The organism is Hydrogenophaga sp., assembly GCF_018780385.1.
GTDB lineage: Bacteria > Pseudomonadota > Gammaproteobacteria > Burkholderiales > Burkholderiaceae_C > Hydrogenophaga.
Map to the genome: position 1 here is coordinate 278902 of NZ_JADMJO010000003.1, position 115343 is coordinate 394244.

The window sequence follows — 115343 nt, forward strand, 5'->3', positions numbered from 1 at the left end:
ATATCGAAAGTCGGGTCGGTCTCGGCATAGCCCAGGCGTTGCGCTTCCTTGAGCACCACGGCAAAGTCCAGGCCCTTGTCACGCATCTCGGAGAGGATGAAGTTCGTCGTGCCGTTGATGATGCCGGCGATCCACTGGATGCTGTTGGCAGTCAGCCCTTCGCGCAGCGCCTTGATGATGGGGATGCCACCGGCGACGGCCGCTTCAAACGCCACCATCACGCCCTTGGCCGAGGCCGCAGCGAAGATCTCGGTGCCATGCACCGCCAGCAAGGCCTTGTTGGCCGTCACCACGTGTTTGCCCGCGGCAATGGCTTCCATGACCAGTGCCTTGGCAATGCCATAGCCGCCGATGAGCTCGATCACGATGTCGATGTCGGGGTTGGCGATCACTGCGCGTGCATCGTTCACCACCGTCACATCCGGGCCCACGACGGACTGCGCGCGCGCCACGTCCAGGTCGGCCACCATGGTGATTTCAATGCCGCGACCGGCACGCCGTCGGATTTCTTCCTGGTTGCGTTGCAGCACATTGAACGTGCCGCTGCCCACGGTGCCTATGCCCAGAAGGCCTACTTGGATCGGTTTCATGTCGGTCATGGTTGGGGAGCAAAAAAATCAGGTGCCGTGGCGTTTTCGCCAGCCTTCAAAGAACTTCGCGACGCGGTTGATGGCCTCGCGCAGGTCGTCTTCGTGCGGCAGGAACACGATGCGGAAGTGCTGGTTGTCGGGGTAGTTGAAGCCCGAGCCCTGCACCAGCATCACGCGCGTTTCCTGCAGCAGTTCCAGGAACATCTGCTGGTCGTCTTCGATCGGGTACATCTTCGGATCGAGCTTGGGAAACATGTAGAGCGCGGCCGACGGCTTCACGCAACTCACGCCCGGAATGGCGGTGATGAGCTCGTAGGCCAGGTCGCGCTGGCGGCGCAGCCGGCCGCCCTCGCCCACCAGATCGTTGATGCTCTGGTAGCCGCCCAGCGCCGTTTGAATGGCCCACTGGCCCGGCACGTTGGCGCACAAGCGCATGTTCGAGAGCATGTTCAGGCCCTCGATGTAGTCCTTGGCCGGCTTCCTGTCACCCGAGACAACGAGCCAGCCCGCGCGGTAGCCGCACGAACGGTAGCTCTTGGACAGCGAGTTGAAGGTCAGCGTGAGCACGTCATCCGACAGGCTGGCGATGGCCGTGTGCTTGACGCCGTCGTACAGCACCTTGTCGTAGACCTCGTCGGCAAAAATCACCAGGCCGTGTTCGCGTGCGATCTCCACGATGGACTTGAGCAATTCGTCGGAGTACAGCGCGCCAGTCGGATTGTTCGGGTTGATCACCACAATGCCTTTGGTGGCCGGTGTGATCTTGCGGCGGATGTCGTCCAGGTCGGGCATCCAGCCATTCGACTCCTCGCACATGTAGTGCACCGGCGTGCCGCCGGACAGGCTCACGGCGGCGGTCCACAGCGGGTAGTCGGGCGCGGGCAGCAGCAGCTCGTCGCCATCGTCCAGCAGCGCGTTGGTGGCCATCACGATCAGTTCGCTTGCCCCATTGCCGAGATAGATGTCGTCGAGCGTTACGCCTTTGATGCCCTGCGTCTGGGTCTCGTGCATCACCGCCTTGCGCGCGCCAAAAATGCCCTTGCTGTCCGAGTAACCCGCCGAGTTCGGCAGGTTGCGGATCATGTCCTGCTGAATCTCCTCGGGCGCATCAAAACCAAACACCGCCAGGTTGCCAATGTTCAGACGAATGATCTTGTGACCTTCGTCTTCCATCTTGCGCGCGGCATCCATGATCGGGCCCCGGATGTCGTAACACACATTGGCCAGCTTGGCGGATTTCTGGATGGTCTTCAAAGTCACTCCCTGGGTGTTCTGGGGTCGTGCGGGGCGGTGTTCCCGGTGTGTTGCACCGGGCGTTATATTCGGTCTCGTCTGCAGGGAAAACCTGCAATTTGACCACAGTTCCGCACACCGTCAGATCGGCCACCGCCCCATGAAACTGCACTCCGACAAGCTGGATATCCAGTCCGTCACCGGCTATGGCGATGGCTGGATCGCAGTGAACGGCCAGCGCCACTCCCACAGCCTCGTGCTCACACCCAAAGGCCAGTTGCAGCCCTGGCCCTGTTCGCGTTTTGAACTGCTGGAAGCCTCGCACTTCAACATGCTCATCCAGCTGGCCGCCGAGCCGCCCGAGCTCATCGTGTTCGGCAGTGGTTCGCGATTGCGTTTCGCACCCCCCGCCTTGCTGCGCGACCTGATGGCCCAACGCATCGGTGTTGAGACCATGGACACGGCCGCCGCCTGCCGCACCTACAACATCCTCGCGGGAGAGGGCCGTCGAGTGGTCGCGGCCTTGTTGCTGGAGACCTGAGCCCCCGGCAACCACCCCGGGTTGCTACCGTGACGGCAGAGCCCAATCAGGGTAAAATAGAGGATTGTTTCCTGCCACGGGTCCCATTGCTGCAACGCAGGGCTCGCCGTGAAACAGCCGGGAAGCCAACGCATCACCACCAACTTACGTCAGGGGTCCACGCAGTATGGCAGTCGTTGTCAATAAACCCATTCCCGAATTCGAATCGATGGCCACGGGCGGCATCAAGGTCAGCAACCAGACGCATCTGGGCCAGACCATCGTGCTGTACTTCTATCCCAAGGACAACACGCCCGGCTGCACGACCGAAGCCATGCAGTTCCGCGACAAGTACAAGGACTTCGTGAAGGCCGGTGCCCAGGTGTTCGGCGTCTCGCGCGACAACATGAAGTCGCACGACGACTTCAAGACCAAGCTTGAACTCCCCTTCGAGCTGATCGCCGACACCGAAGAAAAGATGTGCCACATGTTCGGCGTGGTCAAGAACAAGATCATGTACGGCAAAAAGGTCAAGGGCATCGAGCGCAGCACCTTCCTGATCGGCCCGGATGGCGTCCTGAAGCAGGAATGGCGTGGCCTGAAGGTCCCGGGTCATGTTGAAGACGTGCTCAAGGCCGTGAAGACACTCAAGAAGGCCGCCTGATCTGTACCTGATCAAGTTGGGCTGTGGGCGTGGGTTTTGCGTCACGGGACTCATGCATAATGAATTCATGACGCCGGGAAGCCTCTCAGCCCCACCCCTTCTGCACTCTTCCAGCAGCCCCGAAAGCCGCCCGGTCACCCCGGCGGCTTTTTGTTTTCCAGCCCTGCGCTGAACACACAAGCCCACATGCCACTGCCTCCCGCTCCTTCCAAACGCGCCGCCCTTCTTTCACCTGAGGCCTACAGCCTCAAAGCAGCCGACGAACCGTTCGACCTGCCAACGGACGAAGCACCTGTGCCACCAGCGCCGGCCGCCGCGCCCGCGCGACCGGTCGAGCGTGGAACAGCCACATTGGCACCGCATCCTGCTGGCAAACCGGCTGCCAAGCCTGCGGGCCGGGGTCGCAAACCCGCGGCAGTGGCTCCCGTCGCTGAGTCCCCGAAGGTCCAGCCCGTTCTGGAAAAAGCCACTCCGACCATGGCGTTGGTGCCCAGTCAAACCACCAGGAGCCCGGTCGCCGCTCAAGTCACCGCCTCATCCGGCAGCCGTCGACGTTCTGCGGGCAAGGCGAGTTCGGGACCGGCCAGGCTCTTTGTGCTGGACACCAACGTGTTGCTGCACGACCCCATGAGCCTGTTCCGCTTCGAGGAACACGACATCTTCCTGCCGATGATCGTGCTTGAAGAGCTCGATGGTCACAAGAAGGGCATGACCGAAGTGGCCCGCAACGGGCGCCAGACCAGCCGCACGCTCGACGCTTTGGTGGCGCAGCAAGGTGGCGACATGACCAAGGGCCTCAAGCTCTCGGCCACCGGTCACCACGGCGCACGCGGTCTGCTGTTCTTCCAGACCGAACCGCTGGAAAGCAACTTGCCGTCGAGCCTGCCACAGGGAAAAGCGGACAACCAGATCCTGGGCGTGGTGCATTCGCTGCGTCAACGCCATCCCGAGCGCGAAGTGATCCTGGTGTCGAAAGACATCAACATGCGCGTGAAAGCTCGCGCGCTGGGCCTGGCCGCCGAGGACTACCAAAACGACAAAACACTGGACGACGGCGAGTTGCTGTATGCGGGCGCGCTGGCGCTCCCACAGGACTTCTGGACGCGCCAGAGCAAGACCATCGAGAGCTGGCAGAGTGGCAGCCACACCTTCTACCGCGTCAGCGGCCCAGCGGTGGGCCAGTTCTACATCAACCAGTTCGTTTACTTCGAAGCGCCTGGCGAGCCCTCCCTTTACGCCCGCGTGACCGAGATCCGCGACAAGACAGCGGTTCTCAAGACGCTCAAGGACTACACCCACCTCAAAAACGCGGTCTGGGGCGTGACCAGCCGCAACCGCGAACAGAACTTCGCGCTCAACCTGCTGATGGACCCTGAAATCGACTTCGTGACGCTCGCGGGAACGGCTGGCACGGGCAAGACGCTGATGGCCTTGGCCAGCGGCCTCACGCAAGTACTCGACGACCGCCGCTACACCGAGATCATCATGACCCGCGCCACCGTGAGCGTGGGCGAGGACATCGGTTTCCTGCCGGGCACCGAAGAGGAAAAGATGGGCCCGTGGATGGGCGCACTGGACGATAACCTGGAGTTCCTGGCCAAGGGCGACGGCGGCAACGCTGGCGAATGGGGCCGCGCGGCCACCAACGAGCTGATCCGCAGCCGCATCAAGGTCAAGAGCATGAACTTCATGCGTGGTCGCACCTTCATGAACAAGTACGTGATCATCGACGAGGCGCAGAACCTGACGCCCAAGCAGATGAAGACCCTGATCACCCGCGCGGGCCCAGGCACCAAGATCATCTGCATGGGCAACCTCGCGCAGATCGACACGCCCTACCTCACCGAGGGCTCGTCAGGCCTCACGTTTGCGGTCGACCGCTTCAAGGGTTGGCCACACGGCGGACACATCACGCTGGCGCGCGGCGAGCGTTCGCGATTGGCTGACTTTGCCAGCGAAGTGCTCTGAGCCCGAGGTTCACGCCAACATGAAAAAACCCGGCCAAGGCCGGGTTTTTTCATGGGTAACTTTTCACTAGAAATCGCCACCACCAGCGAGCGATTCAAAGCGGGTGAGCATGTTGAGAAAGGCCAGCTTCACCGTGCCGGTGGGGCCGTTTCGCTGCTTGCCGATGATGATCTCGGCCACGCCCGGCTCCTTGCATGCGTCCTTGGTGTAGTACTCGTCGCGATAGATGAACATGATGATGTCCGCATCCTGCTCGATGGCGCCGGATTCGCGCAGGTCGCTCATCATGGGGCGCTTGTCGGTGCGGGTTTCGACGCTGCGGTTGAGCTGAGAGAGCGCGATCACCGGGCACTGCAGCTCCTTGGCCAGCATCTTCAGGCCCCGCGAAATTTCACCCAGCTCCGAGGCGCGGTTGTCACCGTCACCCCCACTGCCACTCATGAGCTGCAGGTAATCGACCACGATCAAACCAAGCTTGCCGCACTGGCGCGAGAGCCGCCGCGCGTTGGCGCGCAGCACGCTGGCGGTCAGGCCAGGGGTCTCGTCGATGTGCAGCGAGACGTTTCGCAGCTTTTCAATGGCTTCTGTCAGGCGCGGCCATTCGTCGTCGGTGAGCTTGCCGTTGCGCAGGTGGGTCTGGTTGATGCGCCCGATCGAGCCGACGATACGCACCGCCAGCTGGGAGGCGCCCATTTCCATCGAGAACACTGCTACCGGCAGGCCCTCGTTGAGCGCCACGTGCTCGGCGATGTTGATCGCGAACGCGGTCTTGCCCATGGACGGGCGCGCGGCGAGCACCACCAGATCGCCCGCCTGCAGACCTGAGGTCATGCGGTCGAGGTCCACGAAGCCGGTGGGCACACCAGTGATGTCGTTCGGGTTGTCGGCCATCTCCTGCACGCGGTCGAGCAACTCGACCACGAGCGTGTCCATGCCCTGGAAGCCCTCCTTCATGCGCGAGCCTTCTTCACCAATGTTGAAGATCTTCTGCTCGGCTTCGTCGAGGATCTTGTCGACCGACTTGCCCTGCGTGTTGAAAGCCGCGGTGGCGATCTCGTCGCTGGCGGCCACCAGCTTGCGCAGGATGGCGCGCTCACGCACGATCTCGGCGTAGCGGCGGATGTTGGCAGCACTGGGCACGTACTGCGCCAGCGAGTTGAGATAGGCCAGACCACCCGCCTCTTCGGCCTTGCCCAGATTCTGCAGATGCTCGAACACCGTGACCACGTCGGCCGGCTTGCTGGCGTTGACCAGCGTGGCGATCACCGAGTAGGTCAGGCGATGTTCATAGCGGTAGAAATCGGAGTCGTTGAGGAGGTCTGCCACCCGATCCCAGGCGCCGTTGTCGAGCAACAGGCCGCCGAGCACGCTGGACTCGGCCTCAATGGAGTGCGGGGGGACGCGCAACTGAGCAATCTGGCGGTCAGCGCCACCAACGCCCTCGTCCAAGCCGGCATCAAAGGAAGAGAAGGAACTGGAAAAAACGGCGGACATCGGCGTGGAAAAAGTAAAGGGCCATGGTACGCGCTGGCCTCTCGAAAGTCATGGGACAAGTCTGTGGACAAGTCCGGTAAAAGAGGTGGATGACGGACGGCCCCACAAGACATGTGGGCCACGCGCACCCAAAGAAAAAAGCCGCGGCCCGAAGGCAGCGGCTTTTGAGCGAAGCGCCTGAGCGCTCGCGCGGGACTCAGGCGGTTTCGCCGAGCACCGAAACGTTGACGTCCACCGTCACGTCGGTGTGCAGGTTCACACTCACCGTGTAGTCGCCCACGTTCTTCAGGGGACCATTGGGCATGCGGACTTGCGACTTCGCGACCTTGAAGCCTTGTTTGTTCAGCTCTTCAGACACGTCGTGGTTGGTTACGGAGCCGAACAGGCGACCGTCAACACCAGCTTTTTGCGACAGCTTGACCGTCACGGCGGCGAGCTTTTCGCCCAAGGCCTGGGCTTCGGCGTGTTTGGCAGCGGCCACTTTTTCGAGTTCGACGCGGCGTGCTTCGAATTCGGCGATAGCATTTTGCGTGGCACGGCGAGCACGGCCGGAAGGGATCAGGAAGTTGCGGGCGTAGCCGTCTTTGACCTTGACCACATCGCCGAGGGCGCCGAGATTGACAACTTTGTCGAGCAGGATGATTTGCATGTCAGGCTCTCTTTCAGACGCGGTGCTGGTCGCTGTAAGGCAACATGCCGAGGAAGCGCGCGCGCTTGATGGCGGTGTTGACCTGACGCTGGTAGAAGGCACGCGTGCCGGTCAGGCGCGCGGGAATGATCTTGCCGTTCTCGGCGATGAAGTCACGCAGGACATCGACGTCCTTGTAGTCGACTTCTTCGACGTTGGCCACGGTGAAGCGGCAGAAGCGCTTGCGCTTGAACAGCAGCGATTGGGTGTTGCGCTTGGGGCGCTTGTCTTTGTTGAAACGTTTGGGTGACGCCATGATGGGCCTTCCTATGTCTTGCTGAAATCTTGGATGTGGAACACCACGCCTTTGCCATTGCGCGCGTTGGTCAGAAAGCCGTGAAACTCACAGACCGAATCGAGTCCCTGTCGGGAGAGGATTTCGGCATGCGACCCGAAGGCGATCGCCCTGAGTTGCAGTTTCACTTGCCTGGGGGTGTCCAGTTCGACGATCTGTGACTCGTGTTCGAGCACGAGGTTGACTGCCGGTATGCCTGCCGGTGTGTACCGCAGGCTCTGCACCTGCACCACCATGGCCGACAAATGAGTCTGGTTCACCCGTTGACGTTAACGCGCACCGGGCATCAAGCCTGGGCCTGTTCCTGCGGTTGGTGCTGCTGCTGGCTGCGCTGTTCGGGCTGCTGAAGCTTTCGGGCTTCTTCACGCTCGACCGACTTCATCATTGACGATGGGCCGGTGTCGGCTTTCTTGCGCAGCACGGTCAGGTGGCGCAGCACGGCGTCGTTGAACTTGAACGCGTGTTCCAGTTCAGCCATCACGGCCTGATCGGCCTCGATGTTGACGCACAGGTAATGGGCCTTGGACAGCTTGTTGATCTGGTAAGCCATCTGACGACGACCCCAGTCTTCAACGCGGTGGATCTTGCCGCCGCCGGCGGTGATCATGCCCTTGTAGCGCTCCAGCATGGCTGGAACCTGTTCGCTTTGATCCGGATGGATCAGCAAAACGATTTCGTAATGACGCATGGACTCTCCTTGTGGATTCACCCGCCGAGGGCAGGTTTGGGTTAAAGCTACCCCCAGCGTCGGTTGGGGTGCAGCAAGGCAAGCCCACGATTCTAGCAAAAAACCCGGCCAGTCGCGAAACTGGCCGGGTTCTTGGGCTCACCCGCCACCGAGGCAGCGGGTGAGCGGGGGTGACGCAGGCTGTGCTCAGCTCATGCGCAGGCTCGGGTAACGAACATGCTCCACCAGCTGCTGCACCTTGCGGCTGGGCTCCGGGGTCACCAGGCTGAGCAGAATGATCACGACAAAGCCGACTGGTACACCGAACACACCGGCCGAGATCGGCAGGATGCCGAACCACAGTTCGACGGGCGAGGTCACGCCAAAGATGCCGCGCATCCAGGGCTGGGTGGTCACCATGTAATACACGGTGATGCCCAAGCCTGCCACCATGCCTGCCGATGCGGCAATACCGGTGGCGCGCTTCCAGAAGATGCCCAGCACCAGCGCCGGGAAGAACGCCGCCGCCGCGAACGAGAACGCCGCCGAGACCAGGAACAGGATGTCCGCCGGTTTCTGCGCCGCCACGTAGGCCGCGGCCAACGCCACGATCAGCAGCAACATCTTGGAGATGGTGACGCGGCGTGCCGTGGATGCATTGGGGTCGATCATCTTGTAGTACAGGTCGTGCGACAGCGCGTTGGCGATCGTCAGCAGCAGGCCATCCGCGGTGGACAGCGCGGCGGCCAGGCCACCGGCAGCCACCAGACCCGAGATCACGTAGGGCAAGCCACCGATTTCAGGCGTGGCCAGCACGATGATGTCGCCACCAATGGTCATCTCGTTGAGCTGCAGGATGCCATCCTTGTTCACGTCAGCGATCGACATCAACGAAGGATCCACCTTGTTCCAGGAAGCCACCCAGGCGGGCAACTGGTCGAATGGCGTGCCGACCAGCACATGGAACACCTCGTATTTCACCAGCACGGCCAGCGCCGGAGCGGTGAAGTACAGCAGGAAGATGAAGAACAACGACCAGGTCACCGATTCACGCGCCTCCCGCACGCTGGGCACCGTGTAGTAGCGCATCAGGATGTGGGGCAGCGCGGCCGTTCCGATCATCAGGCAGAAGATCAGGGCCAGGAAGTTGCGACGCGAGGTGTCGTAAGCCTCCACTGCTTTCGCATCACCGTTCGGGTCACCCGCGAACTGCTGTGAATGCGGCGGCATGCCGTTGAGCGGCTTGGCCTTGTTGTCTGCGCCCGTCTTCGCAGCGGTCCACGCAGTCTTGGCAGCTGCCGCGTCTTTGGGCAAGGCGGCGATCGCCTTTTCCGCCGCCGCGATGTCTGCCGACGGCCCATTGGCGGCGCGCAGTGCGGCCAGCTTGGCTTCTGCAGCGGCCTTGTCCGCAGTCAGTGCTGCGGCGGGGTCCTTGAGCTTCTCAGCCAATGCGGCAGAACGCTGCTTGAAGATCTCGCGAACTTCCAGCTCCTTCGGGTCGGCAGTGAGCAGCTTTTCCTTGGCCGTGACTTTCTCCAGCTGGAAGCCGTAGATGGCTTGCGGCACCGGCACGCTGGTCTGCTTCACCGACAGCCAGATCACGGGAATCAGGTAAGCCACGATCAGGATGATGTACTGCGCCACCTGAGTCCAGGTGACCGCGCGCATGCCGCCCAGGAACGAGCACACCAGAATGCCGCCCAGACCCAGGAAAATCCCGAGCTCGAAAGCCACGCCGGTCAGGCGCGAGGTGATCAGGCCCACACCATAGATCTGCGCCACCACGTAGGTGAACGAGCACAGGATGGCCGCGAAGATGCCGATGAAACGTGGCAGGTTGCCGCCGTAGCGCTCACCCAGAAAATCTGGAATGGTGAACTGGCCGAACTTGCGCAGATACGGCGCAAGAAACAGCGCCACCAGACAGTAGCCACCGGTCCAGCCCATGATGAAGGCCAGGCCGCTGTAGCCCGTGAGGTAGAGCGTGCCGGCCATGCCGATGAACGACGCGGCAGACATCCAGTCCGCGCCGGTGGCCATGCCGTTGTAGACCGCCGGGACCCGACGACCCGCCACGTAGTACTCGGCCGCGTCGGTGGTGCGGCTCATGATGCCGATGCCGGCGTACAGGCCGATGGTGGCAAGCAGGAAGATGAAGCCGATCCATTCGCGTGACAAGCCCATCTGCTCCAGGATGGCCAGGACCACCACGAAGATGAAGAAGCCGCCCGTGTACCACGTGTACACCTTGTTGAGTTGCTGTTTGAAGGCCTTGTTGCCTTGGCCCCCACCAGCTTGGGTTTCGAACATGCCTGCCATGGTGTTATTCCTCGGTCTCTTCGACACCGTGCTCGATGTCGAGTTTGTTCATGTACCAGGCGTAGTACGCAATGATCACGCAGTACACCACCAAGGCGCCCTGGGCACCCATCCAGAAGCTGAACGGCCAACCGAAGAAGTTGAAGTTCAGGTCACGTGCGAAGTAGCTCACCACGAACGTCACGACGAACCAGATTGCAAGCAATATGGCGGTGATGTTGAGGTTTTTCCGCCAGTAGCGGCGGTGCTTGTCAGTCAGTTCCATGCGATCGACCTCCATCAAGAACACCCTCTCGGGCACATCACGAACGCCACCCCAGTCCCCCAGGCAGCCTGCAACCGGTCCGCGTTTCTCGGGCACCGGCTCCCACCGGCTCCCCCTTTTGAAGGCTGCGCAGCAGCGGCGTGAAATCAGGCCTGGGCTTGCCCAAGACCGGTCTCACGCTCCAGCTGTGCAGCCACTTTGGGCTCGAACTTTCGGAGGTGGCGAATGATCTTCGCGGCCTCGTCGGGCTCTTGCCGGTCCACATGAACCCGGGCCAGCTGATACCAGCCGTAGGGACTCATGGGTTGCAGTTCGGTGTTCTTGCGCAGAGCGGTGACGGCTTCGTCGAAGCGGCGCTGACGGATGAGACTCAGGGCCAGGCCGTACCAGGCCCGGTCGAGTTGGGGATCGAGCTCGGTGGCGCGCCGGAAAGCCGCCTCGGCTTGCTCCAGGTGGCCCATCTCCTCACTGAGGTAACCCAGATTGAACCAGCCCGCCGGTTGGCCCGGCTGCGCGGCCACCAGTTGTTGCAATGCCTGTTGCGCCCCGGCCTTGTCACCGAGTTCGGCCAGCAGGTGGGCACGGGTGGCCAGGGCGTAGGGATCGGCTGCGTTGACGCCGAGCAAGTCGTCCACCCGGTCCAACGCAAACTGGCGCCGACCGAGGAGCACCAGGGCGCGGATCTGCAACTGGATGAACTTGCGGTTGAGCAAACGATTCACTGACACAGTGCCACTCCGATCTTCAGACAGTGATTGACCTTGGTCAGCGTCACCCCCACCCAGATGAAGGCCAGAATGAGAAACGCCACCAGGGGAAGGTGGCGTTCAATCACGAATTTCGGTGTCACCAGCCGGGCCACTTGCACAAAGGGTTTGCCCACCTGCTGTAGCACCTGATAAAAAAGGTTGGTGTCCTTGCGCTTGCCGGCGAGCAAGCCCAACACCCATTGGCCGACCAGTGCCAGCAAGGCAATTTCGGTGATGAGCTTGACCGCGGAAATGAAGAAAAGCATGGAGGCTTCGGTTGGTTTGGAATCATTCTGAATTCGCACCTTACCGACTTCTTACAAATGGACTGGCGACCCGCTTGAGGCAGGTCAAACCCTCTAAGGATTTACCCGAGGTTTGCAGCACATGCACGGTATAGGATGAAGAACGGATTCTTAAGTCCTACAACACAGATGACCACACCACTGACAGAAGAACCGAGCACCACCCCGGTCCCGGGTGAGGCCAGCGCCACACGGGGCGACCCCGCGCTCACCCTCATGACCACCCCGGTGAGTTCGTTGATCAAACGCGCGCCGATCACCCTGCCCCCGCACACCAGCATTCGCACGGCCGCGCAACTCATGAGCGAGCAGCGCGTGTCCTCCATCCTGATCGTGGAGCAAGGCCATCTGTTCGGGCTGATCACCGACCGCGACCTGCGCGACCGCGTGATTGCTGCGGGCCTGGACACGCAGCGGCCGATCATGGACATCGCGACACTGGCGCCTTTTTCGGTGGGCTTGAACGACCCCGCGTTCAACGCCCTGCTGCTGATGGCGCGCCACAACATTCACCATGTGCCCGTGCTCGATGGGCAGCGCATCGCCGGGATGATCACCGCGACCGACCTGACAGAGCAGCACAGCACCTCGGCCGTGTACCTGGCCGGCGACATCTACAAGCAGACGTCGATCGATGGCCTGCAACGCGCCAGCTCCAAGGTTCGCGCACTCCAGCAAAGTCTGGCCGCAGCCGACGCCACGGCCTACAACACCGGCCACATCATCACCGCCATTACCGACGCCATCACCACTCGGCTGCTGCAGCTGGGCGAAACACAACTGGGCCCGGCACCGGTGCACTACGTGTGGGTCGCCGCAGGCTCCCAGGCCCGTAACGAGCAGACCGCCAAGTCCGACCAGGACAACTGCATGGTGCTCGACGACGCATTTGACGAAGCCTTGCACGGTGACTACTTCCGGCAACTCTCGCGCTTCGTTTGCGACGGCCTGGACGCCTGCGGCTATGTGCACTGCCCGGGCGAGATGATGGCCATGACCGACGCCTGGCGGCAGCCACGCCATCGCTGGGCCGAGTACTTTCGTCGCTGGACCCGCGAACCCGAGCCAAAGGCGCTCATGCTCACCTGCGTGTTTTTCGACCTGCGGGCCATTGCCGGCCAGAGCAGCCTGCTCGACGGCCTGCGCGGCGATGTGCTGCAGAGCACCCGGGGCAACACGATCTTTCTCGCCCACATGGTGGGCAACGCACTGACCCACCAGCCACCGTTGGGCCTGTTCAAAGGTTTGTCAACGGCGCGCAACGGTGAACACAAAGGCACGATCGACCTCAAGCACACCGGCGTGGTGCCCATCGTCGATCTGGCCCGCGTTTACGCGCTGGCGGGTGGACATGCCGAGGTGAACACGCACGACCGGTTGCTCTGCGTCGCAGACGGAGGGGACATCGGCAACCAAAGCGCACGCGACTTGCGCGATGCGCTGGAGTTCCTGGCCGCGCTGCGCATCCAGCACCAGGCGCGCCAGATTGCCGCGGGCCTGCCACCCGACAACTTCCTCAATCCGGAGGAGATCTCCAACTTCGAACGTACGCAGCTCAAGGATGCGTTTGCGGTGGTTCAGACCATGCAGTCGGTGCTGGAGCAGCGCTACCAGGTAGGGCGATTCTGAACAACCTGCCGCCGCGCAGGGATCAGTACTTCAGGCGCGAGTAGTACGTCTTCAGCGCCGCTTCGCGCGCCTGGCCCAGCGTGTGAATGCCCTGCTGCGCCAGCAGCGGGATCAGCTTGAGGAAGATCTCGGCGGTCACCATGGCGTCTCCCATGGCAGTGTGTCGACCGATCACGGGCACGTCGAAGCGCTCGGCAATGGCCTCCAGCCGGTGCGAGTCCTGGTTCGGGTGGATCACCGCCGACAGCAGCAGGGTGTCGAGCACCGGCTGGTCGAACACCACACCGGTGCTCTGCTCCTTGATCTGCAGAAAACGCATGTCGAACGCGGCGTTGTGCGCCACCAGCACGGTGTCTTGCGCAAAGGCGTGAAACGCCGGCAACACCTCGCCGATTTTCGGCTGCCCCAACACCATCGCGGGCTGAATGCCGTGGATCGGAATCGAAGCCGCCGGGATGGTGCGCTGCGGGTCCACCAGCTGCTCGAAGCACTCCTGGCGCAGCAGCTTGCCGTTGACGATGCGTGCCGCGCCGATCTGGATGATCTCGTCGCCCATGGAGGGCTCCAGCCCGGTGGTCTCGGTGTCGAACACGGTATAGATCAGATCGATCAGACGGCGCTCATCGAGCGATCGGGTCTGCTCGGTTGTCTTGAAAAGGTCGAAGTCGTAGTACTCGGGCCGGCTCTTGCTGTGCACATAGGTCGTGGCGTCGATCTGGTCGTGCGGATCGGCCAACGGCAACAGAATCCGGAAGAACGCCTGGTGGCGGGCGCGCTCGCGCTCGAACCAGAAGGCACCGCCGTGTCGCTCGATCACATCGCGCACGCTCAGCCCGGTGGTCTCGGCGCCCAGCGTCATGGCGTCCACTTCCCAACTCATCACCGTCTCGTTGCTCATCGCCTGCCCCGACCAGACAAGGTCCAGTTGCGCTTTGCCCGCGCTGCCCGTGGCCAGGTCCAGGCGCAGTTGCACGAAACGCACGCCAAACTCATCGACCAACCGGCCCGAGAGATGGACCAGCGCCTGCAAGAGGGAAAAGCTCTCGACCTTGAGCCAAACCGCCGGATTGACCTCCAGTGCGCTGGCCGGCAACCCGGTCACGGTCTCGATGCGACGCAGCGCGGCCGACACCAGATCGGCCCCCAGCATGTCTTCGAGCGGCCAGCGTGTCTTCAGGTTCTGAGTGGTATCGGATTCGATCGCCGCGATGCGCCGTGCCAGCGCGCCGGTTTCTTCGCGAACCACCCGCAGAAAGCGTTCGCGCGCGGCCGGCTCCAGATCGGGGTGGTCCAGCACATCGAGCGCGGCCTGCATGTTGGCCAATGCGGATCGGGTGCCCTCGGTCAAGGTGTGCAGCACCCGGTCGCGTGCCGACTCGGCCTCGAAATCGCGCGTGATGTTGTCGAGCATCAGCACGAAACCGGTGAGTTCGGCGCGATCGGCCGGGTCTTCAGCGGCCTGGGCCTGGGCTGAACGCACCGGCGCCATCTGCACGCGCAGCAGCTGTCCCGCGGGCGTGGAGGTCACGAGCTGGGCCGAAGGCTGCGCCACCCCCGCGAGCATGCGCTGCTGGATGTTTTCCAGTGCATGAGCCACCAGCTTGCGGTCGAACACGGTGTAGATCGAGCGGCCCAGGCCGATCAACTCTGCGCCACCGGCGACGTCGGGCGCTCGTGACAGCGCGCGAAACTGCAAGCGAGCGCGCTGGTTGTAGAGCAGGATGCGACCATCCAGATTGCACACCACGACGCTTTGCGTGAGCTCGGCCATGAGCGCGGCCAGCCGGCCCTTTTCCTGCTCGATGTCGCGGCTGGCCTCCAGCACGCGCGCATCCATATCGAGGCGCAGCCGGGTGCGCTGCGCCACCAGCTGGTTGATCACCGCAGTGACCGCACGGTTCTCCGCGCTGCCCTGAGCCGGCAGGACGCGCGCCCCGTCGGTGCGCACCAGCACCATGCCCTCTTCGGCGAGCTGGGCCGCCGGTTCGATGAAGTGATCCACCAGCGCACGCACCGCGAACGCCAGCGCGCTCAGCAGGACCACGCCCATCATGACCACCAGCGTGCTGCGCGAAGCCACGATCCCTGCCAGCAGTTGGCGTTGATCTGCATCCAGCGTCGAGCCCACGATGACCCACGTCAGGCAGAGCCACAGCAGGACGGCGCCACTCAGGAGCGCCACGCCCAGCCAGAACCGGCGGCCCATGCGCCGACGGCTCATGGCGCGGGCCCCAGCAGCTCGTGCACCTTTTGCACCAGCTCTTTGGTGGAAAACGGTTTGGTCATGTACGCGTTGGCACCCAGTGCCAGGCCCTTGGCCACGTCGGTGTCGCGGCCCTTGGCGGTCAGCATCACGATGAGCATGTCGCGCAAGTTCTCGTTGGCGCGCACCTCGCTGCACACATCAAACCCGGTCTTGACCGGCATCATCACGTCGAGCAGCACGAGCGCCGGGTGCTCGCGCTTGATCGCGTCAATGGCTTCCTGTCCGTCGCGCGCCAGCACGACCTCGAAGCCTTCCCGTTTCATGAGGAACTCCAGCGAAATCAGGATGTTGGGTTCGTCGTCGGCGATCAATATCTTGTGGCTCATGAGTCGTCTCCTTGCGTTGTTGTACCTGTCCGGCGCGGCAGCGAAAACCCGAACACCGCCCCCTGCCCCGGTGTGGAATGCAGCCACATGCGCCCGCCGAAATGCGCGACGATCTGTCGGCTGATCGGCAAGCCCAGGCCCGTGCCGCCTGGCCGGTAGTGCGCATCACCCGCGATCTGGCGGAACTTCTCGAACACCATGGCCTGCTGGTCTGGTGCAATGCCCGGTCCGTTGTCCTGCACCTCCACCTCGACACCCTCCTCGTGCTCTTTCAGGCTCAGCACCACGCGGCCGGTGTCGCGCGGTGCGTACTTGGCCGCGTTGGAGAGCAGGTTGAGCACCACCTGCATCAGCCGGTCGGCGTCGGCGTGCAGAGGCTGCACCCGCACCGGCACATCAAGCACCAACCGCACGCCGCGCTCGCGCAGCGGCTCGGCCATGGTGCTGGCGGCTTGCTCCAGCAGGGCTTTCATGTCCACTTCGGTGTCGTGCCACTCGGCGTTGCCCGACTCGATCTTGGCCATGTCCAGCACCTGGTTGACCAGGCGGCTCAGCCGCTCGGTCTCGGCCACGATGATGCCCACAAACTGCTGACGCTGCACGCTGTCCATGCCGGCATCGTCGCGCATCAGCTCGGCCAATGCCCTGATCGAGGTCAAGGGCGTGCGCAGTTCGTGCGTCACCGACGACATGAAATCGTCCTTCAGCCGGTCCAGGCTCTTGAGCTGGTCGTTGGCCTGGCGCAGCTCGGCCGTGGCACGCTCCAGCGACTGCGACTTTTCCTCCAACGCATGCGAATAGGCGCGCAACTGCGACGCTTCGTCAAGGATGCGCATCACGTCGTCGAGATCCAGTGCCTCCTCTTCCACCACCGATGCCACCATCACCCGCGCCGACGCGCTGCCGATGGCGCCGGCCAGTTGCGTCTCCACAAAATGAACCAGCCGCGCATCGGCCGGTATCTGCTCGATCTGCCTCACCCCGGCGCGATCGGCGTAGTCGGCAAACAAGCGCTGCGCGGCCTCCACGCCGAGGAAACGCCCCACCAGCGGCAGCAGGGCCGACACTTTTGCCTTGCCCTGCCAGAACACCGGGCGCGTGGCGAAGGTGCGATGAAACACGTCGACGAACAGCAGGGCCTGGCTGGTCTCGCGTGCGGTGGGCGCGCGCCAGAGCGACACGCCCACATAACCCGTCACATTGGCCAGCAGACTCCAGATCAGCGAGTGGGTGAGGTTGTCCAGCCCGGCCAGGCCGAGAAAGGCCTCGGGCTTGAACAGCCACAGGCCAAAAGGCCCCTGCTCCATGAAATCGGCAGTGAGCCAACCCGACTTCACCAGGGACGGAAGCATGAGTGTGTACGCCCAGAAGGCAAAGCCCAGCAGCAGACCGGCCAGTGCGCCGTGCTGCGTGCCACCTTTCCAGTACATGCCGCCCAGCAAGGCCGGCGCGAACTGGGCCACCGCCGCGAAGCTGATGAGACCGATGCTCACCAGCGCGTAGGCATCACCAGCGAGGTGAAAGTACAGATAGCCCAGCAACAGGATGCCCAGGATCGCCAGGCGGCGGATGCGCAGCAGCACGGCAGTGAGGTCGCCGCTGGCACGCGCACCAAAGCGACGCATGCGCAACAACAGCGGCATCACCAGGTCGTTGCACACCATGGTGGACACCGCGATGGCTTCCACGATCACCATGCCGGTGGCCGCCGAAAGGCCGCCCACGAAGGCAAACAACGCCAACGCACCTTGCCCTTGTGACAGCGGCAGCGACAGCACGAAGGTCTCCGGGTCCATGCGCCCCGAGCCGAAATGCAGCAATCCCCCGAGCGCGATCGGGAGCACGAACAGGTTGATGAGCAGGAGGTACAGCGGGAACCCCCAGACCGCGCGCTTGAGGTGGTTCTCGTCCACGTTTTCCACCACCATCACCTGGAACTGGCGCGGCAGGAAGATCACCGACAACATCGCCAACAAGGTCAGGCCCAGCCACTGCGCGTAAGCAAATGGCTGGCCCTGGTCAAACTGCATCAGGCGGCGCAGCTCCTCGACGGCATGGGCCTGGTCGAACAGCGCCGCCGGGCTTGCAAAGAGGCCGAAGCACACGAACAGGCCCACCGCCATGAAGGCCACCAGCTTGACCACCGACTCGAACGCGATCGCCGCCACCATGCCTTCATGGCGCTCGGTGCTGTCCAGATGGCGCGCGCCAAACACGATGGTGAAACCGGCCAGCGCGATCGCCACATACAGCGTGCTGTCGCTCCACCAGTCCGCACTCTGCACCGCCGGCATGCCCAGCGGCGAGGTGAGCACCGCATAGCCGCTGGCGATCGCCTTGAGCTGCAGCGCGATGTAGGGAACGATGCCCACCACCGTGATCAGCGTCACCAGGCCCGCCAGCAGCGGGCTCTTGCCATAGCGGCTGGCAATGAAGTCGGCGATGGAGGTGATGCGGTAGGTCTTGGCGATGCGGATCATCTTGCGCACCACCATCCAGGCCAGCAGCATCGCCAGCATGGGCCCCAGGTAGATCGGCAGGAACCACACACCGGCGTTGGCCGCGCGCCCCACACTGCCGAAATAGGTCCAGGCGGTGCAGTACACCGCCATGGAGAGCGCATACACCCAGGGGCTGGAGATCACCGAACGGCCCTGCGCGGCCCGCAGGTCGCCCCAATAGGCCACAGCGAACAGCAGCAGCAGATAGGAAAACGAAACGCCGATGACGAGCGGGGCCGAGAGCATGTTCAGTCGTGTTGAGACACGTTGCTGTGGTGCTCCACCACCCACGCAAGCGCTGCGATCAGCACCGCCCAGATGACGAACAGCGCGAGCGGGAACAGCGGCAATCCCCACACCCGCGCATCGTGGTCCCAGAGCGCCAGCAGCGGAAAGTTGAACAACGCCGCAGCGGCGAAGAACAGGGCCACCAGGCGCTGGGCGGCGAGACCTTTGAACATGCGTGTCTCCTCAAACGCTCACCACGGACCATGGCCAGCGGTGCGCGATTCGATTGTGCGCCATGCGCTGAGCCGAATCTCACGCGTCGGGTCATGAAAAAAGCGGCAGGGTTGCCCACTGCCGCTTGTTCACCAACGCGCTGGTTTCGTCACTTCTGGGTGGACGACAACAACTGCCAGGTGTCGACCACGGAGTCCGGATTCAGCGAGATCGAGCTGATGCCCTCGTCGCGCAGCCACTGCGCGAAGTCGGGGTGGTCGCTGGGGCCCTGGCCGCAGATGCCCACGTACTTGCCCTCGGCCCGGCAGGCGCTGATGGCCATCTGCAACAGCGCCTTGACCGCCGGGTCACGCTCGTCGAAATCGTGCGCGAGCAGCTCCAGGCCCGAATCGCGATCCAGACCCAGGGTGAGCTGGGTCAGGTCGTTGGAGCCGATCGAGAAGCCGTCGAAGTACTGCAGGAAGTCCTTGGCCAGCACCGCATTGCTCGGGATCTCGCACATCATGATGACCTTGAGACCGTTCTCGCCGCGCTTCAGTCCCTTGTCGGCCATGAGCTCGGTCACTCGCTTGGCCTGGCCCAGCGTGCGCACGAACGGCACCATCACCTGCACGTTGTCCAGGCCCATGTCTTCGCGCACGCGCTTGAGCGCTTCGCATTCCATGGCAAAGGCTTCGCGGAAGTCTTCGCTGATGTAGCGCGCCGCACCGCGAAAGCCCAGCATCGGGTTCTCTTCATCGGGTTCGTAGCGCGAACCACCCACCAGCTTGCGGTACTCGTTGCTCTTGAAGTCCGACAGGCGCACGATCACCGGCTTGGGCCAGAAGGCCGCCGCGATGGTGGCCACGCCTTCGGCCACCTTGTCCACGTAGAACGCGCGCGGCGAGGCGTGGCCGCGGGCCACCGACTCCACCGCCTTCTTCAGGTCGGCGTCGATCTGCGGGTAGTCCAGGATCGCCTTGGGGTGCACGCCGATGTTGTTGTTGATGATGAATTCCAGCCGCGCCAGACCCACGCCACCGTTGGGGATCTGGCAGAAGTCGAATGCCAGTTGCGGGTTGCCCACGTTCATCATGATCTTCACGTCCAGCGGAGGCATCTCACCACGCTGCACCTCGGTGATCTCGGTCTCCAGCAGGCCGTCGTAGATGTTGCCGGTGTCGCCCTCGGCGCAGCTCACCGTGACCAGCGTGCCCTCCTTGAGCAGCTCGGTCGCATCGCCACAACCCACCACCGCCGGAATGCCCAGCTCGCGCGCGATGATGGCCGCGTGGCAGGTGCGCCCGCCGCGGTTGGTCACGATGGCGCTGGCCCGCTTCATCACCGGCTCCCAGTTCGGGTCGGTCATGTCGGTCACCAGCACATCACCGGGCTGCACCTTGTCCATCTCGCTGATGTTGTGAACCAGGCGCACCGGGCCCGTGCCCACCTTCTGGCCGATGGCGCGGCCGCTGGCCAGCACCGCGCCCTTGCCCTTGAGCTTGTAGCGCACCTCGGTCTTGCCGGCGCTCTGGCTCTTCACCGTCTCGGGGCGCGCCTGCAGGATGTAGAGCTGACCGTCCACGCCGTCCTTGCCCCACTCGATGTCCATCGCGCGGCCGTAGTGCTGTTCGATCACCATCGCGTAGCGCGCCAGCTGCTCCACGTCGGCGTCGGAGAGGCTGTAGCGGTTGCGCAGCTCCACCGGCACGTCGGTGGTCTTCACCAGCTTGCCCTGGAGCGTGCCGCTGCCCGATTTCTCGGCATCGGTGGTGAAACCCATCTGGATCAGCTTGCTGCCCAGATTGCGGCGGATCAGTGCGCGCTTGCCGGCCTTGAGCATGGGCTTGTGCACGTAGAACTCGTCCGGGTTCACGGCGCCCTGCACCACGGTCTCGCCCAGGCCGTAGCTGCTGGTGATGAAGACCACGTCCTCGAAGCCGCTCTCGGTGTCGATGGTGAACATCACGCCGGCAGCACCCAGGTCGGAGCGCACCATGCGCTGCACGCCCGCACTCAGGGCCACGTCGGCATGGGCAAAGCCCTTGTGCACGCGGTAGCTGATGGCGCGGTCGTTGTAGAGAGAGGCGAAGACCTCCTTCATCTTGTGCAACACCTCTTCGATGCCGATCACGTTGAGGAAGGTCTCCTGCTGTCCGGCAAACGAAGCGTCGGGCAGGTCTTCGGCGGTCGCCGAAGAACGCACGGCAAACGAAGCCGTGGTGTTCCCGCTGGTGAGGGTGACGAAGGCTTCGCGGATGGCCTTTTCCAGATCGGCCGGGAACGGCTGGTTTTCCACCATGGCCCGGATCTCGGCACCGGCCAATGCCAGCGCGCGCACGTCTTCGGTGTCCAGCGCGTCCAGGCGCGCGTTGATGCGCTCGGTCAGGCCGTCGTGTTTGAGGAATTCACGGAACGCGTGTGCCGTGGTGGCAAAGCCGGTGGGCACTTTCACGCCGGTGGGCAATTGGGAAATCATCTCGCCGAGGCTGGCGTTCTTGCCGCCGACCGACTCGACGTCGCTCATCCGCAATTTTTCGAAAGGCACGACCAGATCGGTCGCTCCAAACAGGTTGGACATGGGAAAACTCCTAAGGTTGAAAAACCGGGGTGTCCATGCAGGGGCTGGCGACCTGTTGTTCTGTTGTGGGTCTGGCACCGGGCAGGGAAGCAAATGAGACGGCAGGGCCACGGATAATGACCCCGACACAACACCCGGTATTGTAAGGACGCGCCCCCCATGCCCAACAGAACGGTCTTCTTCATCTCCGACGGCACCGGCATCACGGCCGAGACCTTCGGCAACGCCCTGCTGGCCCAGTTCGAAATCGAGGTGCGACGTGTGCGCCTGCCGTTTCTGGACAGCGTGGACAAGGCCCACCAGGCGGTGCGCCAGATCAACCACACCGCAGAGATCGAGGGCAAGCGCCCGATGGTCTTCACCACCGTGGTCAACATGGAGGTGCTCGCCGTGTTTCAGGGGCACTGCCACGGCATGATGCTCGACATGTTCGGCACCTTCGTGGAGCCCATGGAGCATGAGCTGGGCGTCAAGTCCAACCACCGGGTCGGGCGTTTTTCGGATGCCTCCAAGAGCAAGGCCTACAACGACCGCATCGAGGCCATCAACTTCTCGCTGGCGCACGACGACGGCCAGAGCCACAAGGACCTGCAGGGCTCCGACGTGATCCTGGTGGGCGTGAGCCGCAGCGGCAAGACGCCGACTTCGCTCTACCTGGCCATGCAATACGGCCTGAAGGCCTCCAACTACCCGCTGATCCCCGAAGACTTCGACCGCCGCAAACTGCCGCCTGCCCTGGTGGCGCACCGCAAGAAAATTTTTGGCCTCACGATTGCACCCGAGCGCCTGAGCGAGATCCGCAACGAGCGCCGTCCCAACTCGCGCTATGCGAGCCTGGACAACTGTCGCATGGAGGTGAGCGAGGCCGAAGGCATGATGCGGCGAGAAGGCATCCGGTGGTTGTCGACGACGACCAAGTCGATCGAAGAGATCGCCACCACCATCCTGCAGGAGATCCGGCCGGAGCGCCTTGAGTACTGAGGCGCCTCAGGAATTTGAATCCGGGGGGAACAGATTCAGCGACGCAGTCGTGCGATCAATCTCGCAACGGCCAGCACCAATATCAAGATGATCAGGTTCGAGACAAGCCCGGCGAGGATGGCATGGGTGAGGCTTGCCGAGCCGCCTGGCATGGTGGTGGGCAGTATCACGGCCACGAACACCACACCGGCGAGCAAAGGCAAGACGCGCCCGGTCACAGGGGCAGTCCTGAGCATGGTGACCACCAAGGCAATGATCAGGCCGATGCGAAACACATCGGTCAATTGCGAGAACACGAGATCTATCACGGGGGCGTTTCCTTTGGGCTGGAACGGGCATCAGGCCCGCCATTGTCTGCACCTTGCAAATCCGACTCGGTGAGCCGAATCAGATTTGCGGGAAGCAGATCGACCATCTGCCCCACGGGGAGATGGTCGAATCGCAAAAGTGACCGGGCCAGGTCCGGAGTGGGACCAAGGCCGGGTCATCGAGTCGGCTTTACTTGGCGGAGTCGCCAGCGAAGATGTCTTTCTTGTGGGTACCGCCCGGCACGAACAGCGTGCCGATCACCACCGTCATGACCGCGATCACGATGGCGTACCACAAGCCCGAGTAGATGTTGCCGGTCTGGGCAGAGATCGCGAAGGCGGTCGCTGGCATCAGGCCACCGAACCAGCCGTTGCCGATGTGATACGGCAGCGACAGACCCGAGTAGCGGATGCGGGTGGGGAACAGTTCGACCAGCATCGCAGCAATCGGACCGTAAACCATCGTCACCAGGATGACGAGGTAGGTCAGGATGGCGACGATCGTGAGCTTCTGCGCGGAGAAGATGTCGAAGAAGTGCTGCGCCTTGGCTATTGATGTGTTGTCGGCTGGCACCAGCGGATAACCCGCCTGCTTCAGGGCAGCGTTCAGGCTGGAGTCGAAGGTGGCTTTCGCCTTCTTCAGATCGTCGCCGGTCAGCTTGCTCGCGTCGTACGACGGGATCGCGGTTTCACCCACTTTCACCGTGGCCAAGGTGCCCACTGCGCCCTCGATGGTTTCGTAGTTCACAGAGGTCCGGGCCAGCTGCGCCTTGGCGATGTCGCAAGACGACGTGAACTTGACCGTGCCCGTGGGGTTGAACTGGAACGAGCAGTCGGTCGGCGACACGGTCACCGTGACCGGGGTCTGGTGCGCCGCGTACAACGCCGGGTTGGCGGTCTTGGTCAAGAGGGTGAACACAGGCAGGAAGGTGATCGCCCCGAGCAAGCAGCCAGCCAGAATGATCGGCTTGCGGCCGATGCGGTCAGACAGTGCGCCGAAGACCAGGAAGCCACCGGTGCCGAGAATCAGCGACCACGCCACCATGACGTTGGCGGTGAAGCTGTCGACCTTGATCACGTTCTGCATGAAGAACAGCGCGTAGAACTGGCCGGTGTACCAGACAACGGCCTGACCTGCGACCAGGCCGAACAACGCGAGAAGGGCGATCTTGCCGTTTTTCCAGTTGCCGAAGGCTTCGCTCAGCGGAGCTTTGGACGTGCGGCCTTCTTCCTTCATCTTCTTGAAGGCCGGGCTCTCATTCATCTGCAAGCGGATGTAGAGCGAGATGGCCAGCAGGAAGATCGAGCCGATGAAGGGAATGCGCCAGCCCCAGGCGTTGAACGCCTTGACCATGGTCGGGTTGCCGTCGGCCATCAGAACGGCGACGCCATCCTTCATCAGGGCCACGTCGGGATAGGCTCCGTTGACATAGCCTTGCACCGCCAGAATGACGATCAGCGACAACAGCAGACCCAGCGTGGCGGTGGTCTGGATGAAGGCGGTGAAATAGCCGCGCTGGTTGGCCGGTGCATGTTCGGCCACGTAAATCGCCGCGCCACCGTACTCGCCGCCCAGAGCCAGGCCCTGCGCCATGCGCAACAGGATCAGGATGATGGGCGCAGCCGTGCCGATGCTTTCATAGTTGGGCAGGATGCCCACCAGAAAGGTTGAAAGGCCCATGATGACGATGGTCATCAGGAAGGTGTACTTGCGGCCGATCATGTCGCCCAGCATGCCGAACACCAGCGCACCGAACGGGCGCACGATGAAACCGGCGGCAAAGGCCAGCAGCGCGAACACGTTGCGTGTGCTCTCGGGAAACGCCGTGAAGAACTGCGCCCCGATGATGGCGGCCAGCGAACCATAGAGATAGAAGTCGTACCACTCGAAAATGGTGCCCGCCGAAGAGGCCATGATGACCTTCTTCTCTTCGCGGGTCATCGGGCGGGATCGTTCCCGCACATTCGTCGTCATGTCAGCTGATGCCATGTTGCTTGCTCCATGTATGTCCGGCACGTTGGCCCGACGGTTCTCATCCGCGGGCGTTTGCGGATGAGTTTTGTTACTCCGGCGGCGAGTGTGTGGTGGCTTTCTTACTGAAAAATTGCAAGCGTCGAGTCACGGCTTGAATCTAGGGAAAGTCCCTAGTCGAACACTGCCTCGCAGACGTTTAGCTCCCAAAAAGAGAGCATTCCATCCCGCTGTGTGGGTTAGCGGACAGACGCAGTGTCAGCGTCGCGTCATCGTGAGGTCAGTGGTGGGTAAGAGTCCCGATCTACGCTGGGCCTCCGCTTCAACACACGAGGAGACCCCATGCAAGATGACATGGTCCAACGCATCCTGAGCCATCCGAAATACCAGGAGCTCAAGGCCAAACGATCCAGTTTCGGCTGGTGGCTCACACTGGCGATGATGGTCGTGTACTACGGCTTCATCCTGCTCGTGGCCTTCAACAAGGAATTCCTCTCGCAGCGCCTGGGTGACGGCGTGATGACGATCGGCATTCCCATCGGCTTCGGCGTCATCGTTTTCACCATCGTCATCACGGCGATCTATGTGCGGCGTGCCAACACCGAGTTCGACGATCTCTCCAACGCAATCGCGCAGGCGGTGGCGAAATGAAGCACCGGTCTTCCCACCTGCGCCGCGTTCTCACGCTGCTGGCCCTCTTCGGTGTGTCGGCGGTTGTGTGGGCCGCTGGTGCCGACCTCGGGCAGTCCGAGAAACAGGCCACCAACTGGACCGCGATCGGCATGTTCGGCGCGTTCGTGCTGGCTACGCTGTTCATCACCAAATGGGCGGCTGCCAAGACCAAATCGGCCTCGGACTTCTACACCGCTGGCGGCGGCATCACGGGCTTTCAGAACGGTCTGGCGATCGCGGGCGACTACATGTCGGCGGCCTCCTTCCTCGGCATTTCCGCCGCGGTGATGGCCAGCGGCTTTGACGGCCTGATCTATTCCATTGGCTTCCTCGTGGGTTGGCCCGTCATCACCTTCCTGATGGCCGAGCGGCTGCGCAACCTGGGCAAGTTCACCTTCGCCGACGTGGCCGCCTTCCGCTTCAACCAGACGCCGATCCGCATCTTCGCGGCCTCGGGCACGCTGGTGGTGGTGGCCTTTTATCTGATCGCTCAGATGGTGGGCGCGGGCCAGTTGATCAAGCTGCTGTTTGGTCTGGAGTACTGGATCGCCGTGGTGATCGTGGGCGCGCTCATGATGGTCTATGTGCTGTTCGGCGGCATGACCGCCACCACCTGGGTGCAGATCATCAAGGCCTGCCTGCTGCTGGGTGGTGCCTCGTTCATGGCGCTCTCGGTGCTGTGGCACTTCGGCTTCAGCCCCGAGGCCATGTTCGCCGGTGCGGTGAAGATCAAGACCGACCTGGCCCTGAAGGACGGCAAGACCGCGGAGGTGGCCGCCGCGTTGGGGCAGTCCATCATGGGGCCGGGCAATTTCGTCAAGGACCCGATCTCGGCCATCAGCTTCGGCATGGCGCTGATGTTCGGCACCGCAGGCCTGCCGCACATCCTCATGCGCTTCTTCACCGTGCCCAGCGCCAAGGAAGCGCGCAAGTCGGTCATGTGGGCCACCGGGTGGATCGGCTACTTCTACCTGCTGACTTTCATCATCGGTTTCGGTGCCATCACCTTCGTGTTGACCAATCCTTCGTTCCTTGATGCCGCGGGCGGCCTGATCGGCGGCAACAACATGGCGGCGGTGCATCTGGCCAACGCGGTGGGCGGCAACGTGTTCCTGGGCTTCATCTCGGCCGTGGCTTTTGCCACCATCCTCGCGGTGGTCGCCGGTCTCACGCTCTCCGGGGCCTCGGCCGTCTCGCACGACATCTACGCCACCGTCGTCAAAAAGGGCAAGGCCGATTCGGCGTCCGAGCTGCGCGTGTCCAAGATCACCACCATCTGCCTGGGCATCGTGGCGGTGTTGCTGGGCATTGCCTTCGAGAAGCAGAACATCGCCTTCATGGTGTCCTTGGCCTTCGCTATTGCAGCCTCGGCCAACTTCCCCGTGCTGTTCATGAGCGTGCTGTGGAAAGACTGCACGACCAAGGGCGCGGTGATCGGCGGCTTCCTGGGCCTGATCTCCTCCGTGGCGCTGACCGTCGTCTCGCCATCGGTGTGGGAAGTGACGCTGGGCAACCCGAAAGGCTCGGCGCTGTTCCCCTACGCCTCGCCCGCCCTCTTCTCCATGACCATCGGCTTCGTGGGCATCTGGCTCTTCTCCATCCTGGACACCAGCCAGCGCGCCAAGGTCGATCGGGCGGGCTTCCTCGCACAACAGGTGCGCTCGGAAACGGGCATCGGCGCATCGGGCGCGTCCGGGCACTGAGTCCCTCTACAAGCGGTGCGCCCATGGGTTGCACTGCCCCCACTCAAAGGCTGCCTGGTTTCCTCTGGCGGCCTTTTTTCGTACGATCGCCGCGAATCCCCGGCATCAACACCACGCAAGGCGAACCGAGTGACGCCCGACGACGAACTGAACACCACGCAATGGGCCGCAGCCATCGCCGTCATGCTTGCGTTGCTGGTGCCGCTGGCGGCAGCGCTGGCCGTGTGGTTCAAGAAGCGCTATGCGAAAGCGGTGGTGCGGCTGCAGTCCGACACGGCCGGACTTGCCGTGCCGCCACAGCACACGGTGCAGGGTTCCAAGCCGGTCCAACAAGACACGGCGGAGCTGCCCGCCCTCGTGCAGCGTGTTCTGCCAGCCAACGCCTTCTCGCGCGCAGGGGTCGAGCACGACCCCACCGACCCCGCTCGCAGGTTGCGCAGGCGCGTGTTGCTGCTGCAGTTCACTGCGGGCCTGCTGTACTGGTGGACGCTGCTTCTGGTGGTGGTCATCGCGTTCGCCTACCTGGACAGCGTGACGAACGAGCGAACCCCCAACAGCGATGCCTTGCCGGCTTTCGTGATGCACCTGCTGCTGTGGCCCCTGCTCTTCCTGCCGGTCGCCCTGGCGTGGGCCTTTCAGGCCGGTCTGCCCGAGCGACGGGTGTGGACGGCGACGGGCATTGCCATGGCCGCCTTCGCGGTGGGCATGGCGGTCAGCGGCATGGGCTGGCTGGTCGGTGGCGGATTTGCACTCGCCTGCGCCCTGCTCGCCGTGATGCTGGCGACCTTCGTCCGGCCGGCGGTGCGAGGCGCCGGGCCCCCACTGGTGGCCGCCTTCACGGTGGGCCTGCTGAGCTTCTATGCCTTGGTGTGGCTGGGCACCCTGCTCGACCCATCGCCCGAAGAAGAGCTCGTGGGCTGGATCGACTGGGGGCTGGCCCTGCTCGTTTTTTCGACCTTGCTGGGCGCTGCGGCCTTCGCGTCGTGGCGCATGTTGCTGCGTCTGGCGCGCCGCTACGCCGACAAACGCTTCAGCGAACTGCAGCTGGCGCTGGGCGCCTACTGGTCACTCATCACCGCCTTCTCGCTGGCGCTGGTGTTGCTGCTCTCGTTCGACGAGCGCACCGGCGCCAGCATGGAGTGGCTCGGCCTGGCCATGCTGATCGTGTGGGTGGTGTGGCGCTGGTTGCTGCGCCTGGCTCTGCAGATCGCGGTGCGCAAGGCCCCCGCGCCGCTGGGCCCCTTGCTGCTGCTGCGCGTGTTCAAGCCGTCGAGCCGCTCCGAAGCGTTCACCGACCGCTTCCTCGCACGCTGGCGTTTTGCGGCGCCGGTGTGGATGATCGCCGGCCCCGATCTAGCGGGCGCCTACATGGAGCCCGACGAATTTTTCGCCTTCCTGCGCCGCCGGTTGCACGAACGCTTCATCACCCATGCAGACCAGTTGCCGCAGGCCCTGGCTGCCTTGGACAACGCACGGGATCCCGACGGGCGCTTTCGCGTGAGCGAACTCTTCTGCGCCAACACCACCTGGCAGGCCACCGTGCTCGCGCTGATCGAGCGCGCCGGTGTGGTGATGCTCGATCTGCGCGAGTACACACCCGAGCGCGCCGGCACGCACTTCGAGCTGGAAGCACTGCTGCGCCGCGCGCCGCTGCACAAGGTGCTGCTGGTGGTGGGTCCGCACGAGAAGTTGCCGCAGCTGCAGGCGGGCATCGACACGATCTGGCAGTCGGTGGCAAGCCAGCGGCCGGTGGCAGCACGCCCCGCGACCCTGAACATCGTGCAGATCGGATCGGGCAGCGATGCAGAGATGTGGGGGCTGTTTCGCGCGGCAGCGGCGGCCGCAACAGCCCATGATCCCCAGCGCAAGGAGTAGCTCGAAAGCACCGCAAATGGGACATTCGCTTACAACTTGCGATTTGCTTCATAAGGACAAAGCGCCCAGAATTTGTGACAGATTGCACAGTTCGAACAATTTGAAACAGCCATCCCGGGGAGTTCAAATGGCCAGCAAGAAAGCGTCTGTCCCGACAACAAAAAAGCCCCAGGCCATGTCGCTGCACATCGGCATCAACGAAGTCAGCGCAGCCGACTACGAGGGCTGGACGGGACCACTGGCCGCCTGTGAGTTCGATGCGCACGACATGGCGGCCATCGCAAAGTCAAGTGGCATGAAAAGCACGCTGCTGATCACCAAAAAGGCCACGCGGTCCAACCTGCTGGCGGCCTTGCGCAAAGCGGCCAAAGCCTTGGTCGCGGGTGACTTCTTCTTCATGAGTTTTTCCGGCCACGGCGGACAGGTGCCCGACGTGAGCGGAGAAGAAGACGACAAGCAGGACGAGACCTGGTGCCTGTACGACGGCCAGCTCATCGACGACGAGCTCTACTTCGAGCTCAGCAAGTTCAAGGCGGGTGTGCGCCTCTTCGTGGTGTCGGACAGTTGCCATAGTGGCACGGTGGTGCGCGCCGGGCGGCCTCCACCCGGCACACCCGCGCAGCGCCCGCGCATCATGCCGCCGGCCGTGGGCATGCGCGTTTATGCGGCGCACAAGGCGTTCTACGACAAGCTGCAAACCGAGGTGGCCAAGGCCGCGGGCGCACGCGTGAGCGACCCCGACACAGCGCTGGCCAATGTGACGGTGAGCAACCGGCTCACCGCCATCGTCAAGGAATTCAAGCCCTCGGTCATCCTCATCTCGGGTTGCCAGGACAACCAGTTTTCCATGGACGGCGACCACAACGGCGCGTTCACCGAACAACTGCTGCGCGTATGGAACAACGGCGCGTTCACCGGCAGCTACGCGCGTTTTCACGCACTCGTCCGCGCGGGCCTGCCGCCCAGCCAGTCACCCAACCTCTTCACGCTGGGCCCGGCGGCCGCATTCCTGAAACAGACACCGTTCAGCGCCTGAGCGCACCGTGCGGCGCGACGGTGCCTTGTACGCCGTCGGCAACCCAAGGGAGGGCTTCATGCTCGGCATCCAGAACCACCGCCTCACCGGCCCCGACGTGAGCTTCCGGCCCACCCCCAATGTGGGCGGTGCCATGCGCCCGCAGTTCGTGGTGTTGCACTACACCGCCGGGCGCACGCTGGAGAGTTCGGTGGAGTCGCTGTGCACAAAGAAGCCGCAGGGCAATGCTTCCTCGCACATCGTGCTAGGTCGTGACGGCCGCATCGTGCAGCTTGCGCCCTTCAACGCCGTCACCTGGCACGCCGGCGTGAGCCAGTGGAACGGCATCGACGGCCTGAACCACCACGCCATCGGCATCGAGATGGACAACGCCGGCCTCTTGCACCGCGAGGGCGAACGCTGCGTCTCGTGGTTTGGCAAGGCCTACCCCGACAACGAGGTGGTGGTGGCCGAACACCGACACGGTGGTGGTGTGCGGCCGTGGCACAACTTCACCGAGGTGCAGATCGAACGAGCCCTGCAACTGTGCGAAGTGCTGGTGGCGCACTACGGCCTGAAGGATGTGCTGGGCCACGAAGACATTGCGCGCGGACGCAAGGTGGACCCGGGCCCGGCCTTTCCGCTGGCCGCGGTGCGCAGCCGCGCGCTGGGCCGTGGCGGGGACGCGGCGGTTCGACTGGTGGTCACCTCGACCACCCTGAACATCCGCAGCGGACCGAGCGCCGATTTCCCCAAGGTCGCCCCCGCGCTGAAGCGCGGCGCCGAGCTGGTGCTGCTCGAACCCCAGGACCGCTGGAGCCGCGTGGCCGTGGTGGGCGTCACCGATCTCGAAGGCTGGGTGTGCAACGACTTCGTGGCGCGCCAGGCGGCCACGCGCTCGGGAGCCGGTGTGCTGTCGCGCTCGCAGCGCGCCGTGCCGGTGGCGACCCGAGCCAGAGCCCCGGCCAGCGCTCCGGCCAAAAAGCGGGCAGCGCCAGCGAAGAAATCCAACACCACCACCCGCGCCCGGCGCTGAGTTCAGGCGCGCGCACCCGCTGCAGAAAGTGCATTCATGACCACCGCGTCCGACCCCATCACCTTCATCGTTCGCGGTCAACCGCAGCCAGCCTCGAGCGCCACGCGCGGCAGGGGGCCGGGTGCCGCGGCTTCGTTTGGCGGGCGGGGGCAGACCACGCAGCGCGTGCAGGTGGGCGCCACCCGTGGCAGCAGCGACGTGGTGCGCCTCACCGCCCGCCCGGGGCTGGATGCGGTGGTGCTGCACATCACCAACGGCCCCTCGCTCATGCTCCACCCGGAGACCGCGCGCGATCTCATGCTCGCGCAATCGGGTCTCACGCGCAGCGGTGTCGAAACACAACTCCGCAGCCGCTCCAGCGGCAGCGCCACCAGTGCCGAGATCAACGTGCCAGCTCAGCTCGGCTGGCAGGGCCTGGAGCAGGCCGGCGCTTCGCGCGGCACCTCGCGGGGTCGCCTGGGTGATGTGCTGCTCTCCGCTGTCGAGGTGGTCACCGGCTTGCTGCTGGAGCCCGCTTCGCGCATCACGGCCGCCAAGATCGCGGCGCGGGTCGACAGCCAGGTTGAAGCCGGCCTGTACCCGCTGTCGGCGGAGAGCTTTGCCACCGCGCTCAAGGGCAACGGCCATCTGCTGTCGAGCCTGCCCGCCCCCACACCGGCCGATGCACCGCTGCTCGTGCTGTTGCACGGCACCTTCTCGGAAACCCACGGCACCTTCGGCAAGCTGTGGCAACACCATCCCAACAAGGTGCGCGAGCTGTTTGCGCGGTATGGCAACCGGGTCTACGGCTTCGACCATCCCACGCTGATGGCCAGCCCGATCGACAACGCGCTGCTGCTCGCCCGCTCGCTGCCCAAAGGCGCACGCCTGCACCTGCTCACCCACTCACGCGGCGGGTTGGTGGCCGAGGTGCTGGCACGCGTGTGCGCGCGCCCCGAGCTCGACGAAAAATCGCTCGCTCCGTTCAAGGCACCAGACCACCGCAGCCAGCTGAGAGCCCTGCGCGACCTGGCCGCCGAGCTCAAGGGGCGCGACATCCGGGTCGAGCGCGTGGTGCGCGTGGCCTGCCCGGCGCGCGGCACGCTGCTGGCGTCCAAACGGCTCGATGCCTACGTGTCGGTGCTCAAGTGGTCATTTGAACTGGCTGCCATTCCGGTGGCGCCCACACTGATCGACTTCATTGGCGAAGTGGCCAGCCAGCGCACCGACCCGACCCTGATGCCCGGCCTCGAATGCATGATGCCCGAGAGCCCGTTGGTGCAGTGGCTGCACGCCAGTGAAGGCGCGGACGCGGGCCCACTCCCGGGCCAGTTGCGTGTGGTCGCCGGCGACATCCAGGGCGACTCCATCACCTCCTGGGTCAAGACCCTGCTGGCCGACGCCTTCTACTGGACCGACAACGACCTGGTGGTGCAGACGCGATCGATGTACGGCGGCACACCGCGCGCGCCCACGGGTGGCCATGCGGCAGCCACCTTCGTGCTGGAGCGCGGTGGCAAGGTCACGCACTTCAGCTACTTCAGCGAGCCTCGCTCGGCCGAAGCGATCTGCAACGCGCTGGTGCAGGACTCCCCGGCGGGCTTCCAGCCGATCGGCCCGATGTCCTGGGCGGGAAGCTCCAGCGACGGCCTGCGCGGCATGCCCCGCTCGTCCGGCGCGCCACCCGCCTCCGAGCGGCCCGCCGTGATCATGCTGCCGGGCATCCTGGGCAGCCACCTCGCGGTGGATGGCAAGCGCGTCTGGTTGAGTGCGCGCATCCTCGGCGGCCTGGGGCGCCTGGCCTACCCCGATGCGGGTGGGCGCGTGTTGCCCGATGGCGCCATCGGCACGGTGTACGACGACCTGGCCACCTTTCTGTCCGCGACCCACGAGGTCATCGAGTTCTCGTTCGACTGGCGCCGCCCCATCGAGGAAGAAGCCCTGCGCCTGGCCGACGTGATGGACCAGGCCCTGGCCGCGCGCGCCACCAGCGGCCAGCCGGTGTGCCTGCTGACACATTCCATGGGAGGCCTGGTGGCGCGCACCGTGCAGCTGGAGCGTCCCGATGTTTGGCAGCGCTGGCTGGAGCGCGCGGGCTCACGCTTGCTGATGCTGGGCACACCCAACGGCGGCTCGTTCGCGCCCATGCAGGTGCTCTCGGGCGACGACACCATGGGCAACGCGCTGTCTGCCTTCGGCATGCCGTTTCAGGACCACAAGGCGCGCCGCCTCATGGCGGCGATGCCCGGCTTCCTGCAGCTGCAAGCCGGCCTGCTCGACCCCGCGCTGGGCCTGGCGCAAAGCGAGCGCTGGCAGGCGCTGGCCGACCAGGACATGAAGACACTGGAAGACGCGAACTTCTGGCACAGCGTGGAAAGCCAGCGCGCCATCTACCGCTGGGGCGTGCCGTCGCAAGAGGTGCTGGACCGCGCCGTGGCGTTGCGCCGCCGGCTGGACCAGCAGCGCGATGCCGCTCTGCCCGGCTTTCGCGACCGGCTGCTGATGGTGGTGGGCCACGCGCGCTTCACACCGGCCAGCTTCGAGATCGATGCGCGCGAAGGCCTGGTCTACCTGGACCAGCCCGAGGGCGGGGACGGCCGGGTGACCCTGGAGAACGCCTTGCTGCCCGGGGTGCGCGCCTGGCGGGTGGACGGCACCCACGGCGACTTGCCGGACGCTTCGGCGGCCTTCGCGGCCTACCTGGAACTGCTGCAACACGGCGACACCCAGCGCCTGCCTGTGGTGGGCACTGAACCCATGACACGTGGCGGCGGCTCTGCATCTGCGCTGGTGCGCAGCCGCCCCTCACGCCAGCGCAGCACCGTCGTGCAGCCACCCACGGGGCTGGGCGAAGTGCTGGCGCCGGCCACCGAGGTGGCCATCCGCACCGAAGCACCGCAGAGTGCGCTGCGCATCAGCGTGCACAACGCCAACCTCAAGTTCATCAGCACGCCCTTGTTGGTGGGCCACTACTTTTCGTCCGCCCTCAGCGGCAGCGAGGCGGTGGTGGACCGTTTCATCGGCGGCGTCATGTCGGCGTCGCTGGCGGCAGGCCTGTACCCGGAAGCACCCGGCACGCACCAGATCTTCGTCAACAACCGGCAAGACCCGGACAGCCCGCTCGCGCTGCCCCGCCCGCCCCATGTGGTGGTGGCCGGCCTGGGCACCGAAGGCAAGCTCAAGAGCGCCATGCTGACCCACACCGTTCGCCAGGCCACGCTGGCATGGGCCCAGCGGGTGGCCGAGACCGGCGGCGCCACCCACTTCGAGCTGGCCGCCACGCTGATGGGCAGCGGTGGCAGCGGCATCACCGTGAGCACCTCGTCGCAAGCAGTGGCGCAGGGCGTTCGCGAGGCCAATGAAAAGCTCAGCGCAGGCGGCTGGCCGCTGGTGAGCCACCTGCGTCTGGTGGAGCTCTTCCTCGACCGGGCCACCGAAGCCTGGGGCGCCCTGACGCTGCTGGCCGCCGCCGCCCCCGACCATTTCACGATCGCGCCCACCATCATCTCGGGCGTGGGTGCCCTGCGCAGACCGCTGGACAACGGCTACCGCGGCACCGCGTACGACTTCATCAGCGCGGTGACCGTGATCGACGAGACGGGCGAGCCCAGCATCGTCTACACGCTGGACACGCAGCGCGCGCGCGCCGAGGTGCGGGCGCAGGCCACGCAGGCGCGGCTGGTGGGCGAACTGGTGCGGCGCGCCTCCAACGACGCCAACCGCGACCGCAACATCGGCCGCACGCTGTTTCAGTTGCTGGTGCCGGTGGAGATGGAGTCCAGCCTGGGCGGCACGACCGAGCTGCTGCTGGAGCTCGACGACGGCACGGCCGCCATTCCGTGGGAGTTGCTGGACGCACCCGACGATGGCCGCGGTGGGCCCGAGGCGCCCTGGGCCATCCGCAACAAGTTGCTGCGTCGCCTGCGCACCGTTGCCTTCCGCACCCAGGTGAGCGACGCGAGGCTGGAAGACTCTGTGCTGGTGATCGGCGAGCCCCTGTGCGACCCGCTGCTGTACCCGCCGCTGCCGGCCGCGCGCACCGAGGCCCAGGCGGTGGTGGAAGCCCTGAGCGGGCAGCTGGGGCTGGACGCGTCCCGCGTGCATTCGCTGATCGCGCCCGACGACGGCCTGGGACCCGATGCCGCGGCCGTGACCACCGCCCTGCTGCAGCGGCGATACCGCGTCGTGCACATTGCCGGCCACGGCGAGCCCGAACTGGAGCGCCCCGGCAAACCACCGCTGCTGCGCGGCGTGGTGCTCAGCGACAACACCTTTCTGGGCCCACGCGAGGTGCAGGCCATGCGGGTCGTGCCCGAGCTGGTGTTCCTCAACTGCTGTCACCTCGCCGCCGACCCCGACAAGCTGCTCAAGGGCGGCTACGACCGTGCGCAGTTTGCCGCCGGCGTGGCCAAACAATTGATCCGCATCGGTGTGCGTTGCGTGGTGGCCGCGGGCTGGGCGGTGGAAGACGACGCCGCCAACGCGTTCGCCACCGAGTTCTACCGCGCGCTGCTGTCGGGAAGACGCTTCATGGACGCGGTGCAGGCCGCCCGCGTGGCCGCCTACACCGTCAGCCCACTGGGCAACACCTGGGCCGCCTACCAGTGCTACGGCGACCCCGACTGGGTGTGGCAGCGCAACGAAACCGACACGCGGCGCACCCCTCCCCCGCTGTCCAAGCTCTACGCCGGCATCGCCTCACCGGTGGCGCTGGCCCTGGCCCTGGAAACGCTGGCGGTGCAGAGCACCACCCAGGGGGCGGCGCCCGAATCGCAACGCGAAAAGATCCGCTACCTCGAATCCCGTTTCGACAGCGAATGGGGCGGCATGGGCGCGGTGGCCGAGGCCTACGGCGTGGCCTGGGCCGCAGCGCGCGACATCGAGCGGGCACTGCACTGGTACCGCCGCGCGGTGGCGGCCAACGACGGCAGCGCGTCCGTGAAAGCCAACGAACAGCTGGCCAACCTGGGCGCGCGCCAGGCCTGGGCGCGGCTGGAGGCCGCGGGGCGCCAGGGGTCCAAGCCGGCGGCCCTGAAGGCCTTGGTGGAGCAAGGGCGCGTGGAGATCGCGCAGGCCATCGCGATCCTGGACGCGCTGGTGACGCTGTCGCCCACGGTCGAGCGTGAAAGCCTGCTGGGTTCGACCTGGAAACGCATGGCCCGGCTCGAAGGCATGGCGGGCGCGTCGGCAGCCGCTGCCAAGGCCCACGCGGTCGACCGCATGGCCGAGCACTACCGCCGGGCCGAGGCCCTGGCCTTGCAAAGCGGTCAGGCCGATCTCTTCTACCCCGCGCTGAACCTGGTGGCCGCCGAGCTGCTGACACGCGGACGCGATCGTCAGTGGCCGGGCTTCGGCGCGGAGCGCCTGCAGCGGGTGCGCCAGAGCCTGGAGCGCCAACAACGCGAAGACCCGGACTTCTGGAGCGTGGTGGGATTGCCCGAGCTCAGCGTGTACGAAGCCCTGGCCAACCACTCGCTGGTGGCGCAGTTGCCCAACATCCTGAGCAGCTTCGACGACATGCACCAGCGCGCCGGCACCGCCTGGATGTGGGCTTCGGTGGCCGACCAGTTCGGTTTCGTGCTGGAGCACCTCGATGGCGTCACCAGCGCCGACCAGCAGGCCGCGGATGAGTTGCTGGGTGTCTTGAACCGATACGCCGCCGAATGAACCGCATCTTCATCAGCTACCGGTCGTCCGACGGCAAGAAGGACGCCGACCGGCTGTGCGCCGATCTCAGCCGGCTCTACGGCGAAGACCAGGTGTTCTTCGACAAGCAGGACCTGCGGGGCGGGCATTCGTGGCGCAGCGCCATCATGGCGGCACTGGGCACGCAGCCGGTGGTGCTGCTGCTGGTCACACCCGATCTGCTGGGCATGGCGCACCCCGAAGGCGGCCGGCGCATCGACCGGGACGACGATCCCATTCGCGGTGAAGTGCTCACCGCGCAGTCCCACGGAGCGACCATCATCCCGCTGCTGACCGAGGGTGTGTTGATGCCGGCCACCGGCGACATCCCCGCGCAGCTCCGGTTCCTCAAAGAGTCACATGCGCTCAAGCTGCGCACCGAAGACTGGGCGGGCGACCTGCACAAGATCGTGGTCGACCTCGCCAGCCACGGCATCAACCCGCTGGTGCCGCACTCCGAGAAGGATGTCCCGGCCAAACGAGGTTGGATGCAACGCATGCAGCGCGGCTTCATGTGGATTGGCGGCATCTTCGTGGGGCTGGTGGTCATCGGCTTGCTGCTGCCCGAGGAAGAGGAAGCCGTGCCCGCACCGGCCCCGTTCGTATCACCGCCCGCGCCTGCGGCTGTGCCCGGCCAGAACACCCGCGATGTGTCGGGCATGTGGTGGTCGATCGACGAAGACAACCGGCGCCTGCGCGTGCAGTTCACCGTGAACAACGGCGCGATCGAACTGCAGACCGATGCCTTTCCCATTGCCTGGTACCCGCGATGGCAGGCCTACGCCCAAAGCGTGCGGCCCATGGGCCTCGTGGTCAACGACGTGCGCTACGTCGGCCACGGCGTGCTCACCAACGTGATGGGGGTGCCGCGCATCGAGATTCCCGTCCAGGCCGTCACCGGCGACGGCCGTGGACCGCTGGACACCGGCAGCGTGGTGCTCAGCGCCAGCGCCGACGGGCGTGAACTCACCGGCCAGCTCTGGAGCAACGGCGAACAGGCCGACACCCCGCTGCGGCTGGTGCGAAATCCCTGAAACCGCAAGGAGGCCACCATGACCAAACTCGTCCATGTCTGTACCCAGCGCTTGCTGCCCGCCGAACTCATGCAGTTCCAGCCCACGGTGCGCAGCCGCGGCCGCACGCGCGCCATCATGCCGCTGGGCAAACTCTGGATGAACGGCAGCACACTGCGGGTGCGCTTCATCGGCGGCACGGCGGCGCAGCAAGACAAGGTGCGCGAGCAGGCCCAGTGGTGGACGGCGCACGCCAACCTGACCTTCGAGTTCAACAACGCCTTTGATGCGGAAATCCGCATCAGCTTCGACCCGGCCAAAGGCGCGTGGTCTTACGTGGGCACCGACAACCGCAGCATCCCGCTGGACCAACCCACCATGAACCTGGGCTTCATGGACGGCGGCACGGTGGCGCACGAGTTCGGCCACGCCATCGGGCTCATGCACGAACACCAGAACCCGGCCGGTGGCATCGAGTGGAACGAAGCCGCCGTGATCAGCGACCTTTCGGGCCCGCCCAACAACTGGAGCGAATCCACCATCCGCCACAACGTGCTGAACAAGTACCGCGCCGACCAGATCAACGGCACTACCTTCGACCCCGACTCGGTGATGCTGTACTTCTTTCCGAGTAGTTGGGTACAAAGCGGCGTGGGCACACGGGCCAACCCCGTGCTCTCGGCGCTGGACAAGGCCTTCATCGGTGGCGCGAAGGCCTACCCCAAGTCCGCACCCACGCTGCTCGATGCACAGGAGCTGATGATCGGCGCCCTGCGCCGCACCTCGGCCGCCATCGGCAAGGCGGGCGAGGAAGACCTGTTTCAGTTCAACGTGAAGACCGGCGGCAGCCACATCGTGGACACGCGGGGCCCCACCGACGTGGTGATGAAGCTCTTCGGGCCGGACAGCCCCACCGCCGTGATTGCCGAGGACGACGACAGCGGTGTGGACACCAACGCGCTGATCCGCGCCAGCCTCATCCCGGGCCGCTACTACGTGCAGGTCCGCCACTACAACAAGGCCAGTGGCATGGGCAACTACACCCTGAAGGTACGGCGGAGTTAACGGAAGTCACCCCCGTCGCTTGCTCACTGCGTGTAGCCGCATCCCCCCTCCAGGGGGCAACACCTGCGGCCCGGCAAAGCCGGTTCCGCGGTATTCCTGCCTTGTTCAACTCAGGCCGCGACGGCCTCAGCGGCTTCCAACACCACCGGCTGGCGGATCAGGTAATCAAACGCGCTGAGCGCGGCCTTGGAACCGTCGCCCGCGGCAATGACGATCTGCTTGTAAGGCACCGTGGTGCAGTCACCGGCCGCGAACACGCCGGGCACGTTGGTGTGGCCTTTGGCATCAACCTCGATCTCGCCGTAGCGGCTCAGATCCACCGTGCCCTTGAGCCACTCGGTGTTGGGCACGAGGCCGATCTGCACGAACACGCCTTCGAGCTCGACATGCTTGATGTCGCCACTCACGCGGTCCTTGAACGACAGACCGTTGACCTTGCCGCCGGCACCCGTGATTTCAGTGGTCTGCGCGTTCACGTTGATGCTCACGTTGGGCAGGCTCTTGAGCTTGCTCACCAGCACCGCGTCGGCCTTGAGCGCGTCGGCGAATTCAACCAGCGTCACGTGTTTCACGATGCCTGCCAGGTCGATCGCGGCTTCCACGCCGGAGTTGCCACCACCGATCACCGCCACGCGCTTGCCCTTGAAGAGCGGACCGTCGCAATGCGGGCAATAGGCCACACCCTTGTTCTTGTACTCGGCTTCGCCCGGCACGTTGACGTTGCGCCAGCGCGCACCGGTCGAGAGGATCACGCTGCGCGCCTGCAGCACCGCACCGTTGGCCATCTGCACCTGCACCAGACCACCGGTTTCGGTGGCCGGAACGATCTTGTCGGCACGCTGCAGGTTCATGATGTCCACGTCGTAGTGGCGCACTTGCGCTTCGAGCGCGGCGGCAAACTTCGGGCCGTCGGTCTCCAGCACGCTGATGTAGTTCTCGATCGCCATGGTGTCGTTGGTCTGACCACCGAAACGCTCGGCGGCCACGCCCACACGAATGCCCTTGCGGGCGGCGTACACGGCAGCGGCCGCACCGGCCGGTCCACCACCCACGATCAACACGTCGTAGGGGTCCTTGGCACTGAGTTTGGCGGCTTCGCGCTCGTCGGATTTCACGTCGAGCTTGGCCACGATCTCTTCGAGCAGCATGCGGCCCGAGCCGAACAGTTCGCCGTTGAGGAAGACCATGGGCACGGCCAGGATCTGGCGCTCTTCAACTTCGGCCTGGTACAGGCCGCCGTCGATCACCACCGCCTTCACCGCGGGGTTGAGGATGGACATCAGCGACAGCGCCTGAACCACGTCGGGGCAGTTGTGGCACGAAAGGCTCATGTACATCTCGAAGCGGAAGTCACCTTCGAGGCCTTTGATCTGATCGATCACGCCAGCCTCAACCTTGGGCGGATGGCCACCGGTCCACAGCAGGGCGAGCACCAACGAGGTGAACTCGTGGCCCAGCGGAATCGCGGCAAAGCGAACACCGGTCGTCTCGCCTTCGCGGGCAATGACGAACGACGGTTTGCGCGCATCGCTGCCGCTCTCGTCGAAGCTCACCAGGTCCGACAGCTCGGCAATCTCCTGCAGCAACTCACGCATCTCAACGGCGCCAGCGCTGCTGTCGAGCGAAGCGATCAGGCGGATGGGGCGCTGCAGCTTGCCGAGGTAAGCCTGCAACTGGGTCTTGAGGTTGGTGTCGAGCATGGGATTCTCCTGAATGGGGTTGAGGCATCAATGCCGCCGGTGGATGGGCCAGAAGGCCCATCGGGCTGCGGTACTAAGCAGTGCGGGAGGATCGCGTGCATCCACCCAGAATGCCGCGGGTCCGGCTCCGCCGGCCCGCAGGCATTGCCCCCTGGAAGGGGGTGACGCGCCGCAGGCGCGGCGCGGGGGTGATCAGATCTTCCCGACCAGGTCCAGCGAAGGCGTGATGGTCTTCGAGCCTTCATTCCACTTGGCTGGGCAGACCTGGCCTGGGTTGTTGGCCACGAACTGGGCGGCCTTGAGCTTGCGCAGGGTTTCCTTCACATCGCGAGCGATCGCGTTGTCGTGGATTTCGGCGGTCTTGATCACGCCTTCGGGGTTGATGATGAAGGTGCCGCGCAGCGCCAGGCCTTCTTCTTCGATGTGCACGCCGAACGCACGGGTCAGCGTGTGGGTCGGGTCACCGATCAGCGGGAACTTGGCCTTGCCCACGGCAGGCGAGGTCTCGTGCCACACCTTGTGCGCGAAGTGGGTGTCGGTCGTCACGATGTAGACCTCGGCGCCGGCCTTCTGGAACTCGGCGTAGTTGTCGGCAGCGTCTTCCACTTCGGTCGGGCAGTTGAAGGTGAAAGCGGCGGGCATGAAGATCAGGACCGACCACTCGCCGCGCAGGCTGGCATCGGACACGGGCACGAACTTGCCGTTGTGAAAGGCTTGGGCCTGGAAAGGCTGGACGGTGGTGTTGATCAGGGACATGGTGATTTCCTTCTGGATGGAGTTGCGGGAATGGTGAACGGGGGTACTGCATGAGCAGCGCTGAATTGAACTATAGCCCATGTCTATCAATAATCTTTATTGATAGTCTCTATCCGATCGATAGCTGAAATGTTGCAACGCAGCACCACTGGGTGCTCAGCGCGTTACATATTAATGCGAATCGTTCTCGTTAGATATACAATTCGCGCCTCCAGCCAGCCAGGACGCAGCCGCGTGCAGCCAGCCGAAAATCCTCAGCTCGTTGCCACCATGTCCCACCGGAAATCTCGCCAGCGCCCCACCCCCATCCGTTCCGCGTCGTCGACGCCCTCAACCGCGTCCACGGCCCTGCTGCCCCTGGGCGCCATGCTCCTGGCCGGCTCGATGAGCGCCATGGCGCAAACCACGCCATCCAACACGCTGCCCACGGTGACCGTGCGCGAGCAGGCTGAGGTGCCGGAAGGCAAGGACGCACTGCGTGCGACGGAAACCGGCATCGGCAAAGGCCGCCAGCAATTGCGCGACATTCCGCAGTCGGTGACCGTGGTGACAGAGAAACTCATCGACGACCGCAACCTCGACACCGTCAAGGAAGCACTCAAGAACACGGCCGGCATCAGCTTCCTGGCTGCCGAAGGCGGTGAGGAAGACATCCGCCTGCGCGGCTTTTCGCTGCAGGCCACGGGCGATCTCTTCATCGACGGCATGCGCGATCCGGCCTTCTACGAACGAGACACCTTCAATCTCGATCGCATGGAGGTGCTGCGCGGCTCGGCGTCCATGTTGTTCGGTCGCGGCTCCACCGGCGGCGCGGTCAACCAGGTCAGCAAGGTGCCACGCCTGATCACCGAACACCAGGTCGACTTGACCCTGGGCAGCCATGCCTACCGCCGCGTGCAGGGCGATTTCAACATCCAGACCGGTGAGAGCTCTGCGCTGCGCCTCAATGCCATGGTGACAAAGGCCAACAACAACGGCTCGGGCGCCAGCCTTGACAAAAACGGCGTGGCCGCAGCCTACCGCTGGGGCATCGGCGAGCGCAACGAGTTCCAGGCCAGCATTTACAACCTGGACAACAACAACGGCATCAACTACGGCATCCCGTTCATCGCACCCCGAGCCGGCGCACCCGCCTCCGAGCTGTTGCCGCTAGACCCAAAAAACTACTACGGTCTGGCCAGCGACTACAACGACGGCAGCGCCACCATCGCCGGTTTCAGCCACATCCACCGCTTCGACCGCGAAAGCGAAATCAAGACCCAGGTCCGCGTGGGCCAGTTCAAGCGCGACCAGCGGTCGGGCGCGATCCGCTTTGCCGCAGCTGGTTTCCAGCCCGGCGGCGTGGCAGCGAACCTGACCAACTTCGGCCCCAGCACCGTCCTGCAGCGCAACCTGCACTTGAAGATCCAGGACATGGACATGGTCCAGGTGCAGAGCGACTACAACGGCAAGTTCGAGGCACTCGGATTCAAGCACGAGATCCTGGCCGGCGTGGACGCGTCGCGTGAAGAGAAAACGGTTTACGCGGCACTCAATGCCGCGCAAGGCGGCGTGGTGCCAACCAAACCGCGCACCACCATCGGAACGCCCAGCGACGGAGCCTCCGTGAACGAGGCTTCACGGGTGCTGCGCGTCAACAACCAGTACGTATCGACCGGATGGGGTACCTACGTGCAAGACATGGTGCAATTGACCCCCACTTGGAAACTCGTCGGTGGTTTGCGCTACGACAACCTCACGGGCGACTACGACGCCTTTGCAATTCCGAACGCTGCTCCGGGCCCGGTCACGACCACCAGCTACCGCATGAAGGTGTCCGAAGTGAGCCAGCGCCTGGGCGCGCTGTGGCAACCCAACGCCCTGCAATCGTTCCACGCCTCGGCCGGCACTTCGTTCAACACCTCGGGCGACGCCTATTCGCTGGGCGATAGCAACGTGAACACGCCACCCGAGAAGAGCATCAACCTCGAAATTGGCGCCAAGCTGGATTCGGCTGACAAGCGCTTCACCACGCGCTTGGCGGTGTTCCGCTCCACCAAACTCAACGAGCGCAACACCGACCCCGACTTGCCAGTGGTCACGCTCTCGGGCAAGCGCCATGTGGCCGGCTTTGAGGCCGATATTTCCGGGCGTCTCTCGCCGATCTGGGAAGTCTACGGTTCCTACATGTGGATCCCCGTCGCCCATGTGGACAAGGCCGCGCCTTGCCCACCGTCGGGCGCTTGCACGCAGAACACCCCGGGTGAACGCGTGGGTGACCGTCCCTCCCTCACACCCGAGCATAGCGGCACGGTCTGGAGCACTTGGCAGCTCACGCCGAAGTTCCGATTCGGCGCCGGTCTGAACTTCCGCGGCAAGCAAAAGCCCACCCGCTCCGAGTTCCACGTGCCCAGCTACGTGACCGCCGATCTCATGGCCGAGTACCGCTTCGACTTCGAGAACCTGATCCTCAAGGCCAACCTGACCAACGTGGCCAACAAGCTGTACGCAGACCAGCTCTACCCCGGACACTACATTCCAGGTGCAGGCCGCACGCTGCAGGTGACCGCCAGCCTGAAGTTCTGATACGACTGTTCTCCAAGGCTTGTGCCGCCCCATGTGCGTGGGGCGGCTTTTTGCCTTTTCCCCACGACACAAAATCCCATGCTGCTGACCTTGCCCGACATCCTGAGCCCCGACGACCTGCGCCAGGCCCGCCAGGTGCTCGCGGACGCACCCTGGGCCGACGGGCGCGAAAGTGCCGGAAGCCAGGCCCGGGAGGCGAAGAACAACCAACAATTGCCACACGACTGCGAGGCGGCGCAAGCCATCCGCAACCTGGTGTTGCGCGGGCTGGACCGCAATCCGCGCTTTTTCTCGGCAGCGCTGCCGCTCAAGGTCTTCATGCCGCGCATCAACCGCTACGGCGGCCCCGCCAACGCCTATGGCAACCACATCGACAACGCGGTGCGCGTGCTTCCCGACGGCCAGCGCGTGCGCACCGACATCTCTTGCACCGTCTTCCTGAACGATCCCGCCGACTACGACGGTGGCGAGCTGGTGGTGGCCGACACCTACGGCGAGCACCGCATCAAGCTGCCAGCCGGACACGCCGTGATCTACCCCGGCACCAGCCTGCACCAGGTGAAGCCCGTCACGCGCGGCGAGCGCCTGGCCTGCTTTTTCTGGGTTCAGAGCATGGTGCGCAGCGACGAACAGCGCCGCCTGTTGTTCGACCTTGACATGAACCTGCTCGCGCTGCGCCAGCGCCATGGCGAAACGCCAGAAACCACCGCGCTCACCGGCACGTACCACAACCTGTTGCGGCAGTGGGCAGACACATGAAGTCCAAGCCTGGATCCACCGCCCCGCACACCCTGCCCGACGGGGCGGTAAGCCTGGCCGACCACGAGCACCACGCACGCCTGATGCTCGACGACGCGGTCTGGGCCTACTTCAATGGGGGCGCCGCCGACGAGATCACCTTGCGCGCCAACACCCAGGCCTGGCAAACCATTGAGCTTCTGCCGCGCGTGATGCGCTCACTCGCCGGCGGCCACACCCGCGTGAACCTGCTGGGCCGCGAATGGGCCCACCCTATTCTGGTCGCGCCCATGGCTTACCAGCGACTGGCCCATCCGCACGCCGAGCAAGCCACCGCGCTCGCCGCTGCCGCGCTCGGTGCTGGCCTGGTGCTCAGCACCCAGGCCAGCACCCTGCTTGAAGACGTGGCCCGCACCGTCCTGCCCGAAGCAGACCGCGGCCCGCTGTGGTTCCAGCTCTACCTGCTGCCCGACCGCGGTTTCATGCAAGCCCTGGTGCAGCGCGCCGAGGCGGCTGGCTTTGAAGCCCTGGTGCTCACGGTCGACGCCCCGGTGCAGGGCGCGCGCGACCGCGAGCGCCGCGCTGGCTTTCGCCGACCCGCAGACATCAGGGCGGTCAACCTGGCCGGGCGCGTGGCGCCCACACCGCTCTCCCTGCGGGCCGGACAGAGCAAGCTGTTCGATGACCTCATGACCCACGCCCCCACCTGGGACGACGTGGCCTGGCTGCGCTCCATCACCCGATTGCCCGTGCTGCTCAAGGGCGTGGTGCACCCGGACGACGCACGGCAGGCGCTGACCTGCGGCGCGGCCGGACTGATCGTCTCCAACCACGGCGGGCGCACGCTCGACACCATGCCCGCCACCGCCACGCTGCTGCCGCGCGTGCTGCAGGCGGTGGCGGGTGACGCACCGGTGCTGGTCGACGGCGGCATCCGACGCGGCACCGACGTGCTCAAGGCCATGGCACTGGGCGCATCGGCCGTGCTGGTCGGCCGCCCGGTGCTGCACGGCCTCGCCAACGCGGGCGCCACCGGCGTGGCACATGTGCTGCGCCTGCTGCGCGACGAACTCGAAATCGCCATGGCCCTGACCGGCTGCCGCACACTGGCCGACGCGCCAGGGGCGCTGTTGACCCGCGCCTGATGAGGTTGGAGCGCTCCTTTTTTTGCGCATTTATGCAAATACGAAGCATTCTCGTTTAGAATCACTCCTCGCGATGACCCACCCCTCCCTCCCTCCGAAAGGACACCACATGACCACCGGACTTGTCGCCTTCGGCACCAGCCTGATCTTGATGTTGTGCGCGGTGTGGTGGATCTTTCGCGCCTGATGCATCCACTGCCCACGCCGCTAAACTGATGAGCTCATCCAGCGCCACACTGGCGCCGCCCTTCTCTCCCATGCCTGACGCCATGCCCACCCGTCTGCACCGCCGTCTGGCCATCGTGCTGGCGGTGGTCGCATTCCACATGGCCGCGCTCTGGGCGCTTCAAAGCGGTCTGCTCAGGCGCGCGGTGGAACTGGTGATCCCGGTGCAGGTGATGGCCGAACTCATCGAGATGCCGCAACCCCAGATCGAACCCCCACCGCCGGCCCCGCCGGTGACCGCGCCCACACCGCCCCGACCCAAGCCGCGTCCCGTGCCTCAGCCACTGCCGCAACCGGTGGCCAGCCCTACACCCGAGCCCTCCACGCTGGCACCCGTGGTGCCCCCCAGCCCGCCCGCGCCACCCGCCCCCGCCGAGCCGGTGGTGGCCGCCGCGCCGCCGTCACCACCTGCGCCACCGGCACCGCCCCGCATCGAACTGCCTTCGAGCAGCGCCGACTACCTCAACAACCCACGCCCGCCCTACCCGCCGCTGTCCAAGCGCCTGGGTGAACAGGGCAAGGTCGTTGTGCGCGTCTTCATCGACGTGGACGGCACCGCCTCACGGGCCGAGGTGCGCAACTCCAGCGGCTTCGAACGCCTGGACCAGACCGCCGTGCAGACCGTGCTGCGCTGGCGCTACGTGCCCGGCAAACGCGCCGGCGTGCCCGAGGCCATGTGGTTCAACGTGCCGATCAATTTCGTTTTGGAATAAACCCCGTCCGCAGGAGTCAGAAAAATCATGGAACCGCAACTCGCAACATCGGGCATCGCCCACGTCTGGACCCAGGGCGACTGGGTCACCCGCTCGGTGGCCATCGTGCTGCTGCTCATGTCGCTCGCCACCTGGATCATCATCCTGTGGAAGGCCCTGGACCAACGCGCCCAGCGCGCACAGGCCAAGGGCGTCGAAGGCTTCTGGCACAGCGCCGACTTCGCCGAAGGCCTGGACAAGCTCGGTTCGCCCGAAGGCAATCCCTTTCGCGCGGTGGCTCTCGAAGGCCGCGAATCGACCCGCCACATCCTGCACAAGGACGGCCACAACGGCTCACCACCCCAACGCCAGCTGCACGACAGCCTGGACGTGAGCGACTGGGTGGAGCGCTCGCTGCGCAAGAGCGTGGACGACTTCACCGCGCGCGCCCAGAGTGGCCTCTCGGTGCTGGCATCAGTGGCTTCCACCGCCCCCTTCGTGGGCCTGTTCGGCACCGTCTGGGGCATCTACCACGCGTTGCTGGGCATCGGTGCGGCAGGCCAGGTCAGCATCGACCAGGTGGCCGGCCCGATCGGTGAGGCGCTGATCATGACTGCGCTGGGCCTGCTGGTGGCCATTCCTGCGGTGCTGGGCTACAACGCCCTGGTGCGCGGCAACAAGGGCATCAGCCACCAGCTCAACCGCTTCGCGCACGACCTGCACGCCTACTTCGTCACCGGCGCCCGCGTCACCGCCGGTGGTGATGGCAAGGTGCTGCCGATGAAGAAAGCCTGAAGAGGAATCACACCATGGCCATCGGAACCCAACAGGACAGCGACGACATGATGAGCGAGATCAACATGATCCCGTTCATCGACGTGATGCTGGTGCTTCTCATCATCTTCATCATCACGGTGCCGGTGATCAAGCACGCAGTCAACATCGAACTGCCGCAGGCCAGCATGGAGAAGGTGCTGGACAAGCCGGAGAACATCCGCCTGTCGGTGGACGCCGATGGCGCGTACTTCTGGAACGACCAGCGCGTGGACGATGCCGACTTTGCGAGCCGCCTGCAGGCCGTGGCCACCCAGGAGCCTCAACCTGAGCTGCACATCCGTGGCGACAAGGCGGTGCGCTACGAGCGTGTGGCTCTGGCCATGGCCACCGCGCAGCGCACCGGCGTGCGCAAGATCGGTTTCATCACCGAACCCGCGCCATGAACACCGAACCTCGCCCGGACCCCAGCCGGGAACCCTCCCCGGCAGTTCGCGAAACCGAACCCAGGGAAGACGCCTCGCCGTCCCTGACCAGCGACTCGCTGCTGCGCGGCCAGAAGGCCGTGACGATCAGCCACAACGGATCGATCTACCGCCTGCAGGCCACTCGCCAGGGCAAGCTGATCCTGACCAAATAGTTACTTGAATCGTGGGGCGACCTCGGAGAATTCATCATCCCCGAGTGTCGTTTTTGACCAGCCAAGGGGCGTTGCGCCCGGTTAGCCAGGTCTTTTTTTGCGGCCCCGTTCAGTGCTTACAGGCCGATGGCAGCAATGCCGGCCCGCGCAATCTGCGCGTCTTCGGTCGACTTCACACCGCTCACACCCACCGCGCCCAGGCATTGGCCGTCTTTCATGATCGGCACACCGCCTTCGAGCATGCCCGAGATGAATGGCGCGCTCAGGAACGACACGCGGCCCTGGTTGATCACGTCTTCATAAACCTTGCTCTCACGCCGGCCCATGGCTGCCGTGTGGGCCTTGGCCGGGGCAATGTGCGACGAGATTGCGGGTGCGCCGTCCAGTCGCTGCAGACCCAGCAGGTGGCCGCCGTCGTCCACGATGGCGATCGTGACCGCCCAGTTGTTGTTCAGTGCTTCGGCTTCGGCAGCGGCTGCAATGAGTTTGACGTCGGCGCTTTCCAGCATGGGTTTGTTTTTCATGAACTTAAGTCCTGTTGGGGTGTCTGATGAAGGTTGCAGGCAGGGATTGTGAATCCCCGCGCGCGCAAGAGGAACGATACCGCGACCATTGAGAGCCATGAGGTCACAAGTGACCTTACCAAAAGAGCGGTTTCATCCCCCGCGCGTCCCAAGCGGATCATCGCCCTACAATGCATTTCCACCGGTTGGGCATCATTCCGATGCCCAGACACCGGCCCCCCGTGTCAGATGATGAAGGAGTCACCACCATGACCGACCAAGTCCACACCAGCGGCCGCTTCGGCACCGCGGTATCGAGCGATGCGCAGCGCAACAAGGTCATGCGCAACACCTACTGGCTGCTGGCGCTGTCCATGCTGCCGACCGTGCTGGGCGCCTGGGTGGGCGTGCAGACCGGTATCACAGCCGGCCTGGGCGGCGGCTTGGGCCTGATCGTCTTTCTGGGAGGCGCATTCGGCTTCCTGTACGCGATCGAGAAGACCAAGAACTCCGCAGCCGGTGTACCAGTGTTGCTCGCCTTCACCTTCTTCATGGGCCTCATGCTCTCGCGCATGCTCGCCACGGTGCTGGGTTTCAGCAACGGCTCCAGCCTGATCATGACCGCGTTCGGCGGCACGGCCGGCGTGTTCTTCGTCATGGCCAACCTCTCGACCTTCATCAAGCGTGACATCTCGGGCATGGGCAAGTGGCTCTTCGTGGGCGCACTGGCCATCATGATCGGCGCGATCATCAACGTCTTCGTGGGCAGCCCGGCGGCCATGGCCGCGATCGCCACCATCGCCATCGTGGTGTTCAGCATGTACCTGCTGTACGACCTCAAGCGCATCGTGGACGGCGGCGAGACCAACTACATCACCGCCACCCTGGGCCTGTACCTGAGCCTGTTCAACATCTTCCAGAGCCTGCTGATGCTGTTGGGCATGTTCGGCGGCGACCGCGAGTAAGCGGACCCGGCACTCAGAAAAGGGACCTTCGGGTCCTTTTTCTTTGCCGGAGCGTGTCCGTCGCCAATCGGGTGTCAAGTTCTCGGAGCAACCGCCGAAACAACGGGGAACCCACACCGAACACCATGCGACACACAGCCCTCACCGCCTGCCTTCTTGGTACCGCCAGCCTGCTGGCGGGCTGCGACGCGCTGGGCGTCGAGAGCGCCAGCCAGGTGGCGGCGAAGAAGGAAGCCGAAGGCAAGGCCATCGGCAGCGCCTGTCGCCACGCGGTGCGCAGCATCGAGGACTGCTTCGGCGGCTACCCACGCGCCGGCAAGGCCGCCGTGTTTGCTGGCTGGAAAGAGATGGACGAGTACATGCGCGAGAACGCCATCGTCGGCATGCCGGCCGAGCCGGCGCCGGCAGAAGATACGCCCGCCGCCAGCCCGAAAGCCCCCGACGGCGGCAAAACGGCGAGCGCTTCGCGCACCTCCTGATCCGCCGACGCGCCGACTATTCAGGTACGGCGTCCTGGCCGGGGATCCGCGTCGGGTCCAGCTCGAACACCGCCATGCTCTCCACGTGGGCCGTGTGCGCAAACATGTTGATCACCCCCGCCGCCACGCAGCGGTAGCCCGCCTGGTGCACCAGCAGGCCCGCGTCGCGCGCCAGCGTGGCCGGGTTGCAGCTCACGTAGACGATGCGCTGCGGCGGCCTCCAGCCCGCGCGCTGCGCCGGGTTCTGGTGCAGGTCGGCGAGTGCCTTGGCCAGCGCAAACGCACCCTCTCGCGGTGGGTCCACCAGCCATTTTTGCGCCGTCCCGTCAGACACCAGCAAGCCCGGCGTCATCTCGAACAGGTTGCGTGCCGCAAACGTGGTGGGCGCCAGCGCTGTGCTGCGCCCCGCCTGGTTCAGCGCCAGGTTGTCGCGCGAGCGTGCCACCAGCGCCTCGCTGCCCTCAATGCCCAGCACCTCACCGGCGGTGGTCGCGATCGGCAGGGTGAAATTGCCCAGGCCGCAGAACCAGTCGATCACGCGTTCGTGCTTGCGCGCGTCGAGCAGGCGCAGGGCACGTGTGACCAGCACCCGGTTGATGGCCGGGTTGACCTGGGTGAAGTCGGTCGGCTTGAACGGCATGGTGATGCCGAATTCGGGCAAGTCGTAGCTGAGCAAGGGGCCGTCCACATCGAGCAGCTTGACCGTGTCCGGACCCTTGGACTGCAACCACCACTGCACACCATGCTGCTGGGCAAACGCACGCAGCCGGCTGATGTCGTCCTCGCTCAGCGGCTCCAGGTGGCGCAGCACCATGGCGGTCACGTCGTCGCCGCAGGCCAGCTCGATCTGCGGACAGGTCTCGCGCGCGTCCATGCCGAAGATGAGTTCGCGGAGCGGCATGAGCATCTCGCTCACATGGGCGGGAAGCACCGGGCAGACCTTCATGTCGGCCACATAGCGGCTCTTGCGCTCGTGGAAACCGATCAGCACCTCGCCCTTCTTGTGCACATGGCGCACCGACAGGCGCGCGCGGTAGCGGTAGCCCCAGGCCGGCCCTTCGATCGGGCGCAGCATCATCTCGGAGCGCACCTTGCCCAGATGCCAGAGGTTGTCTTCCAGCACGCGCTGCTTGATCGCCACCTGGGCGGACTCGTGGAGGTGCTGCATCTTGCAGCCGCCACAGGCACCAGCGTGCAGGCCGAAGTGCGGGCAGCCCGGGCGCACGCGCTGCGAAGACTCGTGGTGCACCGCGGTCACGACGCCGGCTTCCCAGTTGTTCTTCTTGCGATGCACGTTCACGCTGACCTGCTCGAAGGGCAAGGCGCCTTCGATGAAGACGACCTTGCCATCGGGCCGGCGGGCGATCCCCTGGGCATCGATGTCGAGGGATTCCACCGCAAGCCAGCCGTCGGGCAACGGGCTCTCGGGTGCGTCGTGGGCCGCGGCGTTGGCGGTGGTGAGGAGGCTGTTTTCGTGGAGGGTTGCGGCGGTTGTCATACACCGATTGTCTCAGGCCACGTTTCGCCGCCGGGCCGTCCCAAGGCGAAACAGCCCCCTCGGGGGGCAGCGACCCGCGCAGCGGCGAAGCGTGGGGGCTCTATACCCAGGCTTTGAGATATTCGTCCCAATGCGATTCGGCAGGCGCCAGATTGCCCAGCGTCTCCTTGACCATCGCGATTTCCTGTTCGTACTCAGCTTCGGTCAAACCACCACGCATCTTCTGAAATCGGCAGTACACGAGGTAGGTGTTCATCACGTCGGTCTCGCAGTAGCGACGGATGTCCTCGGTCTGCCCGGCGAGGTACTGCGCATACACCTGCGAGCCGTCCATGCCCAACTTGCCGGGAAAGCCGCAGAGCTTGGCCATGGCGTCCAGCGGCGCGTTGTTCTTCGGCGAGTACATGGCCAGCAGGTCCATCAGATCCAGGTGGCGCATGTGGTAGCGGCTGATGTAGTTGTTCCACTTGAACTCGCGGTCGTCCTCGCCGAGGTCCCAGTACTTGCTGGCTTCCACGCCATGGCGCAGGCCGCGGTAGTGCAGCACCGGCAAATCAAAACCACCGCCGTTCCAGCTCACGAGCTGCGGTGTGTGTTTCTCCACCGCATGGAAAAAGGTCTGAACCACCTTGCCTTCGCTCTGCCCGTCACGGTCCACAAACGAATGGATGCGCAGCCCTTCGGCGTTGCGAAACACGCAGCTGATGACCAGCACGCGCTGCAGGTGCAGCGGCATGAAGTCGCTCTGGCCTTTGGCCTTGCGCTCTTCCAGCCAGCCGGCGTAGACCTGCTGGTCGGTCTGGTCGGCTGGCGCGGCGCGCAAGGCACGCAGGCCATCGATGTCGGGGATCGACTCGATGTCGAAGACAAGAACGGGCCAGGCCATGGTGGCCCCGGCTCAGCGTTTTGGCAGGTAGCCGATCGGATCGACCGGTTTGCCCAGGCGGCGCACCTCGAAGTGCAGCTTCACGCGATCGGTGTCGCTGCTGCCCATCTCGGCGATCTTCTGTCCCTGGCGCACGGCCTGGTCTTCGCGCACCAGCAAGGCCTGGTTGTGCGCATAGGCCGTGAGGTAGGTGTTGTTGTGCTTGAGGATGATCAGGTTGCCGTAGCCACGCAGGCCAGCACCGGCGTACACCACACGACCATCTGCCGCAGCCACCACCGGGTCACCGATCTTGCCGGCGATCGACACACCCTTGTTCGTCGTTTCGTCGAACGAAGACACCACCGAGCCTTGGGCGGGCCACATGAAATTGAGCTCGTCTGCGCCAGCCGAAGCGGGTGCAGGGGCTGGCGCCGGAGCCGGAATGGGAGCCGCCGCAGGTGCTGTGTCGGTGAGCGGGCGCGACACGACGCCGGCCGGGCTCACTGGCGTGCTGGCCACGACAGGCGCGGAATGCGGCACTGGCGCGGGCGGCTGCACGCGCAGCACCTGACCCACTTCAATCGTGTTGGGATTGGTCAGGCTGTTCCAGGCCTGAATGTCGCGCCAGTTCTGGCCGTTGTCCAAAGCGATGCGAAAGAGCGTGTCGCCCGATTTCACGGTGTAGTAACCAGGCTTGCCGGCGTTCTCGGCGCCGGGCAGGACCACGATCTCTGCGGGCCGTGGCATGCCGCGGTCTTCCACTGGAGCAGGACCCGACACACGCCGGGTGGAACAACCCGCGGTGACCAGCAAGGCCGCCAGCACGGTCATGACCGCGACACCCCGCCAGGTCGAACGTCGCGATTCGAGGGGCAGGCCCGGTGCCTGGGGAAAACGCATGTACATAAAACTCCCAACCATTTGCCGGGACACGCCAGCGGGCGGCCCCGATTGAAAAAACGCTCCCGCTGCACAGCGCAGCGGGACACTCATGCGATGCCCGATTTTAGTGGCACAAAAAACACCGCTTCCAGCTCTGTGCGGACCACGCCGGTGGCGGTTTTGTCCACCACCACCAGGTTCTGTTTGCCCGCAGCGGTCACGGCCGGCGCCACCAGCCGGCCACCCACGGCCAGCTGTTCGATCCAGGCTTGGGGGATGTCGTTGCCACCAGCGGCGGCAATGATGGCGGCATAAGGAGCACCTTTGGCGTACCCCAGCATGCCGTCACCGAACAGCAGGTGCAAATTGGAGACGCGAAAGGCTCGAAGGTTCTCGCGCGCTTTCTCGTGCAGGCCGCGCAAGCGCTCGATGCTGTAGACCTCGCGCGCCACATGGCTGAGCACGGCGGCCTGGTAGCCGCAGCCGGTTCCGATCTCCAGCACACGGCCGAGTTTGGCCGTGTGGCCGGCGCACAGCAGCTCGATCATGCGGGCCACCACGCCCGGCTTGGAGATGGTTTGGCCGAGGCCGATCGGCAAGCTGGTGTCTTCGTACGCCTGGTTCACCAGCGCCGTGTCGACAAACCGGTGGCGCTCCACCGCCTGCAAGGCCGCGAGCACGCCTGCGTGGCTCACACCTTGTGCCTGGATCTTGCGCACCATGGATGCGCGCACGGCCGATGAGTCCATGCCCACGCCGCTGGACACCACAGGCCGCGTCGTGGCGAGGGCCTTGATCGCCGGACGTGGCACCGGTTTGGCCGGGGTCAGCGCGGGCTGGGATGCGCGCGCCACCGGTTTGCGAACGGTTGGCGGGTGGGGAACCACCGGCAGCTTGGCCGGAAAGCCTGGACGGGCCTTGCCGCCGTCTTTCAAGAATCCACTCCGCCCGTGGGTGGCACCACCACGGGTGCCGACAGGCTGGCAGCGGTCGGTGCCCAGTAGGCCAGCCGCTCGTGGTCGGTGAGGTCCACCTTCAGCGGGGTGATGGTGGCGTAGCCCTGCAACGAAGCGTGGAAGTCGGTGCCATCGGCGTCGTCCTTGGCCTTGCCGGCGCTGCCGATCCAGTACATGGTGTCGCCGCGCGGGTTGGTCTGAGAGATCACCTGCTCGGCCGCATGGCGCCGGCCCAGCCGCGCGACCTTGAAGCCCTTGATGTCGGCCAGCGGCCGGTTGGGAATGTTCACGTTGAGCAACCAGGGTTCGACGGGTGGCCCGATCTCCAGCGAGGGCAGCAACTGCGACACGAGGCGCGCCGCCATCCGGCCCGCGTCTTCCAGGTGTCCCCAGCCCTTTTCGGTTTGCGAAAACGCGATGGCCGGAATACCAAAGAGGTAACCTTCCATGGCGGCGCCCACGGTACCTGAGTAAATCGTGTCGTCGCCCATGTTCGCGCCGTTGTTGATGCCCGAGACCACCAGATCGGGTCGGTAGCCCAGCAAGCCGGTGAGCGCGATGTGCACGCAGTCGGCGGGCGTGCCGTTGACGTAGCGAAAGCCGTTGTGCGCGGTGTGCACGTACAGGGGGGAATGCAGGGTCAGCGCGTTGGATTTGGCGCTGTTGTTGTGCTCGGGCGCCACCACCTCCACATCGGCCAGACCCTTGAGGGCCTCATACAGCGCCACGAGGCCGGGCGCCTGGTAACCATCGTCGTTGGAGATGAGAATTTTCATTGCCACGATTTTAGGTGGGTTCACCCCGGTCACGCTTGAGACAGACAGCGGGCTTACCCGCTTCAATCCGGGTCACCTGCCTGCCTATCATGGACCGATCATCGACCCAACCACCGAGGAGAAGGCATGCACGCCTGGCTTTGTGAAAACCCCGTGGGCGTCGACGCCCTGACCTGGAAAGAATTGCCCACGCCCGAGCCCAAGGCGGGCGAGGTGCTGATCGAAATTCAGGCCGCGAGCCTGAACTTCCCCGACCTGCTCATCGTGCAGAACAAGTACCAGATGAAGCCCGCCCTGCCCTTTGTGCCGGGGTCCGAATACGCCGGCGTGGTGAGCGCCGTGGGAGAAGGCGTGAAGCACCTCCAGGTGGGCCAGGGCGTGGCGTGCCTGAGCGGCACAGGCGGCTTCGGCACGCACACCGTGGCGCCCGCTGCGTTGTGCATGCCGCTGCCTGCCGGTTTCCCGGCGGTGGACGCAGCTGCCTTCATCATGATCTACGCCACCTCGTGGCACGCGCTCATGGACCGCGCTGCGCTGAAGGCCGGCGAAACCGTGCTGGTGCTGGGCGCCGCAGGTGGCGTGGGCACGGCGGCGATCCAGATCGCCAAGGCAGCCGGCGCGCGCGTGATCGCCGCCGCTTCCACCGACGAGAAATGCGAGCTGTGCAAACAGCTCGGCGCCGACGCCACCATCAACTACAGCGTGCACACGCCCAAGGAGGGCTTGCGCGATGCCATCAAGCAGCTCACCGACGGCAAGGGCCCCGACGTGATCTACGACCCGGTCGGCGGTGACTTCGCCGAGCCTGCTTTCCGATCCATCGCATGGCGCGGCCGCTACCTCGTGGTGGGCTTTGCCAGCGGCCCCATCCCTGCCCTGCCCCTGAACCTCACCCTGCTCAAGGGCGCGAGCATCGTCGGCGTTTTCTGGGGTGACTTCGCGCGCCGCGAACCCAAGGCCAACGCCGAGATGATGCAGGCCCTGGCCGTCATGTACGCCAAGGGCCAGGTCAAGCCGGTGATCGACCAGACCCTGCCCATGAGCGAACTGCACAAGGCCTACGCGATCATGGGATCGCGCTCCGTCAAGGGTAAGCTCGTGATGGTCAACTGAAACCCACCGGAGCCATGTGAAAGCAACGCCACCCCCCAGCGCCAGCGGCCGCCCCGCCCACCCGAAGTACCTGGGCCGATACGAACTCCGCCAGGTGCTGGGCAAGGGGGTGCATGCCACGGTGTGGCTGGCCCACGACCCGCGGCTGGACCGTCTGGTTGCCATCAAGGTGATGCAGGCGGTGCGGCCGGGTGCCGGTGCCGCCATGGAGCCCTGGCTGCGCGAGGCGCGCCACGTGGCCCGACTCTCGCACCCGCACATCGCCACGCTGTTCGAAGCCGACGTGATCGACGGCCAACCCGCGCTCGTGTTCGAGTACGTGGCGGGCCAGACGCTGGCCGGGTACCTGCATGACACCGGCGCGCTGCCTGCGGCCGACGCCGTGGCCCTGATGCTGCCGGTGCTTGATGCCCTGCAGTTGGCGCACGCCGCGGGGGTGGTGCACCGCGACCTCAAACCTTCCAACATCCTGTTGGACCGCAGCCTGCGCCCCAAGGTCACCGACTTCGGCATCGCCGCGCGCATGGGTGCGGCCGACGCGAACGCCGACACGGTTCAAGGCACGCCGGGCTACATGTCGCCCGAGGCCGCCACCGGGCAACCCGCCACCGCCACCAGCGACGTGTTCAGCGCCGCGCTGGTGCTCGCCGAGATGGTGTTCGGCAAACCGCTGGTCGATGGCCACGACACCTTCCGTGCGATCTACCGGGTGACCCACGAAGACCTCGTGCTGCCCCAGGACAGCGTGCACGAAGTGGACGACGCGCTGCGCACCCTGCTCATGCGGGGCCTGGCACGCAATGCACGCCAGCGCATCGACAGCGCACAGGTGTTCGCCCAGTCACTGCGCGAATGGCAGAGTCAGCAGCATGACAGCGCCAGCGCCCCGGAGCCCCAGGGCAGCCACGCCACGCTGGGTTTCCTGCTGCGGCGCATGCGCCACAAGAGCGATTTCCCCGCCATGTCGGAGTCCATCGGGCGTGTGCAGAGCATGGCCTCGTCAGAAAACGAAAGCCTGAATTCGCTGACCAGCGAAATCCTCAAGGACGTGGCCTTGACCAACAAGCTGCTGCGCCTGGTCAACACGGCACAGTTCGCGCACGCGGGCGGTGGCAGCATCAACACTGTGTCGCGCGCGGTGAGCCTGATTGGCTTCGTGGGCATCCGCAACATCGCCATGAGCCTGGTGTTGCTCGAACACATGCAGAACAAGGCGCACGCCAGCCTGCTCAAGGCCGAGTTCCTGCGCGCGTTGCTGGCCGGCTCGCTGGCCAGCGATCTGTGTGCAGCGTCCCGCGAGGGCGAAGAGGTGTTCATCGGCTCGCTGTTCCAGAACCTGGGTCGCCTGCTCACCGAGTTCTACTTTCCTGAGGAGGCGCAGCAGATGCGCAAGGGCGTCGCCGCCGGCAAGACCGAAGACGTGGCGGCCTTGGGTGTGCTGGGCATGACGTGCGAAGACCTGGGCCTGGGCGTGGCACGCGTGTGGGACCTGCCCGCCAGCATCCAGCGCCTCATGCGCAAGCCTGCGGGCACCCCCCCGGTGCGCACACCCGTGGACACCGAGGAGCGGTTGCGCTGGTTGTGCCTGGCGTCCAACGAAATGGCCGACGCCTTCCTGCACAAGGAGGGCGAAGCGCTGGCGCGGGAACTCGCGCGCCTGTCCACCCGCTACGCCAGCGGCCTGGGGCTGGAGAGCCGGCACATTCAGACCATGGCGCTGGCCGCGCGCGAAAAGCTCGCGCAGACCGCCGAGGCCATGGGTGTGCAGGTGACCACCGATTCGCCGGCGGCCAGGCTGCTGCGCCCTGCGCCGATCAAGGTGCTGCCTGCCGATTCCCTGCAGCCCCTGGAACTGACGGCCGAGCCTGCGCCCACCGCAGCCGAGACCGTCGAGACAGCGACCCAGCCGCGCGCGGTGTCGGCCGAGCTACTGGCCACAGGCATCCAGGACATCACCAACGCCATGGTCGAAGACTTCGAGCTCAACGACGTGCTGCGCATGGTGCTGGAGACGATGTACCGCGCGCTGGGTTTTCGCCGCGTGCTGTTCTGCCTGCGCGACGCGGCCACGCACAGCCTCACCGGCCGATTTGGCCTGGGCGACGACGCGGCCTCGGTGGCCAAGCTGTTCCGCGTGCCGCTCAAGGACGCGCAGGATCTGTTCGGCATGGTGTGCAACAAGGGCCTGGACACGCTGATCCGCGATGCCAGCGTGCCCAACGTGGCGCAGAAGCTGCCCGTCTGGTACCGCAGCCAGATCAACGCGCCGGCCTTCCTGCTGCTGCCCTTGCAGCTCAAGGGCGCGCCTTTCGGCCTCATCTACGCCGACAAAGCGAGCGCTTCCGACATCGCGCTCGACGAGAAGGAACTCGCCCTGCTCAAGACGCTGCGCAACCAGGCGGTGATGGCGTTTCGCCAGTCACGACCCTAGCGCGGACCACCAAACGAAAAAGGCCTCGGAACCGAAGTTCCGAGGCCTTTTGGGCTTTGCTCAGCGCGAGGCTGAAGCAGCGCAGGGCTTAGTAGCCGCCGCGTCCGCCGCCGCCACCACCGTAGCCGCCACCGCCGGAGCGATCGCCACCACCGCCGTAGCCGCCACCGCCGGAGCGGTCACCGCCACCGCCGTAGCCGCCGGTACGGGGAGGACGTGCCTCCATCGGACGGGCTTCGTTCACGGTGATGCTGCGGCCGCCAAGCGACTGACCGTTCATGCCGGAGATAGCGGCTTGCGCTTCGGCATCGCTGCCCATCTCGACAAAACCGAAGCCTTTGGAGCGACCGGTGTCGCGTTCCATCATGACCTTGGCGCTGGAGACAGAGCCGAATTCGCTGAAAGACTGTTGCAGGTCTTCGTCGCGGACGGTGTACGGCAGGTTGCCGACGTAAAGTTTATTGCCCATGGGGACTCCTCAAAAAACACATGAAACAAAAGCGATGGGGTCCCGAAAGCACAACAAATCCAAAAAGTACCGCCGTAGCGCGCGAAACTGACCGATCACCCTAGCTTGCGCAACTGATTGACAGTCGCACGCGTGGATTATGCGCCTTCTGTGGACGAATCCCCACCACGGGACAAACCCCCATGCGTCGCCGACCTCAAAAAGGGCCCAATGCGCACGGGTCCGGGTCGTTCCGCGCCCTCGCAAGGAGACGGGACATGGCCAAGCTGATTCTGGAATACGCCTTTGAACACGAACGCCTGCGGCGGGACGACCCCTTTCTGACGCAGCCCGTGGGCCACGGCGAGGTGGACACATTCACCTGGGGTCAGACCATGGACCAGGCACGGCGCATGGCCGGCCACCTGAAGGCTCGGGGCTTCGAGCCCGGCGCGCGCATCGCGATGCTGGCCAAGAACAGCGCCCACTTCTTCATGGTGGATCTGGCCGTGTGGATGGCCGGGGGCACCACGGTGGCGATCTTTCCCACCGAATCGGCCCACAACATCCGTTACGTGCTCGAACACTGCGAAGCCCGACTGCTGTTCGTGGGCAAACTGGACGACTGGGCCAGGCAGGCGTCCGGCGTGCCGTCATCGCTGCCCTGCATCGCCCTGCCGCTGGCGCCCGACACCGGCTTCGAGCGGTGGGACGACATCGTGGCGCGCACCGCGCCGATGGCAGGTGAACCCATGCGTGCCGCCGACGACCTGGCCCTGCTGCTCTACACCTCGGGCTCCACCGGCCAACCCAAGGGTGTGATGCAGACCTTTGGCAGCGTGAGTGCGGCCACGGAGTGCATCGTCGACGAGATGCGCCACCGTTTCACGGGTGACACAGCGTTGCGCGTGCTGTCCTATCTGCCGCTCGCTCACTGCTTCGAGCGGGCCTGGGTGGAGTGCCAGGCCTTCGTGCGCGGCGACATGACGGTGTATTTCACCGACACCCCCGCGACCTTCATGGAAGACCTGCAACGCGCGCGGCCCACGCTGTTCATCTCGGTGCCGCGCCTGTGGACCAAGTTCCAGCAGGGCGTCCTGGCGAAGATGCCGGCAGCGCAGCTCGACGCTCTTCTGGACGACCCGGCCACCGCGGCCGCGGTCGGCGCGAAGGTGCTGACCAGCCTGGGGCTGGACCAGGTGAAGAACGCCGGCAGCGGCTCGGCCCCGCTGCCGGCCGAGTTGCTGGTCTGGTACCGGCGCCTGGGGCTCAACCTGTTCGAGGGCTACGGCATGACCGAGGACTTCGCCTATTCGCATGGCGGGGATGGTGACGCTTCGCTGCCCGGCCACGTGGGCAGGCCCTACCCCGGCGTGCAGGCGCGCCTGGCTGACGACGGCGAAATCCTCGTCAAGTCGCCCGGGCGCATGGCGGGCTACTACAAGCAACCCGAGCTCAATGCCGAAGCCTTCACCGACGACGGCTTCTTCCGCACCGGCGATCTGGGCGTGCTCAATGCCGACGGCGTGTTGCGCATCACCGGGCGCAAGAAGGAACTCTTCAAGACCGCCAAGGGCAAGTACATCGCCCCCGTGCCGATCGAGAACCTGCTCAACGCGCACGCCATGGTGGAGCTGGCCCTGGTTTCGGGTGTGGGGCAGGCCACCCCGTACGCGGTGCTGGTGCTCGACGAAGCCCTGCGCCCGCGCCTGGCCGACGCGGCGGTGCGCGAACGCGTGCAGGCTGCGCTCACCGAACTGCTGAACCAGGTGAACGCGCAATTGGCCAGCCACGAACAACTGCAGTTCCTGGCCGTGGCGCGCGAGCCGTGGAGCATCGAAAACGGCTGCCTCACGCCCACCATGAAGATCAAGCGCAGCCGCATCGAAGCAGCCATGGCGCCGCACCTGCCGCAGTGGTACGAGCAGCCGCAAGCGGTGCTCTGGGCCTGAGCGGCGGCCGCCAGCCGGCGGGCCCTCTGCCCTCAGGCCAGCGTGTAGGCCGTCTTGACCGTGGTGAAGAACTCGGCAGCAAAACGCCCCTGTTCGCGCGGCCCGTAACTGCTGCCCTTTCTGCCGCCAAAGGGCACGTGGTAATCCACGCCCGCCGTGGGCAGGTTCACCATGACCATGCCCGCTTGCGCGTGGCGCTTGAAGTGCGTGGCGTGCTTGAGGCTGGTGGTGGCGATGCCGGCGGACAGGCCGAACGGCGTGTCGTTGGCCACCGCCAGGGCTTCGTCGTAGTCCCTCACGCGGATCACGCTGGCCACCGGGCCGAACACCTCCTCGCGGTTGATGCGCATGGCAGGCGCGCTGTCGGTGATGAGTGCGGGCGCCATGTAGAAGCCCTCGGTTTCGCGCTGCAGCCGCTGGCCACCACACAGCAGCGTGGCCCCTTCGTCCCGGGCGATCTGCACATGGCTCAGGTCCTGCCCCAACTGCGCCTGGCTCACCACCGGGCCTATCTCGGTGCCCGTGGCGCGCGCGTCGCCCACGCGCAGCGCCGCAACGCGCGCCTGCAGCGCGGCGATAAAAGCCGGGTAGATGCCCTGGGTGACGATGAGGCGGCTCGACGCCGTGCAACGCTGCCCGGTGGAAAAGAAGGCACTCTGGGTGCACAGCTCCACGGCGGCCCTGAGGTCGGCGTCGTCCAGCACCACCTGCGGGTTCTTGCCACCCATCTCGAGCTGCACCTTCTTGTGCTGCGCCATGCAGGCCTGGCCGATGCGCTGGCCCACACCCTGCGAGCCGGTGAAGCTGATGGCGTCCACCCCGAGGTGGTTCACCAGTGCCTCGCCCACCGTGCGGCCCTGCCCCATGACGAGGTTGAACACACCGGCGGGCAGGCCCGCACGGCTGATGATTTCGGCCAGCGCCCAGGCGCTGCCCGGTACCAGGTCGGCCGGCTTGATGACCACGCAGTTGCCATACGCCAACGCGGGCGCGATCTTCCAGGCGGGGATGGCAACGGGGAAGTTCCAGGGCGTGATCAGGCCGATCACGCCCAGCGGTTCGCGCGTGATCTCCACGCCGATATTGGGGCGCACCGATGGCAGCAGTTCGCCCGCCAGACGCAGGCATTCGCCGGCGAAGAATTTGAAGATGTGGCCGGCGCGCGTGGCCTCGCCGATGGCCTCGGGCAGGGTCTTGCCCTCCTCACGCGCCAGCAGGTTGCCCAGCTCTTCTCGGCGCGCCAGGATCTCGCTCGCTATGCGGTCGAGCGCGTCGCTGCGGGCCTGGACGCCCGAGTTGGACCACGCGGGAAAGGCCGCGCGGGCGGCAGTCACCGCAGCGTCCACCTGGGCCACGTCGCCCAGCGCGTACTCGCCCACCACGTCGGCGAGGTCGGAGGGATTGATGTTCGCCGCCGAGCCCGAGCCCGCGAGCCATTCGCCCGCGATGAAGTTGCCGTGAACCATGTCAGTGGCCCCAGCGCAGCACGAGGGGATCGAGGCGTTTCGCGGCGTCGAGCAGGCCGGCGCGCACCTCGGGCTGCATGGGTGGGAAGGGGTGGCGCGAGGCCTCGCAGGCAATCACACCACCGGCCTTCATGAGCGCCTTGGCGCTCAGGATGCCGCCCTGGCGGTTTTCGCAATTGATCAGCGGCAGCCACTTCGCGTAGGCCGCCACCGCGGCCTCGCGGTCACCGGCGAGGTACGGGTCGATGATGGTGCGGATGCCATCGGGGAAGGCTCCGCCCGTCATGGCGCCGGTTGCGCCGGCGTCCAGGTCGGCCAGCAGGGTGATGGCCTCTTCGCCATCCCACGGGCCTTCGATCGCGTCGCCGCCCAGGCGGATCAACTCGCGCAGCTTGCTGGCCGCGCCCGCGGTCTCGATCTTGAAATAGGCCAGGTGCTCGATCTCTTTCGCCATGCGCGCGAGAAAGGGCGCAGAGAGCACGGTCCCGCTGGCCGGCGCGTCCTGCACCATGATGGGAATGTCGATCGCGTCGGACAGCCGCGCGTAGAACTCGAAGATCTGCGCCTCGGGCACGCGGAAGGTGGCGCCGTGGTACGGCGGCATCACCATCACCATGGCCGCGCCCTGCTCCTGCGCGCGTCGGCTGCGCTCGGCGCACACAGCGGTGCCGTAGTGGGTGGTGGTCACGATCACGGGCACACGACCGGCCACGTGCTCCAGCGCCACGCGGGTGAGCGTTTCGCGCTCGGCGTCCGACAGCGAGAACTGCTCGGAGAAGTTGGCCAGGATGCACAGGCCATTCGAGCCGGCGTCGATCATGAAATCGAGGCAGCGCTTCTGGCTCTCCAGATCGAGCGAGCCGTCTGCATGGAAGGTGGTGGGCACCACCGGGTACACGCCCTTGTAGCGTCGGTTCATCGCGCGCTCAGCCGACGATGTTGAACTGATCGAGGAACTCGGTCTTGAGCGTGAGGCCCAGGCCGGGCACGTCGTCGCGCAGGTCCAGGAAACCGTTCTCGGCCACCGGCTCGCCATCGAAGATGTAATAGAAGAGTTCGTTGCCGACCTCGACGTCGAACATCGGGAAGTACTCGCTCATGGGCGAGGCCAGCGTGCTCATGGTCAGGTGGTAGTTGTGCATCTGGCCAGCGTGCGGGATCACCGGCACGCTGTAGGCCTCGCACAGCGCGTTGATCTTGTGCGCCGCCGTGATGCCACCCACGCGGTTGGTGTCGTACTGCACCACGCTCACGGCTTTCTTGTCGAGCAGCTGCTTGAAGCCGTAGAGGCTGAACTCGTGCTCGCCACCCGAGATCGGGATGTCGGTGAGCTGGTTGAGTTCGGCGTAGCCGTCGATGTCGTCGGCAATCACCGGTTCTTCGAGCCAGCGCGGCTCGTACTTCACCAGCTTGGGCAGGATGCGCTTGGCGTACTCCAGGTTCCAGCCCATGTAGCACTCGAGCATGAGGTCGTTCTCATAGCCGATCACCTCGCGCACCGCTTCCACCGACTTGAGGTTCTCCACCACGCCCTGCTGGCCGTGGCCCGGGCCGTAGCCGAAGCGCATCTTGAAGGCCTTGAAGCCCTGGTCCTTGTAGGTCTGCGCTTCTTCCTGCATGGCCTTGAGGTCGGTGCGGTAGAGCTTGCTGTAGTAGCAGGGGATCTTTTCCTTGGTGCGCCCGCCCAGCAGCTTGAACACCGGCTTGTTGACGCTCTTGCCCAGGATGTCCCAGATCGCCAGATCAATGGCCGAGATGGCCGCCATGGTCACGCCCTTTCGGCCCCAGGCGTGGGTGCCGCGGTACATGCGCTGGAACAGGTATTCGTAGTCCCAGGGGTCCTGGCCCAGCACCAGTGGCGTGAGGTACTCGTCGATGATGGCCTTGGCGATCTTGGGCGCCAGCGCCACGTTGCCCAGGCCGACGATGCCGGTGTCGGTCTCGATCTCCACCACCGTCCACGAATGGAAGCGGAAGGTGCTCATGGACTCGGTCTTCGAGTACAGCAGGTCCATGGCGTTGGAGCAGAAATTGCCCTGGGGCGGCACGGTTTTGCCTGTCCATTCGAACACGCGGGCGCGGACGGATTTGATCTTCATGGGAATGTGGGGTTAAGGGTGAAAGGATTCAGGCCAGGCGCGCGGCGCCCATGCGGGCAGCAATGCGCAGAGCGTTGTAGGTGGCGTTCACATCGGCGCGGCCGAGGCCGGCGATGTCGTAGGCGGTGCCGTGGGCCGGCGTGGTGATGGGCACCGGCAGGCCGCCCTGCACGGTCACGCCCTTGGAGAAGCCCATGAGCTTGATCGCGATCTGGCCCTGGTCGTGGTACATGGTCACGATGGCCTGGTACTCGCCGTCGCGCGCCTTCAAGAAGATGGTGTCGGCCGGGAACGGGCCGCCCACCGCGATGCCCTCCGCCGCGAGCTCGCGCACCGCTGGCTCGATCACATCAATCTCCTCGCGCCCACAGGTGCCGCCGTCGCCACCGTGCGGGTTGAAGGCGGCCACCGCCACCTTGGGCTGGGCGAAGCCCGCCGCCTGCAGCGAGCGGTAGATCAGGCGCGCGGCGTCCTTGATGCGGTCCTTGCTGAGAAAGCTGGCCGCGTCCTTGAGCGGGATGTGCGAGGACACGCGCGAGGTCCACAGCTCACCCAGCGTGTTGAACTCGCAGAAGTAACCCTGCACGCCGAGGTACTCGGCAAAGTGGTGGAGCTCGTCCTCGTGCTTGAGGCCGCCCTGCTTCATCGCGAACTTGTTGAGCGGTGCGAAGCAGATCGCGTCCACCTCGCTTTGCTGCGCCGCGTCCATGCAGCCATTGAGCACCTGCAGCACCGAGGCACCGCCTGGCGCCTGGGCCAGGCCGCGCTGCACCTGCTCGGGCGCCACCGTGTCCATGGCCAGCCAGGCGGGGGTGTGCACATCGGCGCGCCCGCGCACCTCGGCAAAGCTGCGCACCGGCGTGGTGGCCACCTGCACACCGGCCACCTGCTGGCCGGCGGCCCACAGCCAGGGGTCGCCCACCAGCACCAGGTTGGCGTGCTGGGTGGCGTCGGTCTGGCCGAGCAGGCGGGCGATCAGCTCGGGGCCGATGCCGGCGGGGTCCCCCAGCGTCAGGGCAACAACGGGAAGGTCGATCGGGTTCACAGGGTCTCCTCGGGGCTCGGGGTGTCAGCGGTTCGTGCTCACTCGAGCTTGATGTTCTTGCGGCGGATCAGGTCGCTGTAGCGCTTGTTCTCGGCGTTGTGAAAGGCCTGGAAGGCCTCGGGCGTCATGGGGGTCAGCTCGGCGCCGATGGCCGAGAGGCGGGCCTGCGTCTCAGGCATGGCGATCACCTTGTTGACCTCGGCATTGACGCGTGCGATGACCTCCTTTGGGGTGGATGAAGGCATGTAGATGCCGTACCAGGCGCTCATCTCCACGCCCTTCACGCCGGCTTCGGCCATGGTGGGCACGTCGGGCAGTTGTGGGTTGCGCTTGGCCGAGGCCACCGCCAACGGACGGATCTTGCCGTTGCGCACATGGCCGATCACCGAGGGCATGGTGTCGAAGCTGATCTGCACAGCACCGCCCATCAGATCGACCAACGCGGGCGCGCTGCCGCGGTAGGGAATGTGGGTGATGAAGAGACCCGTCACGTCCTTGAACATTTCCGCCGCGATGTGCTGGGTGCTGCCCGAGCCGCTGGTGGCGTAGTTGAGCTGCCCGGGACGGCTCTTGGCCAACTTGACCAGCTCGTCCACGCTGGTCACGGGCAGGGCCATGTTGGCCACCAGCACGTTGGGCACCGAGCCCACAAAGGCCACCGGCACCAGGTCCTTGTCGTTGTTGTAGCTGAGCTTGAGCAGGTGCGGCGCGATGGCGTGCGCGGTCGACACGCCCATGATCATGGTGTGTCCGTCTGTGGACCTGGCCGTCAGGTCGGCGGCCAGGGTGTTGGAAGCGCCAGCGCGGTTCTCCACCACCACGTTCTGCTTGAGCAGCGGGCCCAGCCGGTCGCCGATGGCGCGCGCCATGGCGTCCGTGCCCCCGCCGGGGGAGGAGCCGACCAGAATCTTCACGTTCTGGCGCGGCCAGTCCTGTGCGGTCGCGCCGCCGGTGGTCAAGGCCAGCGCCAGCGCGGCCAGTGCCCATTTCATTGTCTTCATGCTTGTCTCCGTCGGGAAAAGTGGTGTGAGGCGAACGGATGGTAGGTTGCCGATTGATCCCCGTATATTGAAAGTTTGGAAAGCATCGATAACCCAGAGTTATCATTTGAAGATGGCAACCTCCCCCACCCCACAGCTGCTGAACCGCATGCGCATGCGCCAGGTGGCGTTGCTGCTGGCCATCGGCAAAAGCGGCACGCTGCGCGCGGCGGCAGCAGAACTCGGCATGACCCAGCCAGCCGCCACCAAGATGCTGCACGAACTGGAAAACGCGCTCGGGCACGCGCTGTTCGTGCGCGCGGGCCGGGGCCTGAAGCTCACCGAATCGGGCCGCTGCACGCTGGGCTACTTTGAGGGGCTGCAGGGCAGCCTGGATGCCTTGACGCGCGAGCTCGACGGTATCGAGCAGGGCGGCAGCGGCAAACTCTTCATCGGCAGCATCATGGCCGCCTCACCGGAGCTGCTGTCGGAGTCCTTGCTGCGGCTGCGCGAGACCTATCCGCAACTGGCCATCGAGATCATGGTGGACACCAGCGATCGCTTGACCGACGCCCTGCGCCGCGGCGACCTTGACCTGGTGATCGGGCGTGTGCCCGAAGGCGCGCTGGACGACATGGAGTTCAAGCCGGTGGCCGACGAGGCGCTGAGCGTGGTGACTGGCCCCACCCACCCGTTGGCCCACAAGCCGCGCGTGGCCTTCGCCGATCTGCTGGACCACCCGTGGATCCTGCAGCCGCGCGGCAGTCCCATGCGCGAAGTGCTGGAGCAGGAATTTCGCCGCAACAAGGCGCGCCTGCCGCGCGGCTTGATCGAAACCTCATCCATCCTCACCACCATGAACCTGCTGGTGCGCTCGGACATGATCGCGGTGATTCCGGCCGAGGTGGCGGCGCGCTACGAATCGCACGGCATGCTGGCCTGCATCCGCTACGCCGTGCGGCAGCAGCTGGGCGTGTTTGGCTGCCTCACCGCGCGGGGGCGCCCGCCCAGCCCGCCGCTGGCATACCTGCTGTCCCTGCTGCTGCCCCCTCAGGCAGGCAGCGTCAGATGAAGCACTCGACGTCGAGCAGAGCCGCCGCGGCCTCCTTGGTCAACGGCTTGACCAGGTAGTTGCGGATGAGGTCGATCGACTGGGCCGTGGCCTTGTCCACCGACCATGCCGACGAGGTCAGCATGTGGACCTGCAGGGCCGCACGCGGTTGCAGTCGATCGGTGAGCGCGCGCGCCACGTCAAAGCCGTTCATGCCGGGCATGTTGATGTCGAGCAAGACCAGGGTGGACACGCTGATCTGGTCTTGCACCAGGAATTCGAGTGCGCGTTCTCCACTTTCGAAAATCTGGATCTCGCCGTCGAAGCCGGCCTTGCGCAGCGCGATCTCGTGAAAGAAATTGTCGTTTTCGCTGTCGTCGATGAGAACGACCCGCTGGATGGGGGCGGTGACGCTCATGCGGCGGGCCCGGTTGGTTGAAGCTCGATCGCGCCGTTGTGGCCGGGCAGGATCACGCAGTAGCAGTTGGTGCCGTCGGACTTCAGCTCGATCTGCAGCTCTCCCTGGTGCAGGTCGATGATGTGGGAGGCAATGGACAAGCCCAGGCCCAGCTCGCGCACGTCGTTCATCGCGCGCTTTCGGCTGCCGCGTACCGACATCGGGCGGCCGGCGGTGTCGGCAGCAGCTACCGTGGAGGGGGTGGGCAGAGGACCGCGCCGCCGCACCGTGATGTCCACGCGGTGCGTGAACAGCTCTTCCTGCGATCGAATGACCACCAGCGAGTCGCCCGGGACCGAGCCCTGGCGTTGCGCGGAACTCAGCAGATTTTCCAGAATGCTCCGGATGGCCAGGCACAGGAGCGGCGCATCGCCGCGGACGGCGCCCGTCACGAACAGGTCGACCTCCACATCCCCGGCTTCCAGATCGGCCTGGATCTCGGTGATGGCTCTGGCATAGATGCTGTGGGCCGTGTGCGGCTTCATCCGCATGTCACTGATGTCCACTTCGCTGTAGAGGCGCAGGTCTTCCAGCACCCGCGAGAGCTTGGCGCTGGCCTCCTGCGCGATGCGCACGCAGCGGGTCTCCACCGGATCGGCGCGCAGTGCCGCACCCTCGGCCAGCAGAAGGGTGGCATTGGTGATGGCGTTGACCGGCTCTTTCAGGTCGTGCGAAACGCTGTAGACGTACTTGCGGTTGGCCAGGCGTTTGGCCTGCAGCTCCTTCACAGCGTCAGCCAGCTGTTGTTCGCTTTGCTTGCGCGCGGTGATGTCGCGCGTGCGCTCAACCACACCATGCACCTCACCACCATCGCGCGCCGGCGTGTGCGTGACCTCCAGGTAGCGCATGCCCATGCCCGGAAAACCCAGTTCCAGTGCGAACTGCGATTCCTGGCCTGCCAGCGCCTGATTGAGACTGGGTTTGAACAGGGCGCGGTAGTTTGTGGAGTCGATCAGGTCTTGCACCTGCATGCCCATGATCTCCTGCGGCTCCCTGTTCCAGTAGCGCTGAAACGCCGGGTTCACGAAGAGGTAGCAGTGCTCCCGGTCAATGAAGGCGGCCATGTCACGGCCCTCGTTGAGCACATCGCGAACGATCTGCTGACCTTTCACGATCTGCTCGACCTTGTGCTCGGACTGGTCACGGCGGTTTCGCTCGTGCTCGATGAGCTCCATGGCCAGATCGGCCAGGTGCTTGAGCATGTTTCGCTGTTCGACGTCCAGCTCGCGCGGCACGCTGTCGATGACGCACACGGTACCCAAGGCTGCGCCCCCCGAGGTGACGATGGGTGCGCCGGCATAGAACACCAGCTCGCCATTTCGCACCATGGGGTAGTTGTGAAAGCGCTCATCGTGGGTGGCGTCGTTCACCACCAGCACTTCACTCGGTTCCATGATGGTGTGGGCACAGAAAGCCTCCTCGCGCGAGGTCTGCGCCAGTTCGGTACCCAACCGTGATTTGAACCACTGGCGATTGGAATCCACAAGCGAGATCAGCGCGATCGGCGTGCCACAGATACCGGCGGCCAGACTGGTGATGCTGTCAAACGCCCTCTGCGGCAAGGTGTCCAGAATCTCCAGGCGCCGCAGCGCAGCCAGACGTTCGGGTTCGTTGGCGGGGATCGGGGCGGGCATGGATTGAAGTAGTTGCACGGAGTGTCAGGACATGTCGATGATCGCGGCGGCCGTCTCCCGCGTGAGCGGTTTGACCAGGTAGCTTTTGATGCAGCTGATCGACTCGCACGTGGCCTTGTCGACCGACCAGGAAGACGAGGTGAGCATGTGCAATTGCAGCGGTAGGCCAGTTTCCAGCTGATCGTCCAGCGCGCGAGCCAACTCGAAGCCGCCCATGCCGGCCATGTTGATGTCCATGAACACAATCGTGGGCACGCTCACACGGTCCTGCAGGAGGAATTCGAGCGCATCTTCACCCTTGTCGTAAATCTTGATCTCGCCATCAAAGCCACACTTGCGAAGGGCGATGTCATGGAAGAAGTTGTCGTGTTCGCTGTCATCGACAAGGATCACGCGCTGGGTGGGGGAATGGGAGTTCATGATGAGGCTCTCGGAGCAAAGGCGGATGCCTGCTCTTGAGCCCAATGTAGGCAGCGGCGGATAAGCCGCACGTGTCATAAGACACAGGGTCCACGGGATTGGTTCAACCCGCCGTGCAATGGGTCACGAGAACGCCCCGGCATCGACCGCGGGCCGCGGCACCGGGCGGTTCTAGATGAAGCGCTCTATATAAATCAACGCGCCTTCGTCGAAATGATCGAAATTGCGGTGGATCGCATGCGCGGCGCGAATGAGTTCCGCCTCGACAAAACGCGGGCAATCGATGGCCCAGAGTTGCAACGGGATGTTCGCCGCCGCAGCGAGCATCGGGCCGCTGGGCGCCCAGAACAGCGTGCCGCTGTCGTGGCCGACCCGAAGATCCTGGTAGTTGTACTGGTAGCGCCGCGTGAACATGACCGCCACGAAGCGCAGCGCTGCCGCCATGGCCACCGCCTGGGGCTGGCCTGCCGCGACGAACTGGTGCTGGATGTACTGCATGCCCAGCTCCAGCGAGGGCAGGTCCTCGATCCCCGGGATGACCGGGTACGGCTCCAGCGCCTGCAGCTCGGTCTGCAGCTTGTTGCCCATGAGCTTGAGCGCACGGCGCGAAGCCTCCACAAACAGCAGGCGCGGCACCGGCTGGCAGGCAGCGTCCAGGTCGATCTGCACCGCCGGGCACGTGCCCTGGGGCTTGGAGTTTGCGTCGTGTGGCTCGGCGTTCATGGCGGTGCGCGCAACTCGGAGATCTCAGGCCAGCAGATTGAGCTGCGTGCCCACGCTGCCACTGGTGGCCAGCGGCAGGTTGCCGGTGAGGCTGTTCAACAGCGAAATGGCGCCCGCGCCCTGCATGTCCATGGCCTTCTTCAGCACGGCCAGTTGCACTTCCTGGGCGGCATTGGCCTGCTTGTTGGCCACATACGCGCCAACGATTTCAAGGGGAGATATGTCCACGGTGGTTCCTGGTGGATGGAGATACCTCCTGTATCGGTTGCCGCGGGGATATCTTGATATTTCCCTGTCTTGCGGACCACGGGGCGGCGGGGCATGGAGTCCGGACGGACCAACTGACGAAGTAAGTACGGTACCGAACACTGAATTGGCCCGGAGTATGGCGCAATGAAAGGGACCCATGACGAGTCACGTGACACCGGCTTTGCGCCGCTGAACAAACCGTGGCGAATCGGGGCCAACCACGGAAAAATTGCATGCACCAATTCCTGTCGAACAACCGCGACGAACTCATTGAACGGTGCAAGGCCAAGGTCGCGCGGAGGCCCAAGCGGGCCGCGACGGCAGCACAGCTGGCCAATGGCATCCCCTTGTTTCTCGACCAGCTGATGAGGACACTGGAAGCGGAAGACAGCGGCAGGACGGGCGAGAGTTTGAGAATTTCAGGTGCCGCAGGCGGTGATGCGGCCCACCTGTCGGAAATGGGCGTGAGCGCCGCTGCGCACGGCAAGAAACTCCTGGAGCTCGGCTTTTCCGTGAACCAGGTGGTACACGACTACGGCGACCTGTGCCAGGCCATCACCGACCTTGCGTTTGAGCGCGATGCCCCGTTTTCAGTGGATCAGTTCCGCACCCTGAACCGTTGCCTGGACAACGCCATCGCCGATGCGGTCACCGAGTTCGGCATCGTGCGCGACGCCAGCGTCGCCCTTCAGCAGACTGCCGAGCAGAACGAGCGCCTCGGCATGCTCGTCCATGAACTTCGAAACTACCTGCACACGGCAACGCTGGCCTTCGCTGCCCTCGAATCGGGAAAGCTGGCCATCGGTGGCTCCACCGGTGCCGTGTTGAAAAGGAGCCTGGCTGCCCTGTCGAGCCTGCTCAACGTGTCGCTGTCGGAGGTCGACGCCACCACCGACACGCCGCACACGGAAGCGTTTTCGCTCGAACTGTTTGTGGCCGACGCCAGCAACGCGGCCAGTCTGGACGCGGGTGCCAAAGGCTGCACTTTCTCGGTCGACAATGTGGACGCTGACATCGGCATCTCCGGCAACCGTGAACGGCTCCTGGCCGCACTGATCAACCTGCTCCGAAACGCATTCAAGTTCACCCACGCGCACACAGAGGTCAAGCTTCGCGCATTCGCTGACCGGGACCACGTCTTCGTCGAGGTCAGGGACCACTGCGGAGGGCTCCCACCGGGAGCCACGCGAAGCATTTTCCAGCCCTTCGTTCAGGTCGGTGACAACAAGAGTGGGATGGGTCTCGGTCTGTCCATCGCGCGGCGAAATGTCGAAGCCGACGGCGGTGTCCTGACCGTGCAGGACATGCCCGGCACGGGTTGCGCTTTCACCATCCAGCTTCCGCGCAGGGCGCTTCAGTAGCGCGGCGCAAACCCGGTCGCGCAGCGCAGTTGCGCGAGCACGTCAGGGCTCGGGTGCGGCGCGCTGGAAGCAGCGGTGCCGAGCTGGCGCTGCGCCCAGTGGCCGGCAGCCGACACGCTGTCGATGAGCGGCACCTCCACCTCCGCCTGCAACTTGGCGGCCATGCCGGCCAGGCCCGCGCCGCCCACAATGACCGAAGACACGCCCCAGCGCTGCTGTGCGTCGCGGCAAGCCTGTGCCAGCAGCGCCCGCGCGCCCGCCGGATCGGCCGCCAGCTGAGCGCCGGTGGGCGCCACAGTGTGCACACCGGCCAGCGCGTCGCCGAAGCCCAGCGTGTGCGCCAGGCGCTGCAGCATGGGCCCCCAGCGTGCGCCACCGGTGACCACGGCAAACGGGCCCAGCCGCGCGGCTTCGGTGAAGGCCGCCTCGGCCAGACCCGTCACGGGCACCGGGCTGCTCTCGCGCAGGGCCAGCAGGCCGGGGTCGCCGAAGCAGCCGATGAGCACCGCGTGGGGCGCGGTGTCGCTGGTGTGCAGGGCGTGCAGCCAGGCGTCCAGCACGGCGTGTCCGGCCACAGTGCAACCCGCTTCGTCGGAGATGTAGGGCGGGCCGAAGCGCGCCGTGACCGCGCGCACCCGCACGGCGGACCGCAGCACACCACCGAGGTGGCGCGCGAGCAGATCGGTGACCTGCGCCGAGGTATTCGGATTGATGACCAGCAGCTGAGGGGTCACTGGTGTACCTTCGGTTTCGCCTGCGGTGCGAGCTTGCTTGGGGCGGCCCGGCGCGACGTTCACACGCTCAGGGGCGCTTGCCCCGTTTCTGCAGCCGGCTGAAAAACGAGGCCAGGGCCAACGCGGCGGCCATGACCACCAGCGAGACCACGGTGGTCACCGTGCCCAGCGCGTAGATGGCGGGCGTGGTCACGGTGGTGGTGAGACCCTGCAGCTCCAGCGGCAGGGTGTTGACGTCGCCGATGGCCTGCGAGGTGCGCGCGATCTCGTCCCAGCTGAGCGTGAAGCCGAACATGGCGATGCCCACCACCGAGGGCGCTATGAGCGGCAGCACCACGTGGCGGAAACCCTGCCAGGGTGTGGCGCCGAGGTCGCGCGCGGCCTCTTCATACGCCGGGTTGAAGCGGTTGAAGATGGCGAACATGATCAGCAGGCCGAACGGCAGCGTCCAGGTGAGGTGCGCACCGAGGGCCGAGGTGTAGAGGCCCAGCGTCGTGTTGAAGGTCTCCTGCATGCCGGTCAGGCCCAGCGCCTCGAACACCCACTTGAGGCCGGTGTCGAGCAGGCGGAATTCCAGGCCGATGCCCAGCGACACGATGATGGACGGCATGATCAGGCTGGCCACGACCACGAAGAACAGCGCATTGCCGCCCCACAACTTCTTGCGAAACGCGAGACCGGCCAGCACCGACAGCACCACGGTGAACACCATCACCGCCAGGCCCAGGCCGAGCGAGCGTTGGAGTGCCGCGCCGATGTCCACCACACCCAGGCCTTCAGCGAGCTGGCGGAACCAGTGCAGCGAGAAGCCGCGTATCGGGAAGGTGAGCCCACCCTCGGGGCCCTGGAAACTGAGCACCACGATCACCAGCATGGGGCCGTAGAGAAACACCACGAAGGCCGCGAAGAACGCGGCAAGCAACCAGAAGCTGGCGGAGCGCTGGTCCCGGTTCATGACTCAGAGCTCCTTGCGCACATCAACCAGGCGCGTGAGCGCCCAGATGATCATGAGCACCAGGGCCAGCAGGATCACGGCGTTGGCCGCGGCCAGCGGGAACTGCAGGTAGGAGGTCTGCACCTGGATGATCTTGCCGACCGAGGCGATCTGCTGGCCACCCATGACACCGATGGTGACGAAGTCGCCCATGACGATGGTGATGACGAAGATCGAGCCGACGATGATGCCGGTGCGCGAGAGCGGCACGATCACGTTCCACAGTGTCTGCCACGCCGAGGCGCCGCTGTCGCCGGCGGCCTCCAGCAGGCTGCGGTCGATGCGCATCATCGAGTTGAAGATGGGCACGATCATGAACATGGTGTAGAGGTGCACGAAGGCCAGCACCACGGAAAAATCGGAGAACAGCAGCCACTCGATGGGCTGGTCCACCAAGCCCAGCTCCACCAGCGTCTGGTTGACCAGACCGTTGCGCCCGAGCAATGGCACCCACGAGATCATGCGGATGACGTTCGAGGTCCAGAACGGGATGGTGCAGAGCACGAAGAGCAGCGTCTGCACGGTGTTGGATCGCACGTGAAACGCGAGGAAATACGAGACGGTGAAGCCCACCACCAGTGTGATGAGCCAGACCAGCAGGCTGAACTTGAAGGTGGACAGATACGTCTTGACGGTGGTGCACATCTCCGCGGTGTTGCCGCAGCCTTCAAAGATCGAGATGTAGTTCTTGACCGTGAACGCGGGCAACAACTCGTACTCGTTGAAGTCCCAGAAGCTCACCATGCCGATGAGCGCCAGCGGCACCAGGAAAAACAGCACGAACACCGCCGTCAACGGCAGCGCCTGCCACCACGCGGCCAGGGCCTGACCCGGGCTGCCGGTGGTGGGTGCGTGCGCGGAGACGGCGGGCGAACTCATGGCAGCGTCAGATCACGTTCAGGCCGCAACAAATTCATTCCACTTTTGCACCATGTAGGTGTTCTCGTCCATCAGTGCGTTCCAGCAGGCAATGCCGCCCATGCGCTGCTCGTACGAACCGCCGTCGCGGATGCCGCCGGCCTTGTGCAACAGGTCGCCGCTGGGGCTCTTGATGTCCTTCTCGGCGGGCTTGCCTTCCATCCAGTAGGCCCACTCGTAGGGCTCCATCTTGGCCTTGGCGGTTTCCAGCACGGCGCTGTAGTAGCCCTGGCGGTTGAGGTAGGCGCCGGCCCAGCCGTCGAGGAACCAGTTGATGAATTCGTAGGCGCCGTCGAGCTTGCGGCCCGAGAGCGTGGTGGGCAGGCCGAAGCCGGCGGCCCAGGCGCGGTATCCCTCTTTCAGCGGCTGGAAGGTGCAGGCAATGCCCTTGGAGCGCACGGCCGTCACGGCAGGCGACCACATCGACTGGATCACCACTTCGCCCGAGGACATGAGGTTGACCGACTCGTTGAAGTCTTTCCACAGGCTGCGGAACTGGCCGGCCTTCTTGGCTTCGATCAAGGTCTTGATCGTGAGGTCGATCTCCTTCTTGGTCATGTTGCCCTTGTCGGGGTACTTGTAGATGCCCATGGCCTCGACCACCATGGCCGCGTCCATGATGCCGATGGAGGGGATGTTGAGGATGGAGGCCTTGCCCTTGAATTCGGGGTTGAGCAGCTCGGCCCAGCTGGTGACAGGACGCTTGATCAGATCAGGGCGGATGCCCAGCGTGTCGGCGTTGTAGACCGTGGGGATCAGGCTCATGAACTGCGTGGGCGAAGTGGCGAACTTCTTCGACTTCTCGCCTTCGAGGTACATCACCTTCTTCGGCGCGGTGCCCTGGTCGCCCACCTGCTTGCCGGCGACTTCACCCTTGGTGAACAGCGTGGTGATCTTGTCGGCGTTCTTGATGCGCTTGGTGTCGATGCCCTTGAGGTTGCCGGTGGGCACGATCTTCTTGAGCGAGAAGTACTCGGTGTCGATCAGGTCGAAGCTGTTGGGCGCGGTCACGGCGCGCTTGGTCACGTCGTCGGTGGTCACTGCCACGTACTGGATCTGGATGCCGGTGTCGGCCATGAACTTCTCGGCGATCGCCTTGTCCTGGTTGACCGCGGTGCCCAGGTAACGCAACACGATCTTTTCTTGCGCGTGCACCGCCGGGAACATGCCGGCGGCCAGGATACCGGCCGTGCCCTTGAGCAGCGAGCGGCGCTGGACGTGGCCGCTGTGCGAATCGGCGTCGTGTTGAGGTTGGTCTGACATGGAGAGCTCCTTGAGCAAGGTTGGGTGGAAAGCGGGAAAGGAAGAATTCAGGCAGCGAGTGCGTGCGCGGCGCCCGCGGCCCAGGCCAGTTGCACCTCGTCACCCAGCGCAAACGGCTGGGCGGCAAAGGCGGCCTCGGAGACCATCACCGAGATGTCGGCGGTGGTGCTGGCGGAGATGGCGGCACCGGCGTTTTGCAGGCCGAGCAGCACGTAGGTGCCCTGGTACTCCACATCGGTGATCACGGCGCGGCGTTTGGTGGCATCGTCTGCACCGGCCTGCGCCAGCGGCAACACGCTGATCTGGTCGGTGCGCACGCCCACCTTGCCGCTGGGCGTGTCGAGCACGTTGTGCCCGCCCATGAAGCGGGCAACGAATTCGCTGACCGGGCGGTTGTAGACGGTGTGGGGCGAGCCCACCTGCTCGATCAGCCCGTGGTTCATCACCACCATGGTGTCGGCCAGCGCCATCGCTTCTTCTTGCGAGTGCGTCACGTGGATGAAGGTCAGGCCCAGCTCTTTCTGCCAGCGGCGCAACTCGGCGCGCATCTGGATGCGCAGGAAGGGATCGAGCGCGGAGAGGGGTTCGTCGAGCAGCAGCACGCGCGGCTGGGTGATGAGGGCACGCGCCAGCGCCACGCGCTGTTGTTGCCCGCCCGAGAGTTCGGAGGGCTTGCGTGCGCTCAGGTGTCCCATGGCCACACGCTCCAGCAGTTCGGCCGCGCGGGCATGGCGCTGCGCCTTGTCCACGCCCTTCATCTTGAGACTGAAGGCCACGTTGTCGAGCGCACTGAGATGGGGAAACAGCGCGAAGCTCTGGAACATCATGGCCGTGCCGCGGCTGGCGGCCGGCAGGTCGGTGATGTTGCGGTTCTCCAGCAGGATGTCGCCACTGGTGGCGGACTCGTGCCCGGCGATCATGCGCAGCGTGGTGCTCTTGCCGCAGCCAGAAGGCCCCAGCAGGCAGCAATAGCTGCCGCGCTCGATGCGCAGGTTGATGCTGTCCACCGCAGGGGTGCCGGTGCCGTAGCGCTTGGTGAGCGCGACCAGTTCGATCGCGGGGCTGGAGGGGGTCTCGGGAACCGTCATGCCTTGCACAGTGCAAAGTCCATGCCATGCCCTGGTGCAGCCCGTCGTGCCGGGTCTGGTGCAGACAGCCTGACAAACTCCCCAAGGGAGTGCATGGCGCACCCTCTATGCACCAGGGCCGCCAGGAACAACAATGCGAGGTCGTCCACTTCCATTTCCGGAATTCTCCGGAGCTTTCCGACGAAGGTACTCGCATCTCCACCCCCACCCAGGCAATGGGCGTGGCGCTGGAGGTGGTGCCCAACGCGGGCCACCGGTTCGAGGAACCGGGTGCGCCCGGCAGCGTGGCGGATTTCGCCCCGAGCTGGTTTGAACACGACTGTGCACCGGGAGTTCAGCATGAACACGTTCCTGAGAATCGACACCGATCACCTTTCACGTTCACGCCGCTTCGCCTCGCTCTACCCCGGTGTGACGATGGCGCGCAAACCCTTTGCAACCCGCACGCAGGCCGGCATTGCACTGGCCCGCGAGCTGCAACTCCTGGACCTCACTGGACCGCTGCTGGTGCTGGCCCTGCCGCGCGGCGGGGTGCCGCTGGCCGTCGAAATCGCGCGCACCCTGATGGCGCCACTGGACCTGCTGCTGGTGCGCAAGATCGGCGCGCCCTTCGAACCCGAGGTGGCGGTGGCCGCCGTGGTCGACGGTTCACCGCCCGACGTGGTGGTCAACGAAGAAACCGCCGACCTGCCCGATGTGAACGACGCCTGGATTCAGCACGAGGTGCCGGCCGCGCTGCGCGAGATCGAACGCCGCCGTGGCGTGTACATGGCGGGCCGACCGATGCGATCGGTGGAAGGCGCCACCGTGATCGTGGTCGATGACGGCATTGCCACCGGCACCACCATGCGGGCCGCGTTGCGGGCGCTGCGCCGGCGCCACCCGGCCCACATGATCGTGGCGGTGCCGGTGGGGCCGCACGCCACCATCACGGCCCTGAGCGAAGAGGTGGACGAGGTGGTCTGCCTGATCGAACCCCGGCCGTTTCACGCCATCGGGCTGCACTACCTGGACTTCCACCAGCTCGAAGACGATGAAGTGTGTGCGGCGCTGGATGCGGCGAACGCGTCGCACCCGCCCCGCTGACATCCGTTTGCCCAAGGATCGAGTCGCTGCAACCCTTTTGACGTCACCAGGAGAGTTCCATGTCCGCAAGCCCCAACGCCCTGAACTGGTTCGAAATTCCGGTCACGGATTTTTCTCGTGCCAAGGCCTTCTACGAAGCGGTGCTCGGGCGCCCCATCGAGCAGATGGCCATGGGTCCGACCACCATGGGTTTCCTGTCTTCCGACCCGGCTGGCGTGGGTGAGATCGGCAACAACTACGGCTTTTTCGCGCATTTTCTTGACACGGAAGGTAACAAGATCGGCCTGCACTCCATGGCTTAGGGCCGGTGGCACCCGAGGTGGATGCCCCACAATGTCCGATGCACCCCACAGACCGAACTTTGCGCACACGCCTCCTCAAGCTTTCCCTGAACCTTCGCCACGGCCTCATCGGCCTGCTGCTGTTCACCGGCCTCACCGCCCCATTCGCGTGGGCTCAGGCACCGTCACCCGAAGCCTTGCACTCGCAGTTCAACGCCCTGCGCGAGAAGGGCACGGGCCAGCTGGCCGGTCGATCCATCTACCTGCGATCCACCGAGTCGGCGGAGCGCATGCAGGGCGAGGTGCACGCCCTGATCGACGAGCCTTTTGACCGGGTGCGCCAGGAGCTGACCCAGGCCGATCGCTGGTGCGACGTGCTGATCCTGCACATCAACGTGAAGTACTGCCGCGGCATGCGCAACGCCGCCGGTGACGAGCTGGTGTCGGGCGTGGGGCGCAAGTTCGACCAGCCCCTGTCGGAGGTGTATTGGGTGCGGTTCGGCTTCAAGGTGCAGGCCGATCGCAACGATCACCTGCTGGTCGAACTGCGCGCGCCCAGCGGCCCGCTGGCCACGCGCGACTACCGCATCGTGGTGGAAGCCGTGCCCCACACGGGTGGGCAGTCGCTGGTGCGCATGACGTATTCGTACGGTTTCGGCACGGCCGCGCGCTGGGCCATGAAGACGTATCTGGCCACCCTGGGGCGCGGCAAGTCGGGTTTCAGCGTGGTGGGCCGCTCGGACGATGGCCAGCCAATCCGCGTGGAGGGTGTGCGTGGCGTGGTCGAGCGCAACACCTTGCGCTACTACCTGGCCTTGCAGTCGCACCTTCAGTCACATGACGCACCGGGCACCGCCCAGCTGCAGCAGAGCCTGGAGGGCTGGTTCACCGCCACCGAGCGCTACGCCGAGCAGTTGCACGAGATCGAGCGCGTCGACTATGTGGCCATGAAGCTCAAGGAAGTGAAGCGCCAGGAGACGGTGGCGCCACCACCACCTGGTTGAAACCCAGGTGGTGCATGAGTTCGCGCAGGATGAGCAGGGTTGCAGCCGCCTCCTTGCCAGCCGGCAGGCCCCGCAGCGCAGACGGATCGCCCAGCGCGCCCGAGGCCAGGCGCTGGAACAAGCCCTCCACCACCTCGCGCGTGAGCGCCGTCTCGGAGGACCGACCTTCGGCCTGCGCCAGAGCCCGCACGAGCGGGTGGTCGGTCACCAGCGTGGAGCGTCCTGCCGTCCAGGCCCCGGCGCGCATCAGTTCGTCTTCCACATGATCGATCGCCCGCTCGAGTTCGAGCGGCGTGGGCAGATCGCCACGAAAGAAACGCTGCGCCGTGCTGGCGGTGCCCAGGTCGAGCGCGAGCGACCTCGCCTGTTCCTCATCCCCATCGAGCGCCAGCCAGGCGCCCGTGGCGGCCAGGCGCAGGAACACGCGGTCGTGGCTCACTGCACCACCTCGCCAAACACAAAAGCGTCCATCGAGAGCACGCCGTGCGTGATGCCACCGTCGATCACGCGCGCCGGCACCGAGTCGCCCGCGGCACCGGCGGCCACCAGCAGGGGCAGGAAGTGCTCGGTGGTGGGGTGGGCACGCTTCGCATGGGGAGCGAGCTCCAGCGTGCGCTGCAGGCGTGCGCCATCGCCCTGCTCCACGGCCTCGCGCACCCAGGCCACGAATTCGGTGGCGTAGGCCTCTTCATGGCCATGCCCGGCGCGGAACTCGTAGAGGTTGTGCGTGAGGCTGCCCGAGCCGACGATGAGCACCCCTTCATCGGCGAGAGGCGCCAGCGCCCGGCCGAACGCCCAGGCACCCGCGGCGTCCAGCGTGGCGGGCAGCGACACCTGGAACACCGGCACGTCCGCGTCGGGGTAGAGGTAGCGCAGCGGCACCCAGGCGCCGTGGTCCAGGCCGCGGCGCTCGTCGCCCTGCGCAGCCCAGCCGGCTTGCTGCAACGTGGCCAGCGTGCGGCGGGCCAGCTCGGGGTGGCCGTTGGCCGGGTAGCTGAGTTCGTACAGCGGCTGCGGGAAGCCGCCGAAGTCGTGGATGGTGGCCGGCTGCTGCGAGAGGCCCACACGCGCACCGTGCGACATCCAGTGCGGCGAGACGATCAGAACGGCTTTGGGACGGGGCAAGGCGCGGCCCAGCGCGCTGAGTTGCAGCCCGGCCAGGCCGGGCTCCAGCGCGAAGGTGGGCGCGCCGTGGGACACAAAAACGGTGGGCAAGCGGTTCATGCGTTTCTCCTGCGGCGCAAGGCGCCGTGTGGTGAATGAATCTCAGTCGGCGCGGCGGGCCAGCGTGGCGTCCACCGAGGCGAAGCCGGCGCCGCTGATGAGCAGCGAAACCGCAGCAGCGAGCAAGGCCAGCGCGAACTCGTAGCCGTTGTTGGCCATGAAGAGGCCCTTGTCCAGGTGCACGGTGGCGATCGCCACCACCATCGTCACAGCCAGCACGGCGGCGGCCGGGCGCACCAGCAGACCCAGCAGCAGGGCCAGGCCACCGAAGAACTCGGCGGAGCCGGCCAGCAGAGCCATGAGGTAGCCCGGGCTCAGGCCCAGCGAGTCCATGAACTGGCCCGTGCCTTCCAGGCCGTAGCCGCCGAAGGCACCAAACAGTTTCTGTGCGCCGTGGGCCACAAAAACGATACCGATGGGGATGCGCAGGGCCAGCGGAGCCCAGCCGGCGCTGGTGGTGAGCAGGCGTTGCAGGGGAGAAGCGTTGTTGATGTTGTTCATGGTGAATTCCTCAAAAAGGGTTTGGAAGTGGATCGGTGACTGGACTTTAGAAGTTCCACGCACGAAGATAAACATGCTTCAATGAGACTGACTGTTCCGATAATCGATATAAATGAACCCAGATGGACCGATTTGAAGAAATGCGGGTGTTTGCGGCGGTGGTGGACGCCGGCAGTTTCGTGGGCGCGTCCGATGCGCTGCCCATGTCCAAGGCCGCGGTGTCGCGCCATGTGGCGGACCTGGAGGCGCGCCTGGGTGTGAGGCTGCTGCACCGGACGACGCGCAAGCTCTCGCTCACGGCCGAAGGCGAGGTGTTTCATGCGCGCTGCAAGGAGGTGTTGTCCACCGTGGACGAGGCCGAGGCGGAGATCACCTCGCGCAGCGGCGAGGCCAGTGGCCTGCTCCGCATCAACGCGCCCTTCACCTTCGGCCTGCTGCACCTGGCGCCACTGTGGGTGGAGTTCATGGCGATGCACCCCAAGGTCACGCTGGACGTGACCCTGTCCGACCGCATGGTCGATCTGGTGGATGAAGGCTTCGATCTCGCGGTGCGCATCGCCCGACTGCCCGACTCCACGCTCATCAGCCGCCAGCTCACCACCACCCGCCTGGTGCTGTGCGCGTCGCCCACCTACCTGCGTCAGCACGGCACGCCCACGCATCCGTCGGAGCTCGTGCAGCACGAGGTTGCCTCTTACAGCCTGTTTTCGATGGGCGAGAACTGGGTGTTCACCGGCCCCGACGGCCCGGTGGCGGTGAAGGTGTCGCCGCGCCTGCGCAGCAACAACGGCGACACCTGTCGCATGGCCGCGCTGCGCCACCTGGGGCTCGTGCTGCAGCCCTCGTTTCTGGTCGGGCCCGACCTGCAGGCCGGCACCCTGGTGGAGGTGATGCCCACGTTTCGTTCGCTGGAGCTCGGCGTGTACGCGGTCTATCCCTCGCGCAAGTTCGTCTCGCCCAAGGTGCGCCTGCTGATCGACTTTCTGGCCGAGGCCTTCAAGATGCAGGCGTGGCCGGTGACGCCGCCGACCCCCTGAATCAGCGCACCTTGCCCAGCGCGCGCAACACCTTCTGCGGCGTGATCGGTTGCGAGAACACATGCGCGTCAAACGGCGCCATGGCGTCGTTGATGGCGTTCATCACCGCCGCGGGCGCCCCCGCCGTGCCGGCCTCGCCCGCGCCCTTGGCGCCCAGCTTGGACGTAGCGGTGGGCGTCTGGATGTGGGCCACCTCGATGTCGGGCATCTCGGCCGACATGGGCACCAGGTAGTCGGCCATGCTGGCGTTGATCATCAGGCCGCTGTCGTCGTAGAGGCACTCCTCGAGCAGCGCGCCGCCGATGCCCTGCACGATGGCGCCGCGCATCTGCTCGTCCACCAGCATGGGGTTGAGCACGCGGCCGCAGTCTTCCACCGCCCAGTGTTTGAGCAACTTCACGAAGCCGGTGTCGGTGTCCACCTCCACATAAGACGCCTGCACGCCGTTGGTGAAGATGAACGGGTAATCGCGCTGCGCGTAGTGCCGCGTGACCATGAGCTCGGGCGTGAACTCGGCGGGCAACGTGTCGGAGCGGAAGTAGGCGATGCGGCCCAGTTCGGCCAGCGGCAGCAGTTCTTCGCCGGTGGTGGCGTCCACGATGCGGTCGCGGCGCACCGCCAGCGTGACGCCCTCGCGCTTGAGGATGATGGCCGCCACCTTCACGATGTTCTCGCGCAAGGCCTGACCGGCCAGCAGCACGGCCTCGCCGCCGATGCCCGCGCCGCGCGAAGCCCACGTGCCTCCACCGTACGGCGTGGCGTCGGTGTCGCCGGTGACCACGCGCACCTTGCCGATGCCCACGCCCACCGCGTCGGCCGCGATCTGCTGGTAGATGCCTTCGGTGCCCTGGCCCTGCTCGCCCACGCCGATCAGCACGGTGATGTGGCCTTCGGGGTCCAGCCGCACGGTGGCGCCGTCTTGCGAGGCGATGCGCGCGCCGCCCACGCCGTAGAACGCGGCGCTCGGGTTGGTGAGCTCGATCACGGTGGCGAAGCCGATGCCGCGAAAGATGCCCTGTTGGCGCAGTGCGGCCTGCTCGGCGCGCAGCGCGTCGTAGTTCATCAGCTCACGCAGCTTCTTCAGGCTGGCCTGGTGCGAGAGGATCTCCAGCTTGATGCCCGAGGCGCCGGCGGTCGGGTAGGCGTCGTCCGGGATCACGTTGAGTTCGCGGATTCGCAGCGGGTCCATGCCGATCTTCTGTGCCGCCAGGTCCACCAGCGCCTCGGTCACGGCGCAGGCGATCGGGTGGCCCACGCCGCGGTACTGGCAGGTGGGCGTCTTGTTCTGGAACACCACGTCGAGCCGGGCGCGGTAGTGTTTGTGCTTGTAGGGACCACCCACCAGGTTGACCACCTGGTTGCCCTCGATCGCGCTGGTGCGCGGGAACATGGAGTACGGGCCGATGCCGGTGAGGTCTTCCATGTCGAAGGCGAGGATCTCGCCGTCGCGGTTGACCGCGATGCGCGCCTTGATGTGGTGGTGGCGCGCGTGGATGTCGCTGGTGAAGCTCTCCAGCCGGTCGGCCACGAACTTCACCGGGCGGCCCAGCAGGATGGACAGCGCCACGGTGGCGAAGTCGTCCGGATACGCGTGCACCTTGATGCCGAACGAGCCACCCACGTCCTTGCAGACCACGCGGATGGCGCTGGCCGGAAGGTCGAACTGGCGGCCGTAGAGGTCCTGCATCATGTGCGGCGCCTGGCACGAGTGGTGCACTGTGAGGCGGCGATCGGCCGGGCTCCAGTGCGCGATCTGCGCGCGCGGCTCCAGCGTCACCCCGGTGTGGCGGCCAAACTCGAATTCGATGTTGGCCACCACGTCGGCATTGGCAAAGGTCTCGTCGACCTGGCCCACATCCAGCGTGCGGGTGAAGCAGAGGTTGTCGCCCAGCTCGGGGTGGATCAGCGGCGTGGCCGGGTCCAGCGCAGTGCGCATGTCGGTGGCTGCGGGCAGCTCTTCCCAGTCCACCTGCACATAGGCGAGTGCGTCCTCGGCCTCGGCGCGGGTTTCGGCCACCACGGCCACCACAGGTTCGCCCTGCCAGCATGCACGGTCGAGCGCCAGCGCGTATTGCGGTGCCGATTTCATGCCCGCCAGATGGCCCAGCGTGGCCACCCAGGGCTTGCAGACCTTGGCCAGGTCTTGCCCGTCCGCCACCAGCAGCACGCCGGGCATGGCGCGCGCGAATTCGGCATTGACGGCGTTGACGCGCATGTGCGCCACCGGGCTGCGCCAGAACACCACATGGGCCATGCGCGGCAGCTCGATGTCGTCCAGGTACTGGCCCAGTCCCTGGGTCAGCCGCTCGATGCCACCGCGCGGCACCGAGGCGCCGATGTAGCGCTGGTCGTCGTTGACCGGGGGCAGCGGCCGGCTGTGGTCGACGCCGGGTTCGAGGTTGACGGTGTCGCGCTTCATGCGATGGCCTCCTTGCGTTGTTGCAGCACGTCGCAGATCGCGTCCACGATGGCCTGGTAGCCGGTGCAGCGGCAGTAGTTGCCCGAGATCCAGTCACGCACCTCGGCGCGGTTGGCGTTCGGCATCTGCTCCACCAGTTCCTTGGCCGCCATCAACATGCCCGAGGTGCAGAAGCCGCACTGCAGCGCGTTGCGCCGCACGAAGGCTTCCTGCAGATCGCGGATGGCGCCGGACTGGCTCACGCCTTCGATGGTCTGAACTTTGCCGCCATCGGCCTGCACCGCGAGCGTGAGGCAGCCGCGCACGATCTGGCCGTTGAGCTCGACGGTGCAGGCGCCGCACACGCCGTGTTCGCAGCCGAGGTGGCTGCCTTTGAGACCGAGGTCTTCACGCAAAAAATCCACCAGGTGGGTGCGCGGTTGCACGCTGCACTGGTGCGGCTTGCCGTTGACGGTGACTTTGATCGGATACAGGTCTGCCATGGGTGTTCCTCAGGGGCTCAGGCGGTGGCGCTGGCCGGGGTGGGCAGCATGCGATGCAGCAGCACGCCGGCGAGATGCCGCTTGGTGTCGGGGGTGTTGGTCAGGTCGGGCAGCGGGTGAATCTCGCTGCGCAGGCTGGCCACGGCTTGGGTCACGGTGGCCATATCCAGCGCACGGCCTTCCAGCAGCGCCTCGGTCTGGCGGGCGCGCACCGGCGTGGCGTCCACACCCAGCAGCACGATGCGCAAATCGTGCAGGGCCGTGCCTTCGCGCCGGGCCGTGGCGGCCAGGCCCACGATGGCGTAGTCGCCGTGTCGGCGCGCCAGTTCGCTGAAGCCGAACCAGTGCTCGGCACCCGCCAGCGGGATTTCGCAGGCGGCCAGCAGCTCGTCGGGTTGCAACGCGGTGCTGTAGAGGCCGGTGAAGAAATCGTCGGCCGCAATGCGGCGCTCGCCCTGGGGACCGCGTGCGATGACGGTGCCGCCCAGCGCGAGCAGGCAAGTCGGCCACTCGGCCGCCGGGTCGGCGTAGGCGATGGAGCCGCCCCAGGTGCCGCTGTTGCGGATGGCGCGGTGTGCGATGTGGGGCGCGGCAGCCTTGAGCAGCGGCGCGTGGCGCGCCACCAGCGGGCTGAACTCGATGTCGGTGTGCGTGGCCAGTGCGCCGATGCGCAGCACTTTGCCCTGCACGCTGATGCCGCGCAAGGATTCGATGCCGGTGATGTCGATCACCAGCGCCGGCTCGGACAGGCGCATGTTCAGGGTCGCCATCAGCGTCTGGCCACCGGCGAGCAGGCGGGCGTCGTCGCCGTGCTCCTGCAGCAGCGCAATCACCTGGTCGATGGAGACGGGTTTGACGTAGTCGAAGGCAGCGGCTTTCATGGAGCGGTCCTCAAGAAGTCAACAGGGAAGCGATCCACACGCCGAAGCCGGTGGAGAGGGAACCCAGCACGAACCACAACACGCGAACGCCTTCGCCGCTGGAGGCGGGCCGGGGTGCGTGAACGGTGCGCGGCACGAAGGTGGACTGCGCCCCAGCGGTGGCGCCTGGCGCTGGCTCTGTGGACGCTGCTTCAGCAGCCTCCACCACCGGCACACCCACCATCTGTTCGTTGAACGCAGCGAAGAACTGGTCGGCCATCTGCTTGGAGGCAGCATCGATCATGCGGCCGCCCACCTGGCCGAGCTTGCCGCCGATGGAGGCCTGCGCGGTGTAGCGCAAACGCGTGTCGCCGGCTTCGTCGGTGAGCTCCACGTTCGAGTGGCCCTTGGCCATGCCGGCCGCGCCGCCCGAGCCTTGAAAGCGCAGCACGCAGCCTTCGTTGGGGCGGATGTCTTCCATGCGCACATGGCCCACAAAGCGCGCGCGCACCGGGCCCACCTTCACCGCCACGCGGGCGGTGCGTTCGGTGGGGCTGGTGGCTTCCATGGCTTCGCAGCCCGGAATGCAGCGCGTCAGTATCTCGGGGTCGTTGAGCCCGGCCCAGACCTTCTCGCGCGGTGCGCCGATCAGGATGTCTCCAGTCAATTCCATGCCTTGAATCCTCGGGTTTTCACGGGTGTTTTTGTTTACCAGTCGGTTAACAATGGTACGAATCATTGACCAATCGGTAAATAGCGTGCGCATCCAGACAAACCCTGACAAGGCGAAGGAAGCCCGAAAAACAGACGCGGAAGCCCCGGCACGCCGGCGCATGGGCGTGGTCGAGCGCGAGCGCCAGATCCTCGATGGCGCGATCCAGTTCTTTGCGGTGCACGGCTTCGGCGGCCAGCTGCGCGACCTGGCCAAGAGCATCGGTGTGACCCACGCACTGCTCTACCACTACTTCCCCACCAAGCAGGCGCTGGTCGACCGCGTCTACCTCGAAGTGTTCGAAGGCCGCTGGCGCGCGGAGTGGGATGCGTTGCTCGACGACGCCGACATGCCGGTGGAAGACAAGCTCACCGCCTTTTATTGGGAGTACGTGACGATCACGCTGTCGCGGGAGTTCGTGCGCATCCTGGTGTTCTCGGGCCTGACCGACCACACCATCACCGACCGGTTCTTCGCCATGCTGCGGACCCGCCTGTTCCCGCGCCTGATCCGCGAAACGCGCCGCTTCCGTGGCGTGGTCAGCCGTGCAAAGCCCAGTGAGCGCGAAATGGAGTTGCTCATGGGCCTGCACGGTGGTTTCTTCTACATCACCATGCGCCGCTGGATCTACGCGCAGAACGTCTACAGCGACAGCGCCCACGAGGGTTACGACGAAGAACTGGTGCGGGACCGTGTGCGTGCCTACCTGAACGCCAGCCGTGATCTGTTTGCCGACACCACCGGGAGCACGCGCAAGCGCCCTGCCCAACGCTGACCCACCCATTTGATGAAGCCGGTGCGGGGGCACTGGCACCCTCCCACCCCACCATGACACCCACCGAGGAGACAACATGAAACTCAAGAAAATCGCCTTCGCAACCCTGGCCGCCCTGGGCGCCACGATGACCGCCGGATCCGCCATCGCGCAGCAGCGCGTCACGGTCAACATCGGCTCCAGCCACCCCACCACCAACATCTGGGCCTTCGCCATGAAGGAAGTGTTCCAGCCCGAGGTGGACCGCCTCCTGAAGGAAGGCGGTGCGAAATACGAAGTGCGCTGGCGCGAGAACTACGGCGGCACGCTCTACAAGTTCACCGACACGCGCGCCGCCGTGCGCGACGGCATCGTGGACGTGGGCATGGTCGGCACGGTGTGGGAGAACTCCGCCATGCCGCTGCAGAACGTGACCTACTTCACCCCGTTCGCCACCACCAACCACGAACAACTCATCGAGATCTTCGACAAGCTCAACGCCAGCGTGCCCGCCCTGCGCGACAGCTGGGCCGCGCAGAACATGGTGCCGCTGTCCTCGCTGATCACCGACAGCTACGACATCTACGCCACCTTCCCGGTGAAAGACCTTGCCAGTCTGAAGAACAAGCGCGTGAACGCACCCGGCACCTCGGCCAACTGGCTGCGCGAGACCGGTGCCACGCCAGTGGACGGCGCGCTGACCACCTACTACACCAACATCCAGACCGGTGTGACCGATGGCGCGCTGTCGTTCGCCAGCGGCATCGGCCCGGCCCGCGTGTACGAGGTGGCGAAGAACCTCACCCGCATCGACATCGGCGCCATGTACTTCGGCAGCGTGGCGGTGAACAAGAAGGTCTTCGACGGACTGCCCAAGGAGGTGCAGGACGCGATGCTCAAGGCCGGCAAGGCCACCTCGGTGGCCCACGGAAAACACGTCACCAAGACCGCCAATGCCGCACTCGACACCATGAAGGCCGCCGGCCTGCAGATCACCGACCTGCCCCAGGCCGAGAAGGCCAAGTGGGTCAACAGCCTGCCCAACATCGTGGCGCCGTGGCTGCAAGGCACGGGTGATGCGGGCAAGCAGGTGCTCAAGGCCTACTTCGACGAGCTGCGCGCTCGTGGCGTGAAGCCCCTGCGCGACTGGGATCTGCAGAACCGCTGATCGGCATGCCACCACCCCGTCCACCCGGCAGCGTCCAGCGGCCGGGTGGTGTGTCCTCTCCCTTTCACAGGTGACCTGTGCACAACGAACCCGATTTCGCCAGCGAAACCCCAGCGGTCGCCGGTCTCACCAACCCCCTGCAGGGCATGGCCAACTTGCTGGCCGCCGTGGGCACGGTGTGGATCTTCCTCATGATGCTGCTGATCGTGGCCGACGTTCTGGGCCGCAACTTCTTTGATGCGCCCATCACCGGCGTGGCCGAGTTCGCCGCGCGCTCGGTCGCCTCCATCGTCTTTCTGCAACTGGCCGCGGCCGTCTGCTCCGGTCGCATGACGCGCAGCGACTTCCTGCTGCAAATCATCGGCAGGCACTCACCGGCCACCGTCAAGGCGCTGGAGGTGATCAACGTCGTGGTTGGCGCGCTGCTCTTTTTCGCACTGGCCGTGATCTCCTGGCCCGAGCTCACCGAAGCCATGAAGATCAAGGAGTATTTCGGTGTGCAGGGCGTCTTCACCGTGGTCACCTGGCCGTTCCGTGCCCTCATCGTGCTGGGCTCCGTGGCCGCTGCCTTGGCCTACCTCGCCTGCATCCCCTCGCTGCTGCGCCAGCCACCTTCCACTGGAGCACACGCATGAGCGAACTCGCCCTGGGCGGGCTCCTGATCGGAGCCCTGGTATTCCTCGTGTTGATCGGCCAGCACATCGCAGTGGCCCTCACCGCCGTCGGCTTTGCAGGCATCTGGCTCATCCGCGAAGACGTCGACATGGCCATGCGCCTGTTGTACCTCTCGGCCTACAACGGCGTGGCCGACTACATCTTCGCCACCATCCCGCTGTTCGTTTTGATGGGGCTTCTGGTCTCGATTTCCAACGTCGGCAAGGACACCTTCGACGTCGCCGAGACCCTGCTGCGGCGCTTGCGCGGCGGCCTGGGCGTGGCCACCGTGGCGGCCAACACCGTGTTCGCCGCCGTCACCGGCGTATCCATCGCGTCAGCGGCCGTGTTCACGCGCGTGGCCGTGCCCGAAATGGTGAACCACGGCTACCGCGCCAGCTTCGCCGCCGGTACCGTGGCCGGCAGCTCGGTGCTGGGCATGATGATCCCGCCCAGCCTGCTGCTCATCATCTATGGCGTGCTGGCCGAGCAGTCCATCGGCACGCTGTTCATCGCCGGCATCATCCCCGGCTTCGTGATGGCGGCGGCCTTCGCCATCATGATCATGCTGATGGCCCGCTTCACGCCCGGTCTGGTGTTCGACCTCAAGCGCCAGGCCGAGATGGCGGCCGAGCGCAGCACCGCGCGCCTGCTGTCCACTACCGAGATGCTCGGCAAGTTGGTGCCCATCGCCGCACTGGTGGCGCTGGTGCTGGGCGGTCTGTACTCCGGTTTCTTCACGCCGACCGAAGCCGGTGGCGTGGGAGCCTTCGGAGCGTTCGTCATCGCCATCCTGCGGCGCAAGCTGGGCGGCGGCAACCTGTGGCGCGTGCTCACCGAAACCGGTGCGGTGTCGGTCGGCATCCTGATCCTGCTCGTGGCCGCGGGCTTCTACAGCCGCATGCTGTCGGTGGCGGGCGTGCCCATGGCGATCAGCGATCTGGTGCAGGACGCCGGTCTCGGCCCTTACGGTTTCCTGTTCCTGTACGTGGTGATCCTGTTGCTGCTGGGCATGATCCTGGACTCCAGCTCCATCCTGCTGATCATGACCCCGGTGGCGGTCCCGATCGCCGCCAGCCTCGATTTCAACCTGATCCACTTCGGCATCATCACCGTCATCGCGGTGGAGATCGGCTTGCTCACCCCGCCGTTCGGCATCTCGGTGTTCACGGTCAAGTCCACCCTCAACGACCCCAAGGTGTCGGTGGAGAGCATCTTCGCCGGGTCGCTGCCCTATGTGGGCGTGATGCTGATCGTGCTGCTGCTGATTGCCATCTTCCCGTTCATGGCGCTGGCACTGATCTGAGGCCGCAAGACACCCGCCCCACAAAGCGGTGCAGGGCTTCTGATCAGACCGTCAGACCGAATTTCCTGGCCCGGTAGGCCACGGTCGCGCGGCTGACCCCGAGGTCGCGCGCCGCGGCCGCGAGGTTGCCCCCGCTGCGCCGGATGGCCTGGCGCAGCAGCGCCAGTTCGGCCTGCTCCAGCGCACCGCTCTTCGGAACGCCCGTCGCCTCGTCCGGCAGGGGTGCTTTGCGCGATCCCAGCAGGCTCAGCGTGGCCGGACCGTCGTCGCGCCAGGCCAGCGAGAGCACGTCCTGCGCGAGCGACTCGCCACTGCTGAAAACGTGGTGCACATCGATGGCTTCGCCGTCGCTCACCAGAATGACGCCGCGCTCCACCAGGTTCTGCAGCTCGCGAATGTTGCCCGGGAACGCGTAGTTGTACATGGCCTTCACTGCGGCCTGGCTGAAGCCCGCCACCTGGCGCTGATGGCGCTTGTTGTAGTGCCCCAGAAAGTGGCTCATCAGCAGCGGGATGTCGTCGCGCCGGTCGCGCAGCGGAGGCAGGTGGATGGGGAAGACGTTGAGGCGGAAGAACAGGTCTTCGCGAAACCGCCCTTCGCGCACCGCCTGGCGCAGGTCCACGTTGGTGGCCGCGATCACGCGCACATCGACACCGATGGCGCGTGTGCCGCCCACGCGCTCGATCTCGCCCTCTTGCAAGGCGCGCAGCAGCTTGCCCTGGGCCACGTAACTCAGGGTGCCGATCTCATCCAGGAACAGCGTGCCGCCATGGGCGCGCTCGAAGCGCCCCGGGCGGGAGGCGCCGGCGCCGGTGTAGGCGCCCCGCTCCACACCGAAGAGTTCACTTTCCATGAGGGTCTCGGGGATGGCCGCGCAGTTGATGGCCACGAAGGGCTTGTCCTTGCGCGGGCTGATGCGGTGCAAGGTGCTGGCGAACATCTCCTTGCCCACGCCGGACTCGCCGGTGAAGAGCACGGTGGCGGTGGTCGGCGCCACGCGGTGGAGCATGTGGCAGGCCGCGTTGAACGATGAAGAGGTGCCCACCATGCTCTGCTCGGTTCCGGGGTTGGCAGCCGCATACGCCTCCAGATCGGCCACCGGCACCGGGCCGGCTTCCACAGCGGAAGCGCCCACAAAGGCCTGCGCGTTCAGGTAGCGCAAGTCCTGCTGCACGTCGTCCCAGTGTTCGGCCGATTTGCCGATGACACGGCAATGGGCGTCACCAGAAGAGCGGCAGTTCAGCTCGCGAAAAACGATCAGCCGCCCGAACAGCGTGCTCACATAACCGGTGGCGTAGCCGACCTGCATCCAGCAGGCAGGCGAGCCGCCCACGCCATAGGCGGCAATGTGCTCGTCGTCCTCGCTGGAGTTGTGCCAGAGGAATTCGCCTTCGTAGACACCGGTGACCGCGTCGTAGGCCGCGTGCACCAGTTCCACCTGGACCACACCCTCCAGCGCATGCAGGCGCGTGCCCGCCATGGCGGCAGCCGGTGGATCGGCGTCGGGCCACTGCCGGCGCACCAGCTGTGCGTCGCGCGCACCGCTGACATAACCCGCGCGCGTGAGCAGACCCCGCGCCTTGTCCAGGCCGATGCTGTCGATGAGTTCGCGGCGCAACGAGCCCAGCGATTCCGAATGCAACAACACCATGCGCTGGTCCTGCAGCCAGATGCGGCCGTCCCCCGGTGAGAAGAACAGGCATTCGCTCAGGTCGGCCACCGTGGGATGCGCCTGCTGGCTGATGCCGCTGGTGTCGAACCCCGCCATCACCAGATGCCCGGGCTCGGTCCGGTGTTCGTCTTTGCTGCTGTTCGCGATGCGGGCGAGATCGGCCAGGGAGATGCGTTGTTTGGACATGGCGAACATCAATAAATGGATGTTTTGATGAAATGTGAACATCACATTTGTTTATTGATGGTAACTTTTTTATGCCGCCAACAGGGCATTCGGACCCGCACGAACGCCCTAGGGAAAGTCCGGATCGGCTCCTCTGAAAAAACGCGGAAATGCCCGCCTCCTGATCGCGATGCCGGCCCGCGTTGGTACGCCCGTTGCGAAACCTGTTGCAGCCGCCGTTTGGCGCGCATGAACGATCAACAGGAGCAAAACAATGGGTGTTTCCGAAAATCCGGTCTGGCTGGACAGCCGCCTCACGTCAGGCAAGGCCTTCGACGGCGCGTGGTCCACCGCGCTCGCCAGCGTGCGCGATGTGAAGGAACCGGCCACCGGCCAGGTGCTTTCGCAGGTGGGCATCGCCAGCGCGGCCGACATGCGCGCCGCCATCGGTCGGGCGCAAGCGGCCCAGTCCGCCTGGGCCGCCATGGATCCACGCGGACGCTCGGCCGTGTTCCACCGCGCCGCCGCGCTCTTCCAGCAGCACATCGGCGAGCTCGCCATGGCCGTCGCCCGCGAAACCGGCGGCATCGTGCCCAAGGGCCAGCACGAGGTGAACGAGTCCATCACGCTGTGCCACCTGGCCGCTGCCCTGCCCATGCAGGCCCAGGGCCATGTGCTGCCCGCCGCGGCCGGCCGGCTGTCGTTCGCGCGGCGCGTGCCGCACGGCGTGGTGGGCGTGATTTCGCCGTTCAACTTCCCGCTGATCCTGAGCCTGCGCGCGGTGGCCCCGGCGCTGGCACTGGGCAATGCGGTGGTGCTCAAACCCGACACACGCACCCCGGTGAGCGGCGGCTTCATCATCGCCCGCGTGTTCGAAGAAGCCGGTCTGCCGGCGGGTGTGTTGCAGGTGCTGCCGGGCGACGCAGAAGCCGGCGAGGCCCTGGTGGTCGACCCGCGCGTGCCCATGATCGCCTTCACCGGTTCGCCCGCCGTGGGCCGGCGCATCGGCGCGCTGGCCGGTGAACACCTGAAGAAGGTGTCGCTGGAACTGGGCGGCGCCAACAACCTGATCGTGCTGGAAGACGCCGACCTGGACGCCGCGGCCAGCGCGGCCGCGTTCGGTGCCTGGTTCCACCAGGGCCAGATCTGCATGGCCTCCAACCGCATCCTGGTGCACGAGTCCATCGCCGAAGGTTTCAAGGCGCGCATGGTCGGCAAGGCCACGCACCTGCCGGTGGGCGACGGGGCCAGTGGCCAGGTCGCCCTGGGTCCGATGATCGACGCCAAGCAGTTGAAGCACTTCGATGACGTCATCCAGGACAGCATCAAGCAGGGCGCCGTGCTCGAAGCCGGCGGCACCTTTGAGGGCCTTTTCTACAAGCCCACCGTGCTCTCGGGCGTGAAGCCCGGCATCCGCTCGTTCGACGAAGAGCCCTTCGGCCCGGTGGTCAACCTGGTCACGTTCCGCACCGACGACGAGGCCGTGCAACTGGCCAACACCAGCCAGGGCGGCCTGGCCGCCGCGGTGATCAGCCCTTCGATCGGCCGCGCCCTGGCCATCGGCCAGCGCCTGCGCGCCGGCATGGTCCACATCAACGACCAGACCGTCTGCGACGAATGCACCAACCCCTTCGGCGGCCCCGGCATCGGTGGCAACGGCGGCAGCGTGGGCGGCCCGGCCGACATCGACGAGTACACGCAATGGCAGTGGATCACCGTGAAGGACGCACCACCAGCGTTCCCGTTCTGACCTCGACCCAAAACAACAGGAGACAACGCACATGACGCTCGCCAACAAGACCATCGTCGTCACGGGCTGTGGCTCGGGTATCGGCTCGGACTTCGCCAAACTCGCCCGCCTGCAGGGCGCGCGCGTGATCGGCGTGGACCGCAACGACCCCATGCTCACGCTGGACGGTTTCGTCAAGATCAACCTGGGCGACCCCGCCGCCATCGACGCGGCCATGGCCCAGTTGCCCGCGCACATCGACGCGCTGGCCAACATCGCCGGCGTGCCCGGCACGGCGCCCGCCGAGCTGGTGGGCCAGGTCAACTACCTGGGCCTGCGCCACTTCACGCAGCGCGTGGTGGAGCGCATGACCGAGGGCGGATCGGTCGTCAACGTCTCGTCCATCCTGGGCGCCGAATGGCCGGCCCGGCTGGAGCTGCACCGCGAGCTGGGCGCCACCCCCAGCTTCGAGGCCGGCGCCGCATGGCTGGCCCGGCACCCGGTGCCACAGGCCACCTGCTACCAGTACTTCAAGGAAGCCCTGATCGTCTGGACCACCACCCAGTCGCAGAAGCAGTTTCTGGAGCGCGGCGTGCGCATGAACTGCGTGGCGCCCGGCCCTGTGTTCACGCCCATCCTGGGCGACTTCGTGCAGATGCTGGGCAACGAGCGTGTGGAAAAAGACGCCCACCGCATGAAGCGCCCCGCCTTCAGCGATGAGGTGGCGCCGGTGATCGCCTTCCTGTGCGGCGACGCGTCGCGCTGGGTCAGCGGCATCAACCTGCCGGTCGACGGCGGCCTGGCCTCGACCTACATCTGATCAGACCCAGGGGGCATCCATGACATGCCCCCGACCGAGCCCCCCAACCACAACGAGGAGACAAGCATGAAAAGAAACTTCACCGCCCACCGACACCATGCACTGGCCCTGGCCTGCGGCATGGCCTGTGCGCTGCCCGCCTTCGCGATCGAACTGGCGTCGGATGACCCGGACACCAGAATCCGGCTCGACTTCACCCCCAAGTACAGCCTGGCCTACCGGCTCAAAGAACCCTCGGCCGTGCTGACCTCGCCTGCGGCGCGCGGCGACGGTGGCGTGACCAATGAGAACGACGGTGACCTCAACTTCGGCAAAGGCGTGGTGTCCAACCGTCTGGACCTGCTCACCGAGTTCGACTACACCCGTCGCAACTGGGGCCTGCGCTTCAGCCACTCGGCCTGGTACGACTCGAAGTACGTGGGCAGCAACGACAACCCTGGAACGATGGGCGTGAGCAACCAGCCGGGCCAGGCCGCCAACGCGTTCATTCCGGCCACGCGCAGCCAGCACGGCCGAGGCGGCGAGGTGCTCGACGCCTTTGTCTTCGCCAAGGGTTCGCTCGGCGACCTGCCGGGCTCGATCCGCATTGGCAAACACGCCCTGCTGTACGGTGAAAGCGTGTTCTTCGGGCAGAACGGCATCGCCGCGGCCCAGGGCCCGGTGGACGTGGCCAAGATCGTCTCGGTGCCCAACTGGCAGTTCAAGGAAGTGCTGCTGCCGGTGGAGCAGATCTCCGGCACCCTGCAGGTGAGCGACAGCGTCACGCTCGGGGGTTACTACCAACTCAAATGGCGGCCCAGCAAGATCCCGGGCGTGGGCAGCTACTTCTCGAACCAGGACTACATCGGTGGCGGCCAGGTGTTCTTCGGCCCACCGCTGCCGCCGGTGCTGGCGACCGACAACAGCAAGGACCAGTTGCCGGGCAACAGCGGGCAGTTTGGCGCCCAACTGCGCTGGTCGCCCGCAGGCAGCGACTACGAGTTCGGCTTCTACGCCGCGCGTTACCACGACAAGACCCCTGCGGTGCCGGTGTTCGATCTGATCAACGGCAACGTGCACAAGGTCTACGCCAAAGGCATCAAGACCCTGGGTGCGAGCGTGACCTCGTCCATCGGTCAACTCAACTGGGCGCTCGAAGGTTCGGTGCGCGCCGATGCGCCGCTGGCCAACGACCCGGCCGTGCTCGGTGGTGCGCCCTTCATGCCGCCGGCCAACTGCAGCGGCGACGTCAGCAACCCCTGCTACGCCATCGGCAAGACGGCACACCTGAACCTGTCAGGGATCTATGTGCTCAACAAGTCGGGCCTGTGGGACGGCGGTGCCCTCGTGGCCGAACTGGCCTGGAACCGCCTGCTCAGCGTGACCCGAAACCCCAGCGCCGTGGGCTTTGGCGGACTCGACCCGAACACCACCCGCGACGCCATGGCCTTTCGCATGATCTTCGAGCCTCAGTACTTCCAGGCACTGCCCGGTCTGGACCTGTCGATCCCGATCGGCCTGGGCTACAACTTCGGCGGTCGCTCCTCGGCCATCTTCAACTTCGCCGGCGGCGCCAGCAACGCGGGCGACCTGAGCATCGGCATCAAGGGCAAGTACCAGAACGCCTGGAACTTCGGCCTGAGCTACACGACGTTCTTCGGCACGGAGAACACCTTCACCGTGGCCGACCCGCGCACCCCGACCCGGATGCTGTCCTTCGGCCAGTCCCTCAAGGACCGGGACTATGTCTCGCTCAACGTCTCCCGGACTTTCTGAACCTCCTCCCGCACACACCCATGAAAACCGCACAACACTCCCTGGTCCTGGCCGCCGTGATGGCCGTCACCCTCCCCGCTCTGGCCGCGGTCGGCGCGGATGAAGCCGCCAAGCTCAAGTCCAGCCTGACGCCCGTGGGCGCAGAAAAAGCCGGCAACAAGGCCGGCACGATTCCCGCCTGGGACGGCGGCCTGAGCAAGGCCCCCGCTGCCTACCGCAACGGCGACGCGCGCCCCGACCCCTTCGCCGCCGACAAGCCCGTGCTGTCGATCAGCGCGAAGAACATGGCCGAACACGCCGACAAGCTCACCGACGGTGTGCAGGCGCTGATGAAGAAACACCCGGACTTTCGCATCGACGTCTACCCCACACGGCGCAGCGCCGCCATGCCGCAGTTCGTGTACGACAACACCTTCCAGAACGCGACCCGCGCCAAAACCGTGGACGAAGGTCATGGTGTCGAAGGCGCCTACGGTGGCATTCCTTTTCCCATCCCGAAGGACGGCTATGAAGCCATCTGGAACCACCGCCTGGCCTGGCGCGGTGGCAACTACACCATGCCGGTGCGCGTGTGGGTGGTGACGGCCGATGGCCAGCGCAACATGGCTTCGGGCGGTGTGCAGACCATCAGCCAGACCTACTACGACAAAAGCGGAAGCCTCGACAAGTTCGACGGCTTCTACCAGTACGGCAAGTTCGTGGCCAACGCCCCGGGCTCCAAGGCCGGCGAGGCGATCCTCGCGCACGACGGCGTCAACGCATCGGCGCCGCGCGGCCTGTGGCAGTACCTCGTGGGGCAGCGCCGCGTGCGCAAGGCCCCTTCGGTGGCCTACGACACGCCCGACTCGGTGACCTCGGGCATCGGCCTGTTCGACGAAGCCTTCAATCTGTTCGGGCCGATCGACAAGCACGAGCTCAAGCTGGTCGGCAAGAAGGAGGTCTACATCCCCTACAACAACAACCGCGCCGCCGCCGCCAAGGTGGACGACCTGGTGACACCGGGCACGCTCAACCCGGCGCAGGTGCGCTGGGAACTGCACCGGGTGTGGGAAGTCGAGGCCACGCTGGCCGCGGGCAAGCGCCACGTGGTGCCCAAGCGCAAGTACTACATCGACGAAGACTCCTGGCAGATCGTGCTGTTCGACGGCTGGGATGCCAAGGGCCAGCTCTGGCGCACCAACTACTCGCTGATGCTCACCGCGCCCGACATCCCTGCCGTGACCAGCTTCGTGATGTGGGGCGGTTACGACCTGCAGACCGGCGCCTACTACCTGAACATGGCCTCCAACGAACTGCCCAAGCAGTACGAGGTCACGCCGCCGATGGCGCGTTCGGTGTTCAGCCCCGAGTCACTGGCCAACGAGGGCGGCCGGTGATGGCTCCCCCCCGAAGCGCCTTTGGCGTGTCGCGCCGCGCGGCGCTGGTGGGACTGGCCGGCACCGCGGTGTCCGGGCTGTTGCCACTGGACGCGAGCGCCGCGCCGGCTCCTGCTGTGCTCTCCCGCCCGGCCCTGATGAGCCCCAAGGCCCTGGGTGCCGCGATGCTCGCGGTCACACGGGCCGGCAACCGCCTGGTGGCCGTCGGCGAGCGCGGCACGGTGCTGCTGTCGGACGACAACGGCCAACACTGGCGGCAGGCGGCCGTGCCGGTGCAGGTCACGCTGACCTGCGTGAGCTTCGCCGACGAGCGCCACGGTTGGGCAGCCGGTCATCTGGGCACCATCCTGCACAGCGACGACGGCGGCCTGAGCTGGCGCAAGCAGCTCGACGGCATCGCCGCCGCCGCGCGCGTGGCCGAGGCCGCGCGTGCATCGGGCGACACCAAGGCACTGGCCGAGGCACAAGCCCTGGTGGACGAGGGCCCGGACAAGCCCTTTTTCGACCTGAGCTTCATCGACACGCGGCGCGGCTTCGCCGCAGGCGCCTACGGCCTGCTGTTCGCCACGGTGGACGGCGGCCAGACCTGGCAGGCGCGCTCGGCGCGAGCGGCCAACCCGCAGGGACTGCACCTCTACGGCCTGCGGGCCACGGCCAGTCAGCTGGTGGTGGCGGGCGAGCAGGGCCTGCTGATGCGCTCGGTCGATGGCGGCGCCACCTTCTCGGCCCTGCCCTCGCCCTACAAGGGCAGCTTCCTCGGGCTGCTGCAGACCCCCGGCGGCCAACTGATCGCCCACGGGCTGCGGGGCTCGGCCTACCGTGCCGACCCCGACGCCTCACGCTGGGAGCGACTGGACAGCCAGACCACCGCCACGCTGAGCGCCAGCGCCGTGCTGCCCAACGGCGGCTTCGTGCTGGTCAGCCAGGTCGGCGAGGTGTGGGTCGCGCCACCCGACGCCTTCACCCTGCGCCGCCTGCCGGTGCGCGAGGCCGTGCCCATCGCCGGCGCCGTCCTGGCCGCCGACGGCGCCCTGGTGCTGGCCAGCCTGCGCGGCATGCGCCGCCTGGCCTCTTTGCCCATCGAGTGAACCCTGTTCCCATGAACCACGATTCCCCCCTCGACGCCCAGCCCGTTGTCACACGGCTGGAGGACTTTGACCCGGCATCGGGCTCTTCCATCGAACGCGCCTTCTTCAACCACCGCCCCTGGGTGCTGCTGCTGAGCCTCCTGCTCACCCTGGTGCTGGGCTGGCAGGCCACACGGCTGCAGCTCAACGCCAGTTTCGAGAAGACCATTCCCACCGGCCATCCCTACGTCGCCAACTACCTGGCGCACAAGGGCGACCTGGCCGGGCAGACCAACGCGCTGCGCCTGGTGGTGCAGGCCAGAGAGGGCACCATCTTCGACCAGCACTATCTGGAAACGCTGCAGAAGATCAACGACGAGATCTTCCTCCTGCCCGGGGTGGACCGCCCGTTCATGAAGTCGCTCTGGACCTCCAACACACGCTGGGTGGCCGTGACCGAAGAAGGCCTGGACGGCGGACCGGTGATCCCCGATGCCTTCGACGGTTCGCCGCAAAGCATGGCCGACCTGCGCGCCAACGTGGAACGTTCGGGCGAGATCGGCCAGCTGGTGGCGGGCGACTTCAAGTCCAGCATCGTCTTCGTGCCGCTGCTGGACCACAACCCCGAGACCGGCCAGGCGCTGGACTACGGCGACCTGTCGCGCCAGATCGAGGCGCTGCGCGCGCGCCACGACAGCGACACGCTGCAGATCCGCGTGACCGGCTTTGCCAAGGTGGTGGGCGACCTGATCGAGGGCCTGCAGCAGGTGCTGCTGTTCTTCCTGCTCGCGCTGGCCATCACCACGGCCCTGCTGTACGGCTACACGCGCTGCCGGCGCAGCACGGCACTGGTGGTGGCGTGCTCGCTGGTGGCGGTGGTCTGGCAGTTTGGTCTGCTCGCATTGCTGGGCTTCGAGCTCGACCCGTATTCGGTGCTGGTGCCCTTCCTCGTGTTCGCCATCGGCATGAGCCACGGCGCGCAGAAGATGAACGGCATCATGCAGGACATCGGGCGCGGCACGCACCGCGTGGTGGCCGCGCGCTACACCTTCCGGCGCCTGTTCGTGGCCGGGCTGACCGCGCTGCTGTGCGACGCGGTGGGCTTCGCGGTGCTGTTCATCATCCAGATCAAGGTGATCCAGGACCTGGCGCTGATCGCCAGCATCGGCGTGGCCATGCTGATCGTGACCAACCTGCTGCTGCTGCCCATCTTGCTGTCTTACGTGGGCGTGAGCCCCAAGGCGGCCGCGCGCAGCCTGCGCGCGGACTCGGCCCAGGCCCTGCAGCGCTCGCGCCTGTGGTCGGGCCTGACCCGTTTCACCCAGCGACCCGCCGCCACCATCGCGGTGGTCGCGGGCGCCCTGCTCGCCGTGGCGGGCTTCGCGGTGAGCCTGCACCTGTCCATCGGCGACCTCGACCCGGGTGCGCCCGAGCTGCGCCCGGACTCACGCTACAACCAGGACAACGCCTACCTGATCTCGCACTACGCGGCCAGCACCGACATCCTGACCGTGATGGCCACCACGCCGCCCGACCGCTGCACCAGCTACAACGCACTGTCGACGCTGGACGCGCTGGCCTGGCAGTTGGAGCAACTGCCCGGGGTGGAATCCACCAACTCCATGGCCGCGCTGTCCAAGCTGGCCATGGTGGGCTACAACGAAGGGCACCTGAAGTGGTTCGAGCTGCTGCCCAACGAAAGCGCCCTGGGCGGTGTGCAGACCCGCGCGCCGCGTGAGCTGTTCAACCAGAGCTGCTCGTTCCTGGCGCTCTACGTCTACCTGAAAGACCACAAGGCCGAGACGCTGGAACGCGTGGTGGCCGAGGTGGAACGCTTCAAGGCCGAGCACGACTCGCCCGAGCTGACCTTCAAACTCGCCGCGGGCAGCGCCGGCATCGACGCGGCCACCAACATCGTGGTGCGCCAGGCCATGCGCCAGATGCTGCTGTGGGTCTATGCCGCCGTCGTGCTGCTGTGCTGGATCACCTTCCGCTCCTGGCGCGCGGTGATCGTGGCGGTGCTGCCGCTCATGCTCACCTCCATCCTGTGCGAAGCGCTGATGGTGGGCTTGAACATGGGCGTGAAGGTCGCCACCCTGCCGGTGATCGCGCTGGGCGTGGGCATCGGTGTGGACTACGCGCTCTACGTGCTCAGCGTCACGCTCACCCGACTGCGCGCCGGTGCCAGTCTGGCTGAGGCCTATGCGCACGCGCTGCAATTCACCGGCCGCGTGGTGATGCTCACCGGTGTGACGCTGGCGCTGGCCGTGGGCACCTGGGCCTTCTCGCCCATCAAGTTCCAGGCCGACATGGGCATCCTGCTGGCCTTCATGTTCGTCTGGAACATGGTGGGCGCGTTGGTGTTGCTGCCCGCGCTGGCGCACTTCCTGTTGCCCACCACTCAGGCCACCCGCACACCCGCGACCGACGCACCCGATATCCAGCCAGACCCCGCTGCGGCCTGAGCGCCTGAGCTTTTTTTCCCCCCAAACAGGAGACCCCCTTGACCGTCACCACCACGCTCCCGCGCGCGCCCATGGACGCTGGCCTTGCCCACTTTCTGGCCCAGGCCGACGCACAGGGCAACCCGCCGATGGAGGCGCTGCCACCCGAGATCGGGCGCCAGGTCTACCGCGACATCGCCGCCGGCCTGGGCTTGCCACCCCCGGCTGTCGCCACGGAAGACCGCAGCATCCCGGGGCCCGGCGGGCCGCTCAAGCTGCGCATCTACCACCCCGATGCCGCCGGGCCACTGCCCGCGCTGTTCTATGTGCACGGCGGCGGCTTCGTGATCGGCGACCTGGAAACCCACGACGCGGTGTGCCGCACCCTGTGCCACGACGTGGCCGCCGTGGTGGTGGCGGTGGACTACAGGCTCGCGCCAGAGCACCCGTTTCCCGCGGCCGTGGATGACGTGGTCTGCGTCCTGCAATGGCTGGCCGCGCATGCGCGAGCACTGCACGTCGATCCGTCGCGCATCGCCCTGGCGGGCGACAGCGCAGGCGCCCAGTTGGCCACGGTCGCCTGCCTGCGCACGGCCGGCACGATCACGCCGCGCGCCCTGGGCCTGATCTATCCGGTGGCGCAGCACTACAGCGAGCCCAGCGCCTCGATGACCGAGAACGGCGAGGGCAAGTTCCTCACCCACGGCGTCATGCAATGGTTCGTCGATTGTTATCTGGGCGGCCGCAGTGAACTCACCCGGCACCCGGACTTCGCCTTGCTGAGCGCGCCAACGCTGGCCACGCTGCCGCCGAGCTGGGTCGCCACCATGGGCCACGACCCGCTGCGCGACGAGGGCCATGCGCTGGCGCAGCGCATCGAGCAAGCGGGCGTCACCACCGAACACCGCCACTACCCGGGAGCCATCCACGCCTGCATCCACTTCACGGCGGTCTCGCCAGTGGGCGGGCAGGTGTTGAGCGATCTTGCGTTGTGGCTGCGATCTCGCCTGGCCCCGAACGCGCGCTGAAAGCTGATCGACGCACAAATGAAAAAGCCCGGCAGAGCCGGGCTTTCTACTGGAACCATTTGGGGTGGCTGATGGGGCTCGAACCCACGACAACAGGAATCACAATCCTGGACTCTACCAACTGAGCTACAGCCACCGCAAGCCGCGAATTATAGCCGGAAGTCGCACAGCCCCTTCCGGCGGTCGATCGAGAAAACTCAGCGAGCAGGCACCGCCGGGACGGCAGGCTTGTTGGGCTCGTTCACCAGAATGCGGGCATCGAAACGCGTTTTGAGCGTCTCGTAATACGCCAGGCTCTCCGCCGTGGCCCACCACTGGCTGTATTGCTGCACTTCCTGTGTCAACGCCTGCGCAGGTCGCGTTTCGCGCGGCAGCACCTTTTCAACCTTCACCACGGCGTAGCCCTCGTCACCAAGCGGAACCCCGACCCAGGCCGGCAGGCTCTTGGGATCTGCGCTGAGTGCCGCGATCAGCACAGGCTGCGCCAGACCCTGTGCGTTCTCGCGAGAGACGGTCTGGACAGCAGAGAGTCCGGTCGCTGCACCGCCCGCTTTCCAGGCCTGCAGTTGTTTGTCACCCTCTTCGCGCGCCAGCTCGGCCGAGCGCTGCGCCACCAGGCGAGTCCGCACGGCTTCGCGCACTTCGTCCAGCGGGCGGGTGCGGGCGGGCGAGTGCTTGACCACGCGGGCGGCCACCAATTGGCTGGAGCCGGTTTCAATAGCTTCGGTGTTGCGCTTCTTGTCGATGGCATCAGGCGTGAACAGGGCAGCCAAGAGCCTCTCGTTGGCCAAGACACCGGCCGCACCCTGCGGCTGGCGTTGCACGCCCTGGGCGGTGCGGATCTCCAGCTTCAGGCGATCGGCTGCGGGCTTGAGGCTGTCGGCCTGCTCGTACACAAGGTTGCTGAAGGTCTCGGCGGTTTCGGCAAACTGCTTCTGCGCTTGCTGCTGCTTGAGCTCGGCTTCGATCTCGGGCTTCATGGATTCAAAGCTGCGCTGTGGCGGACTCTTGATGTCGGTGAGCTGAATGATGTGAAAGCCGAACTCGGTCTGCACCAGATCGGAGATGGCCCCTTTGGACAGCGAGAACGCCACGTCTTCAAACGGCTTGACCATGGAGCCGCGGGCGAAGAAGTCCAGGTCGCCACCGTTGGCGGCGGAGCCCGGATCTTGGGATTGCGCCTTGGCCACGTCGGCAAAGCTTGCAGGGTTCTTGCGCACTTGCTCCAGCAAGGCGGCGGCCTTCAGGCGCACGGCTTCTTTATCAGCGGCGGGCGCGCCTGCGGGCACGGTCAGCAGAATGTGGCGGGCGCGGCGCTCTTCGGTGCCGGCCAGGCGTCCGGCGTTCTGGTCGTAATAGGCACGCACATCGGCTTCGTTGAGTGAGAGCGATGCCTGCAGCGAACCGGCATCCAGCACGAGGTACTCAATGTCGGCCTGTTCGGGTGCCTGGAACAGTGGCCCGTTGGCGTTGTAGAACGCTTCGATCTCGGCATCGGTGGGCTTCACGCGGGCGGCAAAGTCGGCGGCGTTGAAACGGGCAAGCTGAACTTCGCGGCGTTCGAAGAATGCGTTGAGCGACACGGCGGCCAGCCCCACGGGCGCAAAGCCCGAGCCCACGATGTTCTGCGAAACCTGCCGCTGCGACAGATCGGCGCGCACGCGGGCCTCGAACATCTCGGGCGTGATGCCTTGGCGGGCCACCAGCGCGCGGTAGGCCTCCACGTCCAGCGAGCCGTCGGGCTTGCGCAAGGCGGCAATGGATTCGTTTTGCTGCAGCTCACGCGCCAGACGCTGATCGCTGGTGAAGAGGTTGAGCTTCTGCGCAGCGGTGGCCATCACGCGGTCACGCACCAGACGCTCCAGCGTCGCGTAGCGCGCCTCATCGCTCTCAAGCAGCTTGGCATCCAGCGTGGGCATGGCCTCGCGCAGACGCTGGGATTCGATCTGGTGCGCCTGATCCCATTCGGCCTTGGTGATCTCCTGTCCGTCCACCGATGCCACGGGTTCGCCGCTCTCGTTGAATCGGGTGTACCCCTCGATGCCGAACAGGACGAACGAGGGAATGATCAGGATCATCAAGAAGCCCATGAGGTACTTCTTGTGGTTGCGGATGGTATCGAACATGCCTGGAACCCTGCTGCTTCAAAAGGAACGTAAAGCGTTGTCTGTGGGACAACAAAAAAGGCGAACCCGGGTTCGCCTTTTCGATGGTGGTGGGTGCTGACGGGGTCGAACCGCCGACCTACTCCGTGTAAAGGAGCCGCTCTGCCAACTGAGCTAAGCACCCCACCGGAAAACGGGCGAATGCTTCAGTTCAGAGCGTCCTTGAGGGCCTTGCCCGGACGGAACTTCGGCACCTTGGCTGCCTTGATTTTAATCTCGTCGCCGGTGCGCGGGTTGCGACCTTTGCGGGCCGGGCGCTTGGTCACGGCAAAGGAGCCGAAGCCCACGAGCGACACGGTGCCGCCTTTTTTGAGCGTGGTGCGGATCGCGGTGATGGTCGAATCGAGTGCACGCGTGGCGGCCGCCTTGGAAATGTCGGCGTTTTTGGCGATGTGTTCGACGAGTTCTGTTTTGTTCACAAATGGCCCCTCTTGAATTGAGATGAGTTGTTCCGTTGGTACAAAGCTTGTCCTGGAACGGCGCGGTTGGCTGCCGTGGGACTGGTTCTGTTGATCGCTGGACACGGTGATGACCGTGGCGCACGAAAAGTGATTAGACCCACGGGCTGCAACCCCTGTCAATACACGAGGGTCGCGCGCCCAATCCCGACGGCACAAGAGGCAGGATTCTAGACGCTTTCAACCGCTCGACCCTCACGCGGAGCGCCCTGGATCAACCCTTGATCGCCTGCGCAATCGCGCGGCCCACATCCGAGGTCCCCGCCTGTCCGCCAAGGTCACCGGTGCGGGGCGCACCACTGTCAGGTTGCAGAACGGACTCGATGGCGTTCATCACCGCGTCGTGCGCGGCCTTGTGTCCCAGGAAATCGAGCATCAGCGCGCCACACCAGATCTGGCCAATCGGATTCGCGATGCCTTTGCCTGCAATGTCCGGCGCCGATCCGTGTACGGGTTCGAACAAAGAGGGATGCTGGCGCGTGGGGTTGAGATTGGCGCTCGGCGCGATGCCGATGGTACCGGTGCAGGCGGGGCCGAGGTCGGAGAGGATGTCGCCGAACAGGTTGCTGCCGACCACCACGTCGAAGAAGTCGGGGCGTTGCACGAAGTGCGCGGTGAGGATGTCGATGTGGAACTTGTCGACCTTGATGTCCGGGTACTCCTTGGCCATCTCGGCCACGCGTTCATCCCAATACGGCATGGTGATGGCGATACCGTTGCTCTTGGTTGCGCTGGTGAGGTGCTTCTTGGGGCGCGAGCGCGCCGTCTCGAACGCATAGCGCAGCACACGGTCCACGCCGATGCGCGACATCACGGTTTCCTGCATCACGATCTCGCGCTCGGTGCCCGGGTACATGCGCCCGCCGATGCTGGAGTATTCGCCTTCGGTGTTCTCACGCACGATCACCATGTCGATCTCGCCGGGGGCACGCGCGCTGCCGTCGCGCCGCACCACCGGGGCGATCACGCCGGGCATGAGGCGCGCGGGCCGCACATTGACGTACTGATCGAATTCGCGGCGAAACAACAGCAGCGAGCCCCATAGCGAGATGTGGTCGGGCACCTTGTCGGGCCAGCCCACCGCACCAAAATAGATCGCCTCGTGGCCACCGATCTGGTCCTTCCAGTTGTCGGGCAGCATCTTGCCGTGACGCTCGAAGTAGTCGCAACTGGAAAAGTCGAAGTGGTCGAACTGCAGGTCGATGTCGAACCGGGTGGCGACGGCTTCGAGCACGCGCAGGCCCTCGGGCATGACTTCGGTGCCGATGCCGTCTCCGGCGATGACTGCGATGCGGTGTTTGCTCATGGTGGCTCCTTCGGAATGGACTGGAAAGGTCGCCAGCATAGCCCGCATGACGGCAATAATCTGGCAATCGATTCATTCTCAAAAGGAAACAATTGGACCGCCCCGATCTGGAACTCGTGCTCGCTGTGCGCCAGCATGGCAGCTTGGTGATGGCTGCCCGCGCGCTGCGCGTGGCGCCCTCGGCCGTGACCAAGCGCCTGGCCGCGCTGGAGGCGCGCCTGGGTCTTCGCCTGTTCCAGCGCACCACGCGGCGCGTGAGTCCCACGGCCGAAGGCGACACGCTATGCGAGCGAGCGGTGCACCTGCTGCGCGCGTTCGACGAGGTGGAAGCCGAACTGCGCGAACGCCAGGCCGAGCCCTCCGGGCCGGTGCGCCTGGCGGCCACGTTCGGCTTTGGCCGACTGTGGGTGGGGCCGGCACTGGCCGACTTTCAGACCCGGCACCCCGCCATACAGGTCCAGTTGCAGCTCACCGAACAATTGCCCGATCTCGCGGTGGAGGGGTTCGATGGCGCGATCTGGCTCTGGAACGCGCCGAGTGAACGCGCAGCCGAATGGGTATCGCGGCGACTCGCCGGCAACCAGCGCGTGCTGGTGGCCGCTCCTGGCTACTTGCGGCAACACGGATCACCAGGAACCTTGCAGGACCTGGCGCAACACGCGTGTCTGGTGGTGCGCGAAAACGGTGGCGGACCGGGTCAGCGCTTCGACCACTGGCGCCTGCAGCTCTCGGGCGACGCACAGGTGAAACACGTGCCGGTGAGCGGCCCGCTATCGAGCAACTCGGGCGAGATGGTGCGCGACTGGTGTCTGGCGGGCCACGGCATCATGCTGCGCAGCCTGTGGGACATCGCCCCGCACCTGGCCAGCGGCGAACTGGTGCGCGTGCTGCCCGATCACGCGATGCCGGACGCCGACATCCACTGGCTCGCACCCTACCGGTCCCAGACGCCACGGCGCATCCGCCTGCTGGTGGACTTTCTGGTGGAGAGGTTCCGCCACGAGCCATGGAAACCGGTGGTGCGCGCCTCTACCGGGAGGCGCGCACCACCAGGCTCACGCCAAAAGCGGTGAGCGCGGTGCCGGCCAGCGTGACGGCGGTGATGGGCTCGGCGAACAGCACCCAGGCGATCAGCGCCGTGCACGGCGGCACGAGGTACATCAGGCTGGTGACCGAGGCCGCCGCCCCGCGCTGGATCAGCATGTACAGCAGCGAACTGCCGCCCAGCGTGAGTCCCAGCACCGACCACGCCATGGCGCCGATGAGTTCGCCGTTCCAATCCATCACCTCGACCTCAAGCAGGGTGAGCGGCAAGGTGACGAGCAGCGCCGCGAACAGTTGCACCGCGTTGGCGGTGCGCACGTCGCAGGCCGCCACGAAACGCTTCTGGTACAGGGTGCCGATGGTGATGGCGAACAGCGCCATCACGGCCAGCGAGAGGTTGAACCAGTTGGCCTGATCGCCCGGACCACCCGCGCCGAACTTGCGCGAAACCACCAGCACCAGGCCGGCAAAGCCCAGCACCAGGCCCAGCCATTGGCGCTTGCTGACTTTGGAGCCCGTGCCCGACAGCCAGATGGCGGTGAGCACCGGTTGCAGGCCGACGATCAGGGAGGACAGGCCCGAGCCCATGCCCGCCTTGACCGCCGCCCACACGCCGCCGAGGTAGCCCGCGTGCATCAGCACGCCAGTGACGGCGAGGTGGAACCACTGCGCGCGGGTGGTCGGCCACTTGACGCCGGCCAACAGAATCCAGGGCAGGAAGCAGGCGATGGACAGCGCATAGCGCACCGCGAGGAACTTCATCGGCGGCGCGTGCGGCATGCCGTAGCGCGCGACAATGAAGCCGGTGCTCCAGATCAGCACGAACACCCAGGGCATGGCGCGCAGCCACGCGTTGTCTTGCGTCGAAGAGTTCATCGCCAGAGCCTCAACGCGACTTGGCGCGGATCTCGGGGATGGCTTTCTGCAAGTAATACACCATCGACCAGATGGTCAGCACCGCCGAGATCCAGATCAGCCAGGTGCCCCAGAGCTGGGTGTCGATCAGACCGAACAGCGTGCCGTTGTACAGCAGAAAGGGAATGGCAATCATCTGCACCATGGTCTTGATCTTGCCGATCATGTGCACCGCCACGCTCTTGGTCGCGCCGATGATGGCCATCCACTCGCGCAACGACGAGATCGCGATCTCGCGGCCGATGATGATGAGCGCCACGAACACGTCGGCGCGGTCCAGGTGCACCAGCACCAGCAGCGCGGCGCACACCAGGAACTTGTCGGCCACCGGATCGAGGAAGGCGCCGAAGGCCGAGGTCTGGTTGAGCTTGCGGGCCAGATAACCGTCGGCCCAGTCGGTCAGCGCGAACACGACGAACATGACCGTGGCGATCAGGTTCTGCTCGGCGACGCTCATACTCTCCAGATAGAACACCCCCACGATCAACGGGATGGCGACGATGCGGGCCCAGGTGAGCAGGGTGGGGATGTTGAAAAACATGGGCTGATTATGCGTTGACCACCGCAGACTCCGCCCGGCCAGGCCCCATCAATGCAAGCTCCTGTAAATCGCATCGGCCAGCTCGGCCGAAATCCCCTCCACCGTGCAGAGGTCCTCCACACTCGCCGAGGCCACGCCACGCACACCGCCAAAGCGCTGCAACAGGCGGGCGCGCTTCTTCGGTCCCACGCCGGGAATGTCCTCGATCTTGCTGCCACCGGTGCGCACCTTCGCGCGCTGCGCCCGCATGCCGGTGATCGCAAAGCGGTGGGCTTCATCGCGGATCTGCGCCACCAGCATCAGCGCGGCGGAATCGTAGCCGAGGTAGACCTTTTCGCGGCCATCGGCGAAAACAAGTTCCTCCAGGCCCACCTTTCGGCCCTCACCCTTCTCCACACCCACGATGAGCGAAAGGTCCAGGCCGAGTTGCTGAAAGACATCGCGCGCCATGCTCACCTGGCCCTTGCCGCCGTCGATGAGCACCAGGTCGGGCATGCGTGGGCCGGCAATGGATTCGGTGCTTGGCTCGATGGCCTCGGCGTCGTCGATGGACTGGCGGGCGATGGCCGCGTCCGCCATGTCGACGGGTGATGCGACCGGGTCCAACGGCACGGCAGGCGATTGCTCTGACGCAAGCTCGTTCGCCCGCATCGCCTCGGCAATTTTCCCGTAGCGCCGAAGCAGCACCTGCTTCATCGCTGCGTAGTCGTCGCCCGGGGTGATGCCTTCAATGTTGTAGCGGCGGTACTGGCTGTTCTGCATCTTGTGACCTTCGAACACCACACACGACGCCTGGGTGGATTCGCCAGCCGTGTGCGAGATGTCGAAGCACTCGATGCGCAGGGCGTCGAGCTGGTCGTCGGGCAGTTGCAGCGCATCGGCCAACGCGCGGGTGCGGGCTTGCTGGCTGCCTTCTTCGGCCAGCAGGCGCGCCAGCGCGATGTCGGCGTTCTTCTGCGCCATCTCCAGCCAGATGCGTCGGTGCTCACGCGGGTGGTGCACCGCATTCACCTTGACGCCCGTTTGCTCCGAGAGAGCGTCCAGCAGTGGCTTGCCCACCGCGTGGCTGGTCACCAGGATGTGGGGCATGGCGATTCCCAGGTAGTGCTGGGCAATGAAGGCTTCGAGCACCTGCACGGCGACCCGCTCGGCCGGGTCACCGGTGGGGGCATCGCCTTCTTCGGAAAGCGCGTTGTCGATCGCGGTGGCGTCGTCCACGTGGGCGGGGAAATATGGCCGGTCGCCCAAGTGGCGCCCGCCGCGCACCATGGCCAGGTTCACGCAGGCGCGTCCACCGTGCACCTTGACGGCGAGCACATCCACGTCCTTGTCGGACACGTTGTCGATGGCTTGCTGATGCAGCACCCGCGAGAGCGCGGTCATCTGGTTGCGCAGCTCGGCGGCCTGCTCGAATTCCAGCTTCTCGGCGTGCGCCATCATGCGCTGCTCCAGTGCGTCGAGCACCGCCTGCGTCTCGCCGCGCAGGAACCGCTCGGCGTCCTGCACGTCGCGCGCGTAGTCCTCACTGTCGATCAGGTCCACGCACGGGCCACTGCAGCGTTTGATCTGGTAGAGCAGGCAAGGCCGCGTGCGGTTGGCGAACACCGAGTCTTCGCAGGTGCGCAGGTGAAACACCTTCTGCAGCAGCGTGATGGATTCCTTCACCGCCCAAGCACTGGGGTACGGCCCGTAATAGCTGTGGCGCCGGTCCACCACGCCGCGGTAGTAGGCCATGCGGGGAAACGCCAGCGAGGGCGACGGCATCTTTGCCGAGGTGCGGAAGGTCTCGCGCGTGCCGGTGATCTTGAGGTAGGGATAACTCTTGTCGTCGCGAAACAGGATGTTGAACCGCGGGTTCAGCGTCTTGATGAGGTTGTTTTCCAGCAGCAGCGCCTCGGCCTCGGAGCGCACCACGGTGGTCTCCATGCGCGCGATCTTGCTGATCATGTGGCCGATGCGCGTGCCGTCGTGGCTCTTCTGGAAGTAGCTCGACACGCGCTTCTTGAGGTTGCGCGCCTTGCCCACATAGAGCAGTTGGCCCTGCGCGTCGAAATAACGATAGACGCCTGGCAGCGGGGGTAGCGCGGCCACTTCGCTGAGCAGTTGATCGGAATGCGTGTCGGACATGGGCGCGTATTGTGCGCGGCCTTGAAACCCTTGCCCCGACAATGGCGACCATGCGTTGGGACATTTTTTGCAGGGTGATCGACAACTTCGGCGACGTGGGCGTGTGCTGGCGGCTTTGCGCGCAACTCGCCGGCCGGGGCGAACAGGTGCGGCTGTGGCTGGACGATCCACAGGCCCTGACCTGGATGGCGCCCGGCGCGCAGGAGGATCGCTGGCCCGGCGTGGAGGTGTTGCACTGGACCATCCCTCTGGCACCCACCTTGGTTGACGGCTTGCCGCCGGCCGATGTGTGGATCGAGGCTTTCGGTTGCGAACCGCCCGCCGAGTGCGTCGACGCTCTGGCCAGCCGCGTAGCCGCAGGGCAGCCCGCTCCGGTGTGGATCAACCTCGAGTACCTGAGCGCCGAGCCGTATGTGGAACGCTCGCACCGCCTGCCCTCGCCCGTCATGAGCGGGCCGCTGCGGGGCCTCACCAAGTGGTTCTTCTACCCGGGCTTCACCGAACGCACGGGCGGGCTGCTGCGTGAGCCCGACCTGAAGCACCGGCAGTCCACCTTCGATGCGACCACCTGGTTGTCGGGGCTCGGACTCCCCACCGCACAGCGTCGCGTGAGCCTGTTTTGTTATGAGCCCGCGGCCTTGCCCGATGTGCTGCGGCAGGCCGCCAGCGCCCCGGTGGGCAGCGACTGGCTGGTGACGCCCGGACGCGCGTGGCAGGCGGCGCAGGCCGCACCGGCCGGCCGGCTGCACGCCCTGCCCTTGCTCAGCCAGCCCGACTTCGACCACCTGCTGTGGGCCTGCGACCTCAATTTCGTGCGCGGCGAGGACTCGCTGGTGCGCGCGCTCTGGGCCGGTCAGCCCCTGGTCTGGCAGATCTACCCGCAACATGACGACGCTCATCACGCCAAGCTCGAAGCCTTCCTCGACTGGTTGCAAGCGCCCGCCTCCCTGCGGGCATTTCACCGGGCCTGGAACGGCATCGGCGGCCAGCCGGCTGTCTGGCCAGGGTCGAACGATCTCGACGACTGGCGCGCTTGCGTACAGTCCGCCCGCGCGAGGCTCCTGGCCCAGCCCGACCTGTGCAGCCAGCTGGTCGACTTCGTGACTCAGAAGAGTTAAGCGAAAAGCGATAAAATTCGAGGCTTTGCAGAAATCGGCCCAGGCTCAGCCTGGCGTTTCATTCCTGCCAGCCATCTGTCTCGCCGCACAGATCGCAGCCATCAGATCGTTTCCCGGGTGTCCAGCCCACGCCGGGAACGCGCGGCCCAACCGTTGGAACCCTTATGAAAATCGCTCAAGAACTCCGCGCCGGCAACGTCATCATGCACGGCAAGGACCCGATGATCGTCCTGAAAACCGAATACAGCCGTGGTGGCCGTGGTGCCGCCACCGTGCGCCTGAAGCTCAAGGCCCTGCTCAACAACATGGCCACCGAAGTCGTCTGCAAGGCCGACGACAAGATGGACCAGATCATCCTGGACAAGAAGGAGTGCACCTACTCCTACTTCGCCGACCCGATGTACGTGTGCATGGACACCGACTTCAACCAGTACGAGGTGGAAGCCGAAAACATGGGCGACGCCCTGAACTACCTCGAAGACGGCATGACTGTTGAAGTGGTCTTCTACGACGGCAAGGCCATCTCGGTCGAATTGCCCACCAGCGTCGAGCGCGTGATCACCTGGACCGAACCCGCCGTCAAGGGCGACACGTCCGGCAAGGTGCTCAAGCCCGCCAAGATCGCCACCGGCTTTGAAGTGGCCGTGCCGCTGTTCGTGGCGCAGGACGACAAGATCGAGATCGACACCCGCACCGGCGAATACCGCAAACGGGTCTGATCAGGCTCTGATCGTTTGATTCAAGAGGCTCCTGCGGGAGCCTCTTTTGTTTGTACCTTTCCCCCGTCGCCATGGACCTGATCGCCCGCATCACCGACGTCATCATCCCGGTCTTCCTGATCGTGGCCATAGGCTACGGCTACGCGCGCCGCAGCGTGCCCGACATGTCGACGTTCAACCGCATCGCGCTCGATGTGCTGGCGCCGCTGCTGGTGTATTCGGCATTGGCCTCGCGCGATTTCCGCATGGCTGACCACACCGCGCTGCTGATCGGTGGCACCGTGCTCATCCTGCTCAGCGGTCTGCTGGCCTGGCCGCTGGCCAAGGCGTTTGGCGCGCAGCCGCGCACGCTGGTGCCGGTGGTCATGTTCAACAACTGCGGCAACATGGGCCTCCCACTGGCCCTGCTGGCCTTCGGCCCGGCCAACTTCGGCGCGGCGGTGGCGCTGTTTTCGGTGAGCAACCTGCTGCATTTTTCGCTGGGCGCGCGCATCACCAGCCGCCAGGCGCGCACGCGCGACCTGCTCACCAGCCCGCTCATGATCGGCACGGCCCTGGGCTTCGTCAGCGCGCTGACCGATGTTCGCCCGCCCGAGGTGGTCATCTCGGGCCTGAAGCTGCTGGGTGACGCGCTGCTGCCCATGATGCTGTTTGCCCTGGGTGTGCGGCTCACCGCTCTCACCCGCTCAGGCCTGGCGCTGGGTCTGCTGGGCGCCCTCGCCCGGCCCCTCATCGGCCTGGCCATCGGCATACCACTGGCCTGGGCGCTCGGCCTGGAAGGTGCGGCGCGCGGCCAGTTGCTGTTGTTTGCCGCCCTGCCACCGGCCGTGATGCAGTTCATGCTCGCCGAGCGATACCACCAGGAACCGGACAAGGTTGGCGCCATGATCATGCTGGGCAATGCGCTGGCGGTCCTGTTCGTCCCGTTGGCGCTGGCGCTGGGTCTGTAGTCACACAATTCGAAGACACTGAAGTCTCAAGGAGCCATTCATGGAAACCACTCAGAACATCAACGAACGCCGCCTGGCTGACGCCTGGGCCGAGCTGCAAACCCACGCCAACGAGGGCAACGCATTGCATGCCGACGCCTACCGGCTGGCTTTTGCCGACCCGGAGTTTCTGCTGCGCCGCGAAACGCGTGGCATCCGATTCCAGCTCGAAATGCTCAAGCCCGATCTGGCGCAGCACGACGCTGGCATCGAGAACACCGTGGTGGTGTTCGGCAGCGCGCGTTTTCGTGAAGCCAGCGAAGCGCAGGAAATGCTGGTGCGCGCCGAGCGCAGTGGTGAGGTGGCGGACATCGCGCGCGCCCAGGCCATGGTGCGCAACGCGCCCTACTACGACCATGCACGCGCGTTTGCACGCATGGTGGCCCGCTACAGCGCCAGTTGCCCCAAGGCGGATCAGCTCTACATCTGCACCGGCGGTGGCCCCGGCATCATGGAAGCCGCGAGCCGCGGTGCGCACGACGAAGGCGCGCTCAACGTGGGCCTGAACATCGCGCTGCCGCACGAGCAGGCGGCCAACCCGTATGTATCACCCGAGCTGAGCTTCAAGTTCCACTACTTCGCCTTGCGCAAGATGCATTTCATGATGCGCGCCAAGGCACTGCTCGCGTTCCCCGGCGGCTTCGGCACGCTCGACGAGCTGTTCGAGGTGATCACGCTGGTGCAATGCAAGAAGGCCAAGCCGGTGCCCATCCTGCTGTTTGGATCGGACTACTGGAAGCGCCTGATCAACCTCGATGTGCTGGTTGAAGAAGGTGCGATCTCGCCCGAAGACCTGAAGCTTTTCCAGTACGTGGACGATCCGCAAGTGGCGTGGGACGCCATCGTGAAGTTCTATGACCTCAAGACCTAGGTGAGCAAGCCGTTCGGGCTGCGCCTCTCAAGCCCAGCCCGAACAAGCTCTCAAGGCGTCCAGCCTCCGCCCAATGCCTTGTACAGCGAAACCTGATTTTGCTGCTGGGCCAAGCGCGTTTGCGCCAGCGCCTGCTGCGTCGTGAACAGCGAA

Annotated in this window: 104 protein-coding genes and 2 tRNA genes (2 of these 106 only partly in view); 47 read left to right on the top strand and 59 right to left on the bottom strand. The window is 65.5% G+C overall.

Translation table 11 applies throughout. The features are described 5' to 3' along the window. Both IV113_RS01915 and IV113_RS01920 read right to left on the bottom strand, forming a co-directional pair. Positions 1-590, bottom strand: partial view of a homoserine dehydrogenase gene (locus tag IV113_RS01915; RefSeq protein ID WP_291080270.1) — the 5' end (the start) only. 733 nt of this gene lie to the left of the window's left edge; the window shows 590 of its 1323 coding nt (coding positions 1-590); the start codon lies at positions 588-590; the stop codon falls past the left edge of the window. A 27-nt stretch (positions 591-617) separates the two neighbouring features. Continuing rightward, positions 618-1844, bottom strand: a complete 1227-nt coding sequence (locus IV113_RS01920) for a pyridoxal phosphate-dependent aminotransferase (protein WP_291080272.1) — start codon at positions 1842-1844, stop codon at positions 618-620. Positions 1845-1983: 139 nt separating this feature from the next. On the opposite strand from IV113_RS01920, the gene IV113_RS01925 reads away from it, so the two are divergent. From IV113_RS01925 to IV113_RS01935, 3 genes are all read left to right on the top strand, one after another. Next, positions 1984-2364, top strand: coding sequence for an Mth938-like domain-containing protein (locus IV113_RS01925; protein WP_291080274.1), 381 nt, complete (start codon positions 1984-1986; stop codon positions 2362-2364). 166 nt (positions 2365-2530) lie between these two features. After that, positions 2531-3007 carry a peroxiredoxin gene (locus tag IV113_RS01930; RefSeq protein ID WP_056276841.1) on the top strand — a complete coding sequence of 159 codons (477 nt, stop codon included), beginning with the start codon at positions 2531-2533 and terminating at the stop codon, positions 3005-3007. A gap of 186 nt (positions 3008-3193) precedes the next feature. Then, entirely contained in the window at positions 3194-4975 is a 1782-nt protein-coding gene (locus IV113_RS01935) for a PhoH family protein (protein WP_291080277.1), read from the top strand. Positions 4976-5041: 66 nt separating this feature from the next. Here the strand turns inward: IV113_RS01935 and dnaB are convergent, their stop codons facing one another. From dnaB to IV113_RS01980, 9 genes are all read right to left on the bottom strand, one after another. Then, positions 5042-6469, bottom strand: a complete 1428-nt coding sequence (gene dnaB, locus IV113_RS01940; RefSeq protein WP_291080279.1) for a replicative DNA helicase — start codon at positions 6467-6469, stop codon at positions 5042-5044. A 196-nt stretch (positions 6470-6665) separates the two neighbouring features. After that, positions 6666-7118 carry a 50S ribosomal protein L9 gene (gene rplI, locus IV113_RS01945; protein WP_291080281.1) on the bottom strand — a complete coding sequence of 151 codons (453 nt, stop codon included), beginning with the start codon at positions 7116-7118 and terminating at the stop codon, positions 6666-6668. A gap of 13 nt (positions 7119-7131) precedes the next feature. Next, entirely contained in the window at positions 7132-7413 is a 282-nt protein-coding gene (rpsR, locus tag IV113_RS01950) for a 30S ribosomal protein S18 (protein ID WP_056276851.1), read from the bottom strand. Positions 7414-7424: 11 nt separating this feature from the next. After that, positions 7425-7712: a primosomal replication protein N gene (gene priB / locus IV113_RS01955; protein ID WP_291080284.1), complete on the bottom strand. Its 288-nt coding sequence runs from the start codon at positions 7710-7712 to the stop codon at positions 7425-7427. A gap of 26 nt (positions 7713-7738) precedes the next feature. Continuing rightward, the gene (gene rpsF, locus IV113_RS01960) at positions 7739-8140 is read right to left on the bottom strand and encodes a 30S ribosomal protein S6 (protein ID WP_291080286.1); all 402 of its coding nucleotides are present in this window, start codon (positions 8138-8140) and stop codon (positions 7739-7741) included. Between the two features lie 186 nt (positions 8141-8326). Beyond that, positions 8327-10438, bottom strand: coding sequence for a sodium:solute symporter family protein (locus tag IV113_RS01965; RefSeq protein ID WP_291080288.1), 2112 nt, complete (start codon positions 10436-10438; stop codon positions 8327-8329). 4 nt (positions 10439-10442) lie between these two features. Beyond that, positions 10443-10703, bottom strand: coding sequence for a DUF4212 domain-containing protein (locus tag IV113_RS01970; protein WP_291080290.1), 261 nt, complete (start codon positions 10701-10703; stop codon positions 10443-10445). 146 nt (positions 10704-10849) lie between these two features. Continuing rightward, positions 10850-11425 carry a tetratricopeptide repeat protein gene (locus IV113_RS01975; protein WP_291080292.1) on the bottom strand — a complete coding sequence of 192 codons (576 nt, stop codon included), beginning with the start codon at positions 11423-11425 and terminating at the stop codon, positions 10850-10852. Further along, positions 11422-11718 (bottom strand): hypothetical protein, encoded by a 297-nt coding sequence (locus tag IV113_RS01980; RefSeq protein WP_291080294.1) that lies wholly within the window; start codon positions 11716-11718, stop codon positions 11422-11424. Before IV113_RS01980 ends, IV113_RS01975 begins: the two co-directional genes overlap by 4 nt. Before the next feature lie 168 nt (positions 11719-11886). On the opposite strand from IV113_RS01980, the gene IV113_RS01985 reads away from it, so the two are divergent. Next, positions 11887-13386: a putative nucleotidyltransferase substrate binding domain-containing protein gene (locus tag IV113_RS01985; protein ID WP_291080296.1), complete on the top strand. Its 1500-nt coding sequence runs from the start codon at positions 11887-11889 to the stop codon at positions 13384-13386. A 22-nt stretch (positions 13387-13408) separates the two neighbouring features. Here the strand turns inward: IV113_RS01985 and IV113_RS01990 are convergent, their stop codons facing one another. The 5 genes from IV113_RS01990 to ppsA form a co-directional block, all read right to left on the bottom strand. Beyond that, positions 13409-15607, bottom strand: a complete 2199-nt coding sequence (locus tag IV113_RS01990) for an exonuclease domain-containing protein (protein ID WP_291080298.1) — start codon at positions 15605-15607, stop codon at positions 13409-13411. After that, positions 15604-15978 (bottom strand): response regulator, encoded by a 375-nt coding sequence (locus IV113_RS01995; RefSeq protein WP_291080300.1) that lies wholly within the window; start codon positions 15976-15978, stop codon positions 15604-15606. Before IV113_RS01995 ends, IV113_RS01990 begins: the two co-directional genes overlap by 4 nt. Continuing rightward, complete coding sequence (locus IV113_RS02000; RefSeq protein ID WP_291080302.1) at positions 15975-18725, bottom strand: sensor histidine kinase; 2751 nt, start codon at positions 18723-18725, stop codon at positions 15975-15977. Before IV113_RS02000 ends, IV113_RS01995 begins: the two co-directional genes overlap by 4 nt. A 2-nt stretch (positions 18726-18727) precedes the next feature. Continuing rightward, complete coding sequence (locus IV113_RS02005; RefSeq protein WP_291080304.1) at positions 18728-18940, bottom strand: hypothetical protein; 213 nt, start codon at positions 18938-18940, stop codon at positions 18728-18730. Between the two features lie 149 nt (positions 18941-19089). Then, a complete protein-coding gene (gene ppsA / locus IV113_RS02010; protein WP_291080306.1) occupies positions 19090-21501 on the bottom strand; it encodes a phosphoenolpyruvate synthase in 2412 nt (803 codons plus the stop codon). Between the two features lie 159 nt (positions 21502-21660). Here ppsA and IV113_RS02015 point away from each other — a divergent pair, with 159 nt between their 5' ends. Beyond that, the gene (locus IV113_RS02015; protein ID WP_291080308.1) at positions 21661-22482 is read left to right on the top strand and encodes a pyruvate, water dikinase regulatory protein; all 822 of its coding nucleotides are present in this window, start codon (positions 21661-21663) and stop codon (positions 22480-22482) included. Between the two features lie 35 nt (positions 22483-22517). Here the strand turns inward: IV113_RS02015 and IV113_RS02020 are convergent, their stop codons facing one another. Further along, entirely contained in the window at positions 22518-22790 is a 273-nt protein-coding gene (locus tag IV113_RS02020) for a hypothetical protein (protein ID WP_291080310.1), read from the bottom strand. A 190-nt stretch (positions 22791-22980) separates the two neighbouring features. Beyond that, positions 22981-24765 carry an MFS transporter gene (locus IV113_RS02025; RefSeq protein WP_291081153.1) on the bottom strand — a complete coding sequence of 595 codons (1785 nt, stop codon included), beginning with the start codon at positions 24763-24765 and terminating at the stop codon, positions 22981-22983. Positions 24766-25104: 339 nt separating this feature from the next. On the opposite strand from IV113_RS02025, the gene IV113_RS02030 reads away from it, so the two are divergent. The 8 genes from IV113_RS02030 (at position 25105) to IV113_RS02065 (ending at position 38805) form a co-directional block, all read left to right on the top strand. Then, positions 25105-25413 carry a DUF485 domain-containing protein gene (locus IV113_RS02030; RefSeq protein WP_291080312.1) on the top strand — a complete coding sequence of 103 codons (309 nt, stop codon included), beginning with the start codon at positions 25105-25107 and terminating at the stop codon, positions 25411-25413. After that, complete coding sequence (locus IV113_RS02035) at positions 25410-27137, top strand: cation acetate symporter (RefSeq protein ID WP_291080314.1); 1728 nt, start codon at positions 25410-25412, stop codon at positions 27135-27137. Before IV113_RS02030 ends, IV113_RS02035 begins: the two co-directional genes overlap by 4 nt. A 129-nt stretch (positions 27138-27266) precedes the next feature. Further along, positions 27267-29012: a hypothetical protein gene (locus IV113_RS02040; protein ID WP_291080316.1), complete on the top strand. Its 1746-nt coding sequence runs from the start codon at positions 27267-27269 to the stop codon at positions 29010-29012. A gap of 127 nt (positions 29013-29139) precedes the next feature. Continuing rightward, on the top strand, positions 29140-30048 hold the full coding sequence (locus tag IV113_RS02045) for a caspase family protein (protein WP_291080318.1): 909 nt from the start codon (positions 29140-29142) through the stop codon (positions 30046-30048). Between the two features lie 58 nt (positions 30049-30106). Then, a complete protein-coding gene (locus IV113_RS02050; protein WP_291080320.1) occupies positions 30107-31063 on the top strand; it encodes an N-acetylmuramoyl-L-alanine amidase in 957 nt (318 codons plus the stop codon). A 36-nt stretch (positions 31064-31099) separates the two neighbouring features. After that, a complete protein-coding gene (locus tag IV113_RS02055) occupies positions 31100-36709 on the top strand; it encodes a CHAT domain-containing protein (protein ID WP_291080322.1) in 5610 nt (1869 codons plus the stop codon). Continuing rightward, the gene (locus IV113_RS02060) at positions 36706-37761 is read left to right on the top strand and encodes a toll/interleukin-1 receptor domain-containing protein (protein WP_291080324.1); all 1056 of its coding nucleotides are present in this window, start codon (positions 36706-36708) and stop codon (positions 37759-37761) included. Before IV113_RS02055 ends, IV113_RS02060 begins: the two co-directional genes overlap by 4 nt. Positions 37762-37779: 18 nt before the next feature. Beyond that, positions 37780-38805: a M12 family metallopeptidase gene (locus IV113_RS02065; protein WP_291080326.1), complete on the top strand. Its 1026-nt coding sequence runs from the start codon at positions 37780-37782 to the stop codon at positions 38803-38805. A 110-nt stretch (positions 38806-38915) separates the two neighbouring features. On the opposite strand, the gene ahpF is transcribed toward IV113_RS02065, so the two are convergent. Then, complete coding sequence (ahpF, locus tag IV113_RS02070) at positions 38916-40505, bottom strand: alkyl hydroperoxide reductase subunit F (RefSeq protein WP_291080328.1); 1590 nt, start codon at positions 40503-40505, stop codon at positions 38916-38918. A 192-nt stretch (positions 40506-40697) separates the two neighbouring features. Then, complete coding sequence (ahpC, locus tag IV113_RS02075) at positions 40698-41261, bottom strand: alkyl hydroperoxide reductase subunit C (protein ID WP_291080329.1); 564 nt, start codon at positions 41259-41261, stop codon at positions 40698-40700. 270 nt (positions 41262-41531) lie between these two features. Between ahpC and IV113_RS02080 the strand changes: the two genes are divergently transcribed. The 7 genes from IV113_RS02080 to IV113_RS02110 all read left to right on the top strand — a co-directional run bounded on the left by IV113_RS02080 (position 41532) and on the right by IV113_RS02110 (position 48040). Continuing rightward, entirely contained in the window at positions 41532-43826 is a 2295-nt protein-coding gene (locus IV113_RS02080) for a TonB-dependent siderophore receptor (protein WP_291080331.1), read from the top strand. A 78-nt stretch (positions 43827-43904) separates the two neighbouring features. Then, on the top strand, positions 43905-44585 hold the full coding sequence (locus IV113_RS02085; protein WP_291080333.1) for a Fe2+-dependent dioxygenase: 681 nt from the start codon (positions 43905-43907) through the stop codon (positions 44583-44585). Next, positions 44582-45709, top strand: coding sequence for an alpha-hydroxy acid oxidase (locus tag IV113_RS02090; protein WP_291080335.1), 1128 nt, complete (start codon positions 44582-44584; stop codon positions 45707-45709). Before IV113_RS02085 ends, IV113_RS02090 begins: the two co-directional genes overlap by 4 nt. A 269-nt stretch (positions 45710-45978) precedes the next feature. After that, complete coding sequence (locus tag IV113_RS02095) at positions 45979-46647, top strand: energy transducer TonB (RefSeq protein ID WP_291080337.1); 669 nt, start codon at positions 45979-45981, stop codon at positions 46645-46647. Between the two features lie 27 nt (positions 46648-46674). Further along, entirely contained in the window at positions 46675-47421 is a 747-nt protein-coding gene (locus tag IV113_RS02100; protein ID WP_291080339.1) for a MotA/TolQ/ExbB proton channel family protein, read from the top strand. A 14-nt stretch (positions 47422-47435) separates the two neighbouring features. Continuing rightward, on the top strand, positions 47436-47846 hold the full coding sequence (locus IV113_RS02105) for a biopolymer transporter ExbD (RefSeq protein ID WP_291080341.1): 411 nt from the start codon (positions 47436-47438) through the stop codon (positions 47844-47846). Beyond that, positions 47843-48040, top strand: coding sequence for a hemin uptake protein HemP (locus IV113_RS02110; RefSeq protein ID WP_291080344.1), 198 nt, complete (start codon positions 47843-47845; stop codon positions 48038-48040). The genes IV113_RS02105 and IV113_RS02110 overlap by 4 nt, the downstream gene beginning before the upstream one ends. A 116-nt stretch (positions 48041-48156) precedes the next feature. Here the strand turns inward: IV113_RS02110 and IV113_RS02115 are convergent, their stop codons facing one another. After that, the gene (locus tag IV113_RS02115) at positions 48157-48564 is read right to left on the bottom strand and encodes a heme-binding protein (protein ID WP_291080346.1); all 408 of its coding nucleotides are present in this window, start codon (positions 48562-48564) and stop codon (positions 48157-48159) included. A 248-nt stretch (positions 48565-48812) separates the two neighbouring features. On the opposite strand from IV113_RS02115, the gene IV113_RS02120 reads away from it, so the two are divergent. Together IV113_RS02120 and IV113_RS02125 are read left to right on the top strand one after the other, a co-directional pair. Next, positions 48813-49508: a Bax inhibitor-1 family protein gene (locus IV113_RS02120; protein ID WP_291080348.1), complete on the top strand. Its 696-nt coding sequence runs from the start codon at positions 48813-48815 to the stop codon at positions 49506-49508. 125 nt (positions 49509-49633) lie between these two features. Further along, complete coding sequence (locus IV113_RS02125; protein ID WP_291080350.1) at positions 49634-49987, top strand: hypothetical protein; 354 nt, start codon at positions 49634-49636, stop codon at positions 49985-49987. 16 nt (positions 49988-50003) lie between these two features. On the opposite strand, the gene rlmD is transcribed toward IV113_RS02125, so the two are convergent. From rlmD to surE, 5 genes are all read right to left on the bottom strand, one after another. Then, positions 50004-51485, bottom strand: coding sequence for a 23S rRNA (uracil(1939)-C(5))-methyltransferase RlmD (gene rlmD / locus IV113_RS02130; protein WP_291080352.1), 1482 nt, complete (start codon positions 51483-51485; stop codon positions 50004-50006). A 100-nt stretch (positions 51486-51585) separates the two neighbouring features. Continuing rightward, on the bottom strand, positions 51586-52371 hold the full coding sequence (locus IV113_RS02135; protein WP_291080354.1) for a ribonuclease H-like domain-containing protein: 786 nt from the start codon (positions 52369-52371) through the stop codon (positions 51586-51588). A gap of 12 nt (positions 52372-52383) precedes the next feature. After that, a complete protein-coding gene (locus tag IV113_RS02140; RefSeq protein WP_291081155.1) occupies positions 52384-53184 on the bottom strand; it encodes a peptidoglycan DD-metalloendopeptidase family protein in 801 nt (266 codons plus the stop codon). 158 nt (positions 53185-53342) lie between these two features. After that, the gene (locus IV113_RS02145; RefSeq protein ID WP_291081158.1) at positions 53343-53984 is read right to left on the bottom strand and encodes a protein-L-isoaspartate(D-aspartate) O-methyltransferase; all 642 of its coding nucleotides are present in this window, start codon (positions 53982-53984) and stop codon (positions 53343-53345) included. A gap of 182 nt (positions 53985-54166) precedes the next feature. After that, entirely contained in the window at positions 54167-54967 is an 801-nt protein-coding gene (gene surE / locus IV113_RS02150) for a 5'/3'-nucleotidase SurE (protein ID WP_291080356.1), read from the bottom strand. Positions 54968-55093: 126 nt separating this feature from the next. On the opposite strand from surE, the gene IV113_RS02155 reads away from it, so the two are divergent. Then, positions 55094-56080, top strand: a complete 987-nt coding sequence (locus tag IV113_RS02155; protein WP_291080358.1) for an NADPH:quinone oxidoreductase family protein — start codon at positions 55094-55096, stop codon at positions 56078-56080. A 16-nt stretch (positions 56081-56096) separates the two neighbouring features. Continuing rightward, the gene (locus IV113_RS02160) at positions 56097-58511 is read left to right on the top strand and encodes a serine/threonine protein kinase (RefSeq protein ID WP_291080360.1); all 2415 of its coding nucleotides are present in this window, start codon (positions 56097-56099) and stop codon (positions 58509-58511) included. Between the two features lie 88 nt (positions 58512-58599). On the opposite strand, the gene IV113_RS02165 is transcribed toward IV113_RS02160, so the two are convergent. Then, positions 58600-58980, bottom strand: coding sequence for an RNA-binding protein (locus IV113_RS02165; protein ID WP_056276955.1), 381 nt, complete (start codon positions 58978-58980; stop codon positions 58600-58602). 257 nt (positions 58981-59237) lie between these two features. Here IV113_RS02165 and IV113_RS02170 point away from each other — a divergent pair, with 257 nt between their 5' ends. Then, positions 59238-60911, top strand: a complete 1674-nt coding sequence (locus tag IV113_RS02170) for an AMP-binding protein (protein WP_291080363.1) — start codon at positions 59238-59240, stop codon at positions 60909-60911. Between the two features lie 32 nt (positions 60912-60943). Here IV113_RS02170 and IV113_RS02175 read toward each other — a convergent pair whose 3' ends face one another. Genes IV113_RS02175 through IV113_RS02195 form a run of 5 tightly spaced genes read right to left on the bottom strand, consistent with a single transcriptional unit; the run spans position 60944 to position 66513 of the window. Beyond that, positions 60944-62377, bottom strand: a complete 1434-nt coding sequence (locus IV113_RS02175) for an aldehyde dehydrogenase family protein (protein ID WP_291080365.1) — start codon at positions 62375-62377, stop codon at positions 60944-60946. 1 nt (position 62378) lies between these two features. After that, positions 62379-63296 carry a dihydrodipicolinate synthase family protein gene (locus IV113_RS02180; RefSeq protein WP_291080367.1) on the bottom strand — a complete coding sequence of 306 codons (918 nt, stop codon included), beginning with the start codon at positions 63294-63296 and terminating at the stop codon, positions 62379-62381. Between the two features lie 7 nt (positions 63297-63303). Then, a complete protein-coding gene (locus IV113_RS02185) occupies positions 63304-64476 on the bottom strand; it encodes an L-rhamnonate dehydratase (protein WP_291080368.1) in 1173 nt (390 codons plus the stop codon). Between the two features lie 28 nt (positions 64477-64504). After that, positions 64505-65521 (bottom strand): 4-hydroxythreonine-4-phosphate dehydrogenase PdxA, encoded by a 1017-nt coding sequence (locus tag IV113_RS02190; RefSeq protein ID WP_291080369.1) that lies wholly within the window; start codon positions 65519-65521, stop codon positions 64505-64507. A gap of 38 nt (positions 65522-65559) precedes the next feature. Beyond that, positions 65560-66513 carry a tripartite tricarboxylate transporter substrate binding protein gene (locus IV113_RS02195; protein WP_291081160.1) on the bottom strand — a complete coding sequence of 318 codons (954 nt, stop codon included), beginning with the start codon at positions 66511-66513 and terminating at the stop codon, positions 65560-65562. Positions 66514-66634: 121 nt separating this feature from the next. On the opposite strand from IV113_RS02195, the gene IV113_RS02200 reads away from it, so the two are divergent. Continuing rightward, positions 66635-67573 carry a LysR family transcriptional regulator gene (locus IV113_RS02200; protein WP_291080371.1) on the top strand — a complete coding sequence of 313 codons (939 nt, stop codon included), beginning with the start codon at positions 66635-66637 and terminating at the stop codon, positions 67571-67573. Here the strand turns inward: IV113_RS02200 and IV113_RS02205 are convergent. The 5 genes from IV113_RS02205 to IV113_RS02225 form a co-directional block, all read right to left on the bottom strand. Beyond that, positions 67566-67970, bottom strand: coding sequence for a response regulator (locus IV113_RS02205; RefSeq protein WP_291080373.1), 405 nt, complete (start codon positions 67968-67970; stop codon positions 67566-67568). The two genes, IV113_RS02200 and IV113_RS02205, sit on opposite strands and share 8 nt — an antisense overlap. Then, on the bottom strand, positions 67967-69643 hold the full coding sequence (locus IV113_RS02210; protein WP_291080375.1) for a PAS domain-containing protein: 1677 nt from the start codon (positions 69641-69643) through the stop codon (positions 67967-67969). Before IV113_RS02210 ends, IV113_RS02205 begins: the two co-directional genes overlap by 4 nt. A gap of 24 nt (positions 69644-69667) precedes the next feature. Further along, positions 69668-70063, bottom strand: a complete 396-nt coding sequence (locus IV113_RS02215; protein ID WP_291080377.1) for a response regulator — start codon at positions 70061-70063, stop codon at positions 69668-69670. A 171-nt stretch (positions 70064-70234) separates the two neighbouring features. Then, positions 70235-70786 (bottom strand): hypothetical protein, encoded by a 552-nt coding sequence (locus IV113_RS02220; RefSeq protein ID WP_291080379.1) that lies wholly within the window; start codon positions 70784-70786, stop codon positions 70235-70237. A gap of 24 nt (positions 70787-70810) precedes the next feature. Beyond that, complete coding sequence (locus IV113_RS02225) at positions 70811-71014, bottom strand: YjfB family protein (protein WP_291080381.1); 204 nt, start codon at positions 71012-71014, stop codon at positions 70811-70813. A gap of 254 nt (positions 71015-71268) precedes the next feature. Between IV113_RS02225 and IV113_RS02230 the strand changes: the two genes are divergently transcribed. Next, on the top strand, positions 71269-72396 hold the full coding sequence (locus IV113_RS02230) for a HAMP domain-containing sensor histidine kinase (protein ID WP_291080383.1): 1128 nt from the start codon (positions 71269-71271) through the stop codon (positions 72394-72396). On the opposite strand, the gene IV113_RS02235 is transcribed toward IV113_RS02230, so the two are convergent. The 5 genes from IV113_RS02235 to IV113_RS02255 form a co-directional block, all read right to left on the bottom strand. Then, positions 72390-73130: an aspartate/glutamate racemase family protein gene (locus IV113_RS02235; RefSeq protein ID WP_291080385.1), complete on the bottom strand. Its 741-nt coding sequence runs from the start codon at positions 73128-73130 to the stop codon at positions 72390-72392. The genes IV113_RS02230 and IV113_RS02235 overlap by 7 nt on opposite strands. A gap of 67 nt (positions 73131-73197) precedes the next feature. Further along, positions 73198-74085: an ABC transporter permease subunit gene (locus IV113_RS02240; protein ID WP_291080387.1), complete on the bottom strand. Its 888-nt coding sequence runs from the start codon at positions 74083-74085 to the stop codon at positions 73198-73200. A 3-nt stretch (positions 74086-74088) separates the two neighbouring features. Beyond that, entirely contained in the window at positions 74089-75003 is a 915-nt protein-coding gene (locus tag IV113_RS02245; protein ID WP_291080390.1) for an ABC transporter permease, read from the bottom strand. A gap of 18 nt (positions 75004-75021) precedes the next feature. Then, entirely contained in the window at positions 75022-76305 is a 1284-nt protein-coding gene (locus tag IV113_RS02250; RefSeq protein WP_291080392.1) for a PotD/PotF family extracellular solute-binding protein, read from the bottom strand. A gap of 47 nt (positions 76306-76352) precedes the next feature. Continuing rightward, positions 76353-77393: an ABC transporter ATP-binding protein gene (locus IV113_RS02255; RefSeq protein ID WP_291080394.1), complete on the bottom strand. Its 1041-nt coding sequence runs from the start codon at positions 77391-77393 to the stop codon at positions 76353-76355. A gap of 339 nt (positions 77394-77732) precedes the next feature. On the opposite strand from IV113_RS02255, the gene IV113_RS02260 reads away from it, so the two are divergent. Genes IV113_RS02260 through IV113_RS02270 form a run of 3 tightly spaced genes read left to right on the top strand, consistent with a single transcriptional unit; the run spans position 77733 to position 79764 of the window. Next, positions 77733-78479 (top strand): phosphoribosyltransferase family protein, encoded by a 747-nt coding sequence (locus IV113_RS02260; protein WP_291080395.1) that lies wholly within the window; start codon positions 77733-77735, stop codon positions 78477-78479. Positions 78480-78538: 59 nt separating this feature from the next. Beyond that, positions 78539-78781, top strand: a complete 243-nt coding sequence (locus IV113_RS02265) for a hypothetical protein (RefSeq protein WP_291080396.1) — start codon at positions 78539-78541, stop codon at positions 78779-78781. A gap of 59 nt (positions 78782-78840) precedes the next feature. Further along, the gene (locus IV113_RS02270) at positions 78841-79764 is read left to right on the top strand and encodes a hypothetical protein (protein WP_291080398.1); all 924 of its coding nucleotides are present in this window, start codon (positions 78841-78843) and stop codon (positions 79762-79764) included. On the opposite strand, the gene IV113_RS02275 is transcribed toward IV113_RS02270, so the two are convergent. From IV113_RS02275 to IV113_RS02285, 3 genes are read right to left on the bottom strand one after another with little or no spacing between them, the layout of a single operon-like run. After that, entirely contained in the window at positions 79715-80203 is a 489-nt protein-coding gene (locus tag IV113_RS02275) for a hypothetical protein (RefSeq protein ID WP_291080400.1), read from the bottom strand. The two genes, IV113_RS02270 and IV113_RS02275, sit on opposite strands and share 50 nt — an antisense overlap. Further along, positions 80200-80988 (bottom strand): class III extradiol ring-cleavage dioxygenase, encoded by a 789-nt coding sequence (locus tag IV113_RS02280; RefSeq protein WP_291080401.1) that lies wholly within the window; start codon positions 80986-80988, stop codon positions 80200-80202. Before IV113_RS02280 ends, IV113_RS02275 begins: the two co-directional genes overlap by 4 nt. A 42-nt stretch (positions 80989-81030) precedes the next feature. Next, the gene (locus IV113_RS02285) at positions 81031-81489 is read right to left on the bottom strand and encodes a DoxX family protein (protein WP_291080403.1); all 459 of its coding nucleotides are present in this window, start codon (positions 81487-81489) and stop codon (positions 81031-81033) included. Between the two features lie 122 nt (positions 81490-81611). Here IV113_RS02285 and IV113_RS02290 point away from each other — a divergent pair, with 122 nt between their 5' ends. After that, positions 81612-82526, top strand: coding sequence for a LysR family transcriptional regulator (locus tag IV113_RS02290; RefSeq protein ID WP_291080405.1), 915 nt, complete (start codon positions 81612-81614; stop codon positions 82524-82526). Between the two features lies 1 nt (position 82527). Here the strand turns inward: IV113_RS02290 and IV113_RS02295 are convergent, their stop codons facing one another. Genes IV113_RS02295 through IV113_RS02310 form a run of 4 tightly spaced genes read right to left on the bottom strand, consistent with a single transcriptional unit; the run spans position 82528 to position 86960 of the window. Further along, the gene (locus IV113_RS02295; protein WP_291080407.1) at positions 82528-84945 is read right to left on the bottom strand and encodes a xanthine dehydrogenase family protein molybdopterin-binding subunit; all 2418 of its coding nucleotides are present in this window, start codon (positions 84943-84945) and stop codon (positions 82528-82530) included. Continuing rightward, positions 84942-85427 carry a (2Fe-2S)-binding protein gene (locus IV113_RS02300; protein WP_291080409.1) on the bottom strand — a complete coding sequence of 162 codons (486 nt, stop codon included), beginning with the start codon at positions 85425-85427 and terminating at the stop codon, positions 84942-84944. Before IV113_RS02300 ends, IV113_RS02295 begins: the two co-directional genes overlap by 4 nt. Positions 85428-85444: 17 nt before the next feature. Then, positions 85445-86308 (bottom strand): xanthine dehydrogenase family protein subunit M, encoded by an 864-nt coding sequence (locus tag IV113_RS02305; protein ID WP_291080411.1) that lies wholly within the window; start codon positions 86306-86308, stop codon positions 85445-85447. Between the two features lie 10 nt (positions 86309-86318). Next, on the bottom strand, positions 86319-86960 hold the full coding sequence (locus IV113_RS02310; protein WP_291080413.1) for a carbon monoxide dehydrogenase subunit G: 642 nt from the start codon (positions 86958-86960) through the stop codon (positions 86319-86321). An 85-nt stretch (positions 86961-87045) separates the two neighbouring features. Between IV113_RS02310 and IV113_RS02315 the strand changes: the two genes are divergently transcribed. From IV113_RS02315 to IV113_RS02330, 4 genes are all read left to right on the top strand, one after another. After that, positions 87046-87774: a TetR/AcrR family transcriptional regulator gene (locus IV113_RS02315; RefSeq protein ID WP_291080414.1), complete on the top strand. Its 729-nt coding sequence runs from the start codon at positions 87046-87048 to the stop codon at positions 87772-87774. Positions 87775-87850: 76 nt separating this feature from the next. After that, on the top strand, positions 87851-88921 hold the full coding sequence (locus IV113_RS02320) for a C4-dicarboxylate TRAP transporter substrate-binding protein (protein ID WP_291080415.1): 1071 nt from the start codon (positions 87851-87853) through the stop codon (positions 88919-88921). A 77-nt stretch (positions 88922-88998) separates the two neighbouring features. Then, positions 88999-89556, top strand: coding sequence for a TRAP transporter small permease (locus IV113_RS02325; protein ID WP_291080416.1), 558 nt, complete (start codon positions 88999-89001; stop codon positions 89554-89556). Then, positions 89553-90881 (top strand): TRAP transporter large permease, encoded by a 1329-nt coding sequence (locus tag IV113_RS02330; protein ID WP_291080417.1) that lies wholly within the window; start codon positions 89553-89555, stop codon positions 90879-90881. The genes IV113_RS02325 and IV113_RS02330 overlap by 4 nt, the downstream gene beginning before the upstream one ends. Before the next feature lie 43 nt (positions 90882-90924). Here IV113_RS02330 and IV113_RS02335 read toward each other — a convergent pair whose 3' ends face one another. Beyond that, positions 90925-92649: a sigma-54-dependent Fis family transcriptional regulator gene (locus IV113_RS02335; protein ID WP_291081162.1), complete on the bottom strand. Its 1725-nt coding sequence runs from the start codon at positions 92647-92649 to the stop codon at positions 90925-90927. 343 nt (positions 92650-92992) lie between these two features. Between IV113_RS02335 and IV113_RS02340 the strand changes: the two genes are divergently transcribed. The 7 genes from IV113_RS02340 (at position 92993) to IV113_RS02370 (ending at position 102937) form a co-directional block, all read left to right on the top strand. Beyond that, positions 92993-94468, top strand: a complete 1476-nt coding sequence (locus IV113_RS02340) for a benzaldehyde dehydrogenase (RefSeq protein WP_291080418.1) — start codon at positions 92993-92995, stop codon at positions 94466-94468. 31 nt (positions 94469-94499) lie between these two features. Then, the gene (locus IV113_RS02345; RefSeq protein WP_291080419.1) at positions 94500-95267 is read left to right on the top strand and encodes a coniferyl-alcohol dehydrogenase; all 768 of its coding nucleotides are present in this window, start codon (positions 94500-94502) and stop codon (positions 95265-95267) included. 66 nt (positions 95268-95333) lie between these two features. Then, positions 95334-97022, top strand: coding sequence for a DUF1302 domain-containing protein (locus tag IV113_RS02350; protein WP_291080420.1), 1689 nt, complete (start codon positions 95334-95336; stop codon positions 97020-97022). A 20-nt stretch (positions 97023-97042) separates the two neighbouring features. Next, positions 97043-98398 (top strand): DUF1329 domain-containing protein, encoded by a 1356-nt coding sequence (locus tag IV113_RS02355; protein ID WP_291080422.1) that lies wholly within the window; start codon positions 97043-97045, stop codon positions 98396-98398. Continuing rightward, positions 98398-99486: a YCF48-related protein gene (locus IV113_RS02360; RefSeq protein WP_291080424.1), complete on the top strand. Its 1089-nt coding sequence runs from the start codon at positions 98398-98400 to the stop codon at positions 99484-99486. The genes IV113_RS02355 and IV113_RS02360 overlap by 1 nt, the downstream gene beginning before the upstream one ends. A gap of 11 nt (positions 99487-99497) precedes the next feature. Next, entirely contained in the window at positions 99498-101930 is a 2433-nt protein-coding gene (locus IV113_RS02365) for an MMPL family transporter (RefSeq protein ID WP_291080426.1), read from the top strand. Positions 101931-101968: 38 nt separating this feature from the next. After that, positions 101969-102937, top strand: a complete 969-nt coding sequence (locus IV113_RS02370; RefSeq protein WP_291080428.1) for an alpha/beta hydrolase — start codon at positions 101969-101971, stop codon at positions 102935-102937. Between the two features lie 60 nt (positions 102938-102997). Here the strand turns inward: IV113_RS02370 and IV113_RS02375 are convergent. The 5 genes from IV113_RS02375 to IV113_RS02395 all read right to left on the bottom strand — a co-directional run bounded on the left by IV113_RS02375 (position 102998) and on the right by IV113_RS02395 (position 106866). After that, positions 102998-103073, bottom strand: a tRNA-His gene (locus tag IV113_RS02375). A gap of 61 nt (positions 103074-103134) precedes the next feature. Then, positions 103135-105063, bottom strand: a complete 1929-nt coding sequence (locus IV113_RS02380; RefSeq protein WP_291080430.1) for a SurA N-terminal domain-containing protein — start codon at positions 105061-105063, stop codon at positions 103135-103137. An 87-nt stretch (positions 105064-105150) separates the two neighbouring features. Next, positions 105151-105226, bottom strand: a tRNA-Val gene (locus tag IV113_RS02385). A gap of 22 nt (positions 105227-105248) precedes the next feature. Beyond that, positions 105249-105539 (bottom strand): HU family DNA-binding protein, encoded by a 291-nt coding sequence (locus IV113_RS02390; RefSeq protein ID WP_268766309.1) that lies wholly within the window; start codon positions 105537-105539, stop codon positions 105249-105251. Positions 105540-105774: 235 nt separating this feature from the next. Further along, positions 105775-106866, bottom strand: coding sequence for a tartrate dehydrogenase (locus tag IV113_RS02395; protein ID WP_291080432.1), 1092 nt, complete (start codon positions 106864-106866; stop codon positions 105775-105777). A 92-nt stretch (positions 106867-106958) separates the two neighbouring features. Here IV113_RS02395 and IV113_RS02400 point away from each other — a divergent pair, with 92 nt between their 5' ends. Then, positions 106959-107939, top strand: coding sequence for a LysR family transcriptional regulator (locus tag IV113_RS02400; RefSeq protein ID WP_291080434.1), 981 nt, complete (start codon positions 106959-106961; stop codon positions 107937-107939). Here IV113_RS02400 and IV113_RS02405 read toward each other — a convergent pair. From IV113_RS02405 to uvrC, 3 genes are read right to left on the bottom strand one after another with little or no spacing between them, the layout of a single operon-like run. Continuing rightward, complete coding sequence (locus IV113_RS02405; RefSeq protein WP_291080436.1) at positions 107896-108786, bottom strand: DMT family transporter; 891 nt, start codon at positions 108784-108786, stop codon at positions 107896-107898. The genes IV113_RS02400 and IV113_RS02405 overlap by 44 nt on opposite strands. Before the next feature lie 10 nt (positions 108787-108796). Continuing rightward, positions 108797-109366, bottom strand: a complete 570-nt coding sequence (pgsA, locus tag IV113_RS02410) for a CDP-diacylglycerol--glycerol-3-phosphate 3-phosphatidyltransferase (protein WP_291080438.1) — start codon at positions 109364-109366, stop codon at positions 108797-108799. A 48-nt stretch (positions 109367-109414) separates the two neighbouring features. Beyond that, on the bottom strand, positions 109415-111493 hold the full coding sequence (gene uvrC / locus IV113_RS02415; protein WP_291080440.1) for an excinuclease ABC subunit UvrC: 2079 nt from the start codon (positions 111491-111493) through the stop codon (positions 109415-109417). 50 nt (positions 111494-111543) lie between these two features. Between uvrC and earP the strand changes: the two genes are divergently transcribed. From earP to IV113_RS02435, 4 genes are all read left to right on the top strand, one after another. Continuing rightward, positions 111544-112611 carry an elongation factor P maturation arginine rhamnosyltransferase EarP gene (gene earP / locus IV113_RS02420; protein ID WP_291080442.1) on the top strand — a complete coding sequence of 356 codons (1068 nt, stop codon included), beginning with the start codon at positions 111544-111546 and terminating at the stop codon, positions 112609-112611. Positions 112612-112775: 164 nt separating this feature from the next. Further along, positions 112776-113330, top strand: coding sequence for an elongation factor P (efp, locus tag IV113_RS02425; RefSeq protein WP_291080444.1), 555 nt, complete (start codon positions 112776-112778; stop codon positions 113328-113330). A gap of 71 nt (positions 113331-113401) precedes the next feature. Beyond that, positions 113402-114280, top strand: a complete 879-nt coding sequence (locus IV113_RS02430; RefSeq protein ID WP_291080446.1) for an AEC family transporter — start codon at positions 113402-113404, stop codon at positions 114278-114280. Between the two features lie 40 nt (positions 114281-114320). Further along, on the top strand, positions 114321-115190 hold the full coding sequence (locus IV113_RS02435) for a TIGR00730 family Rossman fold protein (protein WP_291080448.1): 870 nt from the start codon (positions 114321-114323) through the stop codon (positions 115188-115190). 50 nt (positions 115191-115240) lie between these two features. Here the strand turns inward: IV113_RS02435 and IV113_RS02440 are convergent, their stop codons facing one another. Further along, a protein-coding gene (locus IV113_RS02440) for an efflux transporter outer membrane subunit (RefSeq protein ID WP_291080450.1) crosses the window boundary here: on the bottom strand, positions 115241-115343 show its final stretch. The gene runs 1331 nt beyond the window's last position; only the last 103 of its 1434 coding nucleotides appear in the window; its start codon lies off the right edge, out of view; the stop codon is at positions 115241-115243.

Excerpts from the sequence above, each read along its gene's own strand:
- IV113_RS01925 (WP_291080274.1), top strand. The coding sequence starts at position 1,984 with ATGAAACTGCACTCCGACAAGCTGGATATCCAGTCCGTCACCGGCTAT.
- IV113_RS01930 (WP_056276841.1), top strand. The coding sequence starts at position 2,531 with ATGGCAGTCGTTGTCAATAAACCCATTCCCGAATTCGAATCGATGGCC.
- IV113_RS01935 (WP_291080277.1), top strand. The coding sequence starts at position 3,194 with ATGCCACTGCCTCCCGCTCCTTCCAAACGCGCCGCCCTTCTTTCACCT.
- dnaB (WP_291080279.1), bottom strand. The coding sequence starts at position 6,469 with ATGTCCGCCGTTTTTTCCAGTTCCTTCTCTTCCTTTGATGCCGGCTTG.
- rplI (WP_291080281.1), bottom strand. The coding sequence starts at position 7,118 with ATGCAAATCATCCTGCTCGACAAAGTTGTCAATCTCGGCGCCCTCGGC.
- rpsR (WP_056276851.1), bottom strand. The coding sequence starts at position 7,413 with ATGGCGTCACCCAAACGTTTCAACAAAGACAAGCGCCCCAAGCGCAAC.
- rpsF (WP_291080286.1), bottom strand. The coding sequence starts at position 8,140 with ATGCGTCATTACGAAATCGTTTTGCTGATCCATCCGGATCAAAGCGAA.
- IV113_RS01965 (WP_291080288.1), bottom strand. The coding sequence starts at position 10,438 with ATGGCAGGCATGTTCGAAACCCAAGCTGGTGGGGGCCAAGGCAACAAG.
- IV113_RS01970 (WP_291080290.1), bottom strand. The coding sequence starts at position 10,703 with ATGGAACTGACTGACAAGCACCGCCGCTACTGGCGGAAAAACCTCAAC.
- IV113_RS01980 (WP_291080294.1), bottom strand. The coding sequence starts at position 11,718 with ATGCTTTTCTTCATTTCCGCGGTCAAGCTCATCACCGAAATTGCCTTG.
- IV113_RS01985 (WP_291080296.1), top strand. The coding sequence starts at position 11,887 with ATGACCACACCACTGACAGAAGAACCGAGCACCACCCCGGTCCCGGGT.
- IV113_RS01990 (WP_291080298.1), bottom strand. The coding sequence starts at position 15,607 with ATGAGCCGTCGGCGCATGGGCCGCCGGTTCTGGCTGGGCGTGGCGCTC.
- IV113_RS01995 (WP_291080300.1), bottom strand. The coding sequence starts at position 15,978 with ATGAGCCACAAGATATTGATCGCCGACGACGAACCCAACATCCTGATT.
- IV113_RS02000 (WP_291080302.1), bottom strand. The coding sequence starts at position 18,725 with ATGCTCTCGGCCCCGCTCGTCATCGGCGTTTCGTTTTCCTATCTGCTG.
- IV113_RS02005 (WP_291080304.1), bottom strand. The coding sequence starts at position 18,940 with ATGTTCAAAGGTCTCGCCGCCCAGCGCCTGGTGGCCCTGTTCTTCGCC.
- ppsA (WP_291080306.1), bottom strand. The coding sequence starts at position 21,501 with ATGTCCAACCTGTTTGGAGCGACCGATCTGGTCGTGCCTTTCGAAAAA.
- IV113_RS02015 (WP_291080308.1), top strand. The coding sequence starts at position 21,661 with ATGCCCAACAGAACGGTCTTCTTCATCTCCGACGGCACCGGCATCACG.
- IV113_RS02025 (WP_291081153.1), bottom strand. The coding sequence starts at position 24,765 with ATGACGACGAATGTGCGGGAACGATCCCGCCCGATGACCCGCGAAGAG.
- IV113_RS02030 (WP_291080312.1), top strand. The coding sequence starts at position 25,105 with ATGCAAGATGACATGGTCCAACGCATCCTGAGCCATCCGAAATACCAG.
- IV113_RS02035 (WP_291080314.1), top strand. The coding sequence starts at position 25,410 with ATGAAGCACCGGTCTTCCCACCTGCGCCGCGTTCTCACGCTGCTGGCC.
- IV113_RS02045 (WP_291080318.1), top strand. The coding sequence starts at position 29,140 with ATGGCCAGCAAGAAAGCGTCTGTCCCGACAACAAAAAAGCCCCAGGCC.
- IV113_RS02050 (WP_291080320.1), top strand. The coding sequence starts at position 30,107 with ATGCTCGGCATCCAGAACCACCGCCTCACCGGCCCCGACGTGAGCTTC.
- IV113_RS02055 (WP_291080322.1), top strand. The coding sequence starts at position 31,100 with ATGACCACCGCGTCCGACCCCATCACCTTCATCGTTCGCGGTCAACCG.
- IV113_RS02060 (WP_291080324.1), top strand. The coding sequence starts at position 36,706 with ATGAACCGCATCTTCATCAGCTACCGGTCGTCCGACGGCAAGAAGGAC.
- IV113_RS02065 (WP_291080326.1), top strand. The coding sequence starts at position 37,780 with ATGACCAAACTCGTCCATGTCTGTACCCAGCGCTTGCTGCCCGCCGAA.
- ahpF (WP_291080328.1), bottom strand. The coding sequence starts at position 40,505 with ATGCTCGACACCAACCTCAAGACCCAGTTGCAGGCTTACCTCGGCAAG.
- ahpC (WP_291080329.1), bottom strand. The coding sequence starts at position 41,261 with ATGTCCCTGATCAACACCACCGTCCAGCCTTTCCAGGCCCAAGCCTTT.
- IV113_RS02080 (WP_291080331.1), top strand. The coding sequence starts at position 41,532 with ATGTCCCACCGGAAATCTCGCCAGCGCCCCACCCCCATCCGTTCCGCG.
- IV113_RS02085 (WP_291080333.1), top strand. The coding sequence starts at position 43,905 with ATGCTGCTGACCTTGCCCGACATCCTGAGCCCCGACGACCTGCGCCAG.
- IV113_RS02090 (WP_291080335.1), top strand. The coding sequence starts at position 44,582 with ATGAAGTCCAAGCCTGGATCCACCGCCCCGCACACCCTGCCCGACGGG.
- IV113_RS02095 (WP_291080337.1), top strand. The coding sequence starts at position 45,979 with ATGCCCACCCGTCTGCACCGCCGTCTGGCCATCGTGCTGGCGGTGGTC.
- IV113_RS02100 (WP_291080339.1), top strand. The coding sequence starts at position 46,675 with ATGGAACCGCAACTCGCAACATCGGGCATCGCCCACGTCTGGACCCAG.
- IV113_RS02105 (WP_291080341.1), top strand. The coding sequence starts at position 47,436 with ATGGCCATCGGAACCCAACAGGACAGCGACGACATGATGAGCGAGATC.
- IV113_RS02110 (WP_291080344.1), top strand. The coding sequence starts at position 47,843 with ATGAACACCGAACCTCGCCCGGACCCCAGCCGGGAACCCTCCCCGGCA.
- IV113_RS02115 (WP_291080346.1), bottom strand. The coding sequence starts at position 48,564 with ATGAAAAACAAACCCATGCTGGAAAGCGCCGACGTCAAACTCATTGCA.
- IV113_RS02120 (WP_291080348.1), top strand. The coding sequence starts at position 48,813 with ATGACCGACCAAGTCCACACCAGCGGCCGCTTCGGCACCGCGGTATCG.
- IV113_RS02125 (WP_291080350.1), top strand. The coding sequence starts at position 49,634 with ATGCGACACACAGCCCTCACCGCCTGCCTTCTTGGTACCGCCAGCCTG.
- rlmD (WP_291080352.1), bottom strand. The coding sequence starts at position 51,485 with ATGACAACCGCCGCAACCCTCCACGAAAACAGCCTCCTCACCACCGCC.
- IV113_RS02135 (WP_291080354.1), bottom strand. The coding sequence starts at position 52,371 with ATGGCCTGGCCCGTTCTTGTCTTCGACATCGAGTCGATCCCCGACATC.
- IV113_RS02140 (WP_291081155.1), bottom strand. The coding sequence starts at position 53,184 with ATGACCGTGCTGGCGGCCTTGCTGGTCACCGCGGGTTGTTCCACCCGG.
- IV113_RS02145 (WP_291081158.1), bottom strand. The coding sequence starts at position 53,984 with ATGGACTCATCGGCCGTGCGCGCATCCATGGTGCGCAAGATCCAGGCA.
- surE (WP_291080356.1), bottom strand. The coding sequence starts at position 54,967 with ATGAAAATTCTCATCTCCAACGACGATGGTTACCAGGCGCCCGGCCTC.
- IV113_RS02155 (WP_291080358.1), top strand. The coding sequence starts at position 55,094 with ATGCACGCCTGGCTTTGTGAAAACCCCGTGGGCGTCGACGCCCTGACC.
- IV113_RS02165 (WP_056276955.1), bottom strand. The coding sequence starts at position 58,980 with ATGGGCAATAAACTTTACGTCGGCAACCTGCCGTACACCGTCCGCGAC.
- IV113_RS02170 (WP_291080363.1), top strand. The coding sequence starts at position 59,238 with ATGGCCAAGCTGATTCTGGAATACGCCTTTGAACACGAACGCCTGCGG.
- IV113_RS02175 (WP_291080365.1), bottom strand. The coding sequence starts at position 62,377 with ATGGTTCACGGCAACTTCATCGCGGGCGAATGGCTCGCGGGCTCGGGC.
- IV113_RS02180 (WP_291080367.1), bottom strand. The coding sequence starts at position 63,296 with ATGAACCGACGCTACAAGGGCGTGTACCCGGTGGTGCCCACCACCTTC.
- IV113_RS02185 (WP_291080368.1), bottom strand. The coding sequence starts at position 64,476 with ATGAAGATCAAATCCGTCCGCGCCCGCGTGTTCGAATGGACAGGCAAA.
- IV113_RS02195 (WP_291081160.1), bottom strand. The coding sequence starts at position 66,513 with ATGAAATGGGCACTGGCCGCGCTGGCGCTGGCCTTGACCACCGGCGGC.
- IV113_RS02200 (WP_291080371.1), top strand. The coding sequence starts at position 66,635 with ATGGCAACCTCCCCCACCCCACAGCTGCTGAACCGCATGCGCATGCGC.
- IV113_RS02205 (WP_291080373.1), bottom strand. The coding sequence starts at position 67,970 with ATGAGCGTCACCGCCCCCATCCAGCGGGTCGTTCTCATCGACGACAGC.
- IV113_RS02210 (WP_291080375.1), bottom strand. The coding sequence starts at position 69,643 with ATGCCCGCCCCGATCCCCGCCAACGAACCCGAACGTCTGGCTGCGCTG.
- IV113_RS02215 (WP_291080377.1), bottom strand. The coding sequence starts at position 70,063 with ATGAACTCCCATTCCCCCACCCAGCGCGTGATCCTTGTCGATGACAGC.
- IV113_RS02220 (WP_291080379.1), bottom strand. The coding sequence starts at position 70,786 with ATGAACGCCGAGCCACACGACGCAAACTCCAAGCCCCAGGGCACGTGC.
- IV113_RS02230 (WP_291080383.1), top strand. The coding sequence starts at position 71,269 with ATGCACCAATTCCTGTCGAACAACCGCGACGAACTCATTGAACGGTGC.
- IV113_RS02240 (WP_291080387.1), bottom strand. The coding sequence starts at position 74,085 with ATGAACCGGGACCAGCGCTCCGCCAGCTTCTGGTTGCTTGCCGCGTTC.
- IV113_RS02245 (WP_291080390.1), bottom strand. The coding sequence starts at position 75,003 with ATGAGTTCGCCCGCCGTCTCCGCGCACGCACCCACCACCGGCAGCCCG.
- IV113_RS02250 (WP_291080392.1), bottom strand. The coding sequence starts at position 76,305 with ATGTCAGACCAACCTCAACACGACGCCGATTCGCACAGCGGCCACGTC.
- IV113_RS02255 (WP_291080394.1), bottom strand. The coding sequence starts at position 77,393 with ATGACGGTTCCCGAGACCCCCTCCAGCCCCGCGATCGAACTGGTCGCG.
- IV113_RS02260 (WP_291080395.1), top strand. The coding sequence starts at position 77,733 with ATGAACACGTTCCTGAGAATCGACACCGATCACCTTTCACGTTCACGC.
- IV113_RS02265 (WP_291080396.1), top strand. The coding sequence starts at position 78,539 with ATGTCCGCAAGCCCCAACGCCCTGAACTGGTTCGAAATTCCGGTCACG.
- IV113_RS02280 (WP_291080401.1), bottom strand. The coding sequence starts at position 80,988 with ATGAACCGCTTGCCCACCGTTTTTGTGTCCCACGGCGCGCCCACCTTC.
- IV113_RS02285 (WP_291080403.1), bottom strand. The coding sequence starts at position 81,489 with ATGAACAACATCAACAACGCTTCTCCCCTGCAACGCCTGCTCACCACC.
- IV113_RS02290 (WP_291080405.1), top strand. The coding sequence starts at position 81,612 with ATGGACCGATTTGAAGAAATGCGGGTGTTTGCGGCGGTGGTGGACGCC.
- IV113_RS02295 (WP_291080407.1), bottom strand. The coding sequence starts at position 84,945 with ATGAAGCGCGACACCGTCAACCTCGAACCCGGCGTCGACCACAGCCGG.
- IV113_RS02300 (WP_291080409.1), bottom strand. The coding sequence starts at position 85,427 with ATGGCAGACCTGTATCCGATCAAAGTCACCGTCAACGGCAAGCCGCAC.
- IV113_RS02305 (WP_291080411.1), bottom strand. The coding sequence starts at position 86,308 with ATGAAAGCCGCTGCCTTCGACTACGTCAAACCCGTCTCCATCGACCAG.
- IV113_RS02310 (WP_291080413.1), bottom strand. The coding sequence starts at position 86,960 with ATGGAATTGACTGGAGACATCCTGATCGGCGCACCGCGCGAGAAGGTC.
- IV113_RS02320 (WP_291080415.1), top strand. The coding sequence starts at position 87,851 with ATGAAACTCAAGAAAATCGCCTTCGCAACCCTGGCCGCCCTGGGCGCC.
- IV113_RS02330 (WP_291080417.1), top strand. The coding sequence starts at position 89,553 with ATGAGCGAACTCGCCCTGGGCGGGCTCCTGATCGGAGCCCTGGTATTC.
- IV113_RS02335 (WP_291081162.1), bottom strand. The coding sequence starts at position 92,649 with ATGGCGGGGTTCGACACCAGCGGCATCAGCCAGCAGGCGCATCCCACG.
- IV113_RS02340 (WP_291080418.1), top strand. The coding sequence starts at position 92,993 with ATGGGTGTTTCCGAAAATCCGGTCTGGCTGGACAGCCGCCTCACGTCA.
- IV113_RS02345 (WP_291080419.1), top strand. The coding sequence starts at position 94,500 with ATGACGCTCGCCAACAAGACCATCGTCGTCACGGGCTGTGGCTCGGGT.
- IV113_RS02350 (WP_291080420.1), top strand. The coding sequence starts at position 95,334 with ATGAAAAGAAACTTCACCGCCCACCGACACCATGCACTGGCCCTGGCC.
- IV113_RS02355 (WP_291080422.1), top strand. The coding sequence starts at position 97,043 with ATGAAAACCGCACAACACTCCCTGGTCCTGGCCGCCGTGATGGCCGTC.
- IV113_RS02360 (WP_291080424.1), top strand. The coding sequence starts at position 98,398 with ATGGCTCCCCCCCGAAGCGCCTTTGGCGTGTCGCGCCGCGCGGCGCTG.
- IV113_RS02365 (WP_291080426.1), top strand. The coding sequence starts at position 99,498 with ATGAACCACGATTCCCCCCTCGACGCCCAGCCCGTTGTCACACGGCTG.
- IV113_RS02380 (WP_291080430.1), bottom strand. The coding sequence starts at position 105,063 with ATGTTCGATACCATCCGCAACCACAAGAAGTACCTCATGGGCTTCTTG.
- IV113_RS02395 (WP_291080432.1), bottom strand. The coding sequence starts at position 106,866 with ATGAGCAAACACCGCATCGCAGTCATCGCCGGAGACGGCATCGGCACC.
- IV113_RS02405 (WP_291080436.1), bottom strand. The coding sequence starts at position 108,786 with ATGAACTCTTCGACGCAAGACAACGCGTGGCTGCGCGCCATGCCCTGG.
- pgsA (WP_291080438.1), bottom strand. The coding sequence starts at position 109,366 with ATGTTTTTCAACATCCCCACCCTGCTCACCTGGGCCCGCATCGTCGCC.
- uvrC (WP_291080440.1), bottom strand. The coding sequence starts at position 111,493 with ATGTCCGACACGCATTCCGATCAACTGCTCAGCGAAGTGGCCGCGCTA.
- earP (WP_291080442.1), top strand. The coding sequence starts at position 111,544 with ATGCGTTGGGACATTTTTTGCAGGGTGATCGACAACTTCGGCGACGTG.
- efp (WP_291080444.1), top strand. The coding sequence starts at position 112,776 with ATGAAAATCGCTCAAGAACTCCGCGCCGGCAACGTCATCATGCACGGC.
- IV113_RS02430 (WP_291080446.1), top strand. The coding sequence starts at position 113,402 with ATGGACCTGATCGCCCGCATCACCGACGTCATCATCCCGGTCTTCCTG.
- IV113_RS02435 (WP_291080448.1), top strand. The coding sequence starts at position 114,321 with ATGGAAACCACTCAGAACATCAACGAACGCCGCCTGGCTGACGCCTGG.